This window comes from Paracoccus methylovorus (genome assembly GCF_016919705.1).
GTDB lineage: Bacteria > Pseudomonadota > Alphaproteobacteria > Rhodobacterales > Rhodobacteraceae > Paracoccus > Paracoccus methylovorus.
Map to the genome: position 1 here is coordinate 1,291,932 of NZ_CP070371.1, position 110,518 is coordinate 1,402,449.

Here is a 110,518-nt window from a genome sequence, read left to right on the forward strand (position 1 = left end):
GGGCGCGATCAACCTTCTGCTGATGTCGCCGCTGCTGATCCCGACGACCATCTTCAGCCTGGCGCTCTATATCTGGTTTGTACGGGTGGGATATGGCTCCGGCCTCGTGCCGCTGCTGGTGGGGCATACGATCCATATCATGCCTTATGCGCTGCGCATCCTGACGGCGAGCCTGCACAATCTCGATCCCAGCTATGAAGAGGCCGCGCAAAACGTGGGCGCGGGCCGCATTCGGACGCTGTTCTCGATAACGCTGCCGGTGATCCGCACCGGGCTGATCTCAAGCTTCGCGCTGTGCTTCATCCTGTCCTGGAACGACTTTCCGATCTCGGTGTTTCTTGCACCGCCAGGCTGGACGCCGCTGCCGGTCGAGCTCTTCGCCTATATCAAATTCCAGTACGACGCGGTGGCAGCGGCGCTGGCAGGATCGCTCATCTTACTTTCGGCAGTCGCCATGGTGGTCATTGACCGGCTGGCGGGCCTGCGGCGGGTCCTGCGTTCCTGACCTGCACCACACGGGACCGCATATGTGCAATCCAACCCACGGAGTTTTCGTATGAAAAACCGCATTTTTACCGGCGCACCCTCCGAGACGCTTGCCGGTTACGCCAAGGCTGTCATTGTCGGAACAACAATCCATGTCTCGGGCACGACCGGTCGCGACCCTCTGACCAACCTCTTTCCCGAGGATGCGGGACAACAGGCGCGCAACGCGCTGACCTCGATCGACGCAGCCCTTCGCGAGGCTGGGTCAAGCCTTGCAGATGCCGTCGTCAGCCGGGTCTACGTGACCGACCCGGAAGCCGCGGCGGCCGTAAGTCCGGTTCTTGGCGAGGTCTTTGCGGACATCCGCCCGACAAGCACATTCCTGATCTGCCAAATCCCGGCACCGGGCGCGAAAGTCGAGATCGAGATCACGGCGTCCAGAAATATCGCTTAGACCCTATGCGGGCGCACTACACTGCCGGGCGGGCCGCAAGGGATGAGCGCATCTAAGCCTGATGGGGCAGGCCCGTACCGACAAGGCGACGGCTATCATAAACGGTGGTGCCGCCTTCCTGGGCGGTTCCGGCGGCCGAGTTAGGCTGAGCCTGATATGACTATGCCGCCATGTCGGTCATCAGGCCTGCCCCTACGCCTTCCCATAAGGATGCCCACCTCTAAATCCGTCGACAACAACTGCTCGGGATCAAATCCGCACCGCGTCACAGTGCAAACGGTGTCATGCTCTCCGGCCGTCCCGCATTTGGCAGCCGTGATCGGGTGCGCCGGCACCGTCGCGCGGCCCAGCGCCACGTCCAAGCCGCCGCTGCCTTCAGCGAAGCAGCCTCTCCTTCAACCGCGCGACATCCTCGGGCGACCAGCCTTCGGGCGCCGTCACCGCGATCCAGGCGTCGATATAATGCGCCGGCGCATAGTCATGGCCGAAACCCGGCGGCACCGCGAGGCCGATGGCCATGTCCAGCGCCAGTTGCAGCCCCGTCACCACCGGATACCAGCGCAGTTCCGGCGACACGTCCGGCCCGCGCGGCGCCTGCATCCAGTCGGGCCGGCGCCAGAAGCTGGCGGCGCTGAAAAAGGTGATCGGGTCACTGGCATATTGCAGATAGACGATGCGCATCGGTCCCCAGGGCACGCCCGGCATTGCCGCCTGATTCTCCTGACTGGAAAAACGGATCATCGAGCTGTCGCCGAATACCGGCAGCCATTCCGGGCTGCCCGCCTCGCGGTCGCGCGTGGCCGAGCGCCAGATCGGGTTCGAAAACGGCGGTCCCGCCCACAACGCACCGTCGAAGGGATCGGGGAAAACCTCGTGCAGGCTGAAGGACTGCTCGGACCCCGAGGAGCCGAGACTGAGGCCGAACAGATAAAGTTTCGGCCGCTTGTCCTTTGGCAGTGCGGTCCAGTGACCATAGACCTCGCGAAACAGCGCCCGGCCGGTTTCCGAGGCAAACCCTGACTCGAACAGCAGCGACAGCGGGCTGCTGAAATAGGAATACTGCACCGCGACATTGGCGGTGTCGCCGTCATGCAGGTATTCGATCGGGTCCGTCGCCGAAGGATCCATCCAGCCGGTCCCGGTCGGAACCGTCACGATCAACACCTTGCGGTCGAAGCCGCCGACGCGGATCAGTTCAGCCAAGGCCAGCGCCGCGCGCTCTTCCGGGGTGCGGGCACCGTTCAGGCCGACATAGACCCGGATCGGCTGCAAGGCCGGGCGACCGGTCAGGCCCGAGATATCCGCCGCTGTCGGGCCTGCGGCGATAAAGTCGCGCCCGGTGCGGCCCAGGTCCTGCCAAGGCACCAGCGAGGTCGCACTGCCCGTCGCCATCGGATCGGCGGGCGGGGCAAGGTCGGATTCGATCCGCGCGTCCAGTGCCCCGAAAGAGCGATCCGCGAGTTGAAAGACTCCGCGCAGCAGCACGCCGTTGACCAGCAGCACCAGCAGGATCATCGCCGCCGCCGCCGCCACCAACCTCGCCAACCGCACCGGCATCACCCGGCCCGACAGGGATTCTGACCAGTAATACAGCCGGGTCACCCCCCGCATCAGCAGCACCGCCAGCACGAAGACAGCCACGGCGATGCCCAGCACTATCCACGGGCTGGAATTGGGGACCGCCTCGATCCCCATCAGCTCGCGGATCGAGTTCTGCCAGGCCGCCGACTGCCAACTGAACGCGGTGACGACGACGACCGCCACCGCCAGCGCGGCCCGGGCACTGCTCTGCTGCAGTCTGTCGCTGCCGCGGCGCAAACCCAGCCAGGTCCACAGATCGTCGCCCAGCACCCCCAACCCATAGCCGATGGCGAAGCACACCCCAGCCAGAACGCCCTGCGGCACCGGCGCGCGCGGGATCAGCGAGGGCGTCAGCGACGCCGCCAGCAGCAGTGCCCCCAGCAGCAGCCCCGGCACCGACAGCCGGCGCCAAAAATCCTGGGTCCAGACTGCGTGACGGACAGGGCGGTTCGGCATGGTGGGGAAACGTGCTGCCATGCTGGCCTCTTGCGACGGATGTTCAGCCTGAGTGTTAAACACCACTGCCCCGCCGTGCAATCGCGAAGACGACGGCAAGTCATACGGTTACCACCCGGTAGCAATGTGCACGGCACCCTGCCACACCCCAGTTTCCGGCTTGACTTGTGGGACGGTTACGCAAAAAGGTCAGACGTCAATTTCGCGCACCCGAGGGGCCACGTTTCGAAAGACTTGCCGCCATGGGCGACGCAACCATCAACCCCGGCAATCAGGCGCACAGCGCCATGCGGCGCTTTCACTGTGTCTTCCTGCGTCAGGCGGTGCCGATGATGATAGCCCGAGGGCGTAGCGCTGATCAGCCCGCTCTTCACTACGGGAATACTGACGCCGATCCTGGGCTGAGCGCCGCTGATTACCGATGCAGTGCAGGTGACGACGGTGCTGTTGGGACGCCGGCATCATTTCTTGCTGGAGTTGATCTCGGCCGCAATGACCTTCCGCATCGGCTTGATCATGTTGCGCAACCCAACGGTCGCGGTCACCATCCTGATGGTTTTCGCAAGACGCGAACCGCACAACGAATGAGGAAATAATGACCGGCACCGCGCCCCCCCATTCGCCCGCCCCGCCGCCGTCCGGGTCCAGCGCGCCCGTGGTCCGGCTGTTCGCCGGCGTGGGCATCGTCGTTCTGGGTGTCGCCGCGCTTTACCATGCCGGGCCGGTAATCGTGCCGGTGGTGCAGGCCGTCGTGGTCTGGATGGTCCTGAACGCCTTCGCCAACTGGCTGCGGCGGCTACCCGGAATTGGGCCGAGCCTGCCGGGCTGGGGTGCACTGCTGATCGCGTCGCTGGTAACGCTGGTCGCCTGCGCAATCGTGGCGCGCATCGCACTCAGTTCCGTCGCACAGGTCACCGCCGAAGCTCAGGCATTCCACGATTTGCTGACAACTTGGGTCGAGCGGCTGGCGTTGCGCTTCGGCATCGAGGATGCCGCCGGGGTGCAAGACCTGTTCAGCGGCGTGCGGCTGGACGTGGTGGCGCGAATGGTGGTCTCGGCCACCACGAGCACCATCGGCCAGTTCAGCATCGTGATGGTCTATGTCGGCTTCATGCTGGTGGATCAGCAGTTCCTGGGCGCAAAAATGGCCTTCCTCTTCCCCGATCCCACGCGCCGGGCCAAGGTCGACCAGTTGGTTCGCCGTCTCGCGCTGGCGATCTATGGCTATCTGCAGGTGATGACCTTCGCCTCGGTGCTGACCTCGGCCGTGATCTACCTGATCCTGCGCCTGGTGGGCCTGGAATCGGCCGGGTTCTGGGCGACGGCGATCTTTTTCCTGAACTTCATCCCCACCATCGGCTCGATCCTCGGCACCGTGCTGCCCGTCGCATTCGTGCTCATCGAGGTGCAATCCTTTGGGGCGGTCATCGCCGCGCTGGTCGGCGTGGGCGCAACGCAATTCGTGGTCGGCAATATCCTGGTGCCACGCCTGTTCGGCAACCGGCTGAATGTCAGCCTGTTCGTGGTGTTACTGTCGATCTTTTCCTTTGGCGCGCTGTGGGGACTGACGGGAATGTTCGTGGCCATGCCAGTCACCGCCATGCTGATTATCGCGTTCGGCCATTTCGAGGCCACCCGCCCCATCGCCATCATTTTGTCCCGCAACGGCGATGTCAGCGACCCCAGCCCCTCGCCGGACGAGCTTTTGAAATGAAAATCGCCCCGATGCGGCGGCAGCGGGGCGGTTCAGGCAGCGGGTGACGGACCGCTCAGCGCATCGGCGGGATCTGGGCGCCCGAGCGCGCCTTCGCCAGTGCCTTCTTGAAGATTATCATCGGCAGCAGCAGTACCGCGACGACCCCGAACAGCCAGACGATCAGCGTGGCGATGATCCAGGTCGAGACCCCGTTGATCTGCAACCCGTCGGTCAGCCAGGTGGTCACCAGCAACCCAGCAAAGGTGGTGACCAGCGCAATGCCACCGGTCAGGGCGCGGGCATGCTGGAAGGACAGCTTGAAGATCAGCGGCGCCAGGATCAGGCGGGCGGCGGTGAACACCCCGATCGCCCAAAGGAAACCCGAGATGCTCAACGTGAAGTCGGGCAGCAGCCATGCGGCCGCCAACAGGCCGACGGCGCTTGCCGCCAGTTCAATGACGATCATGGCGATAAGCCGGATCATGGATTTCCTCGCGAACAAAGGGTTTACGCTATCTTAGCATAAAAGCCGGGCGGGCACCACGCAACCGCCGCCACGCTGCCGCTGTATGAATGTGACCGGGCCTATCCGGCCACGCACCATGGCCCCGGTCTGGATTGCGCACAGCACGCGACCAGCCCGCTCACCCCGCCAGCACCCCGGCGCTCGTCACAAGCACGCAACTGCGACATGGGCGATGCCGCAAATCTCCGATCAGGACACTACGATGCTGGATCATGCGCAAAGGGCCTGCCTCGGGAAGATCGTGGACAAATGGCCAAACTTCGGCGGCGGGCGGATCATCTGCGGGATCATGTCGCCACGCCTCTGGGATCGCCAAAGTTCGAAACGTCCTGCCTGATCCAACGCCCCACTGCAAACGGGGTGCCTCCGATCCATCCACATGCTTTTGGAGATGCCGCCCTGTCCCAGTTTCAGGGTTGACCCGCAGCTTCGTCGGCAGGAACCCTGCACGGGTAGAACAGTCGTTGCAGGAAATCTGATGACCAATTGCCGCCCCATCGTGCTGTCCGACGATCATATCGCCCGCGTGGCCTCGGCCGAGGGGCCGCTGCACGATCCGCGCTGGCGGTTACTCGAAGACGCCGATCTCGACCTGCTGGCCCACCGGCTCACACAGGGACGGCCACGGCCAATTCCGGTCTTCGCCTACGGCTCGCTGATCTGGAACCCCGGCTTCGCCGTTCAGTCCCGCCGCCGCGCCACCGCCATCGGCTGGCATCGCAGCTTCTCGATCTCGCTTGAGCATTTCCGCGGCACGCCCGAGCGGCCGGGCCTGATGCTCGCCCTCGCCTCGGGCGGCAGTTGCGAGGGGTTGGTTCTCGAAATAGCCCAAGAAACTGAGACGCAGTCGCTCCGCGCTGTCTTGCGGCGCGAACTCGTCGCCCATGAGTTGTCCGCCAACGCCTGCTGGATCGAGGTCGAGACCGAACGCGGCCGCGAGCCAGCCCTGACCTTCTACGCCGACCCGATCGGCACGCAACTCGCCGAACTGACAGTCGCGCAGCAGGCGCGACGACTTGCCCGCGCTGCGGGGGCCGCCGGATCGGGCGCGGAATATCTGCTGCGCACGGTCCGAGGGTTGGCAGAGAACGGCATCCATGACGACTACATCTGGGCGCTTCAGCAAATCGTAGCCGAGGAAATCGAAGCCGGACAGGATGAAACCCGGATCCACACAGGCCAAGTGCCCGGACCAGCAGGACTGTCGATTTGCACTGAGAGGTGAGCCGGTTCGGAGCATAATTCCCATGAGAATTGACCCATGTGCCCCCAACGCGAGGAGCGACGGGGGCCAGGGAGTGATCCACATGGGACTTTTGAACGTCATCCGCCGGATGGCGCTGCGAGAAAAGTTTCCGATCTGCGAGATTGCGCGCCGGACCGGACTTTCGCGTAACACCATCAAGAAGTATCTGAACTCCGGCACGGTTGAGCCGAAGGTCGTTGTGCCGGAGCGCCCGAGCAAGCTCGACCCTTACGCGGACAAGCTCTCGGCATGTCTGAAGGCCGAGACGTCGAAGTCGCGCAAACAGCGCCGTCCGCTCACGCGTCTGCACGCCGATCTTCGGATCGGGCACGGCAAGGAGCGCCAGGCCAACATGCGCTTCCTTGCCATGGAGAACCACTACGTCTTTGAACCGGAGTTCTGCAATCCAGCCGCAGGCTGGGAGAAAGGCCAAGTCGAGAAGAACGTGCAGGGCGCTCGGCCGCGGCTTTGGCAGCCGATGCCGGACCTCCCCAATCGCGCGACGCTGCACACTCGGCGGGAACAGCGTTGCAAGGAGATCTGGCAGGAGATCCCGCACGGTCGTCTGGCCGGAAGCGTCGCCGATGTCTGGGCCGTGGAGCAGGCCGCGCTGATGCCGGTGCCGCCTGCCTTCGACGGGTTCGTCGAGCAGGGCAAGCGCGTCTTGCCCACCTGCCTGATCAGCTTCGAACGCAATCGCCTTGAAAGAGGCGATGGCCTTCGCCACGTTCTTTTCCAGCTGCTTCAATTCGGCCAGCGACAAGGCATTCAGGTCGATATCGGTAATAAGCGTCCCCCGTTGTTATGCCGCCGGTTTAATCCAATGGCTGCCAAACGGCAAATCTCGCGCTCAATCATAGCCCGTCACCTGTCCAGCCTGATCTCCCGAAGCGGATGGGGCAGGCCAGGCGCGGCGCAGATCCTCGTCCATCCGGGCGCCGTTCAGGGTTTCCTCATAGGGCGAGCGGTCCCAGGAGGCGTATCCCATCACCGTGCCACCCGGCCCCACCGCATCCAGCAGAGCCTGGGCGACCCCGGCCGCACCGCCCTCGACCGGGCCAAGCGCCTTCAGCGAGGCGTGGACCATCACCAGATCACCCGGCTGCAAGCCAAGCCGCCGAAGATCCGCCGTGATCGTGGCCTTGCTGCGCATGACCCTACGGATTGTCCCTGAACCAGTCGGCGATGGCGGGCATATCGCGCTCGAACCCGCCGGGGATGAAGACGTTCAGCAGACCGACACGCTCGGCCGTGCGGTTCCTGAAATCATGCGCCACCCCGGCCGGGATGCGCAGGAACGTCCCTTGCGGCGCGTCCAGCCAGTCCTCCCCGGCAAGGAAGCTGACCGTACCGGCGATGACGTAGAAGATCTCGTCATTGCCCTCATGCGCATGCGCGCCCGGGCCATCGGCGCCGGGCTCCAGCCACCATTCCGAGACGCTGTAGCGCGCAGCCGTCTCACCCTCGTCGGCCTTGAATACCGCCGTCATCCGGCCGAGTTCATAGCGCCGTCCCTCGCCCGGTGGCAGATGCAGGACGCCCTTGTCGGTGTGATCGTCGCTCATCGCTGCCTCCCGGTGGCTGATGGAAAGATCGAAACAGCATAGCCTGACGAGGCCCCGCTGTCAGGTCCCGCGCCAGGAGCCCCAATGCCCGAAGGCCTTACGCCGGATCCTGATCCACCTTGCGCAGAACCACCCTCAGTTTGCCGCTGCTGCCATCACCGCAGAAGAACCGTTCGCCGCCATGGGTTCCAGCCCCGAGACCCCGGTGCCCGCCGGCATCTCCAGGCGCTCCAGCCCCGCGCCGGTTGCGGAGTCGATGCGCCGGATGTCGCTTTCCTCGCCCTGCCAGGTGCCGTGCCAAAGCGTGCCCTCGACCAGGTGACGCCGGTGACGAAGCGGTCGGAGTCGATGCTGCGCAGCACCTTGCCGGTCTCGGGATCGACCTGATGGATGCGGCGCCCGCGATACTGGCCCATCCAAAGCGAACCCCCGGCCCAGGCAAGCCCGGAATTGCCGCCCTCGAGCGCGGGAATGGCCGCCAACACCCCGCTGCTGCACCGTGCCTATGACCAGCTTGCCGACCCTGGTCACTGGCTTGCGCCACAAGGGCTGGGCGGATTCCCGATCCGCTTCCCCTCGCCCATCGCCCCGGCGACCATGGCTGGCACGTGGACATGGGCTTCGACGACAGCCCGGATTTCATGGAGTGGCGGGTCAATGTCAAAAGCAGGGGCCGCGCGTTACTGATGCTGTTCCTGTTCTCGGATATCGGGCCCGGCGACGCACCTACCTGGATCAGGCAGGGCTCGCACGCCGCCATTGCCCGCGGATTGCTGCCCCAGGGGGCGGCAGGCGCGACGCTGCGGCAATTGTCGGCGAACGGCTACGCCTCGACCGAGACCTGCCCCGAGGCACTGGCGACGGGCGCGGCGGCACGGTCTATCTGTGCCATCCGTTCCTGGTCCATGCGGCGCAACCGCACCGGGGGACAAGGCCCCGCTTCATGGCCCAGCCGCCCTTGCTGCCAAGAGCCGAGTTCGACCCGGCCTTGCCGCCTCGCCCGTCCAGAACGCCATCCGCAGAGCCTGCGGGCTGGCGTTCTGAGGCCGGCAGGGTCCGGGGCGTTATGTCCTGTGACATGGGCTTATATTATCCAGTTCGCCATAGCGCCGTTTCAGGGCGACACGAATATGCACAGGGATCTCAATCTTGACCAGTTTCTCCAGGGCCACGAAGACCGAAATGAATTGGGCCTCGAAACAGGGGAGTTCCTGCTGGATGCCCCGCACACGCATAGCGACGGATGTGGTCCCGATCCGCGTCGGCGCGACATGGCACAGCAAGGGCGCGCGCGGCGTGATTGGGCGCGAAAAGGCGTAATCCATCTTGACGAAAGGCATTCCGTAGCCGTGATCGACATTCATCTCGTACCAGCTTTCGCCATCCAGAAGATCATCCCAGAATGCTTCTAGCGCTTCGAGCGCAAAGTCGGCGATCTTGCCGGTATAGGCAATGCGCGCAGGGTCACAGTCGCCGAAAGCAACGCGGCGGGACCAGATGAAATTCGCTGCCATTTTTTCCTACATATTCGGGTAGTTTGGCCCATCGCCGCCCTGCGGGGTTGTCCAGTTGATGTTCTGGCTGGGGTCCTTGATGTCGCAGGTCTTGCAGTGGACGCAGTTCTGGAAGTTGATCTGGAACTTCGGCCCCTCAGGCGTTTCCAACACCTCATAGACCCCGGCCGGGCAGTAACGCTGCGCCGGCTCGGCATAAAGCGGCAGGTTCACCGCGATCGGGATCGAGGGGTCCTTCAGCTTCAGGTGGCAAGGCTGGCTTTCCTCGTGGTTGGTAAAGGAAAACGCCACGTTGGTCAGCCGGTCGAAGCTGAGCTTGCCGTCGGGTTTGGGATAGTCGATGGGTTTGAAATCGGCGGCCTTGCCGGTGGCCGCGGCGTCGGATTTGCCGTGTTTCCAAGTGCCTAGCGGGTTCCACCCGGTCAGGTTCGCCACCCACATGTCCATGCCGCCCAGCATCAGGCTGGCGGTCAGGCCCAGCTTGGACCACAGCGGCTTGACGTTGCGCACCGGCTTCAGGTCGCGGGCGATGGGACCGCTGCGCACATCGGCCTCGTAATCGGCAAGCTCGTCGCCCTCGCGGCCCGCGGCGATGGCCGCCGCCGCCGCCTCGGCCGCCGCGATGCCCGACAGCATGGCGTTATGATTGCCCTTGATGCGCGGCACGTTCACCAGCCCGGCCGAGCAGCCCAAGAGCACCGCGCCCGGCACCGAAAGCCTGGGGATCGACTGCCAGCCGCCCTCGGAGATGGCGCGGGCGCCGTAAGCCACGCGCTTGCCGCCCTCCAGCAGTTCGGCGACCAGCGGATGATGCTTGAAGCGCTGGAACTCCATATAGGGGTAAACGTGGGGATTGGCATAGTTCAGGTGCACGACAAAGCCGACAAGCACCTGATTTCCTTCCAGATGATAGATGAAGCTGCCGCCGCCGGCATTCTTGCCCAAGGGCCAGCCCATGGTATGCGTCACCGTGCCGGGCCGGGCCTTGGCGGGGTCGATTTCCCAGATCTCTTTCATGCCGAGGCCGAATTTCTGCGGATCAACGCCGGCCGAGAGATCGTATTTGCCGATCAGCTCCTTGGCCAGCGAGCCGCGCACGCCTTCGGCGATGAAGACGTATTTGCCGCGCAGTTCCATGCCGGGCTCATAGGCCGGGCCGGGGGTGCCATCGGCGTTCAGCCCCATCTCGCCGGCCACGACGCCGGCGACGCGGTCGCCCTCGTAGACCAGTTGCGAGCAGGCCATGCCGGGAAAGATCTCGACCTCCAGCGCCTCGGCCTGTTCGGCCAGCCAGCGACAGACATTGCCCATGGAGACGATATATTTGCCGTGGTTCGACATCAGCGGCGGCATGGGCCAGTTCGGGACCCGGATCTGGCCATGCGGGCCGAGCAGGTAAAAGTTGTCCGAGGTGACCTCGGTGGTGATCGGGGCGCCCTTGTCCTTCCAGTCCGGGATCAGCCGGTCGAGGCCCGAGGTGTCCAGCACCGCGCCCGACAGGATATGCGCGCCGATCTCGGAGCCCTTTTCCAGCAGCACCACCGAAAGCTCGGGGTTGACCTGCTTCAACCGGATCGCCGCCGACAGCCCGCTGGGACCCCCGCCGACGATAACCACGTCGTATTCCATCGACTCGCGCTCAATTCCGGACATGGGAGGGTTCCTCCTGGCTGGCGGATGGGCTTGCGGCACGGGGGTCCCGGGCTCTGCCCCCACGCCTTTTGCGTCCCTCGAGGGCGCGCGCAAGGCGTTGCCCCCTAGGGTATTTATGCAACGAAGAAGCTCAGATCTTCCCGGTCAATTCCGGGACGGTTGTGAACAGATCCCCGACGAGACCGTAATCGGCGATCTGGAAGATCGGGGCCTCTTCGTCCTTGTTGATCGCCACGATCACCTTGCTGTCCTTCATCCCGGCGAGGTGCTGGATCGCGCCCGAGATGCCCACCGCCACGTAAAGCTCAGGCGCCACCACCTTGCCGGTTTGCCCGACCTGCCAGTCGTTCGGGGCATAGCCGCTGTCGACCGCCGCCCGCGAGGCGCCCACCGCGGCGCCCAGCTTGTCCGCCAGCGCCTCGATGATCGCGAAGCTTTCCTTCGAGCCCAGCCCCCGGCCGCCCGAGACCACGCGCTTGGCCGAGGTCAGCTCGGGACGGTCCGAGGCCGCGACCTCGTCGCCCACCCAGCTCGACAGGCCCGGATCGGCGGCCGCGGCGGCCTCGGCGACCTGCGCCGCGCCGCCGATCCCCGCCGCGTCGAAGCTCGCGGTGCGGATGGTGAAGACCTTGGTCGCATCCTTCGACTTCACCACCTGGATGGCGTTGCCGGCATAGATCGGGCGTTCAAACGTATCCGCGTCGACGATCGCCGACACATCCGACAGCACCATCACGTCCAGAAGCGCCGCAACCCGCGGCATGACGTTCTTGGCATCCGTCGTGGCCGGCGCGGCGATGTGGCTGTAATCGCCCGCAAGGCTGACGATCAGCGCCGCCGTCGGCTCGGCCAGCCGGTGGCCGTAAAGCGGGTTTTCCGCCACCAGCACGCGGGAAACGCCGGCGATCTTCGCAGCCTCCGCGGCCGCCGCCTGCGCCTGCGACCCGGCGCAGAGCACCGTCACATCGCCAAGCGCCTTCAGCGCCCCGACCGCCTTGGCGGTCGCGTCGCGGTTCAGCTCGCCATTCGTGACTTCTCCAAGCAGCAGAACAGCCATCAGATCACCCCCGCTTCTTTCAACTTGCCCACCAGCTCGTCCACCGAGCCGACCTTGATGCCGGCCTTGCGCCCCTCGGGCTCGCGCACCGAGACCACCTCCAGCCGCGGCGAGACATCGACGCCGTAATCGCCGGCCGTCTTCTCATCGAGCGGCTTCTTCTTCGCCTTCATGATGTTGGGCAGGCTCGCATAGCGCGGCTCGTTCAGCCGCAGGTCGGCGGTGACCACCGCCGGCAGCGCCACCTCGATGGTCTGCAACCCGCCGTCGACCTCGCGGGTGACTTTCGCCTTGCCGCCCTCGATCTCGACCTTGCTGGCGAAGGTCGCCTGCGCCCAGCCCAGGATCGCCGCCAGCATCTGCCCGGTGGCGTTCATGTCGTTGTCGATCGCCTGCTTGCCGGCGATGATCAGCTCGGTGCCCTCGGCCTTCGCGACCGCGGCGAGGATCTTCGCCACCGCCAAGGGCTCGATATCCTGGTGCACGTCCTCGACGGCCACGACCAGGATCGCCCGGTCCGCGCCCATCGCAAGCGCCGTGCGCAGCGTCTCGGCCGCCTGCTTCACGCCGATCGAGACCGCGATCACCTCGGAGGCCTTGCCGGCTTCCTTCAGCCGGATCGCCTCCTCAACCGCGATCTCGTCGAACGGGTTCATCGACATCTTCACGTTCGAAAGATCGACACCGGAACCGTCCGACTTAACACGCGCCTTAACGTTGTAGTCGATTACCCGCTTCACTGGCACGAGAACCTTCATGGGTGCGCTCCTCAATAGAACGCCTGCAGCCCGGTGATCGCGCGGCCCAGGATCAGGGCATGCACGTCATGGGTGCCTTCGTAGGTGTTGACGGTTTCCAGATTGACCATGTGCCGGATCACCTGGAATTCCTCGGAAATCCCATTACCGCCATGCATGTCGCGGGCAACCCGCGCGATCTCCAGCGCCTTGCCGCAGTTATTGCGCTTGACGACGGAGATCATCTCGGGCGCGGCATTCGCATCGTCGAGCAGGCGCCCCACCTGCAAGGAAGCCTGAAGGCCCAGGCTGATCTCGGTCAGCATATTTGCCAGCTTGAGTTGGTAGATCTGCGTGTTCGCCAAGTGCTTGCCGAACTGCTTGCGGTCGAGGCCATATTGTCGCGCGGCATGGAAACAGGACTCGGCTGCGCCCAGCACCCCCCAGGAAATGCCGTAGCGGGCGCGGTTGAGGCAGCCGAACGGCCCTTTCAGCCCCTCGACATGTGGCAAAAGCGCCTTCTCGCCGACTTCAACGTTGTCCATCACGATCTCGCCGGTGATCGAGGCGCGGAGCGAGAGCTTCCCGCCGATCTTTGGCGCCGACAGGCCCTTCGTCCCCTTGTCCAGCACGAAGCCGCGAATCTTGCCACCGTGCGCCTCGGATTTGGCCCAGACCACGAACACATCGGCGATGGGGCTGTTCGATATCCACATCTTGGTGCCGTTCAGGACATAGCCAGCCGCAGTCTTCTTCGCCGTGGTCTTCATCCCGGCGGGGTCGGATCCCGCATCGGGTTCCGTCAAGCCGAAGCAGCCGATGAACTCGCCCGAGGCCAGTTTGGGAAGATACTTGCGGCGCTGCTCCTCGGATCCGTAGGCATAGATCGGATACATCACCAGCGAAGACTGCACCGACATCATCGAACGATAGCCGGAATCGACCCGCTCCACCTCGCGGGCAACGAGGCCGTAGGCGACATAGCTCGCCCCGAGCCCGCCGTATTCCGCCGGCACCGTCACACCCAGAAGGCCCATCTCGCCCATCTCGCGGAAGATCGCCGGATCGGTTTCTTCCTCGGCGAAGGCCCTGATGACGCGTGGTTGCAGTTTCTCCTGCGAGAAACTGCGGGACGCGTCGCGCAGCATCCACTCGTCCTCGGTCAGCTGCCCATCCAGCCGGAGGGCATCCTCCCATTCGAAACGCGACAGTTCAGGGACGTCCTTCGGCTTGAGTTTCGGTCTATCGCTCATCAGAAATCCTCCGGGAATCAAACACGTTCGAGAAGCAGTGCCGCGCCCTGGCCGACGCCGATGCACATCGTGACAAGGGCGTAGCGGCCGGTGCCCTGCGACAGATCGAAGGCGGCGGAACCGGCGATGCGGGCGCCCGACATGCCCAGCGGATGGCCAAGCGCGATGGCGCCGCCGTTGGGGTTCACGCGGGAGTCATCGTCCGCAAGGCCCAGGCTACGGGTAACGGCCAGTGCCTGCGCTGCGAAGGCCTCGTTCAGCTCGATCAACGCCAGCGCGTCGAGACCGATCCCGGCCCTTTCCAGCAGCTTGCGCACCGCAGGCACCGGGCCGTAGCCCATCACGCGCGGTGCGACGCCGACCGAGGCGCCACCGACGATGCGCGCGCGCGGCGTCAGGCCGTGGCGCTTCACCGTCACCCCTGGCACGGTTTCCGGCAGGCTTGCCAGCAGCAGCGCCATGCGCGCAACGTTGCGGTTGTCCTCGCCCGCCTGGTTGGCGCAGCCCAGCCAGACCTCCTCCACCGCCGCGGGGTCAAGGGCCGGATTACGCGCCAAAAGCGCCGCCAGCGGCAGCGCGGCCAGATCGTCGGCGCGCAGCGGGGCGAGCGCCCCGCCATAGCGGCCGATCGGAGTGCGGATATAGTCGCAGATGAAAGCGTCGGTCATCGGATCCTCACAATTCTTCGGGGGTCTTGCCTTCGGCCACGGCGCGGGCCAGCAACTCGGGAACGCCCCAGGACAGCGGGTCTTCGGCGGCATAACCTTCGATCCGCCGCAAGATTTCAGGCAGGCCCACGCGACCCGCCCAATGCATCGGCCCGCCGCGCCAGCGCGGAAAACCGTAACCGTGGATCATCACAAGGTCGATGGAGGCCGAGCGTTCGGCAATCCGTTCGTCAAGGATGCGGAAGCCTTCCTCGACCATCGCGGCGGTTGCACGGGCCACGATCTCGTCGTCGCTAAAGCGACGCCGCATGATCCCCGCCCGCGCGCTTTCCTCCATTACGATCTCGTCGATCAGCGCCGAGGGTACGGTCTTGCCGCCCGTGTGGTCATACCAGCCCGTGCCGGTCTTGCGGCCCAAGCGGCCGGTCTCTTCGACGATGCGGTCGGCGATGGGGATGTAGCGAAAGCCCGGCCTAGTCTTCCAGCCCAGCCGCTTGCGATTGGCATAGGCGATGTCCAGCCCCGACAGGTCCTGCACCTCGTAGGGTCCCATCGCCAGGCCGAAGCCGCGCATCGCGGCGTCGATCCGCGCTGGCAGCGCACCCTCGATCAGCATCACGTCACAGCACTGGCGATAACGGGTCAGGATGCGGTTGCCGATGAAGCCGTCGCAGGCCCCGGCCAGCACCGGGATCTTCTTCAGCCGCGCCGCCAGCCGCAGGGCGGTGGCAAGGGTTTCCGGCCCGGTGTCCCGCGCCCGGATCACCTCGACCAGCTTCATCACATGCGCCGGGCTGAAGAAATGCAGGCCGAGGAAGCGCGTGGGATTGCGCACCCCCTCGGTGATCCGGTTGGGGTCCAGATAGGAGGTATTGGTCGCCAGGATCGCGGTTTCCGGCAGAGCCGCATCCAGCGCGGCGAAAACCTGGTGCTTGACCGCCAGATCCTCGAACACGGCCTCGATGGCGATGTCCACCGGGGGCAGGTCGTCATAGCCGGCGCGGAAGGTGAACAGCCGCTCCATGTCCGAAGCGGCCCTTTCCGCACTGGCCTTGCCACGCTTGACCGCATCGTCGAACAACCGCGCGATATTGGCACGGGCGCGTTCCACAGCGGCGGCGTCGGTCTCAACCGAACAGAGCAGGGAGTTTCTACCTCCAGGGTTGAGGGTTCGAATCCTTCCATGCGCACTTCCCAGCAAAACGGAGACCACCCCGGCCGGAGGTATGCGTCCGGCCCGTTCATACTGCCGCGGGTAGGGAGGGCCGGATCGTATCCACCATCGACAGAGGCATTTGTGGAGGCCCCGTTGGGTGTAAGAAGAATTTCTCCGAAATGGTAGCGACGCACCAGGTCAGCGATTACCGGTACGCGGCCATGCTCAACAGCCTGCCGAGGGCCCAATGGATGCTGGCGGACAGGGGCTATGATGCAGACTGATTCAGAGACGCTTTGAAAGACAAAGGGATAAAGGTGTATATCCCCAGCAGAAAGACCCGCAAGAAGGCTGTCAAATACGACAAGCGCCGATACAAGCCCCGCAACAGGGGTCGAAATCATGTTTGGCAGGCTCAAGGACTGGCGCCGGGTGGCAACCCCATCCGACAGATGCCCCACGTCTTCCTCTCCGCCATCGCTCTCGCAGCAACGGTTCTCTTCTGGCTTTGAACATCAATGAGTCTGGAGCCAAAGAAGGGCTGTCCGCCGGCCGGGAGAGGCGATGAGTCGGCATAAGCGTATCGTCCTCTGTTCCCGTCGGATGGTTTCTGCTACGCGCGTCATCCGGCGTTCTGATCAGGACCAAATATCAGCATCGACGCCCTTGGCCATTTCGGGATGCTCGCGGATGTTGAACTTCGGAATTTGGCCTGCTTCGCGTTGCGCGAAATAGTTCCGCGTCAGTGCTACCACCGTGCCTGACAGGGCGACGATAGCGATCAGATTGATTGTCGCCATCAGCCCCATCGAGGCGTCGGCAAGATCAAACACCGTCGTAACGGCCTGCATTGCTCCCCAGATCACCATGACCAGCACCAGGCACCGCAGGGTGATCAGCCCAGCCCTGTTCCCGATCCCAAGAAAGGTCATCGCCATTTCCGAATAGGCATAATTCCCGATGATCGAAGTAAAGGCAAAGAAGAAGATTGCCACTGCCACGAACAACGGGCCCAAGCCTCCGATATGGTCGGCCATGGCGGACTGGGTCAGTTGCGTGCCCGTCAGTTCTCCCCCCGGCACGTAAACTCCTGAGAGCAGGATCATCAGCGCGGTGCAGGTGCAGATCAGGATCGTGTCGATAAAGACACCGAATGCCTGCACGAAGCCTTGGCTCGAAGGGTGGTGCGGATTGGGTGTCGCCGCTGCGGCGATGTTGGGAGCCGAGCCCATCCCCGCCTCGTTCGAGAACAGCCCGCGTTTCACCCCGTTCAGCATGGCGGCGGCGATGCCGCCCGTGATGCCGCCGGCTGCCTCGGTCAGGCCGAAGGCGTTTGACACGATATGGCCGAGCATTCCCGGAACTTCGCTGAGGTTCATCGCCACGACAATGATTGCAACAAGAAGATAGATGCCGGCCATGAAGGGCACGACATATTCCGCCACTGCGGCGATTTGCCGGATGCCGCCAAAGATAACCACGCCAGTCAGCGCCGCGATGGCAAGTCCGGTTGCCAGCTTGGGCAACCCAAAGGCCCCCTCCATCGCATCGGCGATCGAGTTCGCCTGCACCGCGTTGAACACCAGCCCGAAGGACAGGATAAGGCAGACCGAGAACACCGCGCCAAGCCAAGGCAGGCCAAGGCCATGGGCGATGTAGAAGGCGGGACCGCCGCGATAGACACCCCCGGTATCACTTTTGTCCTTGACCTTGTAGAGTTGGGCGAGCGTCGATTCCGCGTAGGCGGTCGCCATCCCGACAAGAGCCACCATCCACATCCAGAAGATCGCACCCGGCCCGCCAAGGACCAGCGCCACCGCCACCCCAGCGATATTGCCGGTTCCCACGCGCGACGCCAGACTGGTGCAAAGCGCCTGAAACGGAGAAATCCCTTGTCGGTCCGCCGCCGGGGCGGCGGTGATCGACCGGATCATTTCTCGGAAACGCAGGATCTGCTGAAAGCGGAGCCGGATGGTGAAATAGATCCCGACGGCCAGGAGACCGTAGATAAGGATATATCCCCAGAAGATCGTATTCAGGAAGTTGATAACTGTCGTCACCTTGGATTCTCCGGTTCGGGCGGAAAGGATATGCGACGCTTATTTCCAAAAGCCTAACCGGTATCCGGCAGCGGGGCAATTCCGGTCATGTTTTGGCAGGCCTGCTTTCAATATTTTCCCAAAAATAGGCCTAAGGCTGGGTATCCCTGAATCATCACATGGCTTACCGGGAAGCCGAAGCGCCCATCCGCGCCTCACTCTTGATTGCTGTGCCGCACTCGGCATCGCCCAGCATTTAGCTGGATTCGCAGAATGCGATGCGGACTCACGATCGCCGTGGTCTCACCCCCAGCCCCAGGGAAAGCCCGGTTGCTCCGGGTGAGACAAACATAATAAGCTGTTGGCTCACGTGACCGGTTCCGGGCTCGGGCCGGAACGTCCCGCTAGATACTGCCGCAGGACAACGACGCTAAGGATTGCCGCGCCAATCACGGTGGAGATGATTTCCGGCGCGATCATCAGCAGTGCAGCAATGGGCAGCAGCAGCCGTTCGATCAGAAGCAACGGTCCCAACAGCCAGTTTGTGATGGCTGCCGACAGCGCCACGATACCAAGAACCGCGCCGGCAAAGGCCAGCAGGAAGTCGGGCAGCGTAAAGGATTGTGTAACCAGCAAGAGAGAGGGCGAGAAGACGAAGACAAACGGCACCAGCGCCTTGCCCATCGACAACCGGAATGCCGTGTTTCCCGCCTTGAAGCCGTTTGCGCCCGCGATCCCGGCGCCGGCATAGGCCGCCAAAGCGACCGGTGGTGTTACATCGGCCAGCACACCGAAATAGAACACGAAGAAATGCGCCACCAGCGGCTCGACGTTCATCATCCCCAGCACCGGTGCCGCCACCGCAACCATGATGATGTAGTTCGCCGTTGTGGGCACGCCGCAACCCATCAGCACACAGACGACCGCGGTCATCAGAAGCGTAAGGAGCAGCGTCAGTGTCTGGATGCTGAGCAATTCGAACGGCAGCACAGCCAGCAGGCCATGCAAGGACATGGCCCAGTTCTGCGCCATGCTTGTCACCATGAAGGCAATCTTGAAACCGACCCCGGTCAGGGTCACGATTCCGATCACTACCCCGACAAGCGCCGCAGCCGCTGTCACGGCTAGCGACTGCCGGGCACCCGCGACGAAGCCTTCATAGATACCGGCGGCGGTTTCCTTGATGCCCTCGATAGTGCCGGCCGCCATGATCCGTTGGATCAGATAGACGATCATGCAGGCGGTGATGGCCCAGAAGGCCGATAGGAAAGGCGTGCGGCCCGACATCAGCATCCAGACCAGCAGGATCAGCGGAAAGACCGACAGCCAGCCTTCACGCAGGACCTTGACGGCTTTCGGCAACTCTTCCTGGCGCAGGCCACGGATGCCAAGGCGCTTGGCCTCAAGGTGGACCTGAACCAACACGCCGAAGAAATGCATGAAGGCCGGAACGATGGCCGCGATCAGGATGGTGCGAAGGGGGATGCCCAGATACTCAACCATCAGAAAGGCGACTGCACCCATCACCGGGGGGGTGATCTGCCCGCCGGTCGAGGATGCGGCCTCAACAGCGGCGGCGAAGTGGCGCTTGAAACCGATTTTGATCATGGCCGGGATCGTCAGCGCGCCGGTCGTCACGGTATTGGCGATCGACGAGCCCGAGATTGTGCCCAGCATGGCCGAGGAGATGACCGAGACCTTGGCCGGTCCGCCAGCGAAACGGCCGGCCAACGCGGTGGCCAGATCAATGAACAACTGCCCCAGCCCGATCTTTTGCGCCATGACACCGAACAGGACGAAGTGGAACACATAGGTGGCAATGACGCCAAGCGCGGTGCCGTAAATACCCTGCGAGGTCAGGTAGAGATGATTGATGATATTGGCCCAATCGGCGCCGGGGTGAACCAGGATCCCTGGCATCGACCTGCCAAAGTATGCGTAGGCGATGAACAACAGCGCGATGATCGGCAGCGGCCAGCCCATCGAGCGCCGGACCGCCTCCATCAGTGCCAACAGCAGCACGGTGCCCATGACGATGTCGATGGTCAGCGGATTGCCGACCCGGAAGGCCAACTGGTCATAGATCCAGGGCACATAGAAGGCACTGACCGCGCCGCCGATGGCAAGCACCCAGTCCGTCACCGGCACGCCAAGGACGGCGAAGCCATCTGTTCTGTGGCGATTGCGGGTCAGGGACGAGAAGCTGAGATAGACGATGAACAGCGACACGCCCATATGCAGTCCACGATGGGTCGTGGCCCGCGGAATACCAAAACCTGCGGTATAGAAGTGATAGACCGACAACAGGAAAAGGATGACGCCGGACATGATGGCAACCGGACGAGTGACCGTGCGGAACCGCGCTTCGGGATCGTATTCCTCTTCCAGAGCACGAAGCTCTGCATCGGAAAGCTGGCGTGTCGTTTCGGTCATTCGATCTTCCTGGTGTTCGGTTCAAAGGCAAAGAACGCGAACCGGGATCCGGTCGCGTCCTTTCGTTACATAAGGAGCAGTTTCACTCGACCTTGCCGGCCTCTTTGTAGAAACGCTCGGCACCGGGGTGAAACGGGATGCCGGCGCCCTGAACCGCGCTGTCCAGCGTGATTTGCTTGCCTTTGGCATGTCCGACGGCAAACAGCTTTTGCGTGTTGTCGTTATACAGGGCCTGAACGATGCCATAAATCAGTTCATCCGGTTGGTCCGCATTGGTGACAAGCTGGGCACCTACCGAAAGTGTGGTGGTATCGGCGTCCTGCCCCTCATAGGTACCAGCCGGAACCGTGTCGGTAGCGAAGAAGGTGTAGGCCTCGCGCAGCTTGTCGACCTCGGGTCCGGTGATGGGCACCAATGCGATATCGTGCTGGCTGGCCAACTCGGCGATCGCGCCTGCCGGATAGCCGCCCACAAAGAAAAAGGCGTCCATCGCTCCATCCCGCATCCTGTCGGCCGCCTGATCCGGCTTGAGATATTCCGGCGTGATGTCGGATTCGGACAGACCGAATGCCTCCAGAATGATCTTGGCGTCCACCAGCGTGCCGGAGCCGGGTTCATCCAGCGAGACCCGCTTGCCCTTGAGATCGGCAACCGAGGCGATGCCCGCATCCTTGCGCGCTACCAAGTGGATGCTTTCCGGGTAGAGGTTGGCGATCAGGCGCAGCTTCTCGACGGCCGGTTGGCCTTCCCACAGCCCAGTGCCGGTCTGCGCCCAATAGGCTACATCGGATTGGCTGAAGCCCGCCTCCATCGCGCCGCCGTTGATGGCATTCACGTTGCCGACCGAGCCGTTCGAGGCCACGGCTGTCGCGACCAGTCCCGGTACGCCGCAGGATCCGCCATCCTCACAAGCACGCGAACCTGGCGGGTTCGAGATGGCGTTCGCGATCAGCCCACCAATGGGATAATAAGTGCCTGCCGTGCCACCGGTGCCGATTCGGAAGAACGACATCTCTTGCGCTGATGCGGCTTGACCAAGCGAGGCAGCGATTGCGAAGGCGGCGAACAACGTCTTGATTTTCATGTGCATGTCCCTGTTTTATAGACGGTCAGAATCGAGACTAGCCCATAGCAGCAGATGACGACAACCGTTCAGGTTCCCGAAAATCCGCAGTGGTGTGGCTTTCCGAAGTTGCGACAGGCCAGAACCGCCTGAATTTTTCGGCGCATGAAACGAAAATTCTCATCAGAGGGATGCCTTCCACGCGGCCTCGACCCCACCTTCTGCCGAAACAGCCACGGACGGCGACGACCGGCGATTAATTGACGGGCATATTGCATTATGTCTGACAAGGATCACGAAGCCGATATCTGGAAGCATCGGAAATGATTACGAAGGGGAAATCTTTCTGTGCTATTCGAAGTGGTACCTCCAAGAGGAGACCCAAACACTGCGCCACAAAGTGTGCGGTATATATATTGAGGGGTTTGACGCAGATCTATAGTAAACAGGCTGTCAGCAAGCCAATATTCCAAGATGGAGACGTCGATCCTGCCAAGCTATCGGCACAGCATGATGTCGAATGCAAGCGTAAAGACATGTTAAAAGGTTGATAATCTTAAGTACGTAAAAATCTTCACCTCAGAATTTTTTCTGTTGCCTCGATTCTCTGTGCAAGAGGATGTCAAGTAAGCCGCTTTCGCGTAGCAAGGTTACAGCAAACCTAACTTCGTCCCTTGGCAGCCCAGTTTTTATGGAAATATCTTCTACGCCATAACCGTCTTCCAGCATTTTTCGGATCATTGGATGATAGCCTCCTGGTCCAGATTTAAGCATGATGCGGCATTCGCTTCAGAGGTGGTGGCTTAGTAATCGATGCGAAGAACCCTATCCGGTCTCTGCGTCAATAGGCCCTTCAGGCGCATCGTAACGTAATCAAGTTCATCTTCCCGCAGCGACGTGATCTCAAGGACAAGTTTGTTTGATCGGACCATATGATCCATCACAAAGATTGGCGGATCGAAGGATTGAAGATGATGGATCACCTTTCCTGCATCAAATTCAGGGGCGAGCTCCAGAACAACTCTGGCGAAGGGCAGACCGGTGGGATCAGGCTGCGAGAAGGTCTCTACGCCAGGCAGTCCGCGGACTTCATGGATAAACCTCTCTAGCTTCCTGGTCTGGTCAATCTGCCATGTTTCGATATCTAGATTCGCGCGTATCTCAAGCGCTGCAATCGTCCCGGCGATAGCTTCCTTGCTTGCCTTCATGCCGCGGCCGATGCCTTTCTCTTGCGCGCGGACGGCTGTCACCGCTGCCCTTGATCCCACAACCAGTCCTGCTGTGGGCCCAGCCAGATATTTCTGCCCGCTCAGAATGACGAGATCCGCGCCTGTGCTGACCAGTTGCCGCACGCGCATGTCCTGCGCAGCGCCGTCAATGATAACGGGGATGTTCCGATCCTTGGCAAGTGCTACCGCCGCCGCCATATCAGGTCCGTTCCCGCCGGTAAGACGGGAGGATACGAGAAGCAGGCAGCAAATATCATCGTGAGACAGCGCATGACCGAGATCGGCCAAGTCCCATTCTGCCTTGGTCCCGACGAGATTTGGCTGACCGCCAGCAAGGCGAACGGCCTGCTCGATGGGCTGCCCGTAGTTCACATTGTGGCAGGCAGGTAGAAGAACCCGCCGTGCAAGACCGTCAGCGTCCGGGAGGCGCGCGACCGCATCGGCATTCTCCATGGTCATACAGGCCGCAACCGCCAAAGTGACGGCAGCTGCCGCACAGTGGACGACTGTGCCGGCCTCCGCTCCGGAAAACTCGACCAGATGTGCCGACACCGCCTCCTGCATCCCTTCAATCAGCACGTAGGCCCCCAGCGCCTTTGCAACGGCTGCTTGCACTTCGACATGGGATCTCGACACCCCGAGAGGGGTAAAAGTTCCTCTCGCATTGATGATGTCAGACAGACCAATCGTCTTGCCGAGTGCCATGCACCTATGCCTCCCGCAAAGGTTCGCTATGCCGCACTGCTAACCTAGGCGGCACTAGCGATCAATGAGATGGCCTATCGAGTCGGCTCTGAACAAATGAGACAGCCAATGCGTCGCGTTGATACCCGATCAGCCGCTTCGGGCCGACCTCGCCAGCCCGCAGGGCTCGCGGTCGAGCTCGGCGTCGCTTGCCGCATTCGGCTGGGCGTCGTGGGCGAAGCTGGCCACCTCCGGCGCTCGAAGAGCGCCTCTTCCGACGCGCCTTTACGAGACAAATTGTCTCATTGGACTATTCGAAAGGCAGTACCATCAGTCTATGAGGGCTCGAAATCCTTGGGCCTTGAATGTGCGCGTTTGTTGTGTGTTGCGCACTTTTATGGTTAATTTGCATGTTAAGTGAGGGCTTTTGCCCTTAACATACCGCACCCTGTGTCCATCAGCCGCGACGGTGTCGCCCGTTTCTAGAGTGTGTCCATGCCTGTCCTCATCGACGCCCCCGGAACCTATACAGTCATTCCGGGAGAGACCTATATTATTGATCCCAGCGTATCCGGCATCATCGAGTTCGTACCGCCATCCACGGCAGGAACGAACGACTTCACCGTCGAGCTCGATTCCAGCACGGACAGTGCCATGGTCATCTCCTTCAACGGCTCTGACCCGCTTTCACCCCTTGCGCCGACCGTGAATGTCGCGGAAGGCGCCACGGCATCAAACGTGAATTTCATCAATTCCGGCACGATCGAGTCACTGGACTATAATCTGGGGAACAGCTCTGCCATCGGTATGCTCAGCGGCGTCGATGGCACCGATCCAAATGAGGTCAAGACCACCGTTACGGGCGGCGACCACGTCACCATCGGCGGTTTCAACAACGCTGACAGCAGCAGCATCAGCGCCTCCAAGAGCGTCATAACGCTGGGTGACAATGCCACCATCACCGGTCCCATCGAGGCCGACTACGGCGGGCTGGATCTGACGGCCGGCGACAACTTCGAGTATACCGCCGGTGTGAATTTGAGCTTCGACTTCACAGTCGGGGACTGCAGTGTCACGCTTGGCGCCAATGCCGATACCCATGGCCAATCATTTTCCATGGGCAACTCGGGGCCCAACTACTCGGTCGAAGTCGGCGATGGCTCGGATATCGGCCATATCCTCATGGGCGGCGGCTCCGGCGACAAGAGCGTGATCCTGGGCGAGAACGTCAATACCGGCGATATCTCGATCGGCGGCAGCGGCCTTGCCGACGACCACATGCAGATCACGCTGGTGGCCGGCAACGGCACATATATCGGCGGCACAACAGGCATGGTCGGCAATATCGGCCTGGGCGGGACATTTGTGGACCGCACCATCACCTTTGGCGATGACGTCCATGTCGGCGGGCTGCTGGGAATGGGCGGAATGTTCGGCACCAACACCGTCGCCATCGGCGACCGTTATACCCAGGACGGTCGCTTTACCGGCTCCACCATCATGGGCTCCGATTACGTCATCATCGGGGATGACTGGCAGTTCAACGACAGCTTCACGCTGCAAGACGGTGATGATACGCTTCAGATCGGGGCCACCACACGTGATACAACAAGCGGCTCTGTATTAGGCGGTTTGGGGGTGGACGCGCTGACGATCATCGTTCCCGATGATGAGTTGGCAGCCTTCGACACCGCGGCCACAAACGCCGGCTGGACCAATAACGGCGATGGCACCTACAACCCGAACGGCCTGCCGCTGCTTTGGAAGAACACTACCTATTACGACTGGGAAAGTGCCCAACGCGTCCCCTGCTTCACCGCGGGAACGTTGATCCTGACGGCACATGGCGAAGTCCCGATCGAACAGGTCAGCGTGGGCGATCTGGTGCAGACCCGCGACAATGGCCTGCAGCCGGTGCGCTGGATCGGTTCGCAAAAGCTGGGCGCGGCCCAGCTGTCATCTGCGCCCAAATTGCAGCCGATCCGCATCAAGGCCGGGGCGCTGGGGCCGGATGCACCGCGACAGGACCTGCTGGTTTCGCCGCAGCACCGGGTGCTGGTGCGCTCGAAGATCGCCCAGAAGATGTTCGGCGCATCGGAGGTGCTGGTGGCTGCCAAGCAGCTTCTGCAACTGGATGGCTTCGACATCGCCACGGATGTTGATGAGGTCACCTATTTCCACATGCTGTTCGACCGGCATGAGGTGGTGGTGTCGAACGGGGCTGAGACGGAATCGCTCTATACCGGACCCGAGGCGCTGAAATCCGTGGGCAAGGCGGCGGTCGAGGAAATCTTCGCGCTGTTCCCGCAACTGGCGGATCCCGATCATGTCCCGGAGCCGGCGCGCTTTCTGCCCTCCGGCCGCCAGGCCCGCAAGCTCGGCCTGCGCCACCTGCAAAACCACCGTCAGCTCGTGATGAATGTATGATTTGAACAGACCACCAGTAACGTGGTCATCTGCCGCATCTGCCGCATCTGTCGGATTTGATCTTTTGTTCAGGGGGATTGCTGCGCTTACCTTCCTTCTAGGGCGTGTTGACAAAAGGGATTCACCGGGCGCGGTGATCGTGATTCAAGCTGGTATCTGCAATGGAGACCAGCGTGGCACGAAACCTGATGTCGAACGACGAGTGGGCGTTCTTTGAACGCTTCATCCTGGCTGTCCGTTCTCCGAACGGCCGCAAGCCCACGAACCATCGGCTTGTTCTGGATGGGATTTTCTGGATCGCCCGAACGGGGTCGCCCTGGCGCGACCTGCCGGAAGAGTTCGGCAAATGGTCGTCTGTCTATCGGCAGTTCCGGCGCTGGACGTTGGCGGGGCTGTGGGAACAGATCCTGGAGGCGCTGAACGAGAGCCGGATCGTGCCGGATGCGCTGCAGATGATCGACAGCACCGTGGTTCGCGCTCATCATCAGGCAGCGGGCGCAAAAGGGGGACTCCGCGCCAAGGTTTCGGCCGCTCGCGAGGTGGCTTCACGACCAAGATCCATCTGCGGGTCAATGCGGCAGGCCTGCCCATGAGAACCGAGATCACGGCCGGGCAGACATCGGACTACCTCGGCTTCGATCTGGTCATGGCTGACAACCTGCCCGAGCCAAGCGTTCTGCTCGCAGACCGCGGCTACGACTCCGACAACATCCGCAAGACCATGGAGGTGCGCGACGTGGTGCCGGTCATCCCCATGCGCAAAACCCGGAAGCTACGGGTCGCCGTTGACCGCAGGCTCTACCGCCTGCGCAATCTCGTTGAGCGGTGCTTCAACAAGCTCAAGAATGCCCGTCGCGTCGCCACCCGCTACGACAAGACCGCCGAAAGCTTCCTGGGCTTCATCGACATCACGTCGATCCGCCTCAGGGGCAGGGGAAGGCGGATCATTTACTGTATCGTCCCTTCTCGCACCAATACCTGACAGATACGCCGGGCTGCCTTTGGAATAGTTCTGCTGTTATGGCGCAGTTTTCTGAGTTGTAGTCAGGCCCGTCTTTCGAGTCGAAGGTTGCCATATGAATGCGCATATTGCCCCCTAGCGGGCTGCCCCTGTAGAGCGTGAATGTATCTTTATCGTTCGGCAGGCATCCCGCTAACCCAACAACCGCTGCCGCGAGAACTAACGACTTCATAGGAACCTCACAAATCTGCCTGTCCGCGACATAGTGCCGACCACTGGCCGGTCATTCTGCTAGTTCTGGGTGGGGCCGCAGTCTGCACGGTATACCGCCACCTTTTGAACGAGAGTCCCAACTTTGTTGCTTGACCACGCAACCTCATGGTTGGCCAAGTCAAAGTTGTAGATAACGACGTAGTTTTCATGAAAAGCGCCGACAGTCAGTAAATTACCTGCCGACATTATCGGGGACACCTGAGCGCCATCAGACCGATACCCATATGCCCCGATGGAGTCGTCAAACTGGATGTCCCATTCGTCTCCAAGCTTAACCAGAACGATCTTCCCGTTTCGCATGCCATCTTCTTCCCACTTCGAGCCGCCGGGATTCATCGTCTCATCCTTGGAGAAATAGGCATGTCCCGTGGATGCGCCGCAGCGAACAATGACGCCCTCCGTTGGCTGAGCAAAGGCTGGCCCCGCCGCCAGCACCATCACAACCTCCTGACGATTCTCACACCACCGTTACCACGACACGGCCCGCTTTTGAGAAGGCAGTTTTGTTCGTTGACTACACGGGGCGTTGTCGTTCGTGCCTGCCTGCCGCAAGATGCTCTGGTTCAAGCCGGAGAGATTATGACATGAAATCATTCGCCGCCGCCGCTATTCTCGCAATCACCGCCGCGCCTGCCTCTGCCGCCCTGAGCGGATATTGGGACAACTCCAAGATTATCCATGCCACCCTCGGCAATGACATGGTTGCGGACGCGCTCAAGCAGCAACCCGTCGAGAGCATCACCAGCACGGAGAGCGGCTACCAGATCCAGAGCCAAGATTGCCGTGTCGACGTCCAGGTGACGCGCACCGCACCCGACAGGCCCGGCCCCACTCGGTTCAGCCTCAAAATCGGCAAGGGGCAATGCTCTTGATCTTGCCGGGACGTCCCAGCGGCAGATTGTCCGGTAGCCTCTCGCGGTGAAATCGCAACAGAATAGCAGCGGGTTGCTATTCTTCCCTGTCGCTAAAGCCCAGCCATGGCGCATCTTCTGCCAAGGCGAGGGGCGAAAATCGCAGAATCGCGACAATCGCAGCGGCGCCGGTTCTCATCGTCCGATCCAGTCGCCATGAGGCGCAACCGCTTCATCGGCCCCTTTTGCAGCACGATACGCGCACGGGCGGTATGGGGTCATGCAAATCACCTGATTGGCGCAGAGATACGCGCGGGTGTGCGGGTGCGACGTGGGGTCATAGTCTGCGCGGGGTTTTCCGTAGCCGCAACGCGCGCGCCATAGGCGGGCAGCATTCCCGAGTATTCCCGCACAATCTTTTGCAGAGTGGGGGACATGATGGGGGAATAAATTCCCTGTAAAGGCTATTTTTACAATTAAATCAGCTATTTGCAGGATAATGATGGCGGAGCGAGTGACTCAAATACCGAACTCTCTCCCATCTTGTTGTCGGACCGTAGGTGATGAACGCGAAAACCTGCGCAGAAACGTCGGACAGGTATCAAGCCCGGCCTTGGCCCAACCCGAAATCCTCCCGGAACCGATCGATCTGATGCATGCGCTCGTGCAGGATCGTCACGATGCCGATGTCGCCGTTGGACAGATTCCGCCAATAGACGAAATAATGCTCGTAGCGGAAGAAGAACCCGTCCACGCCGAACTCGGCCGGAACCGGTTTCGAGGCGACGCCGTGCGAGGCGATCCGATCGAAGGCAGCGAACAGTCCGGTGATGTAGCGCTCGGCCTGTTCGGCACCCCACCGCTCCCGTGTATGACGGTAGATGTCGTCCAGGCGCAGCGACGCGCCTGCCGGTATGCGGATCCCGGCCATCCGGTCAGATCCGGTTGCGGGCGACGACCTCGGCGGCGGTCAGGGGCTGATAGCTGTCCTCGGGCGCTGCGAAGGCATGGGTCAGTTCGGCCTTCAGACGACTGAAAGCCGCAATTTCCGCCCGCTCCTTGTCGCGGCGGATCAGATCGCGAATGTATTCGCTGACGTTCTCGTAGGAACCGTTCTCGCCAACATTGGCGGCGACGAAGTCGCTCAGAGCACCGCCGACACGGACGGTCATGGTCGTGGTGCGGGACATGGGCCAGCCTCCTGTTGCTGTTTGCGTATTCAATATAACCAAAAACGAATACAAAGCAAGGCCGGACAGTTACCCGCCCAGCAGCATCGTGGCCATGTCAGTCGCGCTGATCGTCTCCCAACCGTCGCACCGAGTCCGGCAACTCGGTAATCGCCTGCCCGGCCGCCACGAGCTTGATGGCCAGCATAAGCTTTTCCCGGTCCGCCATCGCCAGAAATGTGCCCAGCACCTCGTCCGAATGCCGCGCCAAGGCGACGAGATGTTCTCCGCTTGGGCCGTATGTGTCCGAGAACCAGTTCTTCACCGTCTTCTCGTTGGCTCCGGTCCAGGCCGCAACCGTCTTGGCACCCGACCTGCTGTCGCCAAGGGAGCGCTTCAGCACGGACGCAATTTGAGCGGCATAGCAGCTGTCCGGCGGTGCGCCGCCGTGGCCATAGCCGCGAGCTCTCGGTGAGGGTCTTCGCCGGGCAATGCCGTCTTGTCGAGCTGGGTTTTCGTCAGGGCGGCGCAGCAGGGTACGGGCTGCGAAGGGTGCTGATTGATGAACATGGGAACAAGAAGGGAGAATTATCGCGCGGCGAGCAGAAAAGTCTCCAGACAGACCGTGTCGTTCTGGTTCCCGACCCTGACCAGGAGCAGGATGTCGTCCGGCGCATGTATCGGATGTTCGCGGAGGATGGCAGCGCCAAGCGCCAGATCGCCGAAGCCTTGAATGCCGAAGGGTATCTGACGGATTTGCAGCGATCTTGGACGCGGGCGTCGGTCCACCAGATCCTGACCAACGAAAAACACATCGGCAACAACATCTACAACAAGATTTCGTTCAAGCTGAAACGACAGCTGGTGATCAACCCTCGCGAGATGTGGATGAGGGCCGAAGGTGCCTGCCGGCTGCGTCGCAAGCCTCGACCAGCTCGGGGTTTTCCGACAGCAGCCCATAGCCGGGGTGGATGGCATCGGCGCCCGATTCCCGCGCCACGCGGATGATTTCGGGGATCGACAGATAGGCGCCTACCGGCGACAGGCTCTGCCCGATCTGCCCGATCTGCCCGATCTGCCCGATCTGCCAGGCCTCGTCGGCCTTGAAGCGGTGCAGGCTCAGCTTGTCCTTCTTGGCATAGACGGCGACGGTCTGCTTGCCCATCTCGCCACGATTGGCAGCAAGGATCTTGCGAAAATCGGTCATCAGCACCGTCCTGTCACGATGCTCCCGATAAGGGGGGCCGGTCACCCGCTGAGCAGCGCGCGGCACAACGGGCTGTCGGGATCGGCCAGCGGCGCGACCACGTCGAAATGGTGCCGGCCGGGGGCCTCGACGACGCGGGTCTCGGCGCCAAGGCCGGTCCAGATATTGGCCAGAAGCGCGCTCTGGCGGATGAATTCCGGGCGCTCGACCGTGCCGACCCATGTGGTCAGCCGGGTGCCAGGCACGGGTTCGGCCAGAGCCGGGCTTTCGGCGCGGGCCTCGGCAGGATCGAGGCGCAGCGTCGCGTTCAGATCAGTGCGCAGCAGCGGGCGCAGATCGTGCAACCCGCTGATCGACAGCACATGGCGGATGCGGGCGCGCAGGCGGTCAGGCAGCGCGACATCGCGGCAGACCATGCGGGTGACCAGCTGGCCGCCGGCGGAATGGCCAGCCAGCAGGATCGGCCCGGCGACCTCCTCCGCCAGCCGATGCAGCGCGGCGGCGATCTGGCCGGTAATGGCGCCGATGCGCGCCGCCGGCGCCAGCACATATTGCGGGATCGCCACCGCCCAGCCGCGCGCCAACGGCCCGGCGGCCAGATGCGACCACCAGTCCTTGCCGAACTGCATCCAGAAGCCGCCATGCACGAATATCACCAGGCCGCGCGACGGGCCCTCGGGCAGGAACAGGTCCGCGCGCAGCCGCGCCGCCGCGCCGCAGGCCAGATCGAGGCGGGCCACCACGTCGCTGCGGGCGCGAAATGCCGCCGCCTCGGCCGCCCAGCGCGCCGGAAACGCCGCGCCATCGGGGATGTGCGGGGTGTTGGCATAGGCGTCGGTCCAGTCCGTGATCATCGCAATCCTCGCTGGTCAGGCCGCCGGCAGCGCGAACAAGCTGTCTCGCCTGCCGTCACAGCCCGCTTCCGCCCAGCGATTTGCCGCCATCGACAAACAGGCACTGGCCGGTGATGAAATTCGCATCCTCGCCCAGGAAAAAGCTGACGGCGGCGGCGATCTCGTCGGGGCTGGCCGCCTTGCCGCGCGCCTCCAGCCCCTCCCATTCGGCAAACAGCTCGGCCGGGGCCGAGCGGGTCATCGGCGTGTCGGTAAAGCCCGGTGCCACCGAATTGACGGTGATCTGCCGCTCGCGCAACTCCATCGCCATGGCCCGGGTCAGACCGATCACCGCCGCCTTCGAGGCCGCGTAATGCGCGAACCGCCGTCCGCCCAGCGCGCCGCGCGACGAGATGGTGACGATGCGCCCGCCCGGCCCCATCCGCCGCGCACCCGCCTGTGCGATCAGGAAGGTACCGATCAGGTTGACCTCGGTCATGGCGCGGAAGTCATCTGCGGTCAGTGCGAACAAATCGCGGTCGGAATAGATGCCGGCCGCCGTCACCACCGCATCGACGCGGGCCTCGGCCGCGATGCAGTCCGCCACCGCCGCGGCATCGGTCACGTCCAGCGCGGCAGCGCGTATGTCGAGCCCCTGCGCCGAGAGACGTCCGGCGGCGGCCTCGACCGCATCGGTGTTGCGGTCGATCAGCACGCTGCGCCAGCCCTCGGCCGCCAGCCGGGCGGCGATAGCCTCGCCGATGCCCTGCGCGGCGCCGGTCACGAAAACGGTCTTGCGAGTCATGGTTGATACCTCACCGATAGCCGAACGAATGCGGCAGGAACAGGATGATGTCGGGAACCAGCACCATCACCAGCAGCAGCGCCACCAGCGCCGCGCAGAAGGGCAGCACGGCGACGAACACCTTCTGCAGCGGCGCGCCGGTCAGGCTGGACAGCACGAACAGCACCAGCCCGTAAGGCGGCGTGATCAGCCCGATCATGAAGTTGATGACAGCGATCACCCCGAAATAGTTCAGGTCGATGCCCAGGGCCTTGACCGAGGGCAGCAGCAGCGGGATCACCACCAGCAGGATGACCGAACCGTCCAGGAAACAGCCCAGCACCAGCAGCAGCACGTTCACCACCAGCATGAAGGCCAGCGGCGACAGCTGCATCGATTCGATCCAGCCGACCAGAGCAGCACCCAGACCCTCGTTGGCGATGGCATAGTTGACCACGAAGGCGCTGCCGATCAGCAGCATGGTCGAGGCCATCTGCCGCATCGAGATCTCGAAGGCCGCCGGCAATTGCCGCAGGCGCAGGCTGCGCATGATGACCACGCCCAGGATGATGCCCCAGAAGGCGGCGACGGCGGCGGATTCGGTGGGGCTGAACATGCCCGACCAGATACCGCCCAGCAGCACGATGGGCAGGGTCAGCGGCAGCACCGCGCGGCCCAGCAGCGCCGGACCCTCGCCCTTGATCACGCCCACCCCGGCGGGCAGGTCATAACGGCGCGCCATGATGGCGACGGTGGCCATGATGACCAGCGCCATCAGCAGGCCGGGCACGATGCCGGCCAGAAACAGCGTGCCGATCGAGGCGCCCGACAGCATGGCATAGATGACCAGCGGGATCGAAGGCGGGATCACCGGCGCGATGACGCTGGCCGCCGCCGTCACCGCCACCGCCAGATGCAGCGGATAGCGACCGATCTGCCGCATCATCTTGACCGCCACCACGCCCGGCCCGGCGGCCTCGGTCACCGCGCTGCCGGTCATCGAGGAAAAGATGATGCTGACCACCACGGTCACATGGCCGGTGCCGCCGCGCAGCCGCCCGACCAGCGCGTTCGCCGCCCCCCACAGCCTTTCGCTGATGCCGCTGTCGTTCATGATATTGGCGGCGAGGATGAACATCGGGATGGCGACCAGCACATAGATGCCGGTCATCTGGCCCATGACCTGATCGACCAGCAGGCCGGGATCCTGGCCGGTGGCCAGGAAATAGACCGCCCCCGCCAGGAACATCGACAGCGCGATGGGCAGGCGGACGATCGAGGCCGCCACGAAGGCCGCCAGCAGCGCGATGAGGCCCGGCGTCATAGCGTGACCTCCTCGAGCGTGTCGGTGGGGATCAGCTCGGCCAGCGCGACCTCGTGGTCGCCGAATGTCAGCCGCCAGGCGAGGATGGCCAGCCGCAGCCCGATGGCGAGGATGAAGACCGGAAAGATCGCATAGACATGATCGAGGCGGATCCCCACCATGTCGGTGGTCATGATGCGCATGAACAGGACGTAATCGACCAGCGCATAGAACACCCGCGCGAAGACGACGATGAAGCCCAGGCACGCCGCCACCATCGACACGCGCTGCCAGCGCGGCGGCAAGGCGCGGAACACCATGTCGAAAGCGATGAATTCCCGCCAGGGCAGCACGAAGGCCGAGGCGAAGAACACCACCCAGGCGGCAAGGATGGTGACCACCTCGTCCACCCATGATTGCGGATGCCCCGAGTAGCGCAGCGCCACCCCGATGATGAAGATCGCGAAGATCGCGAACATGCCGAGAACGGACAGCCGGCGCGCCGCCTCCCGCAACCCGGACCAGAGCCCTGTCATGTCAATTCCTCCCCCTTGATAAACGACGGGCGGCAGGTCGCCCCGCCACCCGGTCCCGTCACTCCACCGCAGCCACCTCGTCGAGCAGTTCGACACGCCAGCCCTTCATCATGCCGGGCTGGGCATAGACTGCATCGACGCTGGCGCGGAACGGCGCGAGGTCGGGGGTCGAGAAGAGCTTGCCCTCGGCCTCGAATCTCTCGCGCGCGGCGGTCTCGGCCCCGCGGGTCAGGCGGATCTGCTCGGCCGTGCCCTCCTTGGCCGCATCGCGCAGGGTCTGCTGCTGATCGGGCGTCAACTGGTTCCAGGCCTTGCCCGAGATGGCGAAGAACACCGGCTGCACCAGATGATCGGTCATCACGAATTCCGCCGTCACCTCGTCGAATTTCCAGTCGGCGACCAGGTTCAGCGGGTTGTCCTGTCCGTCGATGGCGCCGGTCTTCAGCGCCAGATAGACCTCGGTCGCCGGCATCGACACCGGCACCGCCCCCAGTGCGGTGGCGAGGTTCTGATAAGCCGCCCCCGGCGCCATGCGCAGCTTGATCCCGTGCAGGTCGTCGGGGCTGGTCACGCCATGCTCGCTGCGCAACCCGATGGTGCGAGTGCCCAGATAGCCGGTATCAAGGATGACGACGCCCATCTTCTCCTCAACATCGCTGTAGAACCGCGCGCCGATCTCGCCGTTGAAGACCGCCAGCATGTGGTCGACATCGCGATAGACATAAGGCTTGCCCAGCGGTCCGTATTCGGGCAGCTGCTGCTCGATTTCATAGACGATGGGGGTGGCCATCTCCAGGTTGCCGCGCTGCATGGCCGGCAGTTCCGTGCCCTGCTTGAACAGGCTGCTGGAATGGTGGATCGTCACCTTGATCTCGCCCGGATAGGCTGCCTCCATGCGCTGCTTGATGACTTCGAAACCATCGACCAGCGGGTTGCCGGGCGGCGCGGCCGAGGAGATGCGGATCTCCATCTCGGCCTGGGCGGCGCTGGCGCCGAGGGCCAGCGCGGCAGCGGTGGCGACGGCGGCGATGCGGTTGAATGTCATCGGTTCTTCCTCCCCTTTATGGATGATGTCAGGCCAGCGGCGTGCGGATGGCGGTGACGGGCGGCTGCACCGTCACCGACAGCCGGCCGATGCCCTCGATGGCGGCGTCAAGCCGGTCGCCGGGCTTCAGGAACTCGCCCTTCGGGACGCCGACGCCGGCCGGGGTGCCGGTCAGCACCACGTCGCCGGGGTCAAGCTGCATGATGCGCGAGGCGACACTGATCTGCTCGGCGATGGAAAAGATCATGTCGCCGGTGGTGTCGTCCTGCTTGCGCGTGCCGTTCACGTCCAGCGTCAGGCGCAGCGCCTGCGGGTCGGCGATGGCGCTGGCGGGCACGAAACGCGGCCCCAGCGGGCAGCAGCTTTCCTGCGCCTTCCCGGCCACCCAGTCCAGCTTGTAGAAGGTGTCGGCCGCCTTGTTGAGGTCGCGCGCGCAGGCGTCGATGGCCACCATGTAGCCGGCGACATGGGACAGCGCATCCTCGGGCGCGACGGCGCGGGCGGGCTTGCCGATGACCGCGGCCAGCTCGATTTCCCAATCCATCTGCGCGGTGTCCAGCGGCATGTGCAGGGTGTCGCCCTCGCCGACGACGGCATTGCGCGGCGGCTTGAAGAAGAAGAACAGCCGCTGGTTCTGCCTGGTGGCGCCCTTCACCCCCATCTCTTCCAGATGGCGGTAATAATTCGCGCCCGCACACAGCACCTTGCCCGGATAGAGGATCGGCGCCAGCCGCACCCCGTCCGCGACCCGCGCCGCCGGATCGGGGCGTTCGGCCAGCGTCGCCAGCAGGGCCGCGCTGGCCGGCCAGTCGGCAAACAGCCCGGCCACGTCGCGCGCCGGCGCGCCGGCGCCCTCCAGCAGGCGGCGCAGGTCGTAAAGCCCGGTCGCGGTCTCCAGCACCGGCAGCGGGCCCCCGGCCCCCTGCAGCGTCGCCAGCGCCCAGCGCACCCCATCGGCAAGATCGTCGTGCATGAACCCCTCCCCCTGAATCGAATCTTGACTTCCCGTTCAGGGTATTTTATAAAATCTGTAAGTCAATATAGAAAGTGATATGATTGATAATTCCCTCTCCGCCTATGACCTGCTGCGCGCCGAGATCCTGCATGGCGACCTGATGCCGGGCGAGCGGCTGGCGGTGGCAGATCTACGCGCGCGCTATGGTGTCGGGCTGACGCCACTGCGCGAGGCGCTGATGCGGCTGGCCTCGGAAGGGCTGGTCGAGACCGAGGCCAATCGCGGCGCCCGGGTGCGCGAGATTTCGGCCCGGGAACTGCACGACCTGTTCTCGACCCGGCGCGAGTTGGAGGCGATCTGCCTGGCGCGCGCCATGGCCAACCGCACCCCGGAATGGGAGGCCGAGATCCTGCGCAGCCTGCATCTGCTGTCGCGCGCGCCCTTGCCCGAACAGACCGCCGACCGCGCCACGGCCGCCCGCTGGGAGGCCGCGCACCGCGCCTTTCACACCGCCCTTGTCGCCGCCTGCGCCTCGGACTGGCGGCTGCGGCTGTGGCACATGCTGGCCGACCAGTCCGAACGCTATCGCAAGCTGCGCCTGCTGGCCCCCGTACCCGACCGCGCCGCGCCGCGCGACATCGCCGCCGAGCACGAGGCCATCGCCCGCGCCGTCATCGACGGCCAGGCGGCCCATGCGCTGGAACTGATGGACAGCCACCTTGCCCGCACCGAATCGGTGGTGGCGGGCCTGTTGCAAAACCTGCCGAAGAAAAGGAAGAACCCCGCATGATCACCCGCAGCGCCTTTCTGCTGGGCCGGGTCGCCCCCGAGGACCAGCCCGCCTTCGACCGCCACATGCGCGAAACCGTGGTGGCCGAGATCCTGACCTATCCCGGCATTCGCCGCGTCACCCTGCGCAAGCTGGCGCAGGCCGATGCCGGCGCCGAGGCCGATGCCGCCTATATGCAGTTCGACCTGTTCTTCGACAGCCACGCCGCCATGGATGCGGCGCTGGCCAGCCCGGTGCGCCAGGCCGTGCAGGAACGCATCAAGGCCGGCATGGGGCCGTTCGCCGGCCGGGTGATCCATGTCGTCTCCGACATGCTGGAGGACCGGGCATGACCACGCTGGTCACCGGCGCCGGGCTGATCGGCAGCGCCGCCGCCGAATTGCTGGCGGCGCGCGGCGGTCGCGTGGTCGTGCTCGACATCCGCCGCCCCGAGGCGCTGCCCGAGGGCATCGCCTTCGAGGCCGCCGACATCACCGATGCCGATGCCCTTGACCGCATCATCGCCGCGCATGGCATCCGCGAGGTGATCCATACGGCGGCGCTGCTGTCCTCGGCATTGCGGGCCGATCCGCTGACCGGGCTGCGCGTGAACCTGCTGGGCACCACCACGGTGCTGGAGGCCGCGCGCCGGCACGCCTTGCGCCGGGTGGTTCTGGTCAGCTCGACCACGGTGCTTTACGCGGGGTTCCCGACCCTCGGCCCGGCCCCGATCCCCGAGGACGCCGCCCTGCACCTGATCAGCCAGCGCCCCGGCAGCCTCTATGCCATCAGCAAGCTGGCGGGCGAGCAACTGGGACTGCTTTACCGCGACCTGCACGGCGTCGATACGGTGTCGCTGCGCTATGGCGCGGTGATCGGCGGACGGCGGGCGGACCAGACCTCGGTGCCGGGGCGGCTGTTCTCGACCCTGGTCACGGCGGCGCGCGAGGGGCGCACCCTGCGCCTCGACGACCCGCTGCTGGTCTGGGCCGGGCCGGAGGAATTCGTCGATGTCCGTGACTGCGCCGGCGCGGCGGTGGCGGCGCTGGACGCGGCGCGCCCGGCGCTGGGGGTCTATAACATCACCCATCCGGGGCAGTGGACGCTGGATGCGGTCATCGCGGCAGTGGCGCAGACGCATGGCCCGCTGGCGGTCGATTACGACCGGGACGTGAGCACGGGCTTTGCCGGTTTCCCGCATCCGCGCCCGGCCCCTAGCGCCATCGACGCCGCCTTGGATGAGCTGGGCTTCTCGCCCCACCACGACCTGCCCGACAGCCTGCGCTACTGGTGGGCGAGTGGGTCCGGGGACTGATGCGGGAATATCCCGGAGGGGATGGGCCTGACGTCGAACCTTCTTTTGTGGATGCCGCTCGTTTTGCAAGGAATTTCTGATCGTCTGGACTTGTGATCGAGTGCGGTCTTTTGTCAGGCCTGTACGTGCGGCTGACTGGCGCCGCTGGCCGGGATGGTGATGCGCGGAGCGGGGCCACATCTCCAACAGCGAGCTCGAGGCTCGGAGGAGGTTTCTGGTTTGCCCGATCCGGATCATGTCGATCATGTGCCCATGCAGATCATGCCTTCCTCACAACTCGGTGGCCCGAGTGCCTGTTCGATGCCCGATCAGGCGCCGATCAGCACCGGACCACGATAGCTTTCACCGCGCGTCAGCATTGCCCAGATACCGCGCGCCATCTTGTTGGCCAGCGCCACGGCGACCACCGGGATCGGCTTGCGCTCCAGCATCCGCGCCAGCCACGACCCTTTAGCAGGACTATTTCAGCGCCCTGCTAAAGCTTGTGTTTTGACACCACGAGTATGGCACATCGCGATGCCGTCAGGGGAGAGCGGCATCCACCCCATCTCCACCTTAAGTCCTTGTTTTTATATTGCTGAGAGGGGTGCAGTCGTGCGCATGCTTCGGTATTGCGCCGCTATGGCGGCGACGGACGCACCATCACCGGCAAGCGGATGATCTTCGGCGCTCGTTCTGGGCAACCTTCAGGTGCGTTCGCTCATCGGCGGCAGTGTCCTGCGAGACTTGAAACCGACAACTGAGATGACGATGGCCGACGAGAGAATTGCGCTGATCGAGCTTGTTGAGAGGCAGGCCGATGGTGACTTCATGCGCGAGATGATGGCCTTCGCAGCCGAGCGGATCATGGAGGCTGAGGTCGAAGCCCGGACATTCCATTTACGCCCCGGCAACGAACGCGCTCTCTCCGGCAATAGCCTCGGCCAGCATCCGCGCGAATACCCGGACCCGTTCCATGCGGCGCAGGTCGGGATGGGTCAGGAGCCACGCGGGCAAGGTGTCGTAGGTCGCTGTGCCCGGAACGCGCGTGAGAGACGGGTCCCGGTCGCCCATGATGCAGGGCAAAAGCGCCATGCCCAGCCCTTGCCGCGCGGCCTCGGCCTGAAGCTCCAGCCCCGGCAGGCGCCAGGCGACCGACTGATCCCCATAACCCATGTGCGATATCCGCTCTGAAAACCGCTGGACGTCGGGCCAGCCGATCCAGGCCGCTTGGCTGCTTTCGCCCGCCTCGAAATGCGCCTCGACATAAGCGGGCGAGGCATAGACCGCGTCGCGGAATCTCGGCAATTGGCGGCCGACGAGATGGTCGTCCGGGGCCTCGGCAAACCGGATCGCGACGTCGGCATCACGGCGGCCAAGGTCGGAATAGCCGTAGGTCGCCACAACCTCGAGGTCGATATCGGGGTAGTCCTGCCGGAACCGGACCAGATGCGGCAAAAGGAGATACTTGGCCACCGGTGGCGGCACGGTCAGGCGGATCGGGCCTTGCAGCCTGATGTCCGCCCCCAGCACGTCGCGCTCGACCTCGAACACTTCCGCCTCGATCTGCTGCGCCTTGACCAGAAGCCTCGCGCCCGGACCGGTCAGGACCAAGCCATCCGGCGTGCGGTCGAACACCTGCGCCCCCAGCGCATCCTCCAGTGCCTGCAACCGGCGCAGCACGGTCGAATGGCTGGTTCCAAGCCGCGCCGCAGCCGTGCGCGCCGACCCACCCCGCTCGAGCGCGAGAAACACCTTCAGATCGTTCCAGTCCAGCGCCATGGCAGTTCCGCAAATGGTGGAACAAATCTGAACCACTCGGTCTGCAATAACGGTTCGCGCGGACCGCGTCCATCCATGCGATACGGGTCTCGTTCCGCAGGCCGCGGCTCGATGACCCCGATCTCCAACCCTCAAGGACGCACGATCATGTCTTTCCTGAAACGTCTCACCACCCGCAACGTCGGCACGGCCGACCGCATCATCCGAACGCTTCCATCCATAGCCTTCGCCTTCGTCTGGGCCACGGGCGCCGTGACCGGGACCGCCCTTATCGTCTTCGGCGTGATCTTGGCCATGCTGCTGTTCACGGCCATCACATCGCGCTGCTCGATCTACGCGATGTTCGGCATTGGCACGTGTCCGCTGCAGAATTCCGAACCCCGATAAGAAAGAGACCAGAAATGTTGAAGAAACTTGCCCTCGGCCTTGCCCTGTCCGCCATGACCCTTCCCGCGCTCGCCCAGCAAGCGGATCAGCCCGCCTATCTCGTCGCCACACTCGAGGTCGCCGACCTCGCCGCATATTTCGACCGCTACGGCGGCCCGCTCTTCCCGATGCTCGCCGCGGCGGGCGCAGAGGTGCTGGTGGGAACGCCCACCGTCGAGACGCTGGAAGGCGACTATGCCGCGACATGGACGGCGATCGTGCGGTTCCCGTCGATGGAGGCGCTGAGCAGCTGGTACGCCAGCGACGAATATCAGGCCATCGCGCCCGAGCGCCGCGCCCTCAGCGACGCCGAAACGTCCGTGCTGTTCGCAGCCCCCGGCTTCGTGATGCCGGCTCAATAGGGCCGGCATTCGAGCACCCAATTCTCATCAGAGGAAGAACAAGATGACCCACCACGTCAAAGCCACGCGCGAAATCCCGGTTGCCTCCGCGGACCTCTGGCAGACCGTTCGCCAGATGACCGGGGTGGAGGACTGGTATCCGGGCCTCAGCCGCGAAAGCGAGGTTCTGGAGGAAGACGGCACGGAGCCGCGTCGCAATTGCCTCATGCAAGACGGCGGCGTGCTGAAGGAGCGCATCCTCCTTCGCGACGATCTGACCCGCACCTTCGTATATGCCATCGACAGCCATCCGCTTCCTGCGAAGAACGTCGTGGGAACGATCCGCATCGACGATATCGGGGACGGGGGCAGCCACGTAACATGGTCGGCCAACATGGCGCTGGACCTGAAATCCGCAGATCAGATCGCGGCGATGGTGACGGGCATGTATGAGGCGGGGCTTGCGTCGTTGGAAGCGTATCATCGCGACAGTCAAGTCGCCTGAGCGCAGGCAACGCCATTGGGGGCATGTCCGAGCGTCGTCTCACGGACATGCCACCCCATCCATCCTCGATCTCTTGTATACGTTGTTCGCTGCAACTTTCCCTTTGGTAACGACCAGTGGACCAGGTGGATTTCAAGCGTGTAGCCCGTCAGCTTGCAGAGCTTCCATTCAGATTGAAGCTTTGGCTTGCTTGGCTGACTTTCGCCACGCTGGCGATACCCCTGGCGTTCCTCTCACACCCTTTTTTCGTCGCCTTGATAGTGTGCCAGGCCGCGAACATCGTGTTTGGTGGCTGGCTTATGCTGCGCTACGGATTGGTGAAACTTCTCAGCCTTGCTCACATCCTGCTCTGGACCCTGATGCTGGGTAAGTTCATGTTTTATCATAGCACGCTGTCGGGGTTCGAGCTTTTCGTCGCGTATTCCGTAATTACGACGGTCTTCGTCTCCCTCATCCTGGATTTTCGGGACTTCCTGGATTGGAGACGTGGGGATCGAGACCCTATCGTCTGAAAATCGAGAGAAGATGACAGCTCTGCTGATAGACGTGATCAATCGTGAAGAAGCACCGGTTCGACATTTTCGCTGCTAGCGCAACTTCTCTAGAATCCGCGCCAGTTCTGCCGTTTCATCCACGTCAAGTTTCGTCCCGAAATGCGTTGCGATCGCCCTTCGATAAACCGGCCACATGGACTTCAGTAACTGGCATCCATCTTTGGTTATGTGGAGGACCTGACCTCGGCCATCGTCGACGCAGTTCTCGCGCACGATGTAGCCTGCCGATTTCAGCCGGTCGGTCAGCCGCGACAGGTTGTACTGCGCGAGCAGCATCCGCTCCTGGAGCTGATAAGGCCGCAAACCGTCCGGTTTCACACGGTCCAGTTCCAGCAGCGCGTCATACCACGCAAGCGGAGGGAGCCGAATACGCTCCGGGCAATCCGCAGCCGCTGCGGACGGGGGTGCGATTTGCGCGACATGGCTCACGCGGCCCTCCCGATGTCCGGGCTGGCGCGGCCCACAAGTTGGCGAATCTCGCGCTTGTTGAAGCCGAAGGTCATCAGAGCGGAGGCGCGGTAGCGCGTCAGGCCGAAGTCATGGCGGCACTCGGGCGGCAGGTACTGAAGCTGCTTTTCGGTCGGCGGCTGGCGCAGCCAAGAGCGCGTCTTGAAGGCGCTCTCGTCGGTCTCATGGGTGTTCAGCCAGTCGTCCGCCTGTGCGAGGCAGACCGTGCGTTCGCCCACGCCCAGCAGATGCGGGCGTTCGCCCTTCGCCCCGCCGATGGCGTACCAGACCCCATCCAGCCAGAAGATGCCGCCCCAGGCCGCGAAGCCCGTGGCCATCAGCGCGTCGTCCGTGCCGTAGAGGTCGACCCACGCGAAGCTGGACCGCTTCAGCAGGTCGATCTCGGTCATCATGAAGCCCGAGAGCGGCGCGGCACCGTCGCCTTCACCGGCCTCTTCGTCCTCCCGCGGGAAAACCTCACCGCAGAGCGGGCATTCGGTGGCGGCCAGCGGAATATCGGCGCCGCAGCCGGGGCAGGATTTCGTCGGGGCGTCACCAGCCTCGGTCTTGCCGTCGAGATCGACATCCTGTTCCAGCGTGCCGTGGATCAGGCTCGACGTCCCGAAATCCAGCACGACGCAGTCGGTCTTGACGATGCCGGGGTGTTCCTCGGGATCGACGGTGCGCAGGCCGCGCCCGACCATCTGGATCATCGTGGACTTGTAGGAACTGGGCCGCAGCAGCACGACGCAGGAGGTGGGCGGGTGGTCCCAGCCCTCGGTCAGCACCGCCACGTTGACCACGACGCGGATGCCGCCCGCCGCGTAGTCGGCGAGGATCGCCTTGCGGGTCTCGGCCGCCAGATCGCCGTGGATCAGCGCGGCGGAAACGCCAGCTGCCCTGAAGGCGTCGGTGACATGCTCGGCGTGCGCGACGGTGGAGCAGAACACCACGGTCTGGCGGTCGCCTGCCTTCTCCTTCCAGTGGCGGATCACCTCATCGGTGACGGGCGCGCGGTCCATGATGCCCGCCACTTCGGCCATGTCGAAATCCGACATGGTCTTGCGGACCGAGCGCAGCTCGTCCTGCACGCCCACGTCGATGACGAAGGTGCGCGGCGGCACCAGGTGGCCCGAGGCGATCAGCTCGCCCAGCCGCACCTGATCGGCGACATTGTCGAAGACCTCGCGCAGGCCCTTCCTGTCGCCCCGGTTCGGCGTCGCCGTGACACCGAAGATGCGGGCGTCTGGATTGGCCTCGCGCACGCGATCGATGATGCGGCGATAGCTGTCGGCGACGGCATGGTGCGCCTCATCCACGACCAGCAGGTCGAGGCGCGGCATGTCCGCGAGGTTCGAGGCGCGCGCCAGCGTCGGCACCATGGCGAAGGCGACCTGGCCACCCCAGGATTTCTCCGTGGCGTCGATGACCGACGTGGCGACACCCGGCACCACGCGCTGGAACTTGACGCGGTTCTGCGCCGTCAGTTCGTCGCGATGGGCCAGAACGCAAGCCTTGGCGCCGTCGCCGATCATCTCGCCGGTGACTGCCGAAAGCATGATGGTCTTGCCCGCGCCGGTGGGCGCAACGCCCAGCGTGTTGCCGCGGGAGGCGAGCGCAGCCACGCTGCGCTCGACGAAGGTCTTCTGGCGGGGGCGCAGGCGCATGGCCGGTCTCCCCCTTACTGCGCCCAGCTCGGCCGACCGGCGAACCCGGGGGCGGACGCGGGCTGGGTGGGCTGATGTGCCGCTGCCGCAGGGGTGGTCTGCTGCGGGGCATGTCCGGCTGCACCCTGTCCGCCGAACTGCAGCGCCGCAGTCCCCATGACCTGCGCGTAATCGCGATGATCTGGTGTGACAGCACTGCGGATCTCGTTCTTGTCGTCACCGCTGGCGTCGGTGCCGATGTCGATGCGGGCGATGAACTCGATCCCGTCGAGATCGGCGAAGCCGTTGATCCGCCGCGCCGCCTGCGCCTCGGCCGACATGTCCTTGTCGGAAATCCCGCGGGCCGAGTTCAGCATGCCGCGCACCAGGCTGCGGCCCATGTTCGCCCAGTCCGGCCCCTTCGGGCTGTAGAGCCCGATCAGCGTGAAGATCTTGCGCCGGGCGTACTGCCCCTCGGTCACCGTGAACTCGCCGTTCAAATAGACAGCACCCGTCGAGCCGCGTGTGGCATACCCGCCGGTCCAGCCCTGCGAGGCATCGTCGAAACCGCCGGGGCGGATGGTAAGGCGCACCTTGGCCAGCGTGCCCTTGGGGATCAGGTTGGTGTTGCTCTGCGCGTCGTTGAAATCGTTCCAGGAACCCATGGGGAACCTCCTTTTCTGATCAGGATTGCGGTTGGGATTGGGCGTCAGCCGCCGGATCGGCGGGTGGCGGGGTGTAGGTCAGGCGCTTGGGCGCTGGCGCGACGGGGGCGCGGATCTTCGTCATCAGGCGGCCGAGATGAGGCTCCTCGACCTGATCCAGCCGACCGGAGCGGTCCTTGGCCGGAAAGCCCCAGGGGTTGATCGTGTGGCAGACGAAGGCGCGATAGGGATCGCCATCGGCCTTCAACTCCGCCATGGTGATCACCTCGTCGACGATCCCCGGCAGCTCCAACCCGGTCTTCGAGCCGTCGATCTGCGGCTGGAACACCTTGCGATTGAAGTCGTCGAGCTTCTCGTCGAGGATCCCGACGAACCAGACGTTCTTCGCCCGCGTGTGCTGCAGGTGCGTCAACCAGCCGATCATCTCGCGGCCGTGCAGACCGTAGGCCCCGCGCACATCCGGCTTGCCCGTCTTCTCCGACAGCGCCTCGGGCTGGCCCTTGCACCAGCCGAAGCACAGCCGCCCCGCCACGGTGATCGAGTCCACGAAGATCGTGTCGTAGCGGTCGAGCGCGGCCGGATCGCCGAAGCGGTCGCAGACCGCCTTGTAATGCGCGGGGCTGTAGGGCTGCTCGTCGCGGAGCGCAGGGTTCGGCCCGCCGATGAACACCGCGAAATCCCGGCATTCCGTCCAGGTCCGCGGCCGGATGCTATCGCCTGCCCAGCCCTCGATGGCGAGATCGCCCGCCTCGAGATCCATGAACAGGGTCGTCGATGCGTTCAGGGTCCAGAGGAGCGAGGTCTTCCCGATGCCGGACTTGCCGAAGATGCAGCCCTTGATGCCCCGCGGCTCGGCCAGCCGCTGGTCGGCGCTGATGATCGGAAGGCCGCCGGTCATGTCAGCACCTCCTCACGCGCCCGCGCTGCATCCGGGTCGTTGCTGGTCACGGCCGCGAAAAGCGCATCGAGACGATCCGCCTCGTCGAGGCATTCCTTGCCCTTGCGGCGCATGAAACGACGCGCGTCATCGAGCAGCTCGGGCTCGGCGATGAGGTGCGGGATGGCGACGTATTCCGCGGCGGACTCAACAAAGTAGGACTTCGAGCGCAGATCCTTCACCAGAGGCGCGAAGGACTCGCAGACCTCCGCGAAATCGGCCTGGCCCACAGCATCGTCCTGCGTGCGCAGGATCCGCTTCACCTCGGTGATGATGCCGGTCCGCAGCATCCGCAGCGCACCTTCCTGCCGCGCCTGGCTGCAGGTCAGCGGGAAAGCATCCTCCATCATGTCATCGGCGATTTTCGGGGCGTTGTTGCCAAGTTGCGAGGCAACCTCCCAGACACGTTCGGCAAATGCCGCCGATTGACTATCGAGCATCAAACCACTCCTTGATTGTCGTGAAAGCTGCGGACCCCTGGGCGATTGCCGTGGCATCGAGGTCGTGAAACGGGGTGTCCCTGGCCTCACGCATGCCCTTGCGGGCCAGGGCGAGGTTCTCGTCCGAGGCCCATTCGGCAAAGGCGCGAAAGACCCCTGTCACATGCCGCCAGGCCGCTTGCTCGGGCGTCGGCGGGACGTAGAGAGGATTGCGTCGGCTGGCGGACCGCTGTGGGCGCAACCCGCGCATGGCTGCGTCGACCACCATCTTGCGCAGCGCCGCACGGGTCGGTTCCTCGCCGCGCTCCAGACGATCGTCGAGGGCGCGACGAACGACGCCCGGGTCGGCGGCTTCGGCGTCGCGGATCTGGCGGGCCTCGTGGATCTCGTCGCGGCGGAGGCCGAGTTCGGCTGTGGTGGTTTCAACGTTGCTGTCTGCAACCTTGAAATTTCTCCCTCCGCCGTGGCCTGCCACTTCGCCCCGCGCCTGTGCAGCATCGTATTCATCGGCCAGCCGACGCTTGGCGCGGGCCTCGATCTCGAGCGCATGGGCCTGCGCGCGATGTGCCGCCGCGACGAGATCGTCATGGGCGCTCTTGGCGCGCTGCAGCCGGGCGGCGCGTTTCGCCACGTCGTAGGCCAGACCGGCCACCTCGCGCGCCTCGAGCACCTCGGCGGCGGTCTTCGCGCCCGAAAGCATGCTGGCCGCGCGGTCGATCAGGCTGGGCAGGTCCTGCGACGGGGCCGATACCGGGGCGAGCGCCGTCATTGATCGCCCCCCTGCGGGACTATCTCGATCTTCAGCGTGCCGGGCCGGACGGTGCGCGCGGGCTCGAAACCGGCACGGATCGCATCGGGCCAAGCGGCGTATTTGCGCTCGGGCACCTTGAAGGCGATGTCGACATACTGGGCGGGATCGTCCCCGGCGGCGCGGATACGCTCGACCATGGCGGCGAGGCGATCCTGATCCCAGTCGACCCGTTTCGGCAGATCCGCGACCACGGTGAAATCCCCGTCGTCGAAGCGGATCGTGCCGGTGTCCTTGCCCGCCGCCTGCCGTTCCTCGGCGGCGCGGGTGGCGTAGCGGACCGTCAGTGCGCCATCGAGGCGGGCCTTCGCGGCCTTGTCCCGCTTGATGCGCTCATCAACGTCGCGCTGCAGGATGGCCAGCAACTCGACGGGCAGCTGGGCGATGTCCTGCAGCCCGAGGCCCGGTAGGTCGTCGACGGTGGGGGTGTTCGCGGGGAACGGCATGTAAGGGTCTCCATGATCGGCAAAAAGAGATTGGAAGGCGGTCATCACGCGGCCTCCTGCTCGGCGAGCAGGAGCGCGGACAGCGACACGGCTGCGGCCTTCGGCTTGGGGCGGGCGACGGCGATGTAGGCGAACTGGTCGGGGCCCGTGCGCTCCTGCACCAGGTGCACGAGGCCCTGTTCGGCGGCCCAGAAGGCGCGCGACCCGAGACGGGCCAGTTCAGCGCGCTGCTGATCCGGGAGCCGGGCGAACATCGGGAAGATGTCGAGAACCAGAAAGCCACGATGGTATTCGAGCCGGTCGCCCGGCACGGCCTGCGCCACCCAGGCGCAGAACTCGATCTCGGTGAGCGGTCGGCGGGCGCGGACCGTGACGAAGGGGGTGGTGCCCATGAACATGATCTCCTCCTTTCGCCTCTACTCAGGCCGCCGCGAGATCGTCCCAGGCGGGACCGAGACCGTGGGCGGTGAGGACGTGGCGGAGATCGGCGAGGCGGCGGTAGAGCGCGGAGCGGCTCCCGAAACCCTCGGCCGCGAGCGCGGTGACGGGGCGATGCGCCAGCACCACACAGAAGCGGCGATCCTCGGCTGGGAGCCGCGCGAGGGCGGCCTGCAGAGCGTGGTGAAGTTCGGTGACGGCGGCGGCGCAGCAGGTCTGGCCGTGCCAGGCAGCAAGCCCGTCGTCCTCGGTCAGCGTGTCGCCGACCAGCTCGCGCGTTCCTGCCAGCGGAACCTCGAGCGAGAGCAGCGACCCGCCCTGCGCCCGGCGCTGGCAGTGATGACGCATCGCGATCCGCGAGGACTGGTTGCGCAGGACGATGTTGGCGAAGGCGCCGATGCTGCCACGCGCGGGGTCGTAGGCGGGCAAGCGGCGCAGCAGATCGACCAGGAGGTCCTGACCCAGATCCTCGCGCTCGCAGATCGGCATGCACAGCTTGCGCCGGAGCCGTTGTGCCGCCGCATCGGCATCGTGGATGATGGTTTCAATGTCGTCGGGGGAAAGTTCGATCTGCATCGCTGTGCGCCTCGGTCATCGTTTCTGATGAGCCCAAGGTGCCGGATGCGGTCGGCGCGCAGGTGGGAACGGGGTGGGAAAAAGGTGGGGGTTTGGTGGGGCTTGCGGACCTGAGCGTCAATTTCTCGTGCAGGTCTCCGTAAAAGCCCACAGCCGTCAGCCGAAGGGCAGCACGCTTGGAGCGCATGTGCCTTCGGGGCCTACCTGTCGACAGTGCCACTCAGGTGATGCAACATCGGCTTGCGCTGAACTGGAAATCGAACGCATGAACTTGAAGCCTCCGCCGGTCGACAAGGGACAAGCCGGCCTCGACGAATTCCGCAGGAATGCGAAACTATACGAGCTCTCGATCACAAACCGGATGAGCCGAGAGTTCTATCGAGCGGATCTATCGAAGTGGAAAAAGCTCTACGCGACCTTGGCTGCAAAACGAGAGCCGGGAAGCAACGCTGCGATTCACTTCGCATCGCTGTCATCTCTTTGCGGCGAACTGTTGGATCAATATGGGCCCGAGCCAACTCCAAAGAAGCGAGCACCAAAGACGACTACGTCGATCCGGCTGGTGTATCCCGATTTTCCGGATGAAGTAACTCACAGGCTCCATTTTCTGGAAGGGCCTGGGGCGCGACGCCAGCGCGCCAATGACCTCGCGTCGCACGCAGCCTTCGTTTTTCGACAAACCTCCGGCACCGGTCGCGTTCTCGTCTCGGTTGGAACCCGGCAAGATGATACCAGACTGTTCGAGCGGCTGGTCGAGGCAATTGGAGCGGGTCTGTTTGGTGATCCGGCGAAGTCCGGTTTTGATGCGGAGCGCAAAAACCCCCAGTGCGCCAGCAATGCGGTAACCCCGCTGGAAAGGGTCTGGCAGGACAACAACCAGGCGCGCGGATATAGCTGGCAGGCGCGTGCTTTGGGCGATCAGTTCCGTGGCATCGACGGCAAGGGGCTTCCACAAGACCTTCCGGACGTGAAGGACGCGCCCCCGTGGGATCCGGACCCCAAGTGGCAACAAATTCTGAACTTGACGGAAGCGAACCGACTCTCTGACGCCATGGATTTGGTGGAGGCCATCCCAGGGCGTGATCGTGAGGCGCTTTTGGACGAGGTCATATATCTGAAATTCCTGACAGATCGCGAAATTCGAGCTGATGATGTGAGGCTGATCGCTCGCAAGTATGCAACGACGTCGCTCATCGCGGGTCGCCTGCATGACGAGTTTGAGGCATTTGTGGCCTACTTTGATCAGGAGTTGCAGGACGATCCGCCCGTGCTTTCCAAACTGCTTCGATTTGACCCTGACTTTGGCCGGGGGATGATCCCGGTGCCGCCTCCCGCGTCGGACTGGCCAGCATACCGTGCATATCAGGCTCAGTTCATCAACTCTACGGCGCCTCGCGGCCGCATCTTCTCAGTAAACATCGACGTTGGCTTCGCCAATGTTGAGAGCCTGCTCGCAGGGCATATGGCGCTGGCAGAGGACGCGTTCCGCCGAGATCGATCTATACCGGGGATCGGTGCGAGCGGGTGGATTTCCGAACTCGCACTTCTTGACCTTTTCCGTGCGATTTGGCCCAACGCCAAGCACCAATGGCGTCCTTGGTTTCTTGGCCGTCAGTCGATCGACATATACATTCCCGACATAAACTTGGCAGTAGAGTATCAAGGCCAGCAGCATTACGAGCCGGTCGCACTGTTTGGCGGCGAGGAAGGCTTCAAGAACGCGCAGGTTCGGGATGAGCGAAAGCGGCTGCTACTGGAGGCGAACAGCGTCCGCCTCCTTGAGTGGCGATATGATGCACCGATATCGAGAAAAGCGCTGATGCTAAAGCTGGCTGAGATTGGAGTATCTTTGCCACTCGAAGAGTGAAGTGGGCTGGCGTCTCAGCCGTCAACCACGATATCCGAAGCGGGGACGCCGAGCCGGTAGCCCCGGTTGCGCACGGTCATGATCAGGGTCTTGCTCTCGGCATCGGTGAACCCCGCAGCCTTGAACGCGTCGCGCAGCTCGCGGATCAGATCCTTGGCCTCGCGCGCCGTCGTGCCTTCGACATGGGCTCCGGAGGCGACCTGATCGCGCGACACCGCTTTCTCCAGCAGGCGTTCGAACACGGGGAAGATCTGACGCGACAGAATGACGGAGCGACCGTCCCATTGAACCTCGGCCGTTGCCCTTCGCACGCGAAGCACGGGCGCCAGCGGGACCGGCGCCAGAGCCGCGATGTCGATCGTGCCGCCGAGGCCATTTGTGGCGGGCGTCAGCACCTCGAGGATTTCGATGAGATGAAAGCCCGCATCCTGGTGTCGCCGGGCAATCTCCGCTGGCAACTGCGGTGCGAGGATAGCGATGTCCGAGCCCTGCGCCGCCTGGCGCAAGGTTGCTATGATGCCGTCGCCGGTCAGGGCTGCGGACTCCAGCACAAGAAACACTGCGCGCCCCGATGGCGTATCGCCGAGCCGCCAGACCTTCTCTGCCGCCAGCTTCGGGGCCGCGCCAAATCCCGCAGCCGCGCCGATCACGGATGCCAGTGCCGCAGCCCCGATGCGGAACTCGCGCAGATCGTCCTCGGTGAGATCGATGTCATGTCGGCGGTCGAGCGGGCACTCAGCACGATATCCATCGCCCGCTTTCCGGATCGGCCGACAGGGGAGTCCGCATTCGCAGGCGTCGCAGACATCCCAATCGGAGAGCGGCGCCTGTTCGACGAGGACACGTTTCGCCAGCAGCCGGTCAAAGCCCGGACCGAAGAACGGCGCGGCAAGCTCACCGGGCAGGATCGCGTCTTCGCCAGCCTCACTCAGCCGCGTCAACAACCTCACAGCCGAGCGCATCCGCGACAAGGTCCGCGCTTCCCGCATGAAGGGGATGTGGATGGGCGGCTATGTTCCGCTCGGTTACGATGTGAAGGATCGCAAGCTCGTGGTGAACGAGGAAGAGGCCGCCACCGTGCGGGGCATCTTCGAGAGGTTCGTCGAGGTCGGATCAGCGACCGTGCTGGCCCGCGAACTGCGCCGCAAAGGGCTCCGCAACAAGCAGGGCACGTTGGTCGACAAGGGATATCTCTACAGGGTGCTGGTGAACCGCGTCTATCGCGGCGATGCGGTCCACAAGGGCAAGGCCTATCCCGGCGAGCATCAGGCCATCATCGACCAGAAGCTATGGGATCAGGTCCATGCCATCTTGCGCGAGAGCCCGCGAAAGCGCGCCAACAACACCCGAGCGCAGGCGCCTGCGTTGCTCAAGGGGCTGATCTTTACGGCCACGGGCGCCGCCATGACCCCGAGCAGCACGAAGAAGGGCGCGCGGCGATACCGGTACTACGTCTCGATGGACGTCATCAAGAATCGCGAACCCAGCGACGAAGGCATCCCGCGCCGCCTGCCTGCCGACCTCGTGGAAGCGGCCGTGGTGACCGAGTTGAGGCGGGTGATGCGCGCCCCGTCGATCACGGCACAGGTCATCTCCCACTTGGCGCGCGAGGGTCACGCCTTTGCCGAGGCCGACGTGATTTCCGCGCTGCAGACGTTCGAAGACGTCTGGGGCCAGCTATTCCCCGCAGAGCAAACCCGGATCGTGCAGTTGCTGGTGCGCCGGGTCACCGTGACGTCCGAAGGGCTGGAGATCGATGTCCGGACCGACGGCGTCTCGGGCGTCATGCGCGACATGATGGCGCCGCGAAAGAAGGTGGCGGCGGAATGATGAAGCCCGACGAGTCCATCCAGATCTTCGTGCCGCTCAAGGTCCGCAAGCAGAACGGGCGGCCGAAGATCATGCCGCCCGCCACCTATCTGCCCAGTGAAGACCGGACGCAGGATCCGCATATCCTGCGCGCCATCGGCCGGGCGTGGGGCTGGCGGCGGCGCATGGAGGCTGGCGAATTCAACACGGTGACCGATCTGGCGAAAGCGGTGGGGCTTGCCGAACGCCATGTCAGCCGACAGCTGCGGCTCGCCTATCTCGCGCCGGGGGTCCTCAAGCGCTTGGTCTACAAGCGCGAGGTGCCCGCCGTGACCCTGTTGAAACTGACCGATGTCGCGGCCATGCCATGGCAAGAACAGCCGGAGCGGGTGTTCGACTGATCAGGCGACACGCGTAAGCTGCATCGGCCACCCAATTTCGTACGCCGTGATGCCCTCGGCTTTTGCCAATGAACGGACAGAGGTTGGGATCCGCTCGGCGACTAAGACTCCGTCCAATTTGCCGTATACAAAGTCATCTCTCTTCCCGAGGGCGAGCAAGTAATCCGCCACCTGCTCCACGGCTTCGGGCCTCGCTTCGGCGCGCTTTAGCTCGATGATAAGCCAATCTCCTGTCGACCGGTCACGTCCCAGAATGTCGATGCGCCGAGAAGTAAGCCCACCATCGACCGGGAATTCGTCCTGAACAAGGTCGTAACGTCCCGCCCAAGGCGTCTGCTCCCAATTCGCGAGGATGCTGTGCTGGATCACGTATTCGGTCGTGAAGCCATCCCCTTGATGTGGCGTCCTGTTGAGGGCCAAGACGCTGTGATCGAAGTCCGCCAATTCAACAAGGGTGGGGATCACGAAATCTCTGGCAACGACCAGATGCCCCGACGTTTTGTTGCGACCCTCGAAGACAAACGGGATGCCCCTCGTGACAAACTGCGCGTGATACTTGCCGTTAAAGACAGCGTGACCGAAGTCACCGCGCGCCGGGCGAAATGTGTCGATCGCGACGGACCATTGCAGATCAGGAGACGCCGAGAAAGCCAAGTAGACAACGCCTCGCGCATTGGGCCATCGCGCTTTTCGAAGAGGGTGATCCGAGCGGATCATCCAGTCCAACCCACTGGCAGCTGCTGTCCTGATCAAATGATCGACGGCGGGCGTGAGACGCCAGGATCGCGCAATGTAGGCCTCGCCACCTTGTTGTATCAGGAGGCCACCTTCGAGTTGTTCTATCTGAATGCCGTTCGAGTAGGCTTGGTGGTTCATCAGCACCCGTTCCCTTTTTTGTAATCGTTATCGTTTGATAGCTGATCCGTCATCAGCGCTGTCTTGCGGATCGCACGCAGTGCCGTGCTGACCTCGCGATAGGCCGCCACGGAGCCGTCCTTCTGACCGCCCTGCGCCTTCGTGTCAGTCTCCGTTACCGGATTATCTCGCGAACGGGGCGACCCCATGAACGCGGCAACCAATTGGAAATACGAGGATGTTTTACGCCGTCCCGTGACCATGGAGGGGCGCTCGAAGAGAGACACGGGCCATTCGGAGACCCGTTCTGCGTGAAGCGCCCAGTCTCCGAAGGGCGGATGGCCCGGCCAACGCCCTTTGAAACAAAAAGAAAAAAGGCCCCAATCGGGGCCCTTGAACGGATTCGGTGTCTGAATGTGGCGGAGACGAAGGGATTCGAACCCTCGAGACGGTTCCCCGTCTGCACCCTTAGCAGGGGTGTGCCTTCGACCACTCGGCCACGTCTCCGCCGCCTCGTATATGGATCAAGAAGCACGGAAACAAGGGCTTTTTCATCGCACCAGAGATTCGCAACACGGGCACGATTTTCCCTGTTTTCCACAAACCTCTGCAGGAATATGCGCGATTGTCGGGTGAAATTGGTGTGACGGCCGGGGCGCGGCCTTAAGACGACCCGCGCGCAAACCCCGGTTCAGAAACTGCCCACCACCGTGCCAAGCACGATCACCGCCACCAGCGCCAGAAGCGACCCCACGATCGCCACCATGACGATGTCGAAATAGCTTTCCCGAGGGGTGACGCCGCAGACCGCCAGCAGCGTCACGACAGCGCCACTGTGGGGCAGGCTGTCCAGCGTGCCCGCACTCATCACCGCGACCCGGTGCAAAAGCTGCGGGTCGATTCCCTGCTCCAACGCGCGTTGCAGATAGGTGTCGCCTAGGGCATCAAGCGCGATGGTCAGCCCGCCCGAGGCCGAGCCGGTCAGCGCCGCAAGGATATTGGTCGCGATCGCCATCGAGACAAGCGGCCCGCCGCCGATCGACAGCACCCAATCGCTGACCAGCCCGAATGCGGGAAGGGCTGCGACAACGGCGCCAAAGCCGACGAGGCTTGCCACCGCAAAGATCGGCAGGACCGAGGCATTCGCCCCGGCATCCAGCGTTTCGCGCAGCCGCGGCAGGCGGCGGTAGTTCAGGCCGACGGCGATCAGGGCGGCCATGGTCAGGGCCACGGCCACCGACCAGACCCCGCTGACCGCCTCGAAGCTGGTACCGCCCCAGCGCGGCTCGGACAGCCAGGAGAAGTCCAGCGCCGGCAGGATGACGAAAGTCATGCACAGGTTGACGGCAACCACCGCCAGCAACGGGATTGCCGCAACCAGAATCGAAGGTGAACCGTCGCTCTGATGCCCCCGCGCGATCTCATTGGGGTCGAATTCGCGCGCTGTCACCGCCCTTTCGCGTAGGACGGCCTCGTCGATTTCCGGGGCGCGGATCGCGGAAAAGCTTTCGCCGCTTGCGCGGGCACGGGCTTCGGCACGGCCCAGCCACCACAAGCCGAAACCCAGCATGATCGCCGATGCGATCAGGCCCAACCCCGGCGCAGCAAAGGGGGTAGTGCCGAAAAAGGGCATCGGGATGGCGTTCTGGATCGCCGGAGTGCCCGGCAGCGCCATCATGGTAAAGGTAAAGGTGCCAAGGGCGATGGCGGGCGGCATCAACCGGCGGGGGATGTCGGCGCGACGAAACAGCGCCTCGGCCATGGGCGCCAGAACGAACAGTGCGACGAACAGGCTGACGCCGCCATAGGTCAGCGCCGCCCCCGCCAACACCACGGCCAGAATGGCGCGATCCGGGCCAAGCCGCAGGGTCAGGAAATCGGCAATGGCGCGGACCGAACCCGTATCCTCCATCACCTTGCCGAATACCGCACCCAGCAGGAACAGCGGAAAGAACTGTCCGATAAAGCCGGCCGCGGCCAGCATGAAGGTCTGCGTCCAATGGGCAAGCAACGGCTCAGCCGATATCGCAGCCGCCAAAAGCGCAGCAACAGGTGCCAGCAAAAGAACGCTCCAGCCGCGATAGGCCAGACAGATCAGCAGCGCCAGCGCCAGCAAAATCCCGGCCAGCCCCACGTCAGACACCTTCCAGCAAGGTATCGAGGTCTATCGACGACCGATGCCCGATGTTTTCCGCATGGTCCCGCAGGAAGGCGTCGGCCGAACGGCGGCCTTCATCGCGCAGCATATGCAGGAACTTGCGGTCGGCGATCATCTTGGAGGAATAGTCCAATGTCGTCATCACGTCGTTGGGCACCATATGAACCCGCATCCTCGCCCAGCGCGCACCCTCGCCGTTACCGGGATCGGCCACCTGCCGCAAAAGCGCGATCATGCGCAGTTCCTTGAGGGTGGCGGCATTGAACGACACCTCGTTCAGCCGGTTGAGGATCTGGGCGGCAGTGCGCGGCGTGCCGGGGCGTTCGATCGGGTTGATCGGGATCAGGATGGTGTCATCCGAATCCACCTCGCGCACCAAGGGCGTCAGCGTCGGATTGCCGACATACCCGCCGTCCCAGTAGCTTTCGCCTTCGATCTCGACGGCCTGAAAGACGGTCGGCAGGCACGCCGAGGCCAACAGCACATCGGGCGACAGCTCGGCATTGCGAAAGACCCGGCCGCGTCCGGTACGCACATTGGTGGCGGTGATGAAAACCTTGACCGGCGCCTGTTTCAGCCGCTCAAAGTCGATGACCTGCCCGATCACCTTGCGCAGCGGATTGATCCCGGCAGGGTTCAGCATATAGGGCGAAAACAGCCGCGACAGCGTGTCCATGGTCACGAAGGCCGGCGAATGGGTCAGCGACCAGTTGCCCAGCGCGACATCGAACGCGTTGGCCTGAAACGGGCTGAGCCGGGCGGCATCGGCCACGAATTCCCAGAATGCGGACAGGGCCTGCTTTGCCCCCTGCGCTCCGCCTGCGGCAAGGCCATCGGCCAGAACCGCCGCGTTCATCGCCCCGGCAGAGGTGCCGGAGATCCCGACGATGGACAGCCAGTCCTCGTCAAGAAGACGGTCAAGAACGCCCCAGGTGAACGCGCCATGCGACCCGCCCCCTTGCAGGGCCAGATCTATCGGCACGGAAGGGCGCGAGGTAACGGACTTCCTGCGCTTGGTAGAGGGCTGGTCCATGATGTCCCGGCTTGTGACTGAGCCCGAGTGTATCAATGTCGCGTGCATTCACAACAGCGCAATGCTGCGACGCAGAATTTTTCCGGCGAGCGCCTTTGCGATTGACGGGCACTCAACCCGTCTGCCTGCATTCGTGCAAAAAGGACCGGGCGTTGGCACGACCACCTTTCCCTGACGGGAAAGAGGCCGTGTTTCAGCGATCAGGCGTTGAACAGGAAATGCAGCACGTCGCCGTCCTGCACCACATAGGACTTGCCCTCGACGCGGAACTTGCCGGCCTCGCGCGCGCCGGCCTCGCCCTTGTAGGTGACGTAATCGTCGTAAGACATGGTCTCGGCACGGATGAACCCACGCTCGAAATCGCCATGGATCACGCCTGCGGCCTGCGGAGCCATGGTGCCCTTGTGGATGGTCCAGGCACGCGCCTCTTTCGGGCCGACGGTGAAATAGGTCTCAAGGCCCAAAAGCTGGTAACCTTCGCGGATCAGCCGGTCCAGACCGGCTTCGTGCAGACCCATTTCTTCAAGGAACATCACCGCTTCCTCGGCCGGAAGCTGGCTGATCTCTTCCTCGATCTTCGCCGAGATCACCACATGACCGGCGCCCTGCTCGGCCGCCATCTGCGCCACGCGCTCGGACTGGCTGTTGCCGGTTGCAGCCTTGTCCTCTTCGACGTTGCACACGAACAGCACGGGCTTGGCGGTCAGAAGCTGCAGCATGTCCCATGCTTTGCGCTCATCCTCGGCCACGGTGACGGTGCGGGCGGGCCTGCCGACCTCCAGCACGGCCTGCGCGGCCTTGAGCAGCCTTTCCTGCGCCACCGCCTCTTTGTCGCCACCTTTCAGCTTGCGCTGGATATTGGCCAACCGCCGCTCGATGGATTCCAGATCGGCGATCATCAGCTCAGTCTCGATGGTCTCGGCATCGGCGATGGGATCGACGCGGCCCTCGACATGGGTCACGTCGCCGTCTTCAAAGCAGCGCAGCACATGGGCGATGGCATCGACTTCGCGGATATTGGCCAGGAACTGGTTGCCCAGCCCCTCGCCCTTGCTGGCGCCTTTGACCAGCCCGGCGATATCGACGAAGGTGATGCGGGTCGGAATGATCTGCTTGGACCCGGCGATCTCGGCCAGCTTGTCCAGCCGGGAATCGGGCACGGCGACCTCGCCCACGTTCGGCTCGATGGTGCAAAAGGGGAAATTCGCAGCCTGCGCGGCGGCGGTCTTTGTCAGCGCGTTGAACAGCGTCGACTTGCCCACGTTCGGCAAGCCGACGATCCCCATGCGAAAGCCCATGATGCACCCCTTTTGTCCGGATTTTCGCGCTTATTATGGGGCCGTGACGCCCAAGTCCAGTGGCGGGCCGTTGATCTTGCCCCTCAAGCCGCGCTAGGGCTTGGCGGTCATGAAGGAGATCCGGGGCTCATGAGCAGAATCGACGACACTTTCGCGCGGCTGGCCGAGACGGGCGGCAAGGCTTTCGTCACCTATATGATGGGCTGCGACCCGGACTTCGACCGCTCGCTGGAAATCATGCGCGGCCTGCCCGGCGCCGGCGTGGACATCATCGAGCTGGGCATGCCCTTTACCGACCCGATGGCCGACGGCGCCACGATCCAGGCGGCCGGCCAGCGCGCGCTGGCGGCGGGCGGCAGCGTCAGCCGCGTGCTCGACATGGCGCGCGCCTTTCGCCAGGACGACGACCGCACCCCCATTGTGCTGATGGGCTATTACAACACCATTTATGCCCGCCCGGGTGGTGTGGACCGCTTTATCACCGATGCGGTCGAGGCCGGTATAGACGGTCTGATCGTCGTGGACCTGCCCCCCGAAGAGGATGCCGAGCTGTGCATCCCCGCGCGCGAGGCCGGGCTGAACTTCATCCGCCTCGCCACGCCCACGACCGATGACCAGCGCCTGCCCGCAGTGGTGCAGAACACCAGCGGCTTCATCTATTACGTCTCGGTCACCGGCATCACCGGCGGTCCCGCCGCCAACGCGGCCGAAGTCGCGCCCGAGGTCGCCCGCATCCGCGCCACCGCCAAGTTGCCGGTCGTCGTGGGCTTTGGCATCTCGACCCCGCAGGCGGCACAGGCCGTGGCGGGCGTGGCGGACGGCTGCGTCGTGGGCTCGGCCATCGTCAAGCAGATCGGCGAGGGACGACCCCTGCCCGAGATCATGGCTTTCGTCGCCGCACTGGCGCAGGGCGCGCACAGCGCCTGAACCATCCCCGCTTCGGTGCGTTCGATTGTGCAGAACGCCGCGTTCCAGCCTTGGCCGGTTGGGCAAACGCGGCGTCGCGCTATCTTGGACGTATCGCAAGACGGAGGATTTCATGCCCACCCTGTTCTACCACGCCGGCGCCTGCTCGCTCGCCCCGCATATTGCTCTGGAATGGATCGGCGCGCCCTATCAGGCGGTGTCGGTCGAATTCGGATCGGCCGAATTGCGGGCGGTGAACCCGGCAAGTGCCGTGCCGGTGCTGCGCGAAGATGACGGCTGGACGCTGACACAGGCCGGCGCGATCCTGCATCATCTGGCCCGCAAGCACCCCGAAGCGGAACTGGGCGGTGGCGACGACCTGCGGTCACAGGCCGAGTTCGACCGCTGGTCAAGCTTTTTCACCGGCGACATGCACCCTGCCTTTTTCCCGCTGTTCATGCCGCAGCGTTACACCACCAGCCGCGAACAGGCCGACCGCGACGCCGTGCAAGAGGCCGGACGCAAGCTGGTGCGCAAGCGGCTGGCGCTGCTGAACGATCATCTTGAAGGCCGGGACTGGATCCTGGACCGCCGCTCGGTGATCGACGCCTATGCCTTTCCGATGATCCGCTGGGCGGCAAAGCTGCTGCCCGAAGGCATCGCATCCTGGGCCAATGTGCAGGCCCTGCATGACCGCATCGCGGCCGATCCGGCCGTGCAGGCCGTCCTTGCCCGCGAAACGGGCGCATAAAGGGGAAAAAACCATGCCCACCGGCATCCATCACGTCACCGGCATCACCCGCCGGGTGCAGGCCAATGTCGATTTCTATGCAGGCTTTCTGGGCCTGCGTCTGGTCAAGCGCACGGGCGGTTTCGAGGATGCCGAACAACTGCATCTGTTCTATGGCGACGCGCTGGGTTCGCCCGGTTCGCTCATCACCTTTCTGGTGTGGGAGGACGGCGCGCCCGGGCGTGTCGGTCACGGCCAGGTGGCCGAGATCGCGTTGGCCGTGCCACCCGCCAGCATCGGCGACTGGCTGACCCGCGCCATGACCGCCCGCGTGCCGGTCGAGGGGCCCTTGCGCGAATTGGGTGAAACGGTTTTGCGACTCAAGGACCCCGATGGCGTGATCGTCAAGCTGGTGGGGGTGGACCTGCCCGCGGATGCCCCGCTGCCCGACCCCATCGCGCCGACACGGCTGCGCAGCGTCGTCATCCTGACCGAGCAGCCCGATGCGACGCGCGACTTCCTGATCCGCTTCGGCTATCGGCCGGGCACGGTTTCGGGTGCGGTGCAACGGATGGTCTCGGACACGGATGCAATCGACATCCGCGACGCCACTGGCTTTTTTCCGGGCATTCCCGGCACCGGAACCCTGGATCACGTCGCCTTTCGCGCGGCCGATGCCGAAACGGTGCGCCGGATGCGGCTGGAGCTTAAGGATACCGATGCGACCAGCGTGCATGACCGCAAGTATTTCCTGTCGCTCTATGTGCGCGAGCCGGCGGGAACGCTGCTGGAATACGCCACCGACGCCCCCGGCTTTACCGTGGACGAGACGGTCGAGGATTTGGGCCGGACGCTGTTCGTCCCGCCCCATGACATTGCACGCGCCGAGGATCTGCGCGTGATCTTGCCGCAATTCGCTCTGCCGGGCGAGGAAAGGAACCCGATGCGAAACCTGCATTTCATCCACCGCTTCCACCGGCCGGAAAACCCGGACGGCAGCACGATCGTCCTGCTGCACGGGACGGGCGGCAACGAGTCCGATTTGATGCCGCTTGCACATCGCATCGCGCCGAACGCCACGCTGCTGGGTGTGCGCGGTCGCTCGACCGAGGAAGGCATCAACCGCTGGTTCCGCCGCTATGACGCCGTGACCTACGATCAGGCCGACATCCGCGCCGAGGCCGAAGCATTTGCCGGCTTCATCGACGAGGCCGCGCGGGCCTATGGGCTGAACCCCAAGGCGCTGACCTATCTGGGCTATTCGAACGGCGCCAACCTGCTAGGCGCGGTCTTGCAGCTATATCCGGGCCTCATCGGCCGGGCGGTGCTGCTGCGCGCCGTGCAGGTGCTGGAAGAACCGCCGGAGCAACAGCCACAGGCGCTGGCCGACAGCAGGGTGCTGATGCTGACCGGGAACCGCGACCTCTTCGCCCGCATGGCCCCCGAGCTGGAACACGCCTTGCGCGAGGGCGGCGCGGCGCTGGATGCCCGGACGATCAGTGCCGGCCACGAGATTCAGCCCGAGGATCTGACGCTGGCCTCGCAATGGCTGGCAGGCCGGGACTGACGCCAATCCAACCCAAACCTTACAGGCGGACCGCAAGGCCCGCCTGTTTTTTCACGGTTTCAACCCCGACCTGTTTCCTGTTTCCGAACACCGCTTCCGATTTCGGTTGGCTTGTCCGAAAGCCCGGCAAGGCCCAGTTTAAGGCCATGTAATTCAATCAAAGGGCCACAACCGGCCCGCAAGACCATCACAAGGACCAGATCCATGACCAAGAAGCCCAATATCGCCATCATCATCGGCTCGACCCGCGCCGCCCGCTTTGCCGACAAGCCCGCCACATGGCTGCTGGAAAATGCGCAAAAGCGCGACGACATGAGCTTTGAGCTGGTCGATCTGCGGGACTATGACCTGCCGCTGTTCGACGAGGTCGCCTCGAACCTTTGGGTGCCGTCGCAGGACCCCCGCGCGGTGAAATGGCAGCAGAAGCTGGCCGAATTCGACGGCTATATCTTCGTGACCTCGGAATACAACCACTCGGTCAGCGGCTCGCTGAAAAATGCGCTGGATCAGGCATATAAGGAATGGAACCACAAGCCGGCGGCGGCCATGGGCTATGGCGGCGTCGGGGCCGCCCGCGCCATCGAGCATCTGCGCGGCATCGCCGTCGAATTACAGATGGTGCCCCTGCGCAATGCCGTGCATCTGGGCGCGGGCGAATTCATGAAGGTCTCGCCGCTGGGTGCCAATGGCCCGATGTCCGAAGTGGACGCGGTGCTGCAACCCGCACTGGGGTCCATGCTGGACGAACTGCTTTGGTGGGCCGAGGCGACCATGGCGCAGCGCGCAAAAACCGCCTGAGCCTTTACGATCAGGAATCCCCCGGGGCGGTCACTTCGACCGCCCTTTTTTCTTGGCCGCGTTCAGTGCCGCAGCGGCGCGGATCAGGGCTTTGAGCGCCTCGGTGTCGATCCGATCCCCTTCGCGCAGGTCGATGGCACGGCGCGTGTTGCCTTCCAGGCTGGCGTTGAACAGGCCCGCAGGATCCGGGAGCGCGGCACCCTTGGCAAAGGTCATCTTGACCACCTGCTCATAGGTCTCGCCGGTGCAGATGATGCCGTCATGCGACCAGACCGGCACGCCGCGCCATTTCCATTCCTCGACCACCTCGGGGTCGGCCTCGTGGATCAGGGCGCGCAGTCGCGCCAGCATCTCGCCGCGCCAATCGCGAAGTTCACCGATCCGCGCGTCAATGAGTTCCGAGGCGGATTTTTCCGTTTCCGGCTGGTTCATGCCATGCACTCCCTTCCGTCCTGTCGCGGCCGGCAGGATGGGGCGAAAACGCCAATCCCGCAACGGTTCCATGCATGAAAAAAGGCCGCCGGATCGCTCCGACAGCCTTGCGGTTGATTTGGGTGGGCTTAGTCCAGCGGCTTCAGTCCCGCCTCGATCTGTTCCCGGCGGCCCTCCAGGAAAGGCGGCAGCGACAGGCGTTCGCCCAGGCTTTCCAGCGGCTCATCCACGGCAAAACCGGGCTCGTCGCTGGCGATCTCGAACAGGTTGCCGCCCGGTTCCCGGAAATAGAGCGAGCGGAAATAGTAGCGCTCGACCTCGCCCGAACTGGGAACGCGCATCTCATTGAGCCGCCTGGCCCATTCGTGGATGGCGGGCTTGTCCGGCACACGGAAGGCGACATGATGCACCCCACCCGCACCCTGACGCGCCACCGGCAGGTCGGGCTGAACCGCCACATGCAGCTCGGCCGAGGGGCCGCCTTTGCCCATTTCAAAGACATGGACAGTGCCATGCCCGTCCGGGCTGGCGTATTCCCGGACCTTGCGCATGGCCATCACATGGGTCAGCACAACTTCGGTCGCGGCCAGTTCCGGCACCGAAATGGTGATCGGACCCAAGCCGTGGATCTGGTGTTGCGCCGGCACCGGGCTTTTGGCCCAGGCATTCGCGGCAATGCCGGGCGCGTCCTGGGTCAGACGGAAACGCTGGCCCTCGGGGTCCTCGAACTCCAGACTGGCGCGGCCGTCGATCTCGGCGATCTGCCCGGGTGTCAGGCCCCGCTCTGAAAGCCGCGCCGCCCAATAGTCAAGGCTGTCGCCCGCGACCCGCAAGCCGGTGCGGCTGATCGAATGCGTCCCGCGCCGCTCACGCGCGGCGGGCCAGTCGAAAAAGGTCAGATCGGTGCCGGGCTGGGCCAGCCCATCGGCGTAGAACAGGTGATATGCGGTGGTATCGTCCTGATTGACGGTCTTTTTGACCAGCCGCATCCCCAGCGTATCGGTATAGAATTCCTTGTTGCCGCGGGCGTTGGCGGTGATTGCCGTCAGGTGGTGAATTCCGGTCAGCTCCATTTCGGGCCTCCTTTTCTGTTGCCACCAATATCGGGCATCGCCGGCGTTTCCGCTATGGCAGTGGGTGCGAACCTTGTGTTCGGCCATTGCGAACGGCGCACGACCGGGTAAGCTGCCACCATGCGTTATGACCTGAACGATCTGGAAACCTTTCTGACGGTGATGGAGCTGGGCACCGTCACCGCCGCCGCCGCACGGCTGAACCTGTCGAAATCCGTGGTCAGCAAGCGGATCAGCGATCTGGAAGCAACGCTGGGCGCCGCCCTGTTTCGCCGCAACGCCGGCCGCATCACCCCGACCGAGGCGGCGCTGCGGCTGGCCGAACGGCTGCGTCCGGCACTGGCCGAGCTGGTGGCGGCGGCGGAAAGCACCGCCTGGGACATGGACGGGCTGGCGCCGTTGCGCGGCAGCCTGTCCATCGCCGCCCCCATGAGCTTTGGCGTGCTGCATCTGGGGCCGATCATCGCCCGCTTTGCCGCGCAGAACCCCGAGCTTGAGATCAGCGTCGATTACGACGACCGCGCCCGCGATCTGGCGCGCGAGGGCTTCGACATCGGTATCCGTATCGGCAAGATGCGCGACAAGGCGCTGATGCAGCGCAAGCTGTGCGAGGATGAAAGCATCGCCTGCGCCAGCCCCGCCTATCTGGACCGCAAGGGCCGCCCGCAGGCGCTTTCCGATCTGCGCGAACACGAGGTGATCGGCTACAGCCACCTGCCGCACAGCCAGCTATGGCAGTTTCAGGACCGCGACCGCTTTGTCTCGCCACTCGTGCAGGGGCGGCTGTCGATGAACAATGGCGAGGCGATCCGCGACATGGCCATCGAAGGGCTGGGCTTGGCCATCCTGCCGGGTTTCATCGCCGCCCCGGCGCTGGCCGACGGGCGGTTGGAGCGGGTGCTGACCCAGTTCAACACCCGACCGCTGCCCATCGTGGCGGTCTGGCCACCCGTCTCTCCCATGCCGGCCAAGCTGCGGCGCTTTATCGACCATCTCGCCGCAGAACTGCAGCGGCCATCCTGGCAGGCGGGCTGGCGGACGGACCCTCGCGACCCCATATCCCTTGCCTCCCCCGCAACACCATAGGTCGGCCGTGAAGAAAATTGGTTTCCTGTCCTTTGGTCATTGGTCGGACGACCATGGCTCGCAAACCCGCAGCGCACAGGACACGCTGCTGCAATCCATCGAACTTGCCGTCGCGGCCGAGGAACTGGGCGCGGACGGCGCCTATTTCCGGGTGCATCACTTTGCCCGCCAGCTTGGCTCGCCCTTTCCGTTGCTGGCGGCGGTCGGCGCACGCACGAAAAGCATCGAGATCGGCACCGCGGTCATCGACATGCGCTATGAAAACCCCCTGTACATGGCCGAGGACGCCGGGGCCGCCGACCTGATCTCGCAAGGGCGGCTGCAACTGGGCATCTCGCGCGGCTCGCCCGAGCAGGTGATCGAGGGCTGGCGCTATTTCGGCTATGGCCCGGCCGAGGGCGAAAGCGACGCCGACATGGCCCGCCGGCATGCCGAGGTGTTTTTGAACGTGATCGAAGGCCAGGGCTTTGCGCAGCCGAACCCCCAGCCGATGTTTCCCAACCCGCCCGGCCTTTTGCGGATCGAGCCGCATTCGCCGGGTCTGCGCGACCGGATCTGGTGGGGCGCGGCCTCGAACGCCACTGCCCGCTGGGCTGCGCAGTTGGGCATGCACCTGCAAAGCTCGACCCTGAAAACGGATGAGAACGGCAAGCCCTTTCATATCCAGCAGGCCGAGCAGATCCGCACCTATCGCGAAGCATGGACGGCGGCGGGGCACCAGCACAGCCCACGCGTTTCGGTCAGCCGCTCGATCTTTCCGCTGATGGACGACCGCGATCGCAGGTATTTCGGCCGTGGCGGCAAGGAAAACGACCAGATCGGCTTTATCGAAGAGACCCGCTCGATCTTTGGCCGGGGCTATACCGCCGAACCGGACCGGCTGATCGAGGAACTGCGCGAGGACGAAGCCATCGCCGAGGCCGACACGCTGCTTTTGACCGTGCCGAACCAGTTGGGCGTGGATTACAATGCGCATGTGATCGAGGCGGTGCTGAAACACATCGCCCCGGCGCTTGGCTGGCGCTAGGCGCGGCTGATTTCGATCAGCCAGACATCCGGGGCGGGGCCGACGGGCAGCGCCGCTTCGGGCCCTTCGCACAGCAGCGCGTCCAGCGGCTCCAACGTCACGGTTTCGCCGGAGAATTCCAATGTGACTGGTGCGGCGGCCAGCAACAGCCGCCAGTCTGGCCTGCCCGTGGCGACCCCGGACAACCTTGTCAGCCGGTGGGTAAAAGCACCGCGCCGGGTCATCACGTTCAGGTCGCTGATAGGACCCGCCAAAAGCCGCGCCGCGCATGGCGCATCGGCGGGAAAGGCCAGCGGAGCGGACTCCACGGTCAAGCGCTGGACGGCGCGTCCCTGCACCTGCAACTCGATCCCCTCGCCCGTCAACACTGCCAGCGTGCGGTCGATCTGCGGAAAGATCGAAAAATCGCCATCCTCGTTGACCCCCGCCATGCTGACGCGCCAGCCGAAATCAGCAAGCCCTGCACCCTCGGGGTGGACGGCGACCTCGACTGTCTCGCCCCTGCCATTCTTCCACGGCATGCGGCGATGCTCGGCGGCTTTCAGGATTCGATGGCTCATGCGGTTCCCCCTTCGGCTCGGGATATGAGCCGGAACCACCCGCCGGTTGCAAGAGCTTTCATCGCCTGTCGCCCGCCTTGATGCCAGAGCCTGCGGCTGCGTTCCGGCCCGCAACTTGACGCATAGGCGCACATCTATCCGCGTCGTCGCAGCATCTTGCCCACCACCGGCCCCAGCACGATCACGATGACCATGCGCAAAAGGTGGTGGCTGACGACATAGGCCATGTCGGCCCCCGAAATCAGGGCGATCACCACCATTTCGGCCTGACCGCCGGGCAGGAAGGCCAGAAAGGCGTCCAGCCCCGGCGCCAGCCCCAGATGCACGATAACCTCGATGAAAATCAGGCTGATCGTGGCCAGAAGCAGCGCATAGACGATTCCCGCCATCACATGCAGGCGCAATTCCCGCAGGGTTATGCCGGCATATTTCACCCCGACCGCAATGCCGATAAAGAACTGCGCGGCCTGTATCATCTCGGCCGGAGGTCGGTGGGTGATAAAGCCCGACAGGGACAACACCGCCGTCAGCACCATGGGCCCCAGGATCGAGGCACCGAACAGGCCCAGCCGCTCGGCCCCCTTCCAGCCGATCAGGCCGGCCGCGATCATCAGCGCGATCTCGGCCGCGTCGGTCGCACGCATGGGTGCGCCGGGGGGCTGCGACAGGTCCAGCCCCCAAAGGACGGTCATAATCAGCGGCGCGACGGTGACGATCACCAGAACCCGCGTCGCATGGATCAGCGACAGCGCGCGAACATCGCCCCCGGCCTCCTCGCCGAAAACCAACATGTCCTGCAATCCGCCGGGCATGGCGCCATACCACGCCGTTGCGTGGTCAAAGCCGAAGACGCGGCGAAACAGCGGATAGCCGACCAGCCCGATCACCCCGATAAAGCCGGGCACAAAGGCCAGCGAGGCCGCTACATCCGGCAGTTCTGCCATCACATCGGGTGTGATCGAGGCGCCGACGGCCACGCCAAGGATGGTGCGCATGAAGATGCCGAACTGCCCGGCCCCCGCCAGCGGCGCCCCGGCAAGGGATGTGATCAGACAGGCCAGCATCGGTCCCAGCAGCAAAGGCAACGGCAGGCCCAAAAGCAAAAACGCCGCGCCGCCCATGGCGGCCAGCGCAAAGGTCAGGATGCGGCGTCTTGGCAGGCTCATGTTTGTTCCGGCGGATGACCGGCGGCCAGACGCCGGCGGGCCGAATTGGCACGGCCCGCCGGGAAATGTCAAAGCGCCTCAGCCGATCCGGGCCAACGGCGCACCAAAGGCCAGCACATCGCCCTGCGCGGCGATCCGGGTCAGCTTGCCGCAGCGATGGGCCTCGATGCGGGTTTCCATCTTCATCGCCTCGATGACGGCGACGACCTGCCCGGCCTCGACCTCGGCCCCGTCCTCGGCCTGCCACAGCGTCAGCGTGCCGGGAACCGGGGCTGTCAGCACCGCCTCATCGGCTTCAGGCGCGGCCTCGGGCACGGCTGCCCCGCCAGCGGGCAATGCCGCCAGCAGGTTGGCCGGCAGGCCCAGTTCATGCCGCTTGCCGTCGATCTCGACCGCAAGGCGCAACAGCGGCGCCTGCGCGGCGGGGGCGACGCGCGCATGCGGCGCGACGGCTTCGGCCAGGGTCTCGGCGAAATCCGTCTCGATCCAGCGGGTATGGACGCGGAAATCGCCATCCTCGGCGCGGAAATCCGGCTGCGCCACCACGGCACTGTCAAAAGGCAGGACCGAGGCCACGCCTTCGATGCGGAATTCGCGCAGCGCCCGTTCGGCACGCTGCAACGCCTCGTGCCGGGTGGCGCCGGTCACGATCAGCTTGGCCATCAGCGAATCGAAACTGCCCGGCACGACCGAACCCGAGACAACCCCGCTGTCCACGCGGATGCCCGGCCCCGAGGGCGCCTCGAAAACCTCGACCGGCCCAGGAGTGGGGAGGAACCCCCGGGCCGGGTCTTCCGCATTGATGCGGAACTCGATGGCGTGGCCGCGTGGCTGGGGCACGGTTTCGTCGGCCAGCCGTGCGCCTTGCGCGACACGGATCATGGCGCGCACCAGATCGATGCCGGTGGTTTCCTCGGTCACCGGATGCTCGACCTGCAAGCGGGTGTTCACCTCAAGAAACGAGATCGTGCCATTGGCCGAAAGCAGGTATTCCACCGTCCCCGCGCCGCTGTAGCCGGCATGGGCGCAGATCGCGCGGGCCGAATTGTGAATGCGGTCGCGCTGTTCGTCGGTCAGGAAGGGCGCCGGCGCCTCTTCCACCAACTTCTGGTTGCGGCGCTGCAAGGAACAGTCGCGGGTGCCGATCACCTTGACCGTGCCGTGCTTGTCGGCCAGCACCTGCGCCTCGACATGGCGCGGACGGTCCAGGAACTGCTCGATAAAGCATTCGCCGCGGCCAAAGGCGGTCAGTGCCTCGCGCGTGGCGGATTCAAACAGCTCCTCCACCTCTTCCAGCCGCCATGCAACCTTCATGCCGCGCCCGCCACCACCGAAAGCGGCCTTGATGGCGATGGGCAGGCCGTGCTGACGGGCAAAGGCCAATGCCTCGGCGCCGCTTTCGACGGGACCTGGGGTCCCTGCGACCAGCGGTGCGCCCACTGCCTCGGCGATGCGGCGGGCCTCGATCTTGTCGCCCAAAGCCTCGATTACCGCGGCGTCCGGCCCGATCCAGATCAGGCCGGCGTCCTGCACGGCCTGCGCGAAATCGGCGCGTTCGGACAGAAAGCCATAGCCCGGATGGATCGCATCCGCCTCCGAGCCCCGGGCGATGCCGATGATCTTGCCCGCATCCAGATAGGTGTCCGAGGGCGCGTCGCCCCCCAGCGCATGGGCCTGATCGGCCATGCGCACGAACAGCGCATCGCGGTCGGCATCGGCGTAGATGGCGACGGTCTCGATCCCCTCGTCGCGGCAGGCACGGATGACGCGGACGGCGATCTCGCCCCGGTTGGCGATCAGCAGGCGCTTGATCGGGCGGATGGGGCCGGTGGCGAAAATGGTCATGCGGGCCTCTCTGGCGTGATGGGTGCGAAATCGGCGCTGGCGGTAAAGCGGATGCGGGCGCCGGGCGGGATCTGGCCGGCAAGGTCCAGCGCCTGCGGCAGCAGGGTGGCGATGACCGGATAGCCGCCGGTCAGGGGATGGTCGGCCAGAAACAGCACCGGCTGGCCGGAATGCGGAATCTGGATCGCGCCCGTCTCGGTCCCTTCCGAGGGCAGTTCGGTCGCGTCCTCGCGCGTCAGCGGCAGGGCGCCCTCAAGCCGGATCCCGACGCGCGAGCTTTGCGGCGTCACCAGCCATTCCTGCGTCAGGAAATGCCGCACCATATCCGGCGTGAACCAGTCGGCGCGGGGACCAAGCGTCACCGGCAGCTCGACCAGATCGCCGGCTTTGGGCAGCGCGGGTTCCGCCTCTGCCGCTGCGGCCGCGACGGTGGGGCGATTTGCGGGGGCCAGCACCGTGCCGGCCGCCACGGCCTGCGGACCGACATGGGCCAGCGTATCGGTCGCGGCCGAGCCCAGCACCGGCGCAACCGTGAACCCGCCACGCAGCGCCAGATAGCTGCGCATGCCCGCTTGCGGCGGGGTAATGGTGATTTCATCCCCCGCATCCATGGCGAATGCCGCGCCGCGCGGGATGGCATGGCCGGCGACGCTGGCCTGCGCCGCACCCGTCAGCGCCAGAACCATCGGCTGGTCGGCCTGCAGCCGAACCGGCCCCAAAGTGATCTCCAGCGCCGGAACCTCGGCCGGATTGCCGACGGCGCGGTTCGCGCGCCGCATCGCACCCATGTCCAGCGCGCCCGAGGCCGAAACCCCTTGCCCGCCCTGTCCCAGCCGCCCCTCATCCTGAAAGACGATGGGGAAGGCGGTCGAAAGCACGCGCAAGCCGCTTTCGGGCTGCGGCTGCGGGACGGCGGCAGAGGCGTGAACCTCGGCCTTGCGCGCCACGAAGCGACAGCGAACGCCGGGACGCAGCAGCGTGGGCGGATCGCGGTTCAGGTCCCACATCGGCACCTCGGTCCGGCCGATCAACTGCCAACCGCCGGGGGTTTCCTGCGGATAGACGCCGCAAAAGCGCCCGGCCAGCGCGACCGAGCCCGCCGGAATGCGCGTCCGGGGCGCGGGGCGGCGCGGCAGGTCAAAGCGCGGATCGTCGCAGGTCATATAGGCAAAGCCGGGGGCGAAGCCGCAAAAGGCCACCTGCCACGTGGTTTCCTGATGGGCGGCGATCACCTCGGCCTCGGTCAGGTGCATGTGACGGGCGACATCGGCCAGATCCTCGCCGTCATAGGTGACGGGCAGTTCGACCGTCTCGCTGGTCCGTGCGTTGGGCGGCGTGCCGGGGGTGGGCTGGCGGGCCGCGACCTGCCCCGCCAACCCGCCATCGGCTGCAACACCGGGCGCGGTGCGGATCATCAGGGTTCGCGCGGCGGGAATGATCTCGGCCACGCCGGGGATGGGATCGGCGTCAAGCGCGTCGAACAGCGCCAGCGTCTGGTCCAGATCGTCCAGTTCGGCCAGCAGGGTCCGGGGTCCGATGGGCAGGAAACGCATGCTCACACCTGCCAATGCGTGTCGGGGACGTCGGTGATGAACATATGCCCCGGCGCATGGGTGATGGCAAAGGGCGGTTTCGAGGCCATCAGCGCCGCCTGCGGAGTCACGCCGCAGGCCCAGAACACCGGCACCTCTCCGGCGCGGATTTCCACCGGATCGCCGAAATCGGGACGGGACAGGTCTGCGATACCCAAACCCTCGGGCAGCCCGATATGGACCGGCGCGCCATGAACGGCAGGCGTGCGCCCCGAGATCATCGCCGCCTCGGCCACGCGCCCCGCGGGGATCGGGCGCATGGAAACGACCATCTTGCCATGCAGACGCCCCGCCGGCCGGCAGTCGCGGTCGGTCAGATACATCGGCACGTTGCAGCCCTGCGTGATATGGCGCACCTCGATCCCCGCCTGCTGCAGCGGGGTTTCAAAGGTGAACGAACAGCCGATCAGAAAGGTCACCAGATCGGGATGTTCGGCCCATGCCGCCGTGGCGTCCGGGGTTTCCTGAACCAGCTCGCCATCGCGCCAGATACGATACAGCGGAATATCGGTCCTCAGATCGGCCTCGGGGGCCAGCACGGTGCGATGACTGCCCGGGTCGGTTACGTCCAGCACCGGGCAAGGCTTTGGGTTGCGCTGCGCATAAAGCAGGAAATCCCAGGCCCAGTCCTTGGGCAGCGAGATCATGTTGCACTGGGTAAAGCCCGGCGCCATGCCCGAGGTGGGACGCGGCGCGCCCTCGCGGCAGGCCAGACGCGCCGCACGGGCGGATTCAAGATCGGGAAGGCCGCTCATGCCGCACCCCCCGTCGCCGCGACGATGCGGACACCGCCAGCCAGCAATACCTCGCGGATGCGGGCGGCCATTGCGACGGCACCGGGGCTGTCGCCATGCACGCAGATGCTGTCGGCCTGAAGATGCAGGGGCGAACCATCCGCCGCCTCGATCACGCCCTCGGTGGCAAGGCGCAGCATCCGCGCGGCCACCGCCTCGGGGTCATGCAGCACCGCGCCGGCCTCGCGGCGCGACACGAGCTGCCCGTCGGGACGATAGGCGCGGTCGGCAAAGGCCTCGGCGATGGTGGGCAGCCCGGCCTCTGCCGCCTGCCGCAGGATTTGCGTCCCGGCCAGACCCATCATGGCCAGTGTGGGATCGACGGCCTTGATGCCCTCGATCACCGCCGCACCCTGCCGGGGATCGGTGGCGATGGTGTTGTAAAGCGCCCCATGCGGCTTGACATAGGTGACGCGCGTGCCGGCGCTTGCGCAGATCCCCTGCAATGCCCCGATCTGATAGATCACATCGGCGACCAGCTCGGCATGGGTCACGTCCATCGGACGACGGCCGAAACCCACCCTGTCGGGATACGAGACATGCGCCCCCACCGCCACGCCGCGGGCCGCAGCCTCGCGCACGGTGGCCAGAATGGTCAGCGGATCGCCGGCGTGAAAGCCACAGGCCACGTTGGCCGAGCTGACGACGCCCAGCATGGTGGCATCGTCGCCCATCTTCCACGCGCCATAGCCCTCGCCCAGATCACTGTTCAGGTCGATGTTGCGGGTCATGTGTTTCCTCCGGGAATTGGGGCGGCTGGCCCGATAACGGGCCAGCCGCGATCTTGGCTCAGGTGCCCAGGAAGGCAAAGATCGGGCCGATGGATTTGAAACCCATATACCACGTCAATGCGCAGACCGCGGCGCTGGCGATCAGCAACGGCCGGTTATAGACATGCCCGCCCATCAGATCCGAGCGCGCAAAGCCGACATAGGTAAAGATCGTCAGCCCGATGGGCAGGATCAGCCCGTTGAAGCCGCCGACAAAGACCAGAATAGCGGCCGGCGCGGTGCCCAGCGACAGATACACTGCCAGCGAGACAGCGATAAAGATCACCGTCGCGATGTTGCGGTCACGGTCGCCCATCTGGCGAAAGACGACAAGAAAGCTGACCGAAGTATAGGCCGCCCCGATGACCGAGGTGATCGCCGCCGCCCAGAAAATCATGCCAAAAATGCGCATGCCCCATTCGCCCAGAACCACTGCGAAAGCCTGCGCGGCAGGGTTCGCGGCCTGACCCGACAGATCCAGCGTCACGCCCGAGGCGACGACACCCAGAATGGCGAGGAACAGGATAAAGCGCATGACCCCGGTCACCGCGATCCCCGTCAGCGAGGCACGGGTAACGGCAGCCAGATTCTGTTCCCCGACGAGCCCCTTGTCCAGCAGGCGATGCGCCCCGGCATAGGTGATATAACCACCCACGGTCCCACCGACGATGGTGGTGATGGTGGCGAAATCCACGGTGTCTGGGATGACCATCTGCCGCATCGCATCGCCCACGGGCGGGTTCGAGACGATGGCAACGACCAGCGTCATGCCGATCATCAGCAGCCCTAGCGCGATCAGCGACCGGTCGAGCAGCAATCCCGCCCGGCGCGACAAGAAGATGCCAATAGCCAGAAATGCCGAAATAGCGCCGCCGATCTTGGGCTCCAGCCCGAACATCGCGTTCAGACCCAGCCCCGCCCCGGCGATATTGCCGATGTTAAAGGCAAGCCCGCCGATCAGCACCAGCACCGCCAGCAGATAGCCTGCGCCGGGAATAGCCTGGTTCGCGGTATCCGACGCATTGCGGCGGGTCAGCGCGGTAATGCGCCAGATGTTGAGCTGGACCACAAAGTCGATCAGGATCGAGGCAAGGATCGCGAATGCGAATGCCGAACCAAGCTTTGCGGTGAATGTCGCGGTCTGGGTGATGAAGCCCGGCCCGATGGCCGAAGTCGCCATCAGGAAAATCGCCGCCATGAAACCGCCGCGCGCGGCGGTAGAGGCGACAGAAGGGGACGAGACGGATTCGGCCATCGGTCTGCTCCTGGTGCAAGGGTGGGGTGCGTCTTGGGAATGGCGGGAATGTGAATTCAACAAGACAATCAGTCAACGATAAATTGACACGAACCATTGAATTGTTGAGCAACCCACTTGTGAAGCAGGGATAAATTTTGGAAATCGCCGGCGACGCTGCGGCATTCCGCCCATTCGCAAGACGGCTTTGCCCGCTCAACAGGCGGAAAAACCGGACGAATCAGTCCAGTGCGCCTTGCCTGCCTCCGGCCACTCGGCCAAGATCAGCCAGTCCAGGACAAAGGAACCAGCCGCAATGGCGGAAGCACGCGACCCTGCCCCCAGCCTTGCCGAAGAGATCGCCGTGCGCTTGCGCGATCAGGTCACGGGGGGCACGCTGGTGCCCGGCCAGCGGCTGTCCGAGGCGCGGCTTGCGGCCGAACTCGACATCTCACGCAATACGCTGCGTGAAGTGTTCCGCCTGCTTACGCGCGAGGGAATCCTGCGTCACGAGCCGCACCGGGGCGTCTTTGTCGCCGTGCCTTCGATGGCGTCGATCCTCGACATCTATCGGGTGCGCCGACTGATCGAAGTGCCGGCACTGGCGCAAGCCTGGCCTGGGCATGCCGCCGTCGCCCGGATGCATGCCGCCGTGGCGCGCGCCAAGGAATTGCAGCACATTCCCGACTGGCGCGGCGTCGGCAGCGCCAATATGGAATTCCACGCCGCCATCGTCGCGCTGACCGACAGCCCGCGGCTTATGCAGTTTTTCGCACAGGTCATCGCCGAACTGCGGCTGGCCTTTGGCCTGCTGAACAGCCCGGAATTGCTGCACCAGCCTTATATTCCGCGCAATGCCGAAATCCTGGGCACGCTTGAAGGCGGCGACCCGGCCGGCGCGGCGCGCATGCTGGAAACCTACCTGCACCACTCCGAACGCGCGGTGATGGAGGCATTTGCCCGGCTGGGTTGACCGCCTGCAGGCAAGCCTTTTCGGGGACTTGCAACCTGCCCGTTCCTGCGACAATTAGGCGCAGGGGAAGCCCTTTTTCCGGCAGGCGCAAGGAATACCCACATGCTCAGACCGGCTGGGGCGGTGCTGCACCAGATCACGCAGGCGCTTGGCCCGGCCATCGCGCCCGGCTCGCCGCGCGAAGCGCTACGGGCTGGCGTCGGTGCAGTCGTGGGGCTGGGCGTTTCAGGCTTGTTTCTGATGTCGCCCTCGACCGATTTGCGGCTTGGCCTTTCCATGATCGCGCCTTTCGGGGCGACCTCGGTGTTGGTCTTTGCGGTGCCGAACAGCCCGCTGGCCCAGCCCTGGTCGGCCGTCGTCGGCTGCTGCACGGCCGCTGCGGTGGGTGTGCTGGCCTGCATGCTGACACCGAATTCGGCGTTGTGCGTCGCGCTGGCGGTGGGCGTCACCATCACGGCGATGATCCTGATGCGGGCGGTGCATCCGCCGGCGGGTGCGGTGGCGATGACCGCCGCGCTGAACCCCGATGCGATCCGCGAGATCGGCTTTCGCTTCGTGCTGACGCCGGTGCTGCTGGGCACTCTGACGCTGGTGGGGCTGGCCATGATCTATGCCCGGCTGACCGGCCGGCGCTATCCCTTTCGCCAGTTCAACGAGCCAGGCCCGCATGGCACTGCCGACCACCCGGCGATGGAACGACTGGGCCTGTCCAAGGACGACCTGACCGATATCCTGCAACGCTATCGCCAATCCCTGAACCTTGGGGTCGAGGATCTGGCCCGGCTGATCGGCGCCGCCGAGTTGCAGGCCGCCGCCCATCGCACTGGGCCGCTGACCGCCGCGGACGTCATGTCGCGCGACCTTGTGACCGTAGCGCCCCATACCCGGCTGGCCCGGGTCGCCGATATCTTTCGCCGGCACGGGTTTACCTCTTTGCCCGTGGTCGGGGGTGATGGCCAGTTCCTTGGCGTGATCTTCCAGCTTCACCTGATCCGCCGCGCCCGCGAAGACGCCTTTCGGCACGACCGCCGATTCTCGGCCGCCATGTCCGACCTGCTGACCCCCAAGCGCGGCACGCCCACCCGCGCACGCGAGATCATGCAGACCGACCCGCCGCATGTCGGACCGGACGCACCCATCGGGACGCTGCTGCCGTTGCTGGCGTCGGGCGAATTCGACGCGGTGCCGGTGCTGGACGGGCCGCGCATCGTCGGTATCGTGACGCAGACCGACCTGATCTCGGCTCTGGCCCGGCAAAGCCTGCGGCAGGAACCCCCGTCCCTCTGAACATGCCCATAATGGCATGCCTCGCCGCATTGCGGAAAACGGCCTTACGCGGATAGGTTCGGCTTGCCGGATCAACCTTGGGGGAATCATGACCCGACCCACGCTTGGCGCAGTGGCGATCGGCCGCAACGAAGGCGAAAGGCTCAGGGCCTGCCTGCGCTCACTGGTGCCGCTGTGCGCGCGGGTGGTCTATGTGGACAGCGGCTCGGGCGATGACAGCGTCGCCTTTGCCCGCAGTCTTGGCGTCACCGTGGTCGAACTGGACACTTCGGTTCCCTTTACCGCCGCCCGCGCCCGCAATGCAGGTTTCGAGGCGTTGCTGGCTGGCGGAGAGCTGGATCTGGTGCAATTCGTCGATGGCGATTGCCGGGTCGAGGCGGCTTGGCTGGATGCCGGTACCGCCGCCATGCAGGCAGATAGCAGGCTGGGCCTTGTCACCGGCTGGCGTTCTGAAATCCACCCCACGGCATCGGTCTATAACCAGATGTGCGAGGTGGACTGGCACCGCCCCCCCGGCCCGATCGAGACCTCGGGCGGCGACATGATGGTCCGCGTGGCCGCCTTTCGGCAGGTCGGCGGCTTCAATCCGGCACTGATCGCTGGCGAGGATCCCGAATTCAGCCTGCGCATCGGCAAGGCGGGCTGGCGACTGGAACGGCTACCGGTGCTGATGACGCTGCACGACGCCGACATGACCAGCTTTGGCCAATGGTGGAAACGCACTGTCCGCACCGGGCATTGCTTTGCCGAGATCGGCCAGATGCACCCGCCGCATTTCCGGCGCGAGATCCTGCGCATCTGGGTCTATGGCCTGATCCTGCCGCTGCTGGCCTTGATCGGGCTGTTCACCTCGGGCTGGTTGGTGCTGCTGGTGCTTGCGCTTTACGGGCTGTCCTTTGCAAAGACCCTGCGCGGGCTGAAAGGCCAGCCCATGGCCGCGAAACAGGCGGCCCTTCTGGTCTTGGCCAAGATACCCAACCTTTTGGGAATGCTGACTTATTACCGCCGTCGCCGCAGCGGCGACGCCATGCGGATCATCGAGTATAAATAGCCCCCCTGTACTGCCATCGTTGCGACACCATAGGGCCGGGGCATTTCCGCAGTCAGATCAGACCGTCCAGCAGCAGAAAGCCCGGCAGCCAACCGGTGAATATCCCGGCCAAAAGCGTGACCCAGGCGGTCTGGCGCTGGATCGGGCGCTTCAGCGCCAGAAGCAGGAAATACATAAGCCACAGCACGCCCCAGATACCCCAGTTCACAGCCAGCCAAAGCTCGGTCAGTGAGCCCGCCGCGGCCAGCGCGCGCAGAAAGACCGGCACCGTGGTCACGGCGACGAACAGGCTGAACCAGCCAAGGCCGCGCCCGTCGGCACCGCTTAGCCGGTTATAGGCCACCCACAGATAGGTGGTGCAGAACAGCAGGCTTAGCGCACCGTTGCGGATACTGGCCGCGCTGGCCGCCGAGCCAAAGGCGTCATGCAGCACGGCCGCGCCCGAAACCAGCGCAGTGACGATATTAATGACCACGATCTCGCGATCAGCGATGCGGCCCATCAGCCAGAGGCCGTTGAGAAACAGCACGGCACCGACATAGAACAGCACGAACCCGGTAAGCATTCGACCTCCTGCACATGACGTCTGACCGTAATCGGGGCAGTTGCCCGGAATACGATCAGCCTGTGCCTGCCAAGAAGGCAAATGCCGCGCCGGATCAATGGGAATATTTTCAATGCCCGGTAGAAGCAGAATTCGGGTCTCGGGCGGTTACACCCCGGTCAGCGGGTTCGTGCTGACCACCTCCCACACCAGTTCCTGCATGCGCCGCGCCAGTTCTGGCGAAGGCGCGTCGGCAGGGGTGCCATCCGCGCGCAACAGCTCATGCGGCAGACTGACCGGACTTTTGCCGTAAAGCACGGCGTAATGGGTCAGCGCCACCAGATAGAAGCCCAGATCGTTGGGATGGATAGGGTCCAGCGAGCCGTCGGCGTTGCGGGCAAACAGATCCTCGCGCGATTTCAGTTCAGCGATACCGCCCGCCGTTTCGGCCTCGGCGACCAGACGGGCCATGACCTGCCCCGCCGGGATCAGCCAGACCGGTTTGCCGGCGGCGCGGGCGGCGGGCCAAAGCAGGCCGGGTTTCCAGAGCATCTCCAGATCCTCGGGCAGGCGGGCCAGCCAGTCCGGCTCGTCATCCAGCGCGTGCCAGCTTTCGTAAAGAAAGATTTCCCCATCCGCATTGCCCTGAGCCGCCTCGACCGCCCATTTCCCGGCATAGATGCTGCTTTCCTTGTATTGGATCGCATCCGTCAGGCGCATCATCTCGGTCATGACAAAGGCGTCGTAATCACCGCTTTTCAGCGCCTCATGCGCATCGCGGTAACGGGGCGTGGCGTTTTCCTGATCGAAGCCGTTGATCGCCTGCGGGCCCTGATGGTGCTCGCGCAGCGCGGCGCCCCAGCCCAATTGCAGCGCGTAATCATAGCCTTGCCCGGCCAGTTGCGCCAGCATTGCCGGCATGTCCTGCCCCACGAGACTATGACCCAGGTGATAGACCCGCAGTTCGCCCTGCGGCAGCATCCGGCCGGTCTGGTAAAACGCCTGAACATCCGCGCCGTCGTCCTGCACCATCGCGTCGCTTTGTGCATTGCGCCAGAACAGGATCGCTGTGCCAAAGGCCACGACAACCAACAGGGCAAGCAGATAACGCATGTCCAAACCTCGTCACGAACCACAGGGCAGTGATAGCAAAAAAGCCGCCATCCCGAAAGATGGCGGCCCGATAGGCTCGAAATGTCCGGGGGGCCTATGCCTCGGCCGCGTGGTTCTTGCGGTTCCAGCGGATCGAGGACCACAGCGAGATGCCGATCAGCGTCGCCCCGCCCAGACCCGTGATCACCTCGGGGATATGTACCAGCGGCTGCACGAACATGATCACCGACAGCGCGATGATGGCATAAAAGGCGCCATGCTCAAGAAAGCGGTATTCGGCCAGCGTGCCGCGCTCGACCAGCATAATGGTCATCGAACGCACATACATTGCGCCGATGCCCAGGCCGATGGCGATGACAAACAGGTTGTGGGTCAACGCAAAGGCACCGATCACCCCGTCAAAGCTGAACGAGGCATCCAGCACCTCAAGATACAGGAACGCACCGATACCGCCCTTGGCCCCGGCTTGCATCGCCTCTTGCGAGCTGTCCAGCAGACCGCCCAGCACCTCGACCAGCAGGAAGGTCAAAAGACCCCAGATCGCCGAATGGAAGAAGATCTGCGATTCGGCCCCTTCAAGGAACCGCGAAAAGATCAGCACCGTGACCAGCACCACCGCGACCTCGATGCCACGGACGGTGGCATAACGCTGCATGCGACGTTCCAGCCAGCGCACCCAGTGCACGTTCTTTTCATGGTCGAAGAAAAAGCTGAGCCCGACCATCATCAGGAAGGTGCCGCCGAATGCCGCGATGGGCAGATGGGCGTCATGCATGATGCGCGAATATTCATCGGGCTGGCTTGCAGCCATAACCATCGCCTGCCACGGGCCGATATTGGCGGCAACGACGACGATCAGCAGCGGGAACACGATCCGCATGCCAAAGACTGCGATCAGGATACCCCAGGTCAGAAAGCGGCGCTGCCACTTGGGGGTCATTTCCTTCAACTTGTTGGCGTTGACGATGGCGTTGTCGAAGGAAAGCGAGATTTCCAGCACCGCAAGCACGGCACAGATAAAGAATATCGTCAGCGTGCCGCCGACGGTTCCCGTGGTCTGCCATCCCAGCACCGCACCCAGCGCAAGGCCAAGCACGGTGACGATAAAGGACCACTTGAAATAGTGCAGGGTGGGACGATGGATTCCATTCGTCGAGCCCCCCGCGGACAGGTTGTTTCCTTGTTGCATATTCAGAACAAGTCCAGGCGGCTGGTCAAAGATCGATGCCGACATCACGAACGTGCCGCCACGTCCGCCAGAGGGGCCCGGCCATCAAACTGCGTTCACGAAGACGCGAACTGGCAAAAGATGGCGAATTCGGGTCAAAATTGCAAGGGGTCCGTATCAAGGCCCGCATTTTCTTGCGTGGCACCGGGGTTGGTCAGTGCCGGCAAGATGATGCGCGCCACCAGTCCGCGCGCGCCCGCGCCCTCGTCCAGGGTCAGCCGGCCGCCAAACAGGCTGGCGATTTCCAGCGTCACGGGCAGGCCCAGACCCATGCCGGGCCCCGAGGTTTCGCCGCGGGCGAATCGGCTGACGACGGCGGCGCGGGATGCGGACGGAATGCCGGGACCGTTGTCCTCGACCTCCAGCACTGCGTCGGGGCCATTGCGTCCCACGCGGACTGTCACCACCGCCGCCCGGCCCGCGTGGCGCAGCGCATTCAGGATCAGGTTGCCCAGCGCCTCTCCCAGCAGCAGAGGTTCGGCCCGGACGGTCACCGGCCCCTCGCCCTCAAATCCAAGGTCGATGCCGGCCTCGGCAGCGGCGGGGATATGTTCGGCGGTCAGGTCACGCGCAAGTGCCGCCAGATCCAGCGGCGCAGCTAGGGCCGCGCCTTCCGCGGCATCGACCTTGGCCAGCAACAGCAATTGCGCCAGGATCCGCTCGGCATGGGCGACGGCGGTGTCGCCCTTGCTGGCGGCGGATTGCGCCTCGGCCAGCGTGGCCGCCCGCGCCGCCAGCGCCAGTTGCGTGCGAACCACCGCCAGCGGCGTGCGCAACTGATGCCCGGCATTGCCGGTGAAGTTGCGCATCCCGTCCAGCGCCGATTCCAGCCGCCGCATGAAACCGTTCACCGTGCCGACCAGCCCGCGCACCTCGGACGGGACCGGCGTCCCGATCGGGCTCAGGTCGTCGGGGTTGCGCGCAGCGATCTCTTCGCCCAGCCGATAAAGCGGGCGCAGCGATACCGTTACCGCGATCCAGACGATCAGCGCCGCGCCCGCGATCATCAGCGTCAGCCGCAGGGCCGAACGCATCAGGATCGTGCGGGTCAATTCGCGCCGGGCGTTGGTGGTTTCGGCCACGGTCACCACAAAGGGCACCTCGTCGATGCCGGTCGAGGCGGCGCGCGCAAGGCTTGCCACCCGCACCGGCTCGCCCCGGAACACGCCGTCGGCATAGGCCGGCCCCGCGCCCGGCTGCGCCGGTGCCATCGGCAGATCGCCATAGCCGGTCACGATATGACCGGGCGGTCCGTCCACGCGATAGAACACCCGGTCCTGTGCCGCCGAACTCAGCATCTCCAGCGCACCATAGGGGATCTCGATGGCGATCCGGCCCTCGTGATCCAGCGAGGCACGCTCGGCGATCACCAGCGCCGAACCGGCCAGCACCCGGTCGGCCAGCGCGTTGGCCATGTGCACCGCCTCGCGCCAGGTGTCGATCAGCGCGGCAGTTCCCAGGGCCAGCGTCCCCAGCAACAGCCAGGCCAGCAGGCGGCGGCGCAGGGAAAACGGCCGCCGTATCAAGGTGCCGCCCGGTCGAGGAAATATCCGATGCCGCGCGCGGTCTTGACGGTCAACCCCGCCGGCGCCAGCCGCTTGCGCAGGCGGCTGACATATTGCTCGATGGCATTGGCGGACAGGTCATCCTCAAGCGAGGTCAGCGATTGCACGATGGAATCGCGCGCCACCACCTTGCCCGCGCGCATGATCAACAGCTCCAGCAACCCGCGTTCCCGCGCCGGCAGATCCAGCGGTTGCCCCGCCAGCAAGAAGCTGCGCGCGGTCTGGTCCAGCACCAGTTCGCCAAAGCTGACGGTCGAATTGCGCAAGCCCGCCTGACGACGCAACAGCGAACGGATGCGGGCCTCGAACTCACCAATGTCGAAGGGCTTGATGAGATAATCGTCCGCACCAAGGTCAAGGCCGCGCACGCGTTCCTCGGGCGTGCCGCGCGCGGTCAGGATCATCACCGCCGCCGGGTTGCGCCGTGCGCGCATGGCGCGCAGCACCTCGAGCCCGTCCATCTGCGGCAGGTTCAGGTCCAGGATCACCAGGTCAAAGCTTTCCGCCGCCGCCAGCGCCTCGGCCGAGGCCCCGTCATGGACGACGTCCACGGCATAGCCCGACTGCCGCAGCAAAGCGGTCAGCCCCTCGGCCAGCGACAGATTGTCCTCGACAAGCAGGATGCGCATTCTTCCCCCCGGTCCCATCAGCCTAGCGGGACGCGGCGGACTTGTGAACGGGCTGCCGCTTTGGCAAAGTCGCCCATCATGCGCCTGTTTGCCCGCCTTATGCCAGCCATCGCCGCCGTGCTTGCACTGTGGGCGGATGCGGCATCTGCGCAGGTGACGCTGTTTCCCGCACCCAAGGGCAACCAGCAAGAGCTATCGGTCTATTCCTCGCTCGACGACGATCTGGCCGCGCCGCTGATCACCGCCTTTCAAAGCCGCAATCCGGGCGTCGCGGTGCGTTACGAGAACCTGCTGACGACACAGTTGCACGACCGGATCGTGGCCGAGACACAGGCGGGCGCAGGCACTGCCGATTTCGCCTTTTCCTCGGCCATGGACTTGCAGGTTAAGCTGGCCAACGACGGTTTCGCCCGGCCCGTCGCGACACCGGACACGCCCGACTGGCCCGAATGGGCGAACTGGCGCGACACCGCCTATGCGCTGACCTTTGAACCCGCAGTCTTTGCCTATCACAAGCCCAGCTTTACCGACCACGACCCGCCCGCCACCCGCGCCGACCTGATTCGCTGGATGGCGGAACGCCCGGACGAGGCACGGGGCCGGGTCGGCACCTATGACGTGGCGCGTTCGGGCGTGGGCTATCTGTTTCTTGCCCGCGACCAGGAACTTTACCCCGGCATCTGGTCTGTCGTCGCCGCCATGGGCCGGGCCGGGGTGCAGCAGTTCCCGACCTCGGCCGAGTTGCTGGAGCGGATCGCCGACGGGCGGCTGGCGGTGGGCTACAACCTGCTGGGGTCCTATGCCGCCGACTGGGCGCGACGCCATCCCGATGTGGGCGTGATCCTGCCCCGGGATTTCACCGTGGTCGTCTCGCGCGTGGGGCTGGTTCCCACGGCGGCGCGCTCGCCCGGGCTGGGCGGGGATTTTCTAGCCTTCCTGATGTCGCCAGAGGGGCAAAGCCTGCTGTCGCGGACGCTGCGCCTTTCGGCCGTCAGCCTTGAAGTCGCGGGCCAGACCAGCCCTGTGGGCGGGATGCAGGACCTGACCGGGTTGCGGCTGAAGCCGGTGCCCGTCAGCCCCGGACTTCTGGCCTATCTGGATCAGGCGACGCGGGCAAAGCTGCTGGCGCGCTGGAACAAGGCGCTGGCCGGAGAATAGATTTTCAGCGCCATGTCAGGTCCATGACAGCTTTCTGTGCTGGAAAGGCAGGACCCGCCTGCGTGCGGGTCGACCAGGAGGACCGCCCGCATTCCGGGAGAGATGCGGGCCACCAGATGAAAAACGGATAACGGGACCGGCGCAGATGCGCCCGGTCGATGCGGAGGAAGACCATGAAGCAATTTGTTCTCGCCAGCCTGTTCGCGGGGGCCCTCGCGGTTCCGGCCATGGCCGATTACACCATCATCGCCCCCGCCAATCCGGGCGGCGGCTGGGATCAGACCGCCCGCACCATGCAGACCGTGCTGCAAGAGGAAGGCATCTCGAAATCGGCACAGGTGCAAAACGTGCCCGGTGCCGGCGGCACCATCGGGCTTGCGCAATTCGCCAGCCAGAACAAGGGCAACCCCGATGCGCTGATCGTCGGCGGTTATGTCATGGTCGGGGCCATCCTGACCAACAATTCCCCCGTCTCGCTGACGGATGTGACGCCCATCGCGCGGCTGACCGGCGAATACGAGGCGATCGTGGTTCCCGCCGCCTCGCCCATTCAGGACATCGCAGGGCTGATCGAGGCGCTGAAGGCCGATCCCGGTGCGGTCAGCTGGGCGGGCGGCTCGGCCGGGGGCACCGACCATATCGCCGTGGGCCTGATCGCCAAGGCGGCAGGCGTCGATCCCACCAAGATCAACTACATCGCCTATTCCGGTGGCGGCGAGGCACTGGCCGCGATCCTGGGCAATCAGGTGACGGCGGGCATTTCCTCGCTGGGCGAATTCGAGGCCCAGATCCAGGCTGGCACGCTGCGCCTGCTGGCCGTCACCTCGCCCGAGCGTCTTGAGGGCGTGGATGCGCCCACGCTGCAAGAAGCGGGGCTGGACGTGACGCTGGAAAACTGGCGCATGGTCGCCGCCGCGCCGGGCCTGTCGGACGAACAAAAAGCCAAAGTGACCGCCGACATGGAAAAGATGGCGAAATCCGAAGCCTGGCAAAAGCAGCTTTCCGACAAGGGCTGGATGGACACTTGGCTGGCCGGTCCCGAATTCGAAGCGCAGCTTGAAAAGGACATCGCCGCGACCGACGCGATCCTCAGGGACATCGGTCTGGTGAAATGAGCACGTCGGACCATGAACAGCCGCGCCGCCGGGATACGGCGGCGCTCATCATCGCCGCCGGACTGGTTGTGATCGGCGCCGTGATGCTGTGGGACAGCACGCGCCTTGCCGATCTGGGCGGCTATTCCGGCGTCGGCCCCGCCAGCGTGCCGCGCGTGGTAGGCTTGGGTCTGATGGGCCTTGCGGTCTGGACCGTCGTCGCGGCATTGCGCGGCGACTTTCCCGAACGCCCGCCGCAGAACGTCGCGCCGGTCCTGTGGATCGTGGCGGGACTGGCGGCCCAACTGATGCTGCTGCATGTCGCGGGCTTTTCCATCGCCACCGGCATCCTTTTCGGCTGCACCGCCCGCGCTTTTGGCAAGCGCAACATGGCGATGACCATTCCCATCGGCATCGTCGTCGCCTTCTTTGTCTGGGCGATTTTCTCGCAACTGCTGATGCTGCACCTGCCTGCGGGGCCGCTTGAGCAACTGGTCTTTCCGCGGGGCTGAACCATGAGTGCATTCGAATTCCTGCTGCAAGGGCTCGGCACCGCCTCGGATCCGATGATGCTGCTTTACGCGCTGATCGGCGTGACGCTGGGCACCGCTGTCGGTGTGCTGCCCGGCATCGGTCCGGCGCTGACCGTGGCGCTGCTTTTGCCCGTCACCTACCGGCTGGACCCGGCCGGTTCGCTGATCATGTTCGCGGGCATCTATTACGGCGGCATGTATGGCGGCTCGACCACCTCGATCCTGCTGAATACGCCGGGCGAAAGCGCCTCGATCATCACCGCGCTCGAAGGCAACAAGATGGCCCGCAAGGGGCGCGGAGGGCCGGCGCTGGCCACCGCCGCCATCGGCTCTTTCATCGCCGGCCTGATCGCGACGCTGCTGCTGGCCTTTCTTGCGCCAACCATCGTCAAGCTGGCGCTGGTCTTTGGCCCGCGCGAATATTTCGCGCTGATGGTTCTGGCCTTTGTCACCGTCTCGGCCGCATTCGGCGATTCAGCGCTGCGCGGGCTGACCTCGTTGTTTCTGGGTCTGGCGCTCGCATGCGTCGGCATCGACCAGTTGACGGGTCAGGCGCGGCTGTCATTCGGCATGCCCGAACTGTTGGACGGGATCGAGGTCACGACCATGGCCGTCGCCATGTTCGCACTGGGCGAGGCACTGTTCATCGCCGGGCAGCGCAACCAGCAGGACGACGAGGTCATCGCCGTTAAAGGCTCGATCTGGATGAGCCGCCGCGACTGGGCCCGGTCGTGGAAACCGTGGCTGCGCGGCACCGCCATCGGCTTTCCCATCGGCGCCATGCCCGCGGGCGGGGCCGAGATCGGCACCTTCCTGTCCTATGCCGCCGAGAAAAAGCTGACCAAGCACCCCGAGGAATTCGGCCACGGCGCAATCGAAGGCGTCGCCGGACCCGAGGCCGCCAACAACGCCTCGGCCGCCGGCACTCTGGTGCCACTGCTGACGCTGGGGCTGCCGACCTCGGCCACGGCGGCAATCATGCTGGCGGGTTTTCAGCAATTTGGTTTGCAGCCCGGCCCGCTTTTGTTCGCCACCAACCCGACGCTGGTCTGGGGGCTGATCGCCTCGCTTCTGATCGCGAACGCCATGCTTCTGGTGCTGAACCTGCCGCTGATCGGGCTGTGGGTAAAGTTGCTGACGGTGCCGAAGCAATGGCTTTATGCCGGCATCCTGCTGTTTGCGACGCTGGGCACGATTGGCGCCAACCCCTCAAGCTTCGAGTTGGGGATGCTCCTGGGCTTTGGTTTGCTGGGCTATGTGATGCGGCTTTTCGGTTATCCCATCGCGCCCATCGTCGTCGGCCTGATCCTTGGGCCGATGGCCGAACAGCAGTTGCGCCGGGCACTGGCGATCAGCCAGGGCGACTGGACGACGCTGGTGCAATCGCCCATTGCCGCAGTGCTGCTGGGCATCGCCGCACTGGCGCTGATCGTGCCGCTGATTCTGCGCGCGCGCGGCAAGGGCGAAGTGCTGAGCCAGCTTGCCGGCGAAGAGGACTAAAACCCCCTTTTGCCCCCACAACCATACACCCCAGCCCCGCAAGGGCCGGGGTTGTCATGTGCTGGCAGCATGGCGGCCTTGCCGTTTTGCCGCGTTGCGGCAAGGCCCGGCAATCCCCATCTGTGGGTCATCGAAGATACTCGATGAACTTTACAGACAGGCAGAAAAATGCACCGCGTGTTCCATTCCATCGCATCGGTCTTCTCGACCCTCCGCGCCGCCATCGCCGTCGCCGAGGCGACGGAAGCCCATCGCCACCCCGCGGCCGCCGACCTGCGCCGCCTTGGCATCGATGAGACGAAGTTCGCCGCGATCCATCTGTGATCTCGCATTCGCAGGCTGCGCCTGCCCCGGCGCCGGGACGTCCCTGATACGTTTCGGCGCTTTTATTTTGTCAGGAACACTGTCGACCATCCCGCTCTGACATCCGCGAGCCACGCTTTTCGCATCGGATAGAGCTGCCCGGAATTTCCCGTCCCGTCGCCACCACGCGACGTCAGGCCCGGACCCGGAGATGGCTACGAAATTCCCGAAGAATCAGGCCTTTCGACGATCCTCGCGCCCCTTGTTCAAGGACGCGAGGCCAAGCGGCTTACCATAGAAAACGGCGCAGCGCGTCACCTTCCTGCGGCGAGGTGGCCGCCATGTCGCTGCGCGTGTCGACCACGCCGACATCTTGCAACAGATGCGGTGGCAGATCGGCCAGCGCCTTGCGCGTCGTGGGATCGTCCAGGGCCGCATTGCGGTCATAGCAGTCGGATAGGCTGGGCTTATGACGACGCTCTACACCGAACAGCCAGGACAGGCTCGGCAGAAACGGGCGCCGGCGGTCACATGCAATATTATCGGGCATAGCGCCCTCCTTTCGGTGGTCATGGTTGATCCATGTTCGGATCATGCTACTCTGCCCCCGGTTTGACCAACAAAGCCTCAGCAGGTATCCATAAGGCAGGCTTATGCCAATTCCTCCGCTCGCCGCCCTGCGCGCCTTTGAGGCGGTGGCGCGGCATCTCAGCTTTACCCGCGCAGCCGAGGAACTGGGCATGACCCAGGCCGCCGTCAGTTATCAGATCCGCCTGCTGGAAGAACGCCTTGCCGCGCCACTGTTCCTGCGCAAGCCGCGCGGCATCGTGCTGACCGAAACCGGGGCGCTGTTCGCGCGCCCGACCATCGACGCTTTCGACATGCTGCGCGAAGCCTATGCCGACCCTTCGGCGGATTCGGTTTCGACGCTGTCGATCTCGACCATCCCGACCTTTGCGGGGGCATGGCTGTCGCCCCGGCTGGGCAAGTTCCAGATGAATCACCCCAATCTGGCCGTCCGGCTGGAGACCGCCGACAATCTGGTCGATTTCGGACGTGAGGATATCACCGTCGCCATCCGCGCGGGCGAGGGCGATTGGCCGGGGCTGGAATCGCATTTCCTGATGCCCATCGAATACACGCCCATGCTGTCGCCCGAACTGGCGAAAAAGCACGAATTGCGCGAGCCTGCCGACCTGCTGAAACTGCCGCTGCTGGATCGGCTGGATCCCAACTGGGCGGTCTGGATGCGCGCGGCGGGGGTGGATTTCTGGGAAACCCCGACCCGACCCGGCCTGACGCTTTCGACCGATCTGCACGAGGCGCGCGCGGCGCTGGAAGGTTACGGCGTGGCGCTGCTGACACCGCGCTTTTTCCGGTTCGAACTGGCGACCGGTGGGCTGATCCAACCTTTCCCGCTGGTGGCGCAAACCGGCCGCGGCATTTGGCTGGTCTATCCCAAGGGCCGCCGCAACCGTCCCGCGATCCGCAAGTTCCGCGCCTTTCTGCTGGATGAAATCTCCTGCGACCCCAGCTAGGCTGCCAGCGGCCGGGGTGCGCCGGGCAGCGGAAAGACCCGATCGTAAACAACGTTGAAAACGAAGTTATAGACCAGATAAAAGGCCACGATCGACAGGTCGAGCAGCAGCGTCTGCCACAGCGTCATGCCCAGATACCACGCCATCGGCGGCAAAAGCATGATCAGCAGCCCGAATTCGAACAGTGCGGTATGCATCAGCCGGTGGTACAGCGCCTTGCGGGTATGACCGTAACGCCAACGCATCGCATGGTCGAAGCCGAGGTTGAAGACAAAGGTCCAGACCGTGGCCAAGGTCGCGGCGCCCACGCCGACAACCCCCATGTCGAGGATAGGTTTGTCGTAAAGCCAGGCGGTCGCGGGCGTGATGATGGCAAGGCCGATGGTCTCGAACATCAGCGCATGCCGCACCCGGTCGGGGAAACTGCGCATCGTCATATTCAAATCTTTCCGTTGTGTCTTGGTTGCGCTGTTTCTATCTTTATTCTCGCTTAGGCAAAGTTAGTTTCTATCTGAAAACAAGATGGGTCGATGACGGTATCGCTGGATCAACTGGAGGCTTTTGTCGCGGCCGCCCGGCATGGATCGTTCTCGGCAGCCGGTCGGGCGCTGCGCAAGGCGCAGTCGGCGATCAGCACACAGGTTTCGAATCTTGAAGACGACCTGGGCGTGATCCTGTTCAGCCGCGAGGGGCGCAACCCTGTGCTGACTCCGGCAGGCGAGCGGTTGCTGGCCGAGGCCAAGGTGGTGCTGGACCGCCGCGAACATCTGATCGGCGTCGCCGCCAGCTTCGAGGCCCATGTCGAACATCGTCTGGTCGTCGCCATCGACGAACTTTATCCCGAACAGGCCTTGGGCACGCTTTTCGCCGATTTCGCGGCGCATTTTCCGCATGTCGAACTGGAGCTGCTGTTCCCGATGATGGAGGACGTGGGCCGGCTGGTGCTGGACGGCAAGGCGGATATCGGCGTGATGTGGCGGCAAGAGGTGCTGCCGACCGAGATCGCTTTTCACACTCTGGGCTGGGTGCCGCTGAAACTGGTTTGCGGCAAAGACCACCCGCTGGCCGGCACGGTGATCGACTGGGAGGACCTCAAGCGCCACCGCCAGTTGATGGTGGCAGTGCGCGGCGAGGGGCCCGAAAAACAGCGACTGCGCACGGCGGCCGAGGTCTGGTGGGTCGAAAGCCACTGGATCATCCTGCAAATGGTCCGGCAGGGGATCGGCTGGGCGCTGGTGCCCGATCACATCATCGACAACTCTCCGGTCCGGGACGATCTGGTGACGCCGCCCTTGCAATTCGACGGGGCCGACTGGCCGGTGGCGCTGGAACTGGTCTGGCACAAGCAGCGCCCCAGCGGACCGGCGGCGCGCTGGCTGCGCGAACGCTTTGCCGCCATGCGCATCAGCGGCCTTCCCGGTTAGCCCCGGCAAGGTCCAGCCGGTCAAGCTGGGACAGGAACGGCGCTTCGTCCTCAAGGCAGCGCAGATCCAGCAGATACTGCCCCTTATGCACCCGGCCGATCACCGGCAGCGGCAGATCGCGGAACGCCTGCGCGATACGCGAAACCGACACAGCGCCGGTTTCGGCAAAGGCCAGACCCGCGCTTGGCAACAGATCCACCGGTTGCGCACCGCTGCCGATCTGGCTGGAGCAATCGATGACCTGAACATTGGCCAGACCCGACAGTGCCGTCTGAACCTGCGGGCAAAGCCGCTGGGCCAGCGCCCGGATTTCATCCCGCGGCCGCGTCAGCAGGCGCAGCGTCGGGATCTCGGCCCTTGCGCGCTGGGGGTCGTCGTGGCTTTGCAGCGTCTCTGCCAGCGCGGCCAGAATGATCTTGTCCACCCGCAGGGCGCGTTTCAGCGGATTGGCCCGCATCCGGTCCACCAGCGCACGCGAGCCGGCGATGATGCCGCATTGCGGTCCGCCAAGCAGCTTGTCCCCGCTGAAGGTCACCGCATCTGCCCCGTCCCGGATCGCCTGTCGCGCCGTTGGCTCGGGTGGCAGGCCAAAGGCGTCAAGGTCGATCAGCGAGCCGCTGCCCAGATCGATCAGGAACGGAATGCCGTGACGCCGCGCCAGCGCCGCCAGATCGGCCTGCGGCACCTCGGAGGTAAAGCCCTGGATCGAGTAATTGCTGGCGTGGACCTTCATCAGGGCGGCGGTGTCTTCGTTCACCGCATTGGCAAAGTCGCGCAGATGGGTGCGATTGGTGGTGCCGACCTCGTGCAAGCGACAGCCGGCCCCGCTCATCACATCCGGCACCCGGAAGGCGCCGCCGATTTCGACCAGTTCGCCGCGTGAAACCACCACCTCGCGCCCGGCCGCCAACGTGTTCAGCATCAGCATCACGGCGGCGGCGTTGTTGTTCACGACCGTCGCAGCCTCGGCACCGGTCAGCCGGCAAATCAGCGCCTCGACGTGGCTGTCGCGGTTGCCCCGCGTGCCACGATCAAGGTCGTATTCCAGATTGGTCGCGCTGATCATGGCCTGAAACGCCGCATCGGCAGCGCGCCGCGACAACAGCGCACGGCCCAGATTAGTGTGGTTGACCGTCCCGGTCAGGTTCAGCACCGGCCGCAACGAGGGGCTGGCCCGCGCTGCCAGCCGGTCCGCGCATTCCTCCAGCACCCCTTGACCCGCCGCCGCGTCGCCACGGCCCGCCGCCTGACGCCGGTCCTGCAACAGGTTGCGCAGCATCCCGACCACATTGTCGCGCCCGTGACGCACGATCAGTTCCTGCGCCTCGGTCTGGCGCAAAAGCTTGTCGATCGAGGGAAGGGTGCTGCGAGGATCCATGGCTCTTTCGGTCTGGCAAGGAATTGTCGTCAAGGCGGGCCGCGTTGAACATGCAACGCGGCCCGATTATCGAGTTAGTCGTCCACGCCGATCATCACGTCGGAGGCCTTGATCACCGCCGAGGCACGGTCGCCTTCCTTCAGGCCAAGTTCCTCGACCGCCGTATTGGTGATCGAGGCGGTCACGATTGTTCCGCCGATATCTATACGGACATGGCTGGTCACGGCGCCCTTGACGATTTCCGTAACCGTTCCGGCCAGCACGTTTCTTGCACTCAGTCGCATGGCAAATCTCCTGTAATGGATCGCATGGAACGAATGTCGCCTGCGGCATGTGTATCGGTCAAGCGCGGTTGCGGCCGGCCCCTCGATCCGCAACATGCACCGGGCGATTCCGTCGCGTCCCGGCGGTGCGACAGGTTTGCAGGACATGGGCAGCCACGCCAAGCTGCGCAAGTTCGGCAGACATGCGCGCCAGTGCCGCATCGTCGATCAATTCTGGATCGACCGTCGTGCGGACCTGGTAATCCACGCCGCTGCCCAGCAGCAGCAGCAGGCTTTCCCGCGCCTTCACGCCACTGCCTGCCGCCCCGGTCACGCGGCGGTAATCGGAAAACGGCGCCTTCACGTCAAAGCCCACCCAATCGCAAAGCGGCAGCACCGCAGCCAACCGGGCGGGATAGGGACCGCCGGTATGCAAACCGACCCTGAACCCCAAGGCACGAACCGCCTGCATCGCCTGCGGCAAGCCGCGTTGAAGCGTAGGCTCTCCGCCGGAAAACACCACCCCGTCCAGCAGGCCGCGCCTTGTCATCAGAAACGCCATCACCTCAGCCCAATCCACCCCGGTTTCGGCCTCGGGCGGGATCAGGTGCGGGTTATGGCAATAGGGGCAATCCCACGGGCACCCCTGCAGGAAAAGGGTGGCGACCAACTGACCCGGCCAGTCGCAGGTAGACAGGCGTTGCAGGCCGCCGATGCGGATTTCAGCCAAGATCGGCCTGCGTTTCGCTGAAATACACCCTCTCGCGGAATTCGCCCTTCTTGCCCCGGTTGAACGAGGACATGGGGCGGTGATAGCCCATCACGCGGGTCCAGATCTCGCAGGGCTGGCGTTCCTCGTCGGCCAGCAGGATCTCTTCGGGCTTGGTTTTCTGAATATCGAACATGGTTTTCTCCTGATAATCAATGCGCGGCGGCTTGCCGCTTTTTCACGAGCAGTTCCTCGTCGCAGCGCGGGCAGAACTGGTGTTCGCCCGCGATGTAGCCGTGTTTGGGACAGACCGAGAATGTCGGGGTGATGGTGATATAGGGCAGGCCGAAATTCTCCAGCGCCCGGCGCACCAGCTTGCGGCATGTATCGGCCGAGGAAAGCTGCGTGCCCATGTAAAGATGCAGCACCGTGCCGCCGGTATATTTGCGTTGCAGCGCCTCTTGCCGCTCCAGCGCCTCGAAAGGATCGTCGGTAAAGCCGACCGGAAGCTGGCTGGAGTTGGTGTAATAGGGCTCGTGCCCGGTCCCGGCCTGAAGGATGTCGGGGAAGCGTTTTTTATCCTCCTTGGCGAAGCGATAGGTGGTGCCTTCCGCCGGCGTGGCTTCCAGGTTGTAGAGATGCCCGGTTTCTTCCTGAAAGGCGGTGATGCGCGCCCGCACATGATCCAGAAACCGCAGCGCAAAGGCATGACCCCATTCCGAGGTGATGTCATGCGCATCATCGGTGAAATTGCGGATCATCTCGTTGATGCCGTTCACACCCAGCGTCGAGAAATGGTTGCGCAACGTTCCAAGATAGCGCCGGCTATAGGGAAACAGCCCGTCGTCCATCAGTCGCTGGATCACGCCGCGCTTGATTTCCAGACTGTCGCGGCCAAGCTCCAGCAACTGATCCAGCCGCCGAAGCAACCCCGCCTCGTCGCCCTTGTACAGATGGCCCAGCCGCGCGCAGTTGACGGTAACGACGCCCAGCGATCCTGTCTGCTCGGCGCTGCCGAACAGCCCGTTGCCACGCTTGAGCAGCTCGGTCAGGTCCAGTTGCAACCGGCAGCACATAGAGCGCACCATGTTTGGCTTGAGGTCCGAGTTCAGGAAGTTCTGGAAATAGGGCAGGCCGTATTTCGCCGTCATCTCGAACAGCCGCACGGCATTTTCGCTTTCCCACGGGAAATCCGGGGTGATGTTGTAGGTCGGGATCGGGAAGGTGAACACCCTGCCCTTTTCATCGCCGCGCGTCATCACCTCGATATAGGCGCGGTTGATCATGTCCATTTCAGCCTGCAACTCGCCATAGGTGAAATCCATCGGCTGGCCGCCGATGATCGGCACGTCGTCGCGCAGGTCCTCGGGGCAGACCCAGTCAAAGGTCAGGTTGGTGAACGGGGTCTGCGTGCCCCAGCGCGAGGGCACGTTGAGGTTGAAGATCAGTTCCTGCATCCCTTGCCGCACCTCGGCGTAACCCAGCCCGTCCTTGCGGATGAAGGGCGCCATATAGGTATCGAACGAACTGAAGGCCTGCGCCCCGGCCCATTCGTTCTGCAAGGTGCCCAGAAAGTTCACGATCTGGCCAATGGCGCTGGACAGGCGTTTGGGCGGGCCGGCTTCGACCTTGCCGGGGACACCATTGAACCCTTCGGTCAGCAGCGTGCGCAGCGACCAGCCGGCGCAATAGCCCGCCAGCATGTCAAGGTCGTGGATATGCAGATCGCCCTGCCGGTGCGCGTGACCGACTGCGGGCGAATAGACATGCGACAGCCAGTAATTGGCGATCACCTTGCCCGAGACGTTCAGGATCAGCCCGCCCAGCGAATAGTCCTGATTGGCATTGGCATTCACCCGCCAATCGGCGCGGTCGAGATATTCGTTGACCGACGAGGCCACATCGACGGCGACGTCACGCCGTTCCAAGACATGGCCGGGCTGTGCGGTTTCAGGCGCGGGTGCGATGGGCGCCGACATCAGCAGGCCACCCCCGTTGCCCGGTTCCGGCCAAGGACGGCGCTGGCGCGCCTGCCACTTGCCGCGCTTGGGGGGATCGCCCCGGCTTTGACAAGACTGGTTATGAATACTGCCCGCATCTGTTCCCCGTGGTGCTGTGGACGGGGCAGGCACGGACGCTTTGGGCCATGGGCCGACAAGGCCGCATCGCCAAACGCACCGCCGGACACCCCGTCCGTGGTTCATCTTCGTCGTCGCGGCAGGTCTCCTGGCTCGCAGGTCGCTGCCCTTGCCGGCCTTCCCAATGCCTTGCGGCACCAGTGGCATGATCCGGCGCAGGCTCGCTGCTTACAGTTGCGGGGGCAGCGCCGGCCTTGCCCCGAAAGGCGCACCGGCTTCCCTCTTGGCTTTCGGGTTGGATCGACCCGAAAGAACCGTGACGCCCATATTTAGCGACTAAACCGATAAATTCGTCAAGATATTGTAGGTCAGGTGCGACATTTCGCGCATGGCGGGTAAAAGAAGCACAAGGGCAACCGCCATGGGACCAGAAACCGATTGGCTATTTTTTGTCCCGAATGGTTATGACAGTCTCGCCAAGGCCAAAGACAGGCTTTCACGATGACCCGCCCCTTGCTGAAAAACCGCGATGCGCGCCGGCTGTTTCTGGACCGGCATCTGCTGCTCAGGCCGGGCCGGGGGCCGGGCAAGGGCGCGGATCTGTCCGGCGTGCTGGAGGATCTGGGCTTTGTGCAGGTGGACAGCGTCAACACTCTGGCGCGGTCGCATGACCTGATCCTGTGGTCGCGTCGCGGCCAATACCGGCCGCCGGCGCTGGACAGCCTGATCGCCAACCACCGCGCCGCATTCGAGCATTGGACCCATGACGCCGCCGTCATCCCGATGCGCTTTTACCCGATGTGGCGGCTGAAGTTCGCCCGGGACGAGGCGCATATGCAGCGCCGCTGGCCGAAATGGCGGCGCGAGGGCTGGGACGCGGAATTCGACACAGTGCTGCGCCACATCGCCGACCACGGCCCGGCCAGTTCGTCGGATCTGGGCGGGGACGAGCCCAAGGGCTCGGGCGGCTGGTGGGACTGGCATCCGTCCAAGACCGCACTGGAATATCTGTGGCGTTCGGGCAGGCTGGCGATCCGACACCGGGCAGGCTTTCGCAAGGTCTATGATCTGGCCGAACGCGTCATTCCGGCCGAGCATCTGAACACCCGGCTGGACGATGCCGAGATCGTCGACTGGGCGATGATGGCGGCGCTGGAGCGGCTGGGCTTTGCCACCAGCGGCGAGCTGGCGGCCTTTTTTGAAATCGCCAGCCGGGACGAGGCGAAATTGTGGTGCGCCGAGGCGCTAGCAGCGGGACGGATCATCGAAATCGACGTGGAAACGGTCGATGGGCAGCTCCGGCGCAGCTATTGCCGCCCAGAGGTGCCGGACCTTGCCCCCTCTCTGCCCGAGCCCTCGTCCCGGGTCCGCCTGCTTTCGCCCTTCGACCCGGCGTTGCGCGACCGCGCACGGGCCGAGCGGTTGTTCGGTTTCCGCTATCGCATCGAGATTTTCGTGCCCGCGCCAAAACGGCAATACGGCTATTACGTATTTCCGGTCATGCAGGGCGACCGGCTGATCGGCCGGCTGGACGCCAAACGCGAGGACGGCGCACTGGCCATCCGCGCCTTCTGGCCCGAGCCGGGCGTGCGCATGGGCCAAGTCCGCCTTGCCGCGCTGGAAACCGAACTTCAGCGCATCGCACCGCTGGCCGGCGTGGACGAAATCCGCAACGCGCCGGACTGGCTGCGCGGCACCTGAATACCCTTTGCTGATCCCGGCCCTGTTGCTATCCGTCCATGACTTTCAGCCCCTGCTCGGCAATGATCCGGTCCGGGACGACGACCAGCTTTCCGACGAAATCGCCGCCGCGTTCGACAAAGATACGCTCTGCCTCGTGCAGCCGGGACAGGGGCATGATCCCGGCCAGCACCGGTTTCAGCCGACCTGCCCGGATCCAGTCGATCAACTGCCGCGCCTCGTTGCGGGTGCCGTGCGAGACGCCAAAGATCCTGACCTGATTCAGGTAGATCAGCGTCCAGGGCAGCGAGGTCACGTTGCCGGCGCTGGCCCCCGCGATGGACAGGCGGGGCAATGTCTTCCTGCTGCGCATGTCGCGGCACATGGCCTGGATCAGGGGGACGGTCATGTCCCCGCCGACCAGATCCATCACCGCGTCGATCATTGCCCCGCCCGTCGCCTTGTCGATGGTGGCGGACCAATCGCTAACCCCGTTGCGGTCGATCACCGATTCCGCACCCAGCGCAAGCAGTGCCTCGGCCTTGCCGGAACTGGCGATGGCATGGGGTATCGCGCCGACGACCCGGCAAAGCTGCAAAAGCGCGGTCCCGACCCCGCCCGATGCGCCGGTGACCAGAATGTGCTCTCCCTCGCGGACCCCGGCCGAGGTCATCATGCGATAGCCGGTCTGCCACGAACACATCCCCAGCGTCGCCAGTTCGGCATCGCCCAGCGCCGGATCGGCAACGGCGTGGAACTGGTCCGAAGGGAAGCAGCCATATTCCGCAAAGCCGCCATCGGCGCCATGGCCGAAATAATCCGGCGCCAGATTCAGATCGGGGCGGGCATCGGGATAGATATTGAAATCCAGAAGCCCCCTTTCACCGATCCTTGCGGAAGAGACACCTTCGCCCACGCCGACGACTTGCCCGACCACATCCGCACCCTGAATGCGCGGAAAGGTCAACGTGTCCCCAGCCATGGCGAACGAGGTCACGGCCCCATTATCGGCGGTGGAATACAGCCCTTCGCGCACCTTGCGGTCGGTGTTGTTCTTGGCGCAGCCGGTGATGCGCACCAGCACCTCGCCCGGCGCGGGACGGGGAACGGGCCAGTCCTCGTGCCATTCCAGACGTTCGACGCCGCCATGGCCGATCAGGACCATGGCGCACATCGTCCGGGGTATCGCGGTTGTCACGCGGGTCCCCCTTTCTTCAGCCAAGGATTTCATGCAGGGATTCGGCAGTGACATCCACGATCACATCCGCCTCGGCCTGAGTCAGGCAAAGCGGCGGGGCAAGGCCGATAATATCGCCCTGCGGCATGGCGCGCGCGATAACCCCGCGTTTCAGCATGGCCGCGACAACCTTGCCGCCCACGCCTTCGGCGGCATCGAAAAATCCGCGCGTGTCACGGTCGCGGACCAGCTCGACCGCGCAAAGCATGCCCTCGCCCCGGACTTCGCCGACATGCGCATGGCCGCCCAGGGCGGCTTGCATGCGGTCGTTCAGATAGCGGCCGATCCGGCCGGCGTTCTCGACCAGCCCAAGCTCGTCGATCAGCCGCAGGTTGGCGATGCCCGCCGCCGCGCCGATGGGATGGGCGGAATAGGTCCAGCCATGGCCCAGCACGCCATATTCGTCGGTGCCCTGCATCAGCACGTCCCAGACCTTTTGCCCGACGATGCTGCCCGAAAGCGGCGCATAGGCCGAGGTCAGCCCCTTGGCGCAGGTGATGATATCGGGCGTCATCCCGTAGTGATCGCTGCCGAACATCGAACCCAGCCGACCAAAGCCGGTCACCACCTCGTCGGCGATCAGCAGGATGTCGTGACGCGCCAGCACCTTCTGGATCGCCTGCCAGTATCCCTTGGGCGGCGGGACAATGCCGCCCGTGCCCAGCACGGGTTCTCCGATAAAGGCGGCGATGGTGTCCGCGCCCTCTGCCGCGATCAGTTTTTCCAGTTCCTCGGCGCAATGGGCGCTGAACTCTTCCTCGGTCATGCCCGCATCCTTGCGGCGGAAGTAATAGGGCGCATCGGTATGGATCACCTGCGCCAGCGGCAGGTCGAATTTCTTGTGAAACAGCTCAAGCCCGGTCAGCGATCCGGTCATCAGCCCGGAACCGTGATAACCCCGCCAGCGCGAGATGATCTTTTTCTTCTGCGGCAACCCCCGGATATTGTTGTAATACCAGACCAGCTTGACGTTCGTTTCATTGGCGTCCGAGCCGCCAAGCCCGAAATAGACGCGCGCCATAGCCTTGGGTGCGCGGTCCATGACCATTTTCGCCAGCGTGATCGAGGCTTCGGACCCATGCCCGGCATAGGAATGATAATAGGCCAGCTCATGCGCCTGCCGGGCGATGGCCTCGGCGATTTCGGTGCGGCCGTAACCCACGTTCACGCAGTAAAGCCCTGCGAAACCATCCAGCAGCCGGTTGCCGTCGCGGTCGATGATATGCACGCCCTCGGCACCCGAGATGATGCGCTGCGGCCCCTCGCCGCGCGCGAATTGGCCAAGGTTGGTCGAGGGGTGGAACAGGTTTTCGCGGTCCCATTTGGACAGCTCGTCATTGGTCAGCATCACGCTCTCCTTGTTTCTGCCCAGTCGCGGCAGACGTATTTTATCTCGGTAAAGGCCTCGAGGCCGTGGCGGCTGCCCTCGCGGCCAAGGCCGGATTGCTTCATGCCGCCAAAGGGGATCGGCGCGCCGGTGACCTTGGTGCGGTTCACGGCGACCATGCCGAATTCCAGTGCGCGCGACAGGCGATAGATGCGGCGCGGATCGCGGCTGTGGACATAGGCGACAAGGCCGTATTCGGTGCCGTTGGCGATCCGCGTCGCCTCGTCTTCGCTGTCGAAAGGTGCGATGGCGGCGACGGGACCAAATGTTTCTTCGCGAAAGATCAGCGCCTCGGGCGGCACGTCGGCCAGCACGGTCGGCCGGTAAAACAGCGGCCCCTGCGGGTCGCGCGCCCCCCCGGTCAGCAGGCGTGCACCCTTGGCCAGCGCGTCTGAGACCTGTTCCTCTTGCTTCTTGACCGCGCCCTCGTTCATCAGCGGGCCAAGGTCGCGGTCCTCGATCCCCGGTCCCAGCGTCAGGGCGGCGGCGGCGGCAGTAAAGCGGCGGCAGAATTCGTCATAGATCGGCCGTTCGATCAGAAACCGGTTGGCGCCCAGACAGTCCTGCCCCGAGGTGGCGAATTTCGCCTTGATCGCCTCGTCCACCGCCAGGTCGATGTCGCAATCGGCAAAGACGATGAAGGGGGCATGGCCGCCCAGTTCCAGCACCAGCCGCTTCACGGTCTCGGCGCTTTGGCGATACAAAAGCTTGCCCACCCGCGTCGAGCCGGTGAAGCTGAGCGCCCGCACGCGCGCATCGCCGCACCATTCGCCGACGATCTCGGGCGCGTCGCCCGTCACCACGTTGAAGACCCCGGCCGGGAACCCCGCACGATCGGCCAGTTCGGCCAGCGCCGTTGCCGAAAGCGGGGTCTCGGCCGAGGGATGCACGACCACCGTGCAACCGGCAGCCAAGGCGGCCGCCGCCTTGCGGGTAATCATCGCACAGGGGAAATTCCAGGGCGTGATCAGCGCGGCCACACCCAGCGGTTCGCGCCAAAGCTCCATCTCGGCGGTGGAGAGATGCGAGGTCACGCTTTCGATGTTCGGACGCTTGGCTTCTTCGGAATAGAATTCGACAAAGCTGGCGGCATAGTCGATCTCTCCGCGCGATTCCGACAGCGGCTTGCCCTGTTCGGCGGTCATCAGCCGCGCCAGATCCTCGCGCGCCTCGACGATCAGCCGATGCCAGCGCATCAGCACGGCGGCGCGTTCCTGCGGCAAGAGCGCCGCCCAGCCGGCAAAGGCGGCCTGCGCGGCATCGACGGCCGCACGGGCCTGCGCCGCATCAAGCCTTGCGACCCGCGCCACGGTCTCACCCGTCGCGGGATCAGTGACGGCAAAGCGGTGGGCCGTCCCATGCCAGCGCCCGTTCACAAAGGCGTCCGCCCGCATCAGGGATTCGTCGGTCAGCATGGTCATTCCTCCACCTCGACGCCGATCACCGCCACGCAATCGCCGGGCTTGACGATGCCGGGGAAATGTCGCGCCATCATCAGGCCCGACCGGCCGGCATGGACGGTGACGGGGGCAAGGCCGGTGCGCATCACCGGAAAGATGCGGGCAACGGGCTGGCCCTTTTCCAGCACATCGCCCAGATCGGCCAGAAACTCGATCAGCCCGCCATCCTCGGCAAAGGTAAAGCAATCGGCGTCCGGCATATCCAGCCATTGCGTCGGCTGGGCCTGAACCCCGCCCTTCATCACGCCGGCGGCGATCAGCAGGTTGCGCAAGCCCCGCTTGGCGATCCCGGCGGTGCGCGCGGACGAGGTCCCGCCGCCGCCAAGTTCGGTGGTGACAAAGACCTTGCCCATTTCCTCGGCCGCCGTGTCATACATGCCGACCGCGTCGATCTCGAGCATCTTGACCGACCATGGCGCCCCGAAGGCACGGACAAGATCGAATGCCGCCGCCTCTTGCCGCTTGTCGGACAGGATATGGCCGGCGCAATAGGGCAGGAAGTCCAGCGTCTTGCCGCCCGAATGAAAATCCAGCACCACATCGGCCATGGGCAGCAGCACGCGCTGAAAGTAATCCGCGATCTTTTGCGTCACCGTGCCATCCGGCCGTCCCGGAAAACTGCGGTTCAGGTTGCCCCGGTCCAGCGGCGAGGTGCGGGTGCCCGCACCGAATGCCGGATAGTTCATCGCCGGCACGATGATGATGCGGCCGGTGACGTCTTCGGCCCGGATGGTCGCGGCAAGATCGAACAGCGCTATCGGCCCTTCGTATTCGTCGCCATGGTTGGCCCCGGTCAAAAGCGCGGTCGGCCCCTCGCCGTTGTTGACCACGGTGATGGGGATCATGATCGACCCCCAGGCCGCGTCGTCGCGCGAATAGGGCAGGCGCAGGAAACCGTGGCTGACCCCTGGCGCCGCGAAATCCAATGTCGCCGAGATGGGCGAAGGGATCAGTTGCATCTGCAACATGGCGTCAGTCCTTCACGAAAAGTTGGCGCGGGACATCGGCAAGGCATTCGACGCCGGTTTCGGTGATGAGAATGGATTCGGTGATCTCCAGCCCCATGTCCTCCAGCCAAAGGCCGGTCATGAAATGAAAGGTCATGCCGGGTTGCAACACGGTCCTGTCGCCGGAACGCAGGCTCATCGTACGCTCGCCCCAGTCGGGCGGATAGCTGACGCCGATGCCATAGCCGGTGCGGTTGTCCTTGACGATGCCGTATTTCGCCAGCACGTCGAAGAAGCCCTTGGCGATGTCCTCGCAGGTATTGCCGGGTTTTGCGGCGGCAAGACCGGCCTCCATCCCCTCCAGCGTCGCCTTTTCCGCATCAAGGAAAGCCTGCGTGGGCTTGCCCAGAAACACCGTGCGCGACAGCGGAACATGATAGCGGTGGTAGCAACCGGCGATTTCGAAAAAGGTGCCTTCGCCGGATTTCATCGGCTTGTCGTCCCAGGTCAGGTGCGGTGCCGAGGCATCGCGTCCCGAAGGCAGCAGCGGCACGATTGCCGGATAGTCGCCGCCGATCCCCTCGACCCCGCGCGTGCCTGCGTCATAGATTTCCGCCACCAGATCGCATTTGCGCATGCCGACCTCGATCCGGTCGAAAATGCGCGCATGCATTGCCTCCACGATACGCGCGGCGTTGCGCATATAGGCGATCTCCTGCGGGCTTTTCACCGCGCGCTGCCAGTTCACGAGTGCCGTGCAATCGGCAAAGCGCGCGTCGGGCAGGTTCTTGGTCAGGCTGGCAAAGGCGGCGGCGGTGAACCAATAGTTGTCCATCTCGACGCCGATGCGCTTTGCGCCCCAGCCCTTGTCGCGCAGGATGCCGGACAGATAGTCCATCGGGTGCATGGCGGGGTTCTGCACGTAATGGTCGGGATAGCCGATGATGTTTTCATGGCGCAGATAGGCAGTCAGCTTCGCGCCATTCGCGTCCTGCCCGCGGCCGTACCAGATCGGCTCGCCATCCGGCGGCACCACGACGCATTGATGGACATAAAACGACCAGCCGTCATAGCCGGTCAGCCAGTTCATGTTCGACGGATCGGTGACGATCAGCAGATCGACGCCCTTTTCCTCCATCGCCCGGCGGGTCTTGGCAAGGCGCTCGGCATATTCCTGGCGCGTGAACTTCAATGCGACTTCTGTCATGGCGGTTGCTCTCAAAGGGTGAAGTTCTGGCCGGCCCCGGCCTTGCCCGCGCGGGCAAGGGCCAGAGTGGCGATGGCGGTGTCCTGAATGCCGGTCCCGGTCAGGTCGGCCAGGGTGATCTGCTGCGGATCGGTCCGGCCCGGCGCTTGTCCGGCAAGTATCTGGCCAAGCTCGGGGAAATCCTGCGCGGCCAGCGGCGAATGGTGCAGTTCGCCCAGTTCGCGGGTCTGGGACAGGCGGTCGGCAACGTAATGCGCGGCGGCGATCAGCTCTGGGGCGATTTCATTCTTGTGCCCGGCGTCCGAGCCCATGGCGGTGACATGGGCGCCGGGGGCAATATCCCCCACGCCAAGGATCGGCATGGTCGCAGGCGTGGTCGTGACCACCAGATCCGCCCCGCGCGTGGCCTGCGCCACGGTCGCAACGGCGTTGACCTGCATGCCAAGGCTTGCCGTCATCTGCTCTGCGAAAGCCTGCGCCTTGGCCGGATCGCGCGCCCAGACCCGCGCGCCGGTCAGCGGGCGCACCAGCGCCAGCGCCTGAAGCTGCATCCGGGCCTGCATCCCCGCGCCAAGGATCGCGGCGGTTACGGCATCCGGCCGGGCCAGAGCATCGGCGGCCACCGCGCCAGCGGCGGCAGTGCGCGCATCGGTCAGATAGCCGTTGTCCAGAAGCAACGCCTCGACCAGCCCGGTACGCGAGGACAGCACCACCATCATGCCGTTGGTCGAGGGCAACCCCAGTGAGGGGTTGTCGAAAAACCCCGGCGAGATCTTGATGGCGAAATGCGTCAGCCCCGGCACATAGGCGGTCTTTACATCGACCTCGCCCCGGTGTTCGGGAATATCCAGCCGCAGGATCGGCGGCATGGCCACAGGTTTCGTCGCCAATGCGACAAAGGCCTCGCGGATGCAGGCGATGGCCTCGGCGTCCAGCGGCACAAGGGCGCGCAGGTCGGTTTCGGTCAGGATGGTGACGGGCGGTCTCATGCGGCCTCCGAAGCGCCGGCCATGATGCGGGCATGCAATGCGGGGTCGATATTCGCACCCGACAGAATGGTGACGGTCGGGCCTTTCGGGACAAAGCGACCAGCCAGCAGGGCGGCATGGCCCACGGCAGCCGCGCCCTCGACGATATGGCCGGCGCGGCCAAGATGGCGGATGGCTTGGGCAATCTCGGCTTCGTGAAGCAGGATCACATCGTCCAGCAAAGCGCGGCACAGCGCAAAGGTGACCCGGTTCTGAAAACCGATGCCGCCGCCAAGGCTGTCGGCAAGGCTGGGGGTTTCCACGACCTCGACGGGATGACCGGCGACAAGGCTTGCGGCCATCGCCGCGCCGTTTTCCATCGTCAGGCCGATAACGCGCGTCGCGGGCGACAGCGCCTTGATGGCCACCGCGACGCCCGCCGCAAGCCCGCCGCCCGACAGGGGCACCAACACGGCCTCGGCTTCCACCGGGGCAATCTCCAGCCCCAACGTGCCTTGGCCCGCGACGACCGCCTCATGGTCAAAGGGCGGGATCTCGGTCATGCCCTCGCTGGCCACGGCGCGGGCGACCTCGACCATCGCCTCGTCCTGCGACGCGCCGATGATGCGGACCTCGGCCCCCAGATCGCGGATCGCCTGCACCTTGTTGTCCGGCACCAGCCGCGACAGGCAGATGGTCGCAGGCACGCCAATGGCCCGGGCGGCATGCGCCACCGCGCGGCCATGATTGCCGGTCGAAGCGGTAACGACACCCCGCGCCAGCGCATCGGGCGGCAGCGACAGGATGGCATTGGTCGCGCCGCGCAGCTTGAAGGCACCCGTCGTCTGGCGGTATTCGCATTTCAGCCAGACCGGCTGCCCCAGCCGTTCCGACAGCGCCTCGTCCCGGATCAGCGGGGTTTCGATTACATGCCCGCGGATGCGCCCGGCCGCGGCGCGGATATCGTCCAGCGTCACGCTCATGCGGCCCTCATCAACTGGCCCGGCGCCACTGCGCCCGTCACGCCACAGGCGCGGGCGGCGGCCCAAAGCGTCGCGGAATTGGCCGAGACGACGGGAACGCCCACGGCATCCTCGATCCGGTCTATGATCGCGCAGGCCCGGACGGCGGTGCAGGCGATGAACAATGCCTGACTGTCAGGCGCCAGCGCCGCCCTGGCAGCCTCGATGATCGTGGCGTGGGAAATCCTCGCCATCTCGCGGTCGTCGGTCAGGTTCAGGCAGGACACGCCTTGCAGCGCAAACCCGCCGCCTTCAAAGCAATCCGCCATGGGCTGGGTGGTCCGGGGCGTATAGGGGGTCAGCAGCGTGATCCGCTGCGCCTCCAGCGCCCGCAGTGCCGCAAAGCCGGCCGAGATCGGCGTGATCGCCTGGGCCGAGGGCTTGCCCAGCCCGATCGCCTCGCGCACCGCCTGATCCCCGATCACGACCGAGGCCGAGGTGCAGCTATAGACGACCGCGTCCAGATCCTCGTCCGGCAGTATCAACGCCGCCGCCGCCGTCACGTCCCGCGCCATGGCGGCCAGCGTTTCAGGCGTTACCGGATTGGCAAAGGGAATGCGGGTGGCATAGACACCCACGCAATGCGGGGGCAGGACCGCAAAATCGACCTCGGTGGTGTGGTCGGTGGCCAGCGTCACCAGCCCGATCCGGCGCGGCAGGGGGCGGTGGTCCAGATCGACCGGGACAGACAGCAGGTTCATCGTGAGCCCCCTCCATAGCGGCGTTCCAGCCAGCGTAGCACGATGACCGAGATCACGCTGACGATCAGGAACATGACACCAACGAGCGTCATCGGCTCGACATAGCGATAGGAACTGTTCGCCACCGATTTCGCCTGATTCATCAGTTCAAGCACCGTAATGGCCGAAAGCAGCGGCGTTTCCTTGAACATGGCCAGCAGATAGTTCGCCATGGCCGGGATCATCGGCGGCACCGCCTGCGGCAGGATCACATGCAGCCATGTCTGGCGCGTGGTCAGGTTCGTGGCCTTTGCCGCCTCCCATTGCCCGCGCGCGACCGACTCGATGCCGCCGCGATAGACCTCGGCGGTATAGGTGGCGTAATGCAGGCCCATTCCGATCACCCCGGCGGTCAGCGCCGGCAGCCGCAGGCCAAGGCCGGGCAGGACGTAAAAGATGAAGTAAAGCTGCACCAGCAGCGGCGTGCCCCGGATGAACTCGACGACGAACCCCGTGATGCGCGCAACCCAGCGGTTGGGCGAGCGACGCAGGATGGCAAAGACCAGCCCCAGAACGGCAGCGACGATGGCGCCAAGCACCGTGGCGATCAGTGTGATCCTGAAGCCGGACAGCAGCGTCGGCATGATCGACCAAGCAAAGTCCCAGTCCCACTCCATCAGCGCACCCCGTCCAGACCGCGCGTCACCCGCCGCTCCAACCGGCGCATGCCGAAGGAAATGGCCGAGGACATGGCGAAATACAGCAGCAGGATCGTCACGAAGGGCAGCAACGTGCTGCCGGTCTGCGAACGCACCACCTGTGCCTGAAAGGTCATGTCGGTCAGCGAGATCAGCGAAACGACCGAGGTGGCCTTGAGAAGCTCGATGGCATTGTTGCCGAACGTCGGCAGCATCAGCGGCAGCGCCTGCGGCAGAATGATGTGACGCATGCGCTGAAAGCGGGTCAGGTTGACCGCGATACAAGCCTCATACTGGTCGCGCGGCACGGCAAGGATCGCGCCGCGCACCACCTCGGCCCCATAGGCGCCGACATTCAGGCCAAGCGCCATGACGCCGGCCTGCATGGGCGTCAGCTCGACCCCGGTCATCGGCAGGACGAAATAGATCCAGAACAACTGGACAAAGATCGAGGTGCCGCGAAAGAACTCGATGTAAACCGTGGAAAGCCAGCGCAGCCAGGCGTGGCGCGAAATACGACCCAGCCCGGCGATGAAGGCCACGACAAGCGCCAGGGCCGAACCCATCATGGTCAGCTTGACCGTGACCCACGCCCCCTGAAGGATGAGTGTCAGATATCCTGCCCAGTCGCCCATGCGCTGTGCCTGTCCTTTTTCGTTGTCGGGATGGGCGGGGTCGTCCCCCGCCCCGATGTCACTCGGCGCAGAGCGCGTCGCGCGTGGTGGACATGGCCGCAGCGGCCGAGAAGCCATAGGGCTCGACGATCGCGGCGAACTCGCCCGATTCCTTCAGCTTGGCCAGTTCCACGTCAAAGGCATCGCGCAGCGCAGTGTCCTTTTTGTTGAAAGCGGCACCGTCGCAATAGACCGGCGCGCCCTCGACCGGGGCAAAAACCTCAAGATTGCCGTCGCCCGACTTTCCCAGCAGATCGTTCAGCGACAGGACCGGCAGCGAATAGGCGTCGATACGGCCGTCCTGCACCATCTTCAGCCCCGATTGCGGATCGGGCACCACGACCAGCCGGTCGCGCGGCACGCCGGCATCCAGCGCCAGCTTTTCCTCGGTCCCGCCGCCCGGAGCACCCAGCTTGGCCGAGGCGTCAGCTGCGATATCGGCATAGGACCTGAAGCCCTTGGGGTTGCCCTTGGGCACCAAAAGCGCCTCGGCATCGCACAGGATCGGCTCGGAATAGGCCACGGCCTGACAGCGTTCGGGCTTCATGAACAGGCCGGCAGTGATCGCATCGACCCGCCCGGCCTGAAGGCTAGGGATCATCGCACCATATTCGGCGATGGAAGCCTCCAGATCCTTGATGCCCAGTTTCTCGAAAACCGCGCGGGCCACGTCCGGCGCCGCGCCCGAGACCTTGCCGTCCGAGGCGACGGCGGTATAGGGCGGCTCGTTGCCGATGGCGATGCGGACATAGCCCTGTTCCTTGAGATCATCCAGCTTGTCCGCCATGGCGGGAAGCGGTGCAGCCAGCAGGGCCGCGACAATCAGGCATTTCTTCATCGTTGTTCTCTCCTGTCGGGTTGGCATCACACGCGCTGTCCTGCGGCGATGATCTTGCGCAGAAAGGACTTCGTGCGGTCCTCTTGCGGCGCGGTGAATATCTGGGCGGGCGGGCCCTGTTCGACGATGCGGCCCCTGTCGAAAAACAGCACGCGATCGGCGAAGTCATGGGCAAAGCCCATTTCATGCGTAACCAGCAGCATGGTCATGTCGGTTTCGGCGGCAAGGCGCTTCATCACCTCCAGCACCTCCTCGACGAGTTCCGGGTCAAGCGCCGAAGTGACCTCATCAAACAGCATGATCTGCGGATGCAGCGCCAGCGCACGGGCAATGGCAACGCGCTGCTTCTGGCCGCCCGAAAGCTGCGAAGGCATGTAATCGGCCTTGTCCGCCAACCCGACCATATCCAGCAATTCGCGGGCATGTTTTTCGGCGCTGGCGCGCGCCTCACCCTTGGTCAGGACCGGCGCCAGCATGATGTTCTGCAAGACCGACTTGTGGGGAAACAGGTTGAAATGCTGAAAGACCATGCCGATGTGACGCCGCATCTTGTGCAGATGCGCCTCGTCCGCGGGAACGTCGTTTCCGTTCTTGTGCATGTGATAAAGCGGCTCGCCGCAGATCTCGATACGACCGCCCGAAATATCTTCAAGCGTCATCAGGATGCGCAGGATGGTGGTTTTGCCCGACCCCGAAGGGCCGATCAACGCCAGCTTTTCACCCTTCATCACGTCAAAGTTCAGCCCATCGATGACGGTCAGAGTCCCAAAGGACTTGCGCAGGTTCTGGATGCGAATGATCGGCTGGTCCAAATGCGTCCCCCTTTGGCTGTCCAGAGGAACTTTGCAGCGAGATTATATCAGGTCAATGTTTAAATAATATCATAACAATTTTTTGCCGTCCCTTGCCTGTCAAATCAGCGGAAGCAAGGGTTCGGCAACGCCGCCCAGCGTTTCGGCGACCAGAGTCAGGCCCCGCCGCAGTTCGTCCGTCCCGGTCGAGCCAAGGGCGATTCGCACCGCATCGCGCCGCCCACGCTCGCTCAGCCGGAAGGCGCGGCCGGACGCTATGGCCACCCCGCGTTGGCGGGCCTGGGCGACGAATTCATCCTCGTCCCGGCCGGGCGGCAGTTCCAGCCAGATGTGCAGGCTTTGCGGATGCGCGCGAAAAGCGGCCGTGCCCAGAACCTCGCGGGCGATCCGGTGGCGGATGTGCAGGGCCTCGCGTTGCCAGCCGATCAGCCTGTCCACGGTGCCGTCGTTGATCCAATGGCTCAGCAACTCGACCATGGCCGGGGTGGCCATCCAGTTCGTCACCAGATGGCGGTTGGCGGTGGCCGAGGCAAGGCGGGCGGGCGAAAGCAGCCATGCGACCCGCAATCCGGGCAGCGTGGTCTTGGTGAAGCCGTGGATATGCAGCACCCGCTCGGGCGCAAGCACGGCCATGGGCGGCGGCCGGTTCGAGATCATCGCGTTCAGCATGTCGTTTTCGATGATCAGCAGGTCGTGGCGGCGGGCGATTGCCGCAAGCTCGGCGCGCCGCTCTGCGCTGCTCATGATCGCCATCGGGTTGATGGCCGCCGGCTGCATGTAAAGCGCACGCAGGCTGCCTTTGCGGGCCAGATGGTCCAGCGCCTCGGGCACGATACCGTCGTCATCGACCGGCAGCCCTTCCAGATGCAGGCCCAGGTATTTGCACAACGGCATCAGCAAATGATGCGTCAGCGCGCCAGCAGCCAGCGTATCGCCTGCGGGCACCGCGCTCATCACCGCGGTGGTTATGGCTGACGTGGCGCCATCGGTTATGGTGATGTTTTCCGGCGCGGCATCTATGCCGTTGCGGCGCAGCCACTCGGCCGCGATCTGCCGGTGCTGGGGCAGGACCGAGTTGGGCCGGAACGACAATGCGGCCGGAACGGACAGGTTCTCGGCCACCCAATGCAACCCCTCGCGGAAGGTTTCGACATGCATGCGCTCGGTGACGGGTTTGAGGATCGACAGATCGACCAGTTCACCCAGCCGCTCGGCCAGATAGGGCGGCGTGTTTTCCGATCCGGCAGGCAGCACGAAAGAGCCGCGACCGACTTCCCCCACCACGAGGCCGCGGCGGATCAGCTCCTCATAGGCGCGAGAGACGGTCTGAACCGACAACCCCAGATCGTCCGCCAGCCTGCGCTGCGGCGGCAGGCGGGCGCCGGCGGGCAGCACGCCATCACGGATAGCCCGCGCATATTGTTCCGCCAAAGACAGATATGCCGGGCGATACAGGGCGCTGGAATCGGGGGTCCATATTGTCATGGGTTAAGATTAAGACAATCCTGCCCAGAGACAAGAATGTTATGATTTATGCGACCGGCCAGCATCAGTGCGCCGACGCGCCCGAGGCTTGGATGATCTGGACCAAGTCGCCGACGGGGTATTCGGCAGGAAGCCTGATCTCAGCAACGTTCGTGCGTCTAAACGGCGCGCTCCTGAATGCCTGGCCTTTTGCGTTGTGATCCGAAAGGTCCAAATGGAATTTCCGGAGGCGCAAAACTTTCGGCACTGGCGCGTTCCCAGCGGTCGTACCAGTCGGCCAACTCGGGATATTCATCATCCGCCAGTAGAAAGCCGTCGGGAAGGTAGGGATAAACCTCATTCCCGTCCAGAAAAACGCTGTCTTTCTGACGAAACATGAAGTGATAAGGCATGAAGTCGCGTGGATCGCTCAGGCCGGCGGCACCGGCGATCTCGGCCAGAGCACGCATGGTGTTGCGGTGAAACCTCGCCACGCGCTCGCTTTTATCGGCCACGTCCAGCGCCTTCTGGCGCGTTTGGTCCTGCGTGGCGATGCCCACGGGGCATTTGTTGGTATGGCAGGACTGTGCCTGGATGCAGCCGATGGCAAACATGAAGCCACGTCCGGAATTGCACCAGTCGGCGCCAAGAGCAAATGCGCGGGCAATGTCATAGGCCGAGATGATCTTGCCCGCAGCCCCCAGCCTGATCTGATCGCGCAGGCCCGCACCCCGTAACGCGTTATGCACGAAGGTCAGCCCCTCCAGCATTGGCATGCCGACGCGATTGGCGAATTCGACCGGCGCGGCCCCGGTTCCCCCCTCGGCCCCGTCGATGACGATGAAATCAGGCAGGATGCCGGTTTTCAGCATAGCCTTGATGATGCTGAGGAATTCGCGCCGATGCCCGATGCACAGCTTAAAGCCGATGGGTTTGCCATTGGACAGCGCGCGTAGCTCTCCCACGAACTCAATCAGCCCGATGGGCGTTGAAAACGTGCTATGCGCGGGTGGAGAGATGCAATCCACGCCCATCGGGATACCACGTGCCTCGGCGATTTCAGCCGAGATCTTGGAAGCAGGCAACATCCCGCCGTGACCGGGTTTGGCGCCTTGGCTCAGCTTGATCTCGATCATCTTGATCTGCGGATCGGCCGAGGTTTTCGCGAATTTCTCGCGCGAAAAGCTGCCGTCGTCGTTACGGCACCCGAAATAACCCGAGGCCACTTGATAGATCAGGTCGCCGCCGCCATCGCGGTGATAGCGGCTGATCCCGCCCTCGCCGGTGTCATGCGCAAAGCCGCCCTTCTTCGCCCCCTTGTTCAGCGCCAGGATCGCATTGCCCGACAGCGCACCAAAGCTCATGGCCGAGATGTTGTAGAGGCTGGCGTCATAGGGCTGCCGGCAATCCTTGCCGCCGATGTGGACCCTGAAGTCCGAATCCGGGATATGCATGGGCGTCGCCGAATGGGTCAGCCAAGAATAGCCCGAACTGTAGACGTTCTCGATGGTGCCAAAGGGGCGCTTGTCCTCGGCCCCCTTGGCGCGCTGATAGACAAGGGCGCGGGCCTGCCGGCTGAAGGGCAGTTCGTCCTGATCGCCCTCGATCATGTATTGGCGGATCTCGGGGCGGAAGTTCTCGATCAGAAAGCGGATATGCCCAATCACCGGGTAGTTGCGCAAAATCGCATGGCGGGTCTGCATCAGGTCATGAATCCCAAGCAGCGCCAGCGGCACCAGCAACACAGCGACAAGGCTGAACCAAGGGGAAATCAAAAAGATGGCAGCCAGCGACAGGATTGCCGCCAGAACAACAAGGGAAAAGATGGTGTAACGGGGTGGGATGATCATGGTTTTCGTCTTTTGCCCGGCGATAGGGCCGGCGGAGCGGAAGTCCCGGGGTTTGGCGAGTGAAAGGCGCCCAAGCGGCGTGATAGGCCCGCAATGCCGGCTTGGCCAGTGCCAAGGCAGACTGAACTATTCGCTTTCGGAATAACCCTGCAATGCTTACCTTCTACCTGTGGGCCGATTGGGAATTTGACGTGGTGCAGACGGCTTCTCCGGCTGGCAGGCGGGCCCGTGCCGGATAACTGCCGTCTGTCCGAACTGTCCGAAATTCGGACAACAGGTGCGGGGACGGCATTGCGATAATGATTTCTTCA

Annotated in this window: 110 protein-coding genes, 2 tRNA genes, 8 pseudogenes and 1 riboswitch (1 of these 121 running past the window's edge); of the genes and pseudogenes, 41 read left to right on the top strand and 79 right to left on the bottom strand. The window is 64.4% G+C overall.

The annotated features are described in order from the left end of the window. Both JWJ88_RS19460 and JWJ88_RS19465 read left to right on the top strand, forming a co-directional pair. Positions 1-505, top strand: the 3' portion of a protein-coding gene (locus tag JWJ88_RS19460; protein ID WP_205296077.1) for an ABC transporter permease. Its footprint begins 290 nt before the window's first position; 505 of the gene's 795 nt are visible here — the last part of the coding sequence; the start codon falls outside the window, past its left edge; the stop codon is at positions 503-505. Between the two features lie 51 nt (positions 506-556). Beyond that, positions 557-940, top strand: coding sequence for a RidA family protein (locus JWJ88_RS19465; RefSeq protein ID WP_205296078.1), 384 nt, complete (start codon positions 557-559; stop codon positions 938-940). A 375-nt stretch (positions 941-1,315) separates the two neighbouring features. Here JWJ88_RS19465 and JWJ88_RS19470 read toward each other — a convergent pair whose 3' ends face one another. Then, positions 1,316-2,998: an alpha/beta hydrolase gene (locus JWJ88_RS19470; protein ID WP_205296079.1), complete on the bottom strand. Its 1,683-nt coding sequence runs from the start codon at positions 2,996-2,998 to the stop codon at positions 1,316-1,318. A gap of 411 nt (positions 2,999-3,409) precedes the next feature. On the opposite strand from JWJ88_RS19470, the gene JWJ88_RS19475 reads away from it, so the two are divergent. Both JWJ88_RS19475 and JWJ88_RS19480 read left to right on the top strand, forming a co-directional pair. Continuing rightward, a complete protein-coding gene (locus tag JWJ88_RS19475) occupies positions 3,410-3,565 on the top strand; it encodes a hypothetical protein (RefSeq protein ID WP_205296080.1) in 156 nt (51 codons plus the stop codon). A gap of 7 nt (positions 3,566-3,572) precedes the next feature. Further along, positions 3,573-4,691 carry an AI-2E family transporter gene (locus tag JWJ88_RS19480; RefSeq protein ID WP_205296081.1) on the top strand — a complete coding sequence of 373 codons (1,119 nt, stop codon included), beginning with the start codon at positions 3,573-3,575 and terminating at the stop codon, positions 4,689-4,691. Positions 4,692-4,746: 55 nt separating this feature from the next. Here JWJ88_RS19480 and JWJ88_RS19485 read toward each other — a convergent pair whose 3' ends face one another. Beyond that, positions 4,747-5,157 (bottom strand): phage holin family protein, encoded by a 411-nt coding sequence (locus JWJ88_RS19485; RefSeq protein ID WP_205296082.1) that lies wholly within the window; start codon positions 5,155-5,157, stop codon positions 4,747-4,749. Between the two features lie 520 nt (positions 5,158-5,677). Between JWJ88_RS19485 and JWJ88_RS19490 the strand changes: the two genes are divergently transcribed. Continuing rightward, a complete protein-coding gene (locus tag JWJ88_RS19490) occupies positions 5,678-6,424 on the top strand; it encodes a gamma-glutamylcyclotransferase (protein WP_205296083.1) in 747 nt (248 codons plus the stop codon). Positions 6,425-6,506: 82 nt separating this feature from the next. Further along, positions 6,507-7,145: pseudogene (locus JWJ88_RS21905) on the top strand (IS21 family transposase); the annotation flags it as partial. 171 nt (positions 7,146-7,316) lie between these two features. Here JWJ88_RS21905 and JWJ88_RS19495 read toward each other — a convergent pair. From JWJ88_RS19495 to JWJ88_RS19505, 3 genes and pseudogenes are all read right to left on the bottom strand, one after another. Continuing rightward, positions 7,317-7,598 (bottom strand): annotated as a pseudogene (locus tag JWJ88_RS19495) (AAC(3) family N-acetyltransferase); the annotation flags it as partial. A 4-nt stretch (positions 7,599-7,602) separates the two neighbouring features. Continuing rightward, positions 7,603-8,010, bottom strand: coding sequence for a cupin domain-containing protein (locus JWJ88_RS19500; RefSeq protein ID WP_205296084.1), 408 nt, complete (start codon positions 8,008-8,010; stop codon positions 7,603-7,605). A 155-nt stretch (positions 8,011-8,165) separates the two neighbouring features. Further along, positions 8,166-8,492: a hypothetical protein gene (locus JWJ88_RS19505; RefSeq protein ID WP_240200304.1), complete on the bottom strand. Its 327-nt coding sequence runs from the start codon at positions 8,490-8,492 to the stop codon at positions 8,166-8,168. Between JWJ88_RS19505 and JWJ88_RS21910 the strand changes: the two genes are divergently transcribed. Continuing rightward, positions 8,482-8,697, top strand: coding sequence for a hypothetical protein (locus JWJ88_RS21910; RefSeq protein WP_240200305.1), 216 nt, complete (start codon positions 8,482-8,484; stop codon positions 8,695-8,697). The two genes, JWJ88_RS19505 and JWJ88_RS21910, sit on opposite strands and share 11 nt — an antisense overlap. A gap of 377 nt (positions 8,698-9,074) precedes the next feature. Here the strand turns inward: JWJ88_RS21910 and JWJ88_RS19515 are convergent, their stop codons facing one another. From JWJ88_RS19515 to JWJ88_RS19545, 7 genes are all read right to left on the bottom strand, one after another. Then, on the bottom strand, positions 9,075-9,524 hold the full coding sequence (locus JWJ88_RS19515; protein WP_205296085.1) for an acyl-CoA thioesterase: 450 nt from the start codon (positions 9,522-9,524) through the stop codon (positions 9,075-9,077). Between the two features lie 6 nt (positions 9,525-9,530). Then, on the bottom strand, positions 9,531-11,177 hold the full coding sequence (locus tag JWJ88_RS19520; protein WP_205296086.1) for an electron transfer flavoprotein-ubiquinone oxidoreductase: 1,647 nt from the start codon (positions 11,175-11,177) through the stop codon (positions 9,531-9,533). Between the two features lie 130 nt (positions 11,178-11,307). Further along, entirely contained in the window at positions 11,308-12,234 is a 927-nt protein-coding gene (locus JWJ88_RS19525) for an electron transfer flavoprotein subunit alpha/FixB family protein (protein ID WP_205296087.1), read from the bottom strand. Further along, positions 12,234-12,992, bottom strand: a complete 759-nt coding sequence (locus tag JWJ88_RS19530) for an electron transfer flavoprotein subunit beta/FixA family protein (protein WP_205296088.1) — start codon at positions 12,990-12,992, stop codon at positions 12,234-12,236. Before JWJ88_RS19530 ends, JWJ88_RS19525 begins: the two co-directional genes overlap by 1 nt. Positions 12,993-13,003: 11 nt before the next feature. Further along, complete coding sequence (locus JWJ88_RS19535) at positions 13,004-14,224, bottom strand: acyl-CoA dehydrogenase (protein WP_205296089.1); 1,221 nt, start codon at positions 14,222-14,224, stop codon at positions 13,004-13,006. A 17-nt stretch (positions 14,225-14,241) separates the two neighbouring features. After that, a complete protein-coding gene (locus JWJ88_RS19540; RefSeq protein ID WP_205296090.1) occupies positions 14,242-14,892 on the bottom strand; it encodes a thiolase family protein in 651 nt (216 codons plus the stop codon). A 7-nt stretch (positions 14,893-14,899) separates the two neighbouring features. Beyond that, entirely contained in the window at positions 14,900-16,003 is a 1,104-nt protein-coding gene (locus JWJ88_RS19545) for a 3-hydroxyacyl-CoA dehydrogenase (protein ID WP_205296091.1), read from the bottom strand. Positions 16,004-16,010: 7 nt separating this feature from the next. Here JWJ88_RS19545 and JWJ88_RS19550 point away from each other — a divergent pair. Both JWJ88_RS19550 and JWJ88_RS19555 read left to right on the top strand, forming a co-directional pair. Continuing rightward, a tRNA-Arg gene (locus JWJ88_RS19550) sits at positions 16,011-16,082 on the top strand. A 157-nt stretch (positions 16,083-16,239) separates the two neighbouring features. After that, positions 16,240-16,560: pseudogene (locus tag JWJ88_RS19555) on the top strand (transposase); the annotation flags it as partial. A 126-nt stretch (positions 16,561-16,686) separates the two neighbouring features. Here the strand turns inward: JWJ88_RS19555 and JWJ88_RS19560 are convergent. The 4 genes from JWJ88_RS19560 to JWJ88_RS19575 form a co-directional block, all read right to left on the bottom strand. Then, positions 16,687-18,108: an alanine/glycine:cation symporter family protein gene (locus tag JWJ88_RS19560; RefSeq protein WP_240200306.1), complete on the bottom strand. Its 1,422-nt coding sequence runs from the start codon at positions 18,106-18,108 to the stop codon at positions 16,687-16,689. Positions 18,109-18,453: 345 nt separating this feature from the next. Further along, positions 18,454-20,520 carry a TRAP transporter permease gene (locus JWJ88_RS19565; protein ID WP_205296092.1) on the bottom strand — a complete coding sequence of 689 codons (2,067 nt, stop codon included), beginning with the start codon at positions 20,518-20,520 and terminating at the stop codon, positions 18,454-18,456. 82 nt (positions 20,521-20,602) lie between these two features. Next, positions 20,603-21,604: a TAXI family TRAP transporter solute-binding subunit gene (locus JWJ88_RS19570; RefSeq protein WP_205296093.1), complete on the bottom strand. Its 1,002-nt coding sequence runs from the start codon at positions 21,602-21,604 to the stop codon at positions 20,603-20,605. 782 nt (positions 21,605-22,386) lie between these two features. Next, complete coding sequence (locus JWJ88_RS19575; protein ID WP_205296094.1) at positions 22,387-23,517, bottom strand: aminotransferase class V-fold PLP-dependent enzyme; 1,131 nt, start codon at positions 23,515-23,517, stop codon at positions 22,387-22,389. Positions 23,518-23,991: 474 nt separating this feature from the next. Here JWJ88_RS19575 and JWJ88_RS21915 point away from each other — a divergent pair, with 474 nt between their 5' ends. Both JWJ88_RS21915 and JWJ88_RS19585 read left to right on the top strand, forming a co-directional pair. Then, a complete protein-coding gene (locus JWJ88_RS21915; protein ID WP_240200307.1) occupies positions 23,992-25,923 on the top strand; it encodes a Hint domain-containing protein in 1,932 nt (643 codons plus the stop codon). Between the two features lie 188 nt (positions 25,924-26,111). After that, positions 26,112-26,905: pseudogene (locus JWJ88_RS19585) on the top strand (IS5 family transposase). A gap of 270 nt (positions 26,906-27,175) precedes the next feature. Here the strand turns inward: JWJ88_RS19585 and JWJ88_RS19590 are convergent. Next, positions 27,176-27,595 carry a hypothetical protein gene (locus JWJ88_RS19590; RefSeq protein WP_205296096.1) on the bottom strand — a complete coding sequence of 140 codons (420 nt, stop codon included), beginning with the start codon at positions 27,593-27,595 and terminating at the stop codon, positions 27,176-27,178. Positions 27,596-27,741: 146 nt separating this feature from the next. On the opposite strand from JWJ88_RS19590, the gene JWJ88_RS19595 reads away from it, so the two are divergent. Continuing rightward, positions 27,742-28,029 (top strand): hypothetical protein, encoded by a 288-nt coding sequence (locus JWJ88_RS19595; protein ID WP_205294645.1) that lies wholly within the window; start codon positions 27,742-27,744, stop codon positions 28,027-28,029. Positions 28,030-28,609: 580 nt separating this feature from the next. Here the strand turns inward: JWJ88_RS19595 and JWJ88_RS19600 are convergent. The 3 genes from JWJ88_RS19600 to JWJ88_RS19610 form a co-directional block, all read right to left on the bottom strand. Further along, on the bottom strand, positions 28,610-28,939 hold the full coding sequence (locus tag JWJ88_RS19600; protein ID WP_205296097.1) for a type II toxin-antitoxin system RelE/ParE family toxin: 330 nt from the start codon (positions 28,937-28,939) through the stop codon (positions 28,610-28,612). 4 nt (positions 28,940-28,943) lie between these two features. After that, positions 28,944-29,198 carry a ribbon-helix-helix domain-containing protein gene (locus tag JWJ88_RS19605; protein WP_205296098.1) on the bottom strand — a complete coding sequence of 85 codons (255 nt, stop codon included), beginning with the start codon at positions 29,196-29,198 and terminating at the stop codon, positions 28,944-28,946. 97 nt (positions 29,199-29,295) lie between these two features. Then, positions 29,296-29,580, bottom strand: a complete 285-nt coding sequence (locus tag JWJ88_RS19610; protein WP_205296928.1) for a hypothetical protein — start codon at positions 29,578-29,580, stop codon at positions 29,296-29,298. A 50-nt stretch (positions 29,581-29,630) separates the two neighbouring features. Between JWJ88_RS19610 and JWJ88_RS19615 the strand changes: the two are divergent. Beyond that, positions 29,631-30,083, top strand: a pseudogene (locus tag JWJ88_RS19615) (recombinase family protein); the annotation flags it as partial. 1 nt (position 30,084) lies between these two features. Here JWJ88_RS19615 and JWJ88_RS19620 read toward each other — a convergent pair. The 7 genes and pseudogenes from JWJ88_RS19620 to JWJ88_RS19650 form a co-directional block, all read right to left on the bottom strand. Continuing rightward, a pseudogene (locus tag JWJ88_RS19620) lies at positions 30,085-30,384 on the bottom strand (biotin carboxylase N-terminal domain-containing protein); the annotation flags it as partial. Positions 30,385-30,425: 41 nt separating this feature from the next. Beyond that, positions 30,426-31,238: an alpha/beta hydrolase gene (locus JWJ88_RS19625; protein ID WP_205296099.1), complete on the bottom strand. Its 813-nt coding sequence runs from the start codon at positions 31,236-31,238 to the stop codon at positions 30,426-30,428. A gap of 55 nt (positions 31,239-31,293) precedes the next feature. Next, complete coding sequence (locus tag JWJ88_RS19630; RefSeq protein ID WP_205296100.1) at positions 31,294-32,022, bottom strand: SDR family NAD(P)-dependent oxidoreductase; 729 nt, start codon at positions 32,020-32,022, stop codon at positions 31,294-31,296. Positions 32,023-32,032: 10 nt separating this feature from the next. Beyond that, entirely contained in the window at positions 32,033-33,325 is a 1,293-nt protein-coding gene (locus tag JWJ88_RS19635) for a TRAP transporter large permease (protein ID WP_205296101.1), read from the bottom strand. Beyond that, entirely contained in the window at positions 33,322-33,840 is a 519-nt protein-coding gene (locus tag JWJ88_RS19640; RefSeq protein WP_205296102.1) for a TRAP transporter small permease, read from the bottom strand. Before JWJ88_RS19640 ends, JWJ88_RS19635 begins: the two co-directional genes overlap by 4 nt. A 58-nt stretch (positions 33,841-33,898) precedes the next feature. Next, positions 33,899-34,885, bottom strand: a complete 987-nt coding sequence (gene dctP / locus JWJ88_RS19645) for a TRAP transporter substrate-binding protein DctP (protein WP_205296103.1) — start codon at positions 34,883-34,885, stop codon at positions 33,899-33,901. Positions 34,886-34,913: 28 nt separating this feature from the next. Next, entirely contained in the window at positions 34,914-35,858 is a 945-nt protein-coding gene (locus tag JWJ88_RS19650) for a fumarylacetoacetate hydrolase family protein (RefSeq protein ID WP_205296104.1), read from the bottom strand. Positions 35,859-35,937: 79 nt separating this feature from the next. On the opposite strand from JWJ88_RS19650, the gene JWJ88_RS19655 reads away from it, so the two are divergent. Genes JWJ88_RS19655 through JWJ88_RS19665 form a run of 3 tightly spaced genes read left to right on the top strand, consistent with a single transcriptional unit; the run spans position 35,938 to position 37,924 of the window. Further along, a complete protein-coding gene (locus JWJ88_RS19655) occupies positions 35,938-36,630 on the top strand; it encodes a GntR family transcriptional regulator (RefSeq protein ID WP_205296105.1) in 693 nt (230 codons plus the stop codon). After that, the gene (locus tag JWJ88_RS19660) at positions 36,627-36,962 is read left to right on the top strand and encodes an EthD family reductase (protein WP_205296106.1); all 336 of its coding nucleotides are present in this window, start codon (positions 36,627-36,629) and stop codon (positions 36,960-36,962) included. The genes JWJ88_RS19655 and JWJ88_RS19660 overlap by 4 nt, the downstream gene beginning before the upstream one ends. Further along, positions 36,959-37,924: an NAD-dependent epimerase/dehydratase family protein gene (locus JWJ88_RS19665; RefSeq protein WP_205296107.1), complete on the top strand. Its 966-nt coding sequence runs from the start codon at positions 36,959-36,961 to the stop codon at positions 37,922-37,924. The genes JWJ88_RS19660 and JWJ88_RS19665 overlap by 4 nt, the downstream gene beginning before the upstream one ends. 308 nt (positions 37,925-38,232) lie before the next feature. Here the strand turns inward: JWJ88_RS19665 and JWJ88_RS19670 are convergent. Then, positions 38,233-38,373, bottom strand: a pseudogene (locus JWJ88_RS19670) (IS110 family transposase); the annotation flags it as partial. A 301-nt stretch (positions 38,374-38,674) separates the two neighbouring features. On the opposite strand from JWJ88_RS19670, the pseudogene JWJ88_RS19675 reads away from it, so the two are divergent. Continuing rightward, positions 38,675-38,797, top strand: a pseudogene (locus tag JWJ88_RS19675) (IS256 family transposase); the annotation flags it as partial. A 6-nt stretch (positions 38,798-38,803) separates the two neighbouring features. On the opposite strand, the gene JWJ88_RS19680 reads toward JWJ88_RS19675, so the two are convergent. Next, a complete protein-coding gene (locus tag JWJ88_RS19680) occupies positions 38,804-39,685 on the bottom strand; it encodes a LysR family transcriptional regulator (protein WP_205296108.1) in 882 nt (293 codons plus the stop codon). Positions 39,686-39,832: 147 nt separating this feature from the next. Between JWJ88_RS19680 and JWJ88_RS19685 the strand changes: the two genes are divergently transcribed. From JWJ88_RS19685 to JWJ88_RS19700, 4 genes are all read left to right on the top strand, one after another. Then, positions 39,833-40,072, top strand: coding sequence for a YgaP family membrane protein (locus tag JWJ88_RS19685; protein ID WP_205296109.1), 240 nt, complete (start codon positions 39,833-39,835; stop codon positions 40,070-40,072). Between the two features lie 14 nt (positions 40,073-40,086). Next, entirely contained in the window at positions 40,087-40,473 is a 387-nt protein-coding gene (locus JWJ88_RS19690) for a DUF1330 domain-containing protein (RefSeq protein WP_205296110.1), read from the top strand. Positions 40,474-40,516: 43 nt separating this feature from the next. Further along, complete coding sequence (locus JWJ88_RS19695; RefSeq protein WP_205296111.1) at positions 40,517-40,957, top strand: SRPBCC family protein; 441 nt, start codon at positions 40,517-40,519, stop codon at positions 40,955-40,957. Positions 40,958-41,073: 116 nt separating this feature from the next. Then, positions 41,074-41,469 carry a hypothetical protein gene (locus JWJ88_RS19700; RefSeq protein WP_205296112.1) on the top strand — a complete coding sequence of 132 codons (396 nt, stop codon included), beginning with the start codon at positions 41,074-41,076 and terminating at the stop codon, positions 41,467-41,469. 75 nt (positions 41,470-41,544) lie between these two features. Here JWJ88_RS19700 and JWJ88_RS19705 read toward each other — a convergent pair whose 3' ends face one another. Genes JWJ88_RS19705 through JWJ88_RS19745 form a run of 9 tightly spaced genes read right to left on the bottom strand, consistent with a single transcriptional unit; the run spans position 41,545 to position 47,914 of the window. Then, positions 41,545-41,940, bottom strand: a complete 396-nt coding sequence (locus tag JWJ88_RS19705; RefSeq protein WP_205296113.1) for a MarR family winged helix-turn-helix transcriptional regulator — start codon at positions 41,938-41,940, stop codon at positions 41,545-41,547. After that, positions 41,937-43,625, bottom strand: a complete 1,689-nt coding sequence (locus JWJ88_RS19710; RefSeq protein WP_205296114.1) for a DEAD/DEAH box helicase — start codon at positions 43,623-43,625, stop codon at positions 41,937-41,939. The genes JWJ88_RS19705 and JWJ88_RS19710 overlap by 4 nt, the downstream gene beginning before the upstream one ends. 14 nt (positions 43,626-43,639) lie before the next feature. Next, positions 43,640-44,269 (bottom strand): hypothetical protein, encoded by a 630-nt coding sequence (locus JWJ88_RS19715; protein ID WP_205296115.1) that lies wholly within the window; start codon positions 44,267-44,269, stop codon positions 43,640-43,642. 19 nt (positions 44,270-44,288) lie between these two features. Further along, on the bottom strand, positions 44,289-45,167 hold the full coding sequence (locus JWJ88_RS19720) for an ATP-binding protein (protein ID WP_205296116.1): 879 nt from the start codon (positions 45,165-45,167) through the stop codon (positions 44,289-44,291). Beyond that, on the bottom strand, positions 45,164-45,646 hold the full coding sequence (locus tag JWJ88_RS19725) for a hypothetical protein (RefSeq protein WP_205296117.1): 483 nt from the start codon (positions 45,644-45,646) through the stop codon (positions 45,164-45,166). Before JWJ88_RS19725 ends, JWJ88_RS19720 begins: the two co-directional genes overlap by 4 nt. After that, a complete protein-coding gene (locus tag JWJ88_RS19730) occupies positions 45,636-46,415 on the bottom strand; it encodes a hypothetical protein (protein ID WP_205296118.1) in 780 nt (259 codons plus the stop codon). Before JWJ88_RS19730 ends, JWJ88_RS19725 begins: the two co-directional genes overlap by 11 nt. After that, positions 46,412-46,945, bottom strand: a complete 534-nt coding sequence (locus JWJ88_RS19735; protein WP_205296119.1) for a hypothetical protein — start codon at positions 46,943-46,945, stop codon at positions 46,412-46,414. Before JWJ88_RS19735 ends, JWJ88_RS19730 begins: the two co-directional genes overlap by 4 nt. Further along, positions 46,945-47,298 carry a hypothetical protein gene (locus tag JWJ88_RS19740; RefSeq protein ID WP_205296120.1) on the bottom strand — a complete coding sequence of 118 codons (354 nt, stop codon included), beginning with the start codon at positions 47,296-47,298 and terminating at the stop codon, positions 46,945-46,947. The genes JWJ88_RS19735 and JWJ88_RS19740 overlap by 1 nt, the downstream gene beginning before the upstream one ends. Positions 47,299-47,320: 22 nt before the next feature. Then, entirely contained in the window at positions 47,321-47,914 is a 594-nt protein-coding gene (locus tag JWJ88_RS19745) for a sigma factor (protein ID WP_205296121.1), read from the bottom strand. 265 nt (positions 47,915-48,179) lie between these two features. On the opposite strand from JWJ88_RS19745, the gene JWJ88_RS19750 reads away from it, so the two are divergent. Continuing rightward, positions 48,180-49,781, top strand: coding sequence for a PDDEXK family nuclease (locus JWJ88_RS19750; RefSeq protein WP_205296122.1), 1,602 nt, complete (start codon positions 48,180-48,182; stop codon positions 49,779-49,781). Between the two features lie 14 nt (positions 49,782-49,795). Here the strand turns inward: JWJ88_RS19750 and JWJ88_RS19755 are convergent, their stop codons facing one another. Further along, on the bottom strand, positions 49,796-50,752 hold the full coding sequence (locus JWJ88_RS19755; protein WP_205296929.1) for a helix-turn-helix domain-containing protein: 957 nt from the start codon (positions 50,750-50,752) through the stop codon (positions 49,796-49,798). Between the two features lie 31 nt (positions 50,753-50,783). On the opposite strand from JWJ88_RS19755, the gene JWJ88_RS19760 reads away from it, so the two are divergent. Further along, positions 50,784-51,611, top strand: coding sequence for a recombinase family protein (locus JWJ88_RS19760; RefSeq protein ID WP_240200308.1), 828 nt, complete (start codon positions 50,784-50,786; stop codon positions 51,609-51,611). Continuing rightward, a complete protein-coding gene (locus tag JWJ88_RS19765) occupies positions 51,608-51,991 on the top strand; it encodes a hypothetical protein (protein ID WP_205296123.1) in 384 nt (127 codons plus the stop codon). The genes JWJ88_RS19760 and JWJ88_RS19765 overlap by 4 nt, the downstream gene beginning before the upstream one ends. Here JWJ88_RS19765 and JWJ88_RS19770 read toward each other — a convergent pair whose 3' ends face one another. The 5 genes from JWJ88_RS19770 to ychF all read right to left on the bottom strand — a co-directional run bounded on the left by JWJ88_RS19770 (position 51,992) and on the right by ychF (position 57,335). Further along, positions 51,992-52,867: an endonuclease NucS domain-containing protein gene (locus tag JWJ88_RS19770; RefSeq protein ID WP_205296124.1), complete on the bottom strand. Its 876-nt coding sequence runs from the start codon at positions 52,865-52,867 to the stop codon at positions 51,992-51,994. A gap of 396 nt (positions 52,868-53,263) precedes the next feature. Beyond that, a tRNA-Ser gene (locus tag JWJ88_RS19775) sits at positions 53,264-53,353 on the bottom strand. A 184-nt stretch (positions 53,354-53,537) separates the two neighbouring features. Next, a complete protein-coding gene (locus JWJ88_RS19780; RefSeq protein ID WP_240200309.1) occupies positions 53,538-54,989 on the bottom strand; it encodes a GntP family permease in 1,452 nt (483 codons plus the stop codon). Further along, entirely contained in the window at positions 54,982-56,037 is a 1,056-nt protein-coding gene (locus JWJ88_RS19785; protein WP_205296125.1) for a patatin-like phospholipase family protein, read from the bottom strand. Before JWJ88_RS19785 ends, JWJ88_RS19780 begins: the two co-directional genes overlap by 8 nt. A gap of 200 nt (positions 56,038-56,237) precedes the next feature. Beyond that, a complete protein-coding gene (gene ychF, locus JWJ88_RS19790; RefSeq protein WP_205296126.1) occupies positions 56,238-57,335 on the bottom strand; it encodes a redox-regulated ATPase YchF in 1,098 nt (365 codons plus the stop codon). 129 nt (positions 57,336-57,464) lie between these two features. Between ychF and trpA the strand changes: the two genes are divergently transcribed. From trpA to JWJ88_RS19810, 4 genes are all read left to right on the top strand, one after another. Continuing rightward, positions 57,465-58,262, top strand: coding sequence for a tryptophan synthase subunit alpha (gene trpA, locus JWJ88_RS19795; protein WP_205296127.1), 798 nt, complete (start codon positions 57,465-57,467; stop codon positions 58,260-58,262). 112 nt (positions 58,263-58,374) lie between these two features. Further along, the gene (locus JWJ88_RS19800) at positions 58,375-58,992 is read left to right on the top strand and encodes a glutathione S-transferase family protein (RefSeq protein ID WP_205296128.1); all 618 of its coding nucleotides are present in this window, start codon (positions 58,375-58,377) and stop codon (positions 58,990-58,992) included. 13 nt (positions 58,993-59,005) lie between these two features. Next, positions 59,006-60,538 (top strand): VOC family protein, encoded by a 1,533-nt coding sequence (locus JWJ88_RS19805; protein ID WP_205296129.1) that lies wholly within the window; start codon positions 59,006-59,008, stop codon positions 60,536-60,538. A 204-nt stretch (positions 60,539-60,742) separates the two neighbouring features. Further along, positions 60,743-61,336 carry an NADPH-dependent FMN reductase gene (locus JWJ88_RS19810; protein ID WP_205296130.1) on the top strand — a complete coding sequence of 198 codons (594 nt, stop codon included), beginning with the start codon at positions 60,743-60,745 and terminating at the stop codon, positions 61,334-61,336. 30 nt (positions 61,337-61,366) lie between these two features. Here the strand turns inward: JWJ88_RS19810 and JWJ88_RS19815 are convergent, their stop codons facing one another. Both JWJ88_RS19815 and JWJ88_RS19820 read right to left on the bottom strand, forming a co-directional pair. After that, on the bottom strand, positions 61,367-61,768 hold the full coding sequence (locus JWJ88_RS19815) for a DUF1801 domain-containing protein (RefSeq protein ID WP_205296131.1): 402 nt from the start codon (positions 61,766-61,768) through the stop codon (positions 61,367-61,369). A gap of 128 nt (positions 61,769-61,896) precedes the next feature. Continuing rightward, positions 61,897-62,841: a ring-cleaving dioxygenase gene (locus JWJ88_RS19820; RefSeq protein ID WP_205296132.1), complete on the bottom strand. Its 945-nt coding sequence runs from the start codon at positions 62,839-62,841 to the stop codon at positions 61,897-61,899. 120 nt (positions 62,842-62,961) lie between these two features. Between JWJ88_RS19820 and JWJ88_RS19825 the strand changes: the two genes are divergently transcribed. Together JWJ88_RS19825 and JWJ88_RS19830 are read left to right on the top strand one after the other, a co-directional pair. Continuing rightward, a complete protein-coding gene (locus JWJ88_RS19825) occupies positions 62,962-63,927 on the top strand; it encodes a LysR family transcriptional regulator (RefSeq protein WP_205296133.1) in 966 nt (321 codons plus the stop codon). 7 nt (positions 63,928-63,934) lie between these two features. Then, complete coding sequence (locus JWJ88_RS19830) at positions 63,935-64,954, top strand: LLM class flavin-dependent oxidoreductase (RefSeq protein WP_205296134.1); 1,020 nt, start codon at positions 63,935-63,937, stop codon at positions 64,952-64,954. Here JWJ88_RS19830 and JWJ88_RS19835 read toward each other — a convergent pair. From JWJ88_RS19835 to JWJ88_RS19865, 7 genes are all read right to left on the bottom strand, one after another. Then, complete coding sequence (locus tag JWJ88_RS19835; RefSeq protein WP_205296135.1) at positions 64,951-65,514, bottom strand: HutD/Ves family protein; 564 nt, start codon at positions 65,512-65,514, stop codon at positions 64,951-64,953. The genes JWJ88_RS19830 and JWJ88_RS19835 overlap by 4 nt on opposite strands. A gap of 134 nt (positions 65,515-65,648) precedes the next feature. Beyond that, positions 65,649-66,680, bottom strand: coding sequence for an AbrB family transcriptional regulator (locus JWJ88_RS19840; protein WP_205296136.1), 1,032 nt, complete (start codon positions 66,678-66,680; stop codon positions 65,649-65,651). 78 nt (positions 66,681-66,758) lie between these two features. Further along, positions 66,759-68,525: an acetyl/propionyl/methylcrotonyl-CoA carboxylase subunit alpha gene (locus JWJ88_RS19845; protein WP_240200310.1), complete on the bottom strand. Its 1,767-nt coding sequence runs from the start codon at positions 68,523-68,525 to the stop codon at positions 66,759-66,761. Beyond that, positions 68,522-70,078, bottom strand: a complete 1,557-nt coding sequence (locus JWJ88_RS19850) for a 5-oxoprolinase subunit B/C family protein (RefSeq protein ID WP_205296137.1) — start codon at positions 70,076-70,078, stop codon at positions 68,522-68,524. The genes JWJ88_RS19845 and JWJ88_RS19850 overlap by 4 nt, the downstream gene beginning before the upstream one ends. Before the next feature lie 2 nt (positions 70,079-70,080). Continuing rightward, the gene (locus tag JWJ88_RS19855; RefSeq protein WP_205296138.1) at positions 70,081-70,872 is read right to left on the bottom strand and encodes a putative hydro-lyase; all 792 of its coding nucleotides are present in this window, start codon (positions 70,870-70,872) and stop codon (positions 70,081-70,083) included. After that, a complete protein-coding gene (locus JWJ88_RS19860; protein WP_205296139.1) occupies positions 70,869-71,642 on the bottom strand; it encodes a LamB/YcsF family protein in 774 nt (257 codons plus the stop codon). Before JWJ88_RS19860 ends, JWJ88_RS19855 begins: the two co-directional genes overlap by 4 nt. A 58-nt stretch (positions 71,643-71,700) precedes the next feature. Continuing rightward, the gene (locus JWJ88_RS19865) at positions 71,701-72,936 is read right to left on the bottom strand and encodes an NRAMP family divalent metal transporter (protein ID WP_205296140.1); all 1,236 of its coding nucleotides are present in this window, start codon (positions 72,934-72,936) and stop codon (positions 71,701-71,703) included. 295 nt (positions 72,937-73,231) lie between these two features. Here JWJ88_RS19865 and JWJ88_RS19870 point away from each other — a divergent pair, with 295 nt between their 5' ends. From JWJ88_RS19870 to JWJ88_RS19880, 3 genes are all read left to right on the top strand, one after another. Continuing rightward, positions 73,232-73,888, top strand: a complete 657-nt coding sequence (locus JWJ88_RS19870) for a GntR family transcriptional regulator (RefSeq protein WP_205296141.1) — start codon at positions 73,232-73,234, stop codon at positions 73,886-73,888. A gap of 102 nt (positions 73,889-73,990) precedes the next feature. Further along, positions 73,991-75,175 (top strand): HPP family protein, encoded by a 1,185-nt coding sequence (locus JWJ88_RS19875; protein WP_205296142.1) that lies wholly within the window; start codon positions 73,991-73,993, stop codon positions 75,173-75,175. 88 nt (positions 75,176-75,263) lie between these two features. Continuing rightward, positions 75,264-76,226 carry a glycosyltransferase gene (locus JWJ88_RS19880; RefSeq protein WP_205296143.1) on the top strand — a complete coding sequence of 321 codons (963 nt, stop codon included), beginning with the start codon at positions 75,264-75,266 and terminating at the stop codon, positions 76,224-76,226. A 52-nt stretch (positions 76,227-76,278) separates the two neighbouring features. Here JWJ88_RS19880 and JWJ88_RS19885 read toward each other — a convergent pair whose 3' ends face one another. The 5 genes from JWJ88_RS19885 to JWJ88_RS19905 form a co-directional block, all read right to left on the bottom strand. Then, positions 76,279-76,791 carry an AmiS/UreI family transporter gene (locus JWJ88_RS19885; protein ID WP_205296144.1) on the bottom strand — a complete coding sequence of 171 codons (513 nt, stop codon included), beginning with the start codon at positions 76,789-76,791 and terminating at the stop codon, positions 76,279-76,281. Between the two features lie 147 nt (positions 76,792-76,938). After that, positions 76,939-77,883: a hypothetical protein gene (locus tag JWJ88_RS19890; protein ID WP_205296145.1), complete on the bottom strand. Its 945-nt coding sequence runs from the start codon at positions 77,881-77,883 to the stop codon at positions 76,939-76,941. A gap of 94 nt (positions 77,884-77,977) precedes the next feature. Continuing rightward, positions 77,978-79,072: a DUF475 domain-containing protein gene (locus JWJ88_RS19895; RefSeq protein WP_205296146.1), complete on the bottom strand. Its 1,095-nt coding sequence runs from the start codon at positions 79,070-79,072 to the stop codon at positions 77,978-77,980. A 134-nt stretch (positions 79,073-79,206) separates the two neighbouring features. Further along, positions 79,207-80,637, bottom strand: coding sequence for a sensor histidine kinase (locus JWJ88_RS19900; protein ID WP_205296147.1), 1,431 nt, complete (start codon positions 80,635-80,637; stop codon positions 79,207-79,209). Then, the gene (locus tag JWJ88_RS19905; RefSeq protein ID WP_205296148.1) at positions 80,634-81,305 is read right to left on the bottom strand and encodes a response regulator transcription factor; all 672 of its coding nucleotides are present in this window, start codon (positions 81,303-81,305) and stop codon (positions 80,634-80,636) included. Before JWJ88_RS19905 ends, JWJ88_RS19900 begins: the two co-directional genes overlap by 4 nt. A 78-nt stretch (positions 81,306-81,383) precedes the next feature. Here JWJ88_RS19905 and JWJ88_RS19910 point away from each other — a divergent pair, with 78 nt between their 5' ends. The 5 genes from JWJ88_RS19910 (at position 81,384) to JWJ88_RS19930 (ending at position 85,914) form a co-directional block, all read left to right on the top strand. Continuing rightward, positions 81,384-82,463: an ABC transporter substrate-binding protein gene (locus tag JWJ88_RS19910; RefSeq protein WP_240200311.1), complete on the top strand. Its 1,080-nt coding sequence runs from the start codon at positions 81,384-81,386 to the stop codon at positions 82,461-82,463. A gap of 173 nt (positions 82,464-82,636) precedes the next feature. After that, entirely contained in the window at positions 82,637-83,578 is a 942-nt protein-coding gene (locus JWJ88_RS19915) for a Bug family tripartite tricarboxylate transporter substrate binding protein (protein WP_205296150.1), read from the top strand. Continuing rightward, on the top strand, positions 83,575-84,069 hold the full coding sequence (locus JWJ88_RS19920; protein WP_205296151.1) for a tripartite tricarboxylate transporter TctB family protein: 495 nt from the start codon (positions 83,575-83,577) through the stop codon (positions 84,067-84,069). The genes JWJ88_RS19915 and JWJ88_RS19920 overlap by 4 nt, the downstream gene beginning before the upstream one ends. 3 nt (positions 84,070-84,072) lie before the next feature. Then, positions 84,073-85,590, top strand: a complete 1,518-nt coding sequence (locus JWJ88_RS19925) for a tripartite tricarboxylate transporter permease (RefSeq protein WP_205296152.1) — start codon at positions 84,073-84,075, stop codon at positions 85,588-85,590. 168 nt (positions 85,591-85,758) lie between these two features. Then, positions 85,759-85,914 (top strand): hypothetical protein, encoded by a 156-nt coding sequence (locus tag JWJ88_RS19930; protein WP_205296153.1) that lies wholly within the window; start codon positions 85,759-85,761, stop codon positions 85,912-85,914. 268 nt (positions 85,915-86,182) lie between these two features. On the opposite strand, the gene JWJ88_RS19935 is transcribed toward JWJ88_RS19930, so the two are convergent. Continuing rightward, positions 86,183-86,443, bottom strand: coding sequence for a hypothetical protein (locus JWJ88_RS19935; RefSeq protein ID WP_205296154.1), 261 nt, complete (start codon positions 86,441-86,443; stop codon positions 86,183-86,185). A gap of 103 nt (positions 86,444-86,546) precedes the next feature. Here JWJ88_RS19935 and JWJ88_RS19940 point away from each other — a divergent pair, with 103 nt between their 5' ends. After that, complete coding sequence (locus JWJ88_RS19940; protein ID WP_205296155.1) at positions 86,547-87,431, top strand: LysR substrate-binding domain-containing protein; 885 nt, start codon at positions 86,547-86,549, stop codon at positions 87,429-87,431. On the opposite strand, the gene JWJ88_RS19945 is transcribed toward JWJ88_RS19940, so the two are convergent. Further along, a complete protein-coding gene (locus tag JWJ88_RS19945) occupies positions 87,428-87,868 on the bottom strand; it encodes a PACE efflux transporter (RefSeq protein WP_205296156.1) in 441 nt (146 codons plus the stop codon). The two genes, JWJ88_RS19940 and JWJ88_RS19945, sit on opposite strands and share 4 nt — an antisense overlap. Before the next feature lie 93 nt (positions 87,869-87,961). On the opposite strand from JWJ88_RS19945, the gene JWJ88_RS19950 reads away from it, so the two are divergent. After that, complete coding sequence (locus tag JWJ88_RS19950) at positions 87,962-88,855, top strand: LysR family transcriptional regulator (RefSeq protein WP_205296157.1); 894 nt, start codon at positions 87,962-87,964, stop codon at positions 88,853-88,855. Here JWJ88_RS19950 and selA read toward each other — a convergent pair. The 5 genes from selA to JWJ88_RS19975 all read right to left on the bottom strand — a co-directional run bounded on the left by selA (position 88,836) and on the right by JWJ88_RS19975 (position 93,184). After that, on the bottom strand, positions 88,836-90,233 hold the full coding sequence (gene selA, locus JWJ88_RS19955; protein WP_205296158.1) for an L-seryl-tRNA(Sec) selenium transferase: 1,398 nt from the start codon (positions 90,231-90,233) through the stop codon (positions 88,836-88,838). The two genes, JWJ88_RS19950 and selA, sit on opposite strands and share 20 nt — an antisense overlap. Before the next feature lie 74 nt (positions 90,234-90,307). Beyond that, on the bottom strand, positions 90,308-90,517 hold the full coding sequence (locus JWJ88_RS19960) for a TOBE domain-containing protein (RefSeq protein ID WP_205296159.1): 210 nt from the start codon (positions 90,515-90,517) through the stop codon (positions 90,308-90,310). 58 nt (positions 90,518-90,575) lie between these two features. After that, complete coding sequence (locus JWJ88_RS19965; protein WP_205296160.1) at positions 90,576-91,226, bottom strand: anaerobic ribonucleoside-triphosphate reductase activating protein; 651 nt, start codon at positions 91,224-91,226, stop codon at positions 90,576-90,578. After that, positions 91,219-91,401, bottom strand: coding sequence for an anaerobic ribonucleoside-triphosphate reductase (gene nrdD / locus JWJ88_RS19970; RefSeq protein ID WP_205296161.1), 183 nt, complete (start codon positions 91,399-91,401; stop codon positions 91,219-91,221). Before nrdD ends, JWJ88_RS19965 begins: the two co-directional genes overlap by 8 nt. Positions 91,402-91,417: 16 nt before the next feature. Continuing rightward, positions 91,418-93,184, bottom strand: coding sequence for a ribonucleoside triphosphate reductase (locus JWJ88_RS19975; RefSeq protein WP_205296162.1), 1,767 nt, complete (start codon positions 93,182-93,184; stop codon positions 91,418-91,420). 220 nt (positions 93,185-93,404) lie between these two features. Continuing rightward, a riboswitch (cobalamin riboswitch) is annotated at positions 93,405-93,617 on the bottom strand. 167 nt (positions 93,618-93,784) lie between these two features. Here JWJ88_RS19975 and JWJ88_RS19980 point away from each other — a divergent pair. Next, on the top strand, positions 93,785-94,984 hold the full coding sequence (locus JWJ88_RS19980; RefSeq protein ID WP_205296163.1) for a winged helix-turn-helix domain-containing protein: 1,200 nt from the start codon (positions 93,785-93,787) through the stop codon (positions 94,982-94,984). Between the two features lie 28 nt (positions 94,985-95,012). On the opposite strand, the gene JWJ88_RS19985 is transcribed toward JWJ88_RS19980, so the two are convergent. From JWJ88_RS19985 to JWJ88_RS20050, 14 genes are all read right to left on the bottom strand, one after another. Further along, the gene (locus JWJ88_RS19985; RefSeq protein ID WP_240200312.1) at positions 95,013-96,161 is read right to left on the bottom strand and encodes a zinc-binding dehydrogenase; all 1,149 of its coding nucleotides are present in this window, start codon (positions 96,159-96,161) and stop codon (positions 95,013-95,015) included. Between the two features lie 16 nt (positions 96,162-96,177). Then, a complete protein-coding gene (locus tag JWJ88_RS19990; protein ID WP_205296164.1) occupies positions 96,178-97,548 on the bottom strand; it encodes an aspartate aminotransferase family protein in 1,371 nt (456 codons plus the stop codon). Beyond that, positions 97,548-99,002, bottom strand: a complete 1,455-nt coding sequence (locus JWJ88_RS19995) for an NAD-dependent succinate-semialdehyde dehydrogenase (protein ID WP_205296921.1) — start codon at positions 99,000-99,002, stop codon at positions 97,548-97,550. Before JWJ88_RS19995 ends, JWJ88_RS19990 begins: the two co-directional genes overlap by 1 nt. A 2-nt stretch (positions 99,003-99,004) precedes the next feature. Beyond that, complete coding sequence (gene doeB / locus JWJ88_RS20000) at positions 99,005-100,015, bottom strand: N(2)-acetyl-L-2,4-diaminobutanoate deacetylase DoeB (protein ID WP_240200313.1); 1,011 nt, start codon at positions 100,013-100,015, stop codon at positions 99,005-99,007. A 4-nt stretch (positions 100,016-100,019) separates the two neighbouring features. Next, complete coding sequence (doeA, locus tag JWJ88_RS20005) at positions 100,020-101,201, bottom strand: ectoine hydrolase DoeA (protein WP_205296165.1); 1,182 nt, start codon at positions 101,199-101,201, stop codon at positions 100,020-100,022. A gap of 11 nt (positions 101,202-101,212) precedes the next feature. Further along, on the bottom strand, positions 101,213-102,190 hold the full coding sequence (locus tag JWJ88_RS20010) for a cyclodeaminase (RefSeq protein WP_205296166.1): 978 nt from the start codon (positions 102,188-102,190) through the stop codon (positions 101,213-101,215). Continuing rightward, entirely contained in the window at positions 102,187-103,152 is a 966-nt protein-coding gene (gene eutB / locus JWJ88_RS20015) for a hydroxyectoine utilization dehydratase EutB (RefSeq protein ID WP_205296167.1), read from the bottom strand. The genes JWJ88_RS20010 and eutB overlap by 4 nt, the downstream gene beginning before the upstream one ends. Then, the gene (locus JWJ88_RS20020) at positions 103,149-103,892 is read right to left on the bottom strand and encodes an aspartate racemase/maleate isomerase family protein (protein WP_205296168.1); all 744 of its coding nucleotides are present in this window, start codon (positions 103,890-103,892) and stop codon (positions 103,149-103,151) included. Before JWJ88_RS20020 ends, eutB begins: the two co-directional genes overlap by 4 nt. Further along, entirely contained in the window at positions 103,889-104,548 is a 660-nt protein-coding gene (gene ehuD / locus JWJ88_RS20025) for an ectoine/hydroxyectoine ABC transporter permease subunit EhuD (RefSeq protein ID WP_205296169.1), read from the bottom strand. The genes JWJ88_RS20020 and ehuD overlap by 4 nt, the downstream gene beginning before the upstream one ends. Then, on the bottom strand, positions 104,548-105,204 hold the full coding sequence (gene ehuC / locus JWJ88_RS20030) for an ectoine/hydroxyectoine ABC transporter permease subunit EhuC (protein WP_205296170.1): 657 nt from the start codon (positions 105,202-105,204) through the stop codon (positions 104,548-104,550). Before ehuC ends, ehuD begins: the two co-directional genes overlap by 1 nt. 58 nt (positions 105,205-105,262) lie before the next feature. Next, positions 105,263-106,081, bottom strand: coding sequence for an ectoine/hydroxyectoine ABC transporter substrate-binding protein EhuB (gene ehuB / locus JWJ88_RS20035; protein ID WP_240200314.1), 819 nt, complete (start codon positions 106,079-106,081; stop codon positions 105,263-105,265). A 26-nt stretch (positions 106,082-106,107) separates the two neighbouring features. Beyond that, positions 106,108-106,893 (bottom strand): ectoine/hydroxyectoine ABC transporter ATP-binding protein EhuA, encoded by a 786-nt coding sequence (gene ehuA / locus JWJ88_RS20040; protein WP_322985840.1) that lies wholly within the window; start codon positions 106,891-106,893, stop codon positions 106,108-106,110. A gap of 99 nt (positions 106,894-106,992) precedes the next feature. Continuing rightward, a complete protein-coding gene (gene ehuR / locus JWJ88_RS20045; RefSeq protein ID WP_205296172.1) occupies positions 106,993-108,378 on the bottom strand; it encodes a MocR-like ectoine utilization transcription factor EhuR in 1,386 nt (461 codons plus the stop codon). Positions 108,379-108,536: 158 nt separating this feature from the next. After that, positions 108,537-110,207 carry an FMN-binding glutamate synthase family protein gene (locus JWJ88_RS20050; protein ID WP_205296173.1) on the bottom strand — a complete coding sequence of 557 codons (1,671 nt, stop codon included), beginning with the start codon at positions 110,205-110,207 and terminating at the stop codon, positions 108,537-108,539. Positions 110,208-110,518 lie beyond the last annotated feature (311 nt).

What these genes read in the sequence shown, in the direction of transcription:
- JWJ88_RS19465 (WP_205296078.1), top strand. Translation starts at nt 557, where the DNA reads ATGAAAAACCGCATTTTTACCGGCGCACCCTCCGAGACGCTTGCCGGT.
- JWJ88_RS19470 (WP_205296079.1), bottom strand. Translation starts at nt 2,998, where the DNA reads ATGGCAGCACGTTTCCCCACCATGCCGAACCGCCCTGTCCGTCACGCA.
- JWJ88_RS19480 (WP_205296081.1), top strand. Translation starts at nt 3,573, where the DNA reads ATGACCGGCACCGCGCCCCCCCATTCGCCCGCCCCGCCGCCGTCCGGG.
- JWJ88_RS19485 (WP_205296082.1), bottom strand. Translation starts at nt 5,157, where the DNA reads ATGATCCGGCTTATCGCCATGATCGTCATTGAACTGGCGGCAAGCGCC.
- JWJ88_RS19490 (WP_205296083.1), top strand. Translation starts at nt 5,678, where the DNA reads ATGACCAATTGCCGCCCCATCGTGCTGTCCGACGATCATATCGCCCGC.
- JWJ88_RS19500 (WP_205296084.1), bottom strand. Translation starts at nt 8,010, where the DNA reads ATGAGCGACGATCACACCGACAAGGGCGTCCTGCATCTGCCACCGGGC.
- JWJ88_RS21910 (WP_240200305.1), top strand. Translation starts at nt 8,482, where the DNA reads ATGGCCGCCAACACCCCGCTGCTGCACCGTGCCTATGACCAGCTTGCC.
- JWJ88_RS19515 (WP_205296085.1), bottom strand. Translation starts at nt 9,524, where the DNA reads ATGGCAGCGAATTTCATCTGGTCCCGCCGCGTTGCTTTCGGCGACTGT.
- JWJ88_RS19520 (WP_205296086.1), bottom strand. Translation starts at nt 11,177, where the DNA reads ATGTCCGGAATTGAGCGCGAGTCGATGGAATACGACGTGGTTATCGTC.
- JWJ88_RS19525 (WP_205296087.1), bottom strand. Translation starts at nt 12,234, where the DNA reads ATGGCTGTTCTGCTGCTTGGAGAAGTCACGAATGGCGAGCTGAACCGC.
- JWJ88_RS19530 (WP_205296088.1), bottom strand. Translation starts at nt 12,992, where the DNA reads ATGAAGGTTCTCGTGCCAGTGAAGCGGGTAATCGACTACAACGTTAAG.
- JWJ88_RS19535 (WP_205296089.1), bottom strand. Translation starts at nt 14,224, where the DNA reads ATGAGCGATAGACCGAAACTCAAGCCGAAGGACGTCCCTGAACTGTCG.
- JWJ88_RS19540 (WP_205296090.1), bottom strand. Translation starts at nt 14,892, where the DNA reads ATGACCGACGCTTTCATCTGCGACTATATCCGCACTCCGATCGGCCGC.
- JWJ88_RS19565 (WP_205296092.1), bottom strand. Translation starts at nt 20,520, where the DNA reads ATGACCGAAACGACACGCCAGCTTTCCGATGCAGAGCTTCGTGCTCTG.
- JWJ88_RS19570 (WP_205296093.1), bottom strand. Translation starts at nt 21,604, where the DNA reads ATGAAAATCAAGACGTTGTTCGCCGCCTTCGCAATCGCTGCCTCGCTT.
- JWJ88_RS19575 (WP_205296094.1), bottom strand. Translation starts at nt 23,517, where the DNA reads ATGGCACTCGGCAAGACGATTGGTCTGTCTGACATCATCAATGCGAGA.
- JWJ88_RS21915 (WP_240200307.1), top strand. Translation starts at nt 23,992, where the DNA reads ATGCCTGTCCTCATCGACGCCCCCGGAACCTATACAGTCATTCCGGGA.
- JWJ88_RS19590 (WP_205296096.1), bottom strand. Translation starts at nt 27,595, where the DNA reads ATGGTGCTGGCGGCGGGGCCAGCCTTTGCTCAGCCAACGGAGGGCGTC.
- JWJ88_RS19595 (WP_205294645.1), top strand. Translation starts at nt 27,742, where the DNA reads ATGAAATCATTCGCCGCCGCCGCTATTCTCGCAATCACCGCCGCGCCT.
- JWJ88_RS19600 (WP_205296097.1), bottom strand. Translation starts at nt 28,939, where the DNA reads ATGGCCGGGATCCGCATACCGGCAGGCGCGTCGCTGCGCCTGGACGAC.
- JWJ88_RS19605 (WP_205296098.1), bottom strand. Translation starts at nt 29,198, where the DNA reads ATGTCCCGCACCACGACCATGACCGTCCGTGTCGGCGGTGCTCTGAGC.
- JWJ88_RS19625 (WP_205296099.1), bottom strand. Translation starts at nt 31,238, where the DNA reads ATGATCACGGACTGGACCGACGCCTATGCCAACACCCCGCACATCCCC.
- JWJ88_RS19630 (WP_205296100.1), bottom strand. Translation starts at nt 32,022, where the DNA reads ATGACTCGCAAGACCGTTTTCGTGACCGGCGCCGCGCAGGGCATCGGC.
- JWJ88_RS19635 (WP_205296101.1), bottom strand. Translation starts at nt 33,325, where the DNA reads ATGACGCCGGGCCTCATCGCGCTGCTGGCGGCCTTCGTGGCGGCCTCG.
- JWJ88_RS19640 (WP_205296102.1), bottom strand. Translation starts at nt 33,840, where the DNA reads ATGACAGGGCTCTGGTCCGGGTTGCGGGAGGCGGCGCGCCGGCTGTCC.
- dctP (WP_205296103.1), bottom strand. Translation starts at nt 34,885, where the DNA reads ATGACATTCAACCGCATCGCCGCCGTCGCCACCGCTGCCGCGCTGGCC.
- JWJ88_RS19650 (WP_205296104.1), bottom strand. Translation starts at nt 35,858, where the DNA reads ATGCACGACGATCTTGCCGATGGGGTGCGCTGGGCGCTGGCGACGCTG.
- JWJ88_RS19655 (WP_205296105.1), top strand. Translation starts at nt 35,938, where the DNA reads ATGATTGATAATTCCCTCTCCGCCTATGACCTGCTGCGCGCCGAGATC.
- JWJ88_RS19660 (WP_205296106.1), top strand. Translation starts at nt 36,627, where the DNA reads ATGATCACCCGCAGCGCCTTTCTGCTGGGCCGGGTCGCCCCCGAGGAC.
- JWJ88_RS19665 (WP_205296107.1), top strand. Translation starts at nt 36,959, where the DNA reads ATGACCACGCTGGTCACCGGCGCCGGGCTGATCGGCAGCGCCGCCGCC.
- JWJ88_RS19680 (WP_205296108.1), bottom strand. Translation starts at nt 39,685, where the DNA reads ATGGCGCTGGACTGGAACGATCTGAAGGTGTTTCTCGCGCTCGAGCGG.
- JWJ88_RS19685 (WP_205296109.1), top strand. Translation starts at nt 39,833, where the DNA reads ATGTCTTTCCTGAAACGTCTCACCACCCGCAACGTCGGCACGGCCGAC.
- JWJ88_RS19690 (WP_205296110.1), top strand. Translation starts at nt 40,087, where the DNA reads ATGTTGAAGAAACTTGCCCTCGGCCTTGCCCTGTCCGCCATGACCCTT.
- JWJ88_RS19695 (WP_205296111.1), top strand. Translation starts at nt 40,517, where the DNA reads ATGACCCACCACGTCAAAGCCACGCGCGAAATCCCGGTTGCCTCCGCG.
- JWJ88_RS19710 (WP_205296114.1), bottom strand. Translation starts at nt 43,625, where the DNA reads ATGCGCCTGCGCCCCCGCCAGAAGACCTTCGTCGAGCGCAGCGTGGCT.
- JWJ88_RS19715 (WP_205296115.1), bottom strand. Translation starts at nt 44,269, where the DNA reads ATGGGTTCCTGGAACGATTTCAACGACGCGCAGAGCAACACCAACCTG.
- JWJ88_RS19720 (WP_205296116.1), bottom strand. Translation starts at nt 45,167, where the DNA reads ATGACCGGCGGCCTTCCGATCATCAGCGCCGACCAGCGGCTGGCCGAG.
- JWJ88_RS19725 (WP_205296117.1), bottom strand. Translation starts at nt 45,646, where the DNA reads ATGCTCGATAGTCAATCGGCGGCATTTGCCGAACGTGTCTGGGAGGTT.
- JWJ88_RS19730 (WP_205296118.1), bottom strand. Translation starts at nt 46,415, where the DNA reads ATGACGGCGCTCGCCCCGGTATCGGCCCCGTCGCAGGACCTGCCCAGC.
- JWJ88_RS19735 (WP_205296119.1), bottom strand. Translation starts at nt 46,945, where the DNA reads ATGACCGCCTTCCAATCTCTTTTTGCCGATCATGGAGACCCTTACATG.
- JWJ88_RS19740 (WP_205296120.1), bottom strand. Translation starts at nt 47,298, where the DNA reads ATGTTCATGGGCACCACCCCCTTCGTCACGGTCCGCGCCCGCCGACCG.
- JWJ88_RS19745 (WP_205296121.1), bottom strand. Translation starts at nt 47,914, where the DNA reads ATGCAGATCGAACTTTCCCCCGACGACATTGAAACCATCATCCACGAT.
- JWJ88_RS19750 (WP_205296122.1), top strand. Translation starts at nt 48,180, where the DNA reads ATGAACTTGAAGCCTCCGCCGGTCGACAAGGGACAAGCCGGCCTCGAC.
- JWJ88_RS19760 (WP_240200308.1), top strand. Translation starts at nt 50,784, where the DNA reads ATGGGCGGCTATGTTCCGCTCGGTTACGATGTGAAGGATCGCAAGCTC.
- JWJ88_RS19765 (WP_205296123.1), top strand. Translation starts at nt 51,608, where the DNA reads ATGATGAAGCCCGACGAGTCCATCCAGATCTTCGTGCCGCTCAAGGTC.
- JWJ88_RS19770 (WP_205296124.1), bottom strand. Translation starts at nt 52,867, where the DNA reads ATGAACCACCAAGCCTACTCGAACGGCATTCAGATAGAACAACTCGAA.
- JWJ88_RS19785 (WP_205296125.1), bottom strand. Translation starts at nt 56,037, where the DNA reads ATGGACCAGCCCTCTACCAAGCGCAGGAAGTCCGTTACCTCGCGCCCT.
- ychF (WP_205296126.1), bottom strand. Translation starts at nt 57,335, where the DNA reads ATGGGCTTTCGCATGGGGATCGTCGGCTTGCCGAACGTGGGCAAGTCG.
- trpA (WP_205296127.1), top strand. Translation starts at nt 57,465, where the DNA reads ATGAGCAGAATCGACGACACTTTCGCGCGGCTGGCCGAGACGGGCGGC.
- JWJ88_RS19800 (WP_205296128.1), top strand. Translation starts at nt 58,375, where the DNA reads ATGCCCACCCTGTTCTACCACGCCGGCGCCTGCTCGCTCGCCCCGCAT.
- JWJ88_RS19805 (WP_205296129.1), top strand. Translation starts at nt 59,006, where the DNA reads ATGCCCACCGGCATCCATCACGTCACCGGCATCACCCGCCGGGTGCAG.
- JWJ88_RS19810 (WP_205296130.1), top strand. Translation starts at nt 60,743, where the DNA reads ATGACCAAGAAGCCCAATATCGCCATCATCATCGGCTCGACCCGCGCC.
- JWJ88_RS19815 (WP_205296131.1), bottom strand. Translation starts at nt 61,768, where the DNA reads ATGAACCAGCCGGAAACGGAAAAATCCGCCTCGGAACTCATTGACGCG.
- JWJ88_RS19820 (WP_205296132.1), bottom strand. Translation starts at nt 62,841, where the DNA reads ATGGAGCTGACCGGAATTCACCACCTGACGGCAATCACCGCCAACGCC.
- JWJ88_RS19825 (WP_205296133.1), top strand. Translation starts at nt 62,962, where the DNA reads ATGCGTTATGACCTGAACGATCTGGAAACCTTTCTGACGGTGATGGAG.
- JWJ88_RS19835 (WP_205296135.1), bottom strand. Translation starts at nt 65,514, where the DNA reads ATGAGCCATCGAATCCTGAAAGCCGCCGAGCATCGCCGCATGCCGTGG.
- JWJ88_RS19840 (WP_205296136.1), bottom strand. Translation starts at nt 66,680, where the DNA reads ATGAGCCTGCCAAGACGCCGCATCCTGACCTTTGCGCTGGCCGCCATG.
- JWJ88_RS19845 (WP_240200310.1), bottom strand. Translation starts at nt 68,525, where the DNA reads ATGACCATTTTCGCCACCGGCCCCATCCGCCCGATCAAGCGCCTGCTG.
- JWJ88_RS19850 (WP_205296137.1), bottom strand. Translation starts at nt 70,078, where the DNA reads ATGCGTTTCCTGCCCATCGGACCCCGGACCCTGCTGGCCGAACTGGAC.
- JWJ88_RS19855 (WP_205296138.1), bottom strand. Translation starts at nt 70,872, where the DNA reads ATGAGCGGCCTTCCCGATCTTGAATCCGCCCGTGCGGCGCGTCTGGCC.
- JWJ88_RS19860 (WP_205296139.1), bottom strand. Translation starts at nt 71,642, where the DNA reads ATGACCCGCAACATCGACCTGAACAGTGATCTGGGCGAGGGCTATGGC.
- JWJ88_RS19865 (WP_205296140.1), bottom strand. Translation starts at nt 72,936, where the DNA reads ATGGCCGAATCCGTCTCGTCCCCTTCTGTCGCCTCTACCGCCGCGCGC.
- JWJ88_RS19870 (WP_205296141.1), top strand. Translation starts at nt 73,232, where the DNA reads ATGGCGGAAGCACGCGACCCTGCCCCCAGCCTTGCCGAAGAGATCGCC.
- JWJ88_RS19875 (WP_205296142.1), top strand. Translation starts at nt 73,991, where the DNA reads ATGCTCAGACCGGCTGGGGCGGTGCTGCACCAGATCACGCAGGCGCTT.
- JWJ88_RS19880 (WP_205296143.1), top strand. Translation starts at nt 75,264, where the DNA reads ATGACCCGACCCACGCTTGGCGCAGTGGCGATCGGCCGCAACGAAGGC.
- JWJ88_RS19885 (WP_205296144.1), bottom strand. Translation starts at nt 76,791, where the DNA reads ATGCTTACCGGGTTCGTGCTGTTCTATGTCGGTGCCGTGCTGTTTCTC.
- JWJ88_RS19890 (WP_205296145.1), bottom strand. Translation starts at nt 77,883, where the DNA reads ATGCGTTATCTGCTTGCCCTGTTGGTTGTCGTGGCCTTTGGCACAGCG.
- JWJ88_RS19895 (WP_205296146.1), bottom strand. Translation starts at nt 79,072, where the DNA reads ATGCAACAAGGAAACAACCTGTCCGCGGGGGGCTCGACGAATGGAATC.
- JWJ88_RS19905 (WP_205296148.1), bottom strand. Translation starts at nt 81,305, where the DNA reads ATGCGCATCCTGCTTGTCGAGGACAATCTGTCGCTGGCCGAGGGGCTG.
- JWJ88_RS19910 (WP_240200311.1), top strand. Translation starts at nt 81,384, where the DNA reads ATGCGCCTGTTTGCCCGCCTTATGCCAGCCATCGCCGCCGTGCTTGCA.
- JWJ88_RS19915 (WP_205296150.1), top strand. Translation starts at nt 82,637, where the DNA reads ATGAAGCAATTTGTTCTCGCCAGCCTGTTCGCGGGGGCCCTCGCGGTT.
- JWJ88_RS19920 (WP_205296151.1), top strand. Translation starts at nt 83,575, where the DNA reads ATGAGCACGTCGGACCATGAACAGCCGCGCCGCCGGGATACGGCGGCG.
- JWJ88_RS19925 (WP_205296152.1), top strand. Translation starts at nt 84,073, where the DNA reads ATGAGTGCATTCGAATTCCTGCTGCAAGGGCTCGGCACCGCCTCGGAT.
- JWJ88_RS19930 (WP_205296153.1), top strand. Translation starts at nt 85,759, where the DNA reads ATGCACCGCGTGTTCCATTCCATCGCATCGGTCTTCTCGACCCTCCGC.
- JWJ88_RS19935 (WP_205296154.1), bottom strand. Translation starts at nt 86,443, where the DNA reads ATGCCCGATAATATTGCATGTGACCGCCGGCGCCCGTTTCTGCCGAGC.
- JWJ88_RS19940 (WP_205296155.1), top strand. Translation starts at nt 86,547, where the DNA reads ATGCCAATTCCTCCGCTCGCCGCCCTGCGCGCCTTTGAGGCGGTGGCG.
- JWJ88_RS19945 (WP_205296156.1), bottom strand. Translation starts at nt 87,868, where the DNA reads ATGACGATGCGCAGTTTCCCCGACCGGGTGCGGCATGCGCTGATGTTC.
- JWJ88_RS19950 (WP_205296157.1), top strand. Translation starts at nt 87,962, where the DNA reads ATGACGGTATCGCTGGATCAACTGGAGGCTTTTGTCGCGGCCGCCCGG.
- selA (WP_205296158.1), bottom strand. Translation starts at nt 90,233, where the DNA reads ATGGATCCTCGCAGCACCCTTCCCTCGATCGACAAGCTTTTGCGCCAG.
- JWJ88_RS19960 (WP_205296159.1), bottom strand. Translation starts at nt 90,517, where the DNA reads ATGCGACTGAGTGCAAGAAACGTGCTGGCCGGAACGGTTACGGAAATC.
- nrdD (WP_205296161.1), bottom strand. Translation starts at nt 91,401, where the DNA reads ATGTTCGATATTCAGAAAACCAAGCCCGAAGAGATCCTGCTGGCCGAC.
- JWJ88_RS19975 (WP_205296162.1), bottom strand. Translation starts at nt 93,184, where the DNA reads ATGTCGGCGCCCATCGCACCCGCGCCTGAAACCGCACAGCCCGGCCAT.
- JWJ88_RS19980 (WP_205296163.1), top strand. Translation starts at nt 93,785, where the DNA reads ATGACCCGCCCCTTGCTGAAAAACCGCGATGCGCGCCGGCTGTTTCTG.
- JWJ88_RS19990 (WP_205296164.1), bottom strand. Translation starts at nt 97,548, where the DNA reads ATGCTGACCAATGACGAGCTGTCCAAATGGGACCGCGAAAACCTGTTC.
- JWJ88_RS19995 (WP_205296921.1), bottom strand. Translation starts at nt 99,002, where the DNA reads ATGCTGACCGACGAATCCCTGATGCGGGCGGACGCCTTTGTGAACGGG.
- doeB (WP_240200313.1), bottom strand. Translation starts at nt 100,015, where the DNA reads ATGTTGCAGATGCAACTGATCCCTTCGCCCATCTCGGCGACATTGGAT.
- doeA (WP_205296165.1), bottom strand. Translation starts at nt 101,201, where the DNA reads ATGACAGAAGTCGCATTGAAGTTCACGCGCCAGGAATATGCCGAGCGC.
- JWJ88_RS20010 (WP_205296166.1), bottom strand. Translation starts at nt 102,190, where the DNA reads ATGAGACCGCCCGTCACCATCCTGACCGAAACCGACCTGCGCGCCCTT.
- eutB (WP_205296167.1), bottom strand. Translation starts at nt 103,152, where the DNA reads ATGAGCGTGACGCTGGACGATATCCGCGCCGCGGCCGGGCGCATCCGC.
- JWJ88_RS20020 (WP_205296168.1), bottom strand. Translation starts at nt 103,892, where the DNA reads ATGAACCTGCTGTCTGTCCCGGTCGATCTGGACCACCGCCCCCTGCCG.
- ehuD (WP_205296169.1), bottom strand. Translation starts at nt 104,548, where the DNA reads ATGGAGTGGGACTGGGACTTTGCTTGGTCGATCATGCCGACGCTGCTG.
- ehuC (WP_205296170.1), bottom strand. Translation starts at nt 105,204, where the DNA reads ATGGGCGACTGGGCAGGATATCTGACACTCATCCTTCAGGGGGCGTGG.
- ehuB (WP_240200314.1), bottom strand. Translation starts at nt 106,081, where the DNA reads ATGAAGAAATGCCTGATTGTCGCGGCCCTGCTGGCTGCACCGCTTCCC.
- ehuR (WP_205296172.1), bottom strand. Translation starts at nt 108,378, where the DNA reads ATGACAATATGGACCCCCGATTCCAGCGCCCTGTATCGCCCGGCATAT.
- JWJ88_RS20050 (WP_205296173.1), bottom strand. Translation starts at nt 110,207, where the DNA reads ATGATCATCCCACCCCGTTACACCATCTTTTCCCTTGTTGTTCTGGCG.